This is a genomic window from Christiangramia forsetii KT0803 (assembly GCF_000060345.1).
In the GTDB taxonomy this organism is placed as follows: domain Bacteria; phylum Bacteroidota; class Bacteroidia; order Flavobacteriales; family Flavobacteriaceae; genus Christiangramia; species Christiangramia forsetii.
The window spans coordinates 2,652,256-2,767,598 of record NC_008571.1 but is presented as its reverse complement, the minus strand read 5'-3'; the positions used below and the strand labels follow the sequence as shown (position 1 = coordinate 2,767,598).

Annotated in this window: 108 protein-coding genes, 1 other RNA gene and 1 pseudogene (2 of these 110 only partly in view); 65 read left to right on the top strand and 45 right to left on the bottom strand. The window is 35.7% G+C overall.

Features of this window, described 5'->3' with window-relative positions:
• Both GFO_RS12490 and GFO_RS17360 read right to left on the bottom strand, forming a co-directional pair.
• On the bottom strand, positions 1-32 hold the 5' portion of the coding sequence (locus GFO_RS12490) for an SGNH/GDSL hydrolase family protein (protein WP_229664724.1). Its footprint begins 535 nt before the window's first position; only the first 32 of its 567 coding nucleotides appear in the window; its start codon is at positions 30-32; the stop codon falls past the left edge of the window.
• Between the two features lie 101 nt (positions 33-133).
• Complete coding sequence (locus GFO_RS17360; protein WP_011710510.1) at positions 134-1,267, bottom strand: hypothetical protein; 1,134 nt, start codon at positions 1,265-1,267, stop codon at positions 134-136.
• 289 nt (positions 1,268-1,556) lie between these two features.
• Here GFO_RS17360 and GFO_RS12480 point away from each other — a divergent pair, with 289 nt between their 5' ends.
• Entirely contained in the window at positions 1,557-2,375 is an 819-nt protein-coding gene (locus tag GFO_RS12480) for a mechanosensitive ion channel family protein (RefSeq protein WP_011710508.1), read from the top strand.
• A gap of 120 nt (positions 2,376-2,495) precedes the next feature.
• The gene (locus GFO_RS12475) at positions 2,496-3,371 is read left to right on the top strand and encodes a DUF808 domain-containing protein (RefSeq protein ID WP_011710507.1); all 876 of its coding nucleotides are present in this window, start codon (positions 2,496-2,498) and stop codon (positions 3,369-3,371) included.
• A 143-nt stretch (positions 3,372-3,514) separates the two neighbouring features.
• Here GFO_RS12475 and GFO_RS12470 read toward each other — a convergent pair whose 3' ends face one another.
• The 5 genes from GFO_RS12470 to GFO_RS12450 form a co-directional block, all read right to left on the bottom strand.
• Positions 3,515-3,985 (bottom strand): hypothetical protein, encoded by a 471-nt coding sequence (locus GFO_RS12470; protein WP_148264622.1) that lies wholly within the window; start codon positions 3,983-3,985, stop codon positions 3,515-3,517.
• Positions 3,986-4,086: 101 nt separating this feature from the next.
• A complete protein-coding gene (locus tag GFO_RS12465; protein ID WP_011710505.1) occupies positions 4,087-5,451 on the bottom strand; it encodes an MFS transporter in 1,365 nt (454 codons plus the stop codon).
• Between the two features lie 298 nt (positions 5,452-5,749).
• On the bottom strand, positions 5,750-6,493 hold the full coding sequence (locus GFO_RS12460) for a LytR/AlgR family response regulator transcription factor (RefSeq protein WP_011710503.1): 744 nt from the start codon (positions 6,491-6,493) through the stop codon (positions 5,750-5,752).
• Entirely contained in the window at positions 6,493-8,382 is a 1,890-nt protein-coding gene (locus GFO_RS17890) for a sensor histidine kinase (protein ID WP_011710502.1), read from the bottom strand. The genes GFO_RS12460 and GFO_RS17890 overlap by 1 nt, the downstream gene beginning before the upstream one ends.
• Before the next feature lie 494 nt (positions 8,383-8,876).
• On the bottom strand, positions 8,877-9,635 hold the full coding sequence (locus GFO_RS12450) for a helix-turn-helix domain-containing protein (protein ID WP_011710501.1): 759 nt from the start codon (positions 9,633-9,635) through the stop codon (positions 8,877-8,879).
• Positions 9,636-9,913: 278 nt separating this feature from the next.
• Here GFO_RS12450 and GFO_RS12445 point away from each other — a divergent pair, with 278 nt between their 5' ends.
• The 5 genes from GFO_RS12445 to GFO_RS12425 all read left to right on the top strand — a co-directional run bounded on the left by GFO_RS12445 (position 9,914) and on the right by GFO_RS12425 (position 18,809).
• Positions 9,914-10,309 (top strand): type III secretion system chaperone family protein, encoded by a 396-nt coding sequence (locus GFO_RS12445; protein ID WP_011710500.1) that lies wholly within the window; start codon positions 9,914-9,916, stop codon positions 10,307-10,309.
• An 11-nt stretch (positions 10,310-10,320) separates the two neighbouring features.
• The gene (locus GFO_RS12440; protein WP_011710499.1) at positions 10,321-11,037 is read left to right on the top strand and encodes a PspA/IM30 family protein; all 717 of its coding nucleotides are present in this window, start codon (positions 10,321-10,323) and stop codon (positions 11,035-11,037) included.
• A 2-nt stretch (positions 11,038-11,039) separates the two neighbouring features.
• Positions 11,040-11,750: a hypothetical protein gene (locus GFO_RS12435; RefSeq protein WP_011710498.1), complete on the top strand. Its 711-nt coding sequence runs from the start codon at positions 11,040-11,042 to the stop codon at positions 11,748-11,750.
• Between the two features lie 14 nt (positions 11,751-11,764).
• Positions 11,765-13,840, top strand: a complete 2,076-nt coding sequence (locus GFO_RS12430) for an SPFH domain-containing protein (RefSeq protein WP_011710497.1) — start codon at positions 11,765-11,767, stop codon at positions 13,838-13,840.
• 91 nt (positions 13,841-13,931) lie between these two features.
• Positions 13,932-18,809: a DNA repair ATPase gene (locus tag GFO_RS12425; protein ID WP_011710496.1), complete on the top strand. Its 4,878-nt coding sequence runs from the start codon at positions 13,932-13,934 to the stop codon at positions 18,807-18,809.
• A 520-nt stretch (positions 18,810-19,329) separates the two neighbouring features.
• On the opposite strand, the gene GFO_RS18025 is transcribed toward GFO_RS12425, so the two are convergent.
• The 4 genes from GFO_RS18025 to GFO_RS12410 form a co-directional block, all read right to left on the bottom strand.
• Positions 19,330-19,458 carry a hypothetical protein gene (locus GFO_RS18025; protein WP_011710495.1) on the bottom strand — a complete coding sequence of 43 codons (129 nt, stop codon included), beginning with the start codon at positions 19,456-19,458 and terminating at the stop codon, positions 19,330-19,332.
• 210 nt (positions 19,459-19,668) lie between these two features.
• The gene (locus GFO_RS12420) at positions 19,669-20,286 is read right to left on the bottom strand and encodes a response regulator (RefSeq protein WP_011710494.1); all 618 of its coding nucleotides are present in this window, start codon (positions 20,284-20,286) and stop codon (positions 19,669-19,671) included.
• On the bottom strand, positions 20,283-22,052 hold the full coding sequence (locus GFO_RS12415; protein WP_011710493.1) for a tetratricopeptide repeat-containing sensor histidine kinase: 1,770 nt from the start codon (positions 22,050-22,052) through the stop codon (positions 20,283-20,285). Before GFO_RS12415 ends, GFO_RS12420 begins: the two co-directional genes overlap by 4 nt.
• A 1-nt stretch (position 22,053) precedes the next feature.
• Positions 22,054-22,434, bottom strand: coding sequence for a hypothetical protein (locus tag GFO_RS12410; protein ID WP_011710492.1), 381 nt, complete (start codon positions 22,432-22,434; stop codon positions 22,054-22,056).
• A 245-nt stretch (positions 22,435-22,679) separates the two neighbouring features.
• On the opposite strand from GFO_RS12410, the gene GFO_RS12405 reads away from it, so the two are divergent.
• The 3 genes from GFO_RS12405 to GFO_RS12390 all read left to right on the top strand — a co-directional run bounded on the left by GFO_RS12405 (position 22,680) and on the right by GFO_RS12390 (position 25,120).
• On the top strand, positions 22,680-23,351 hold the full coding sequence (locus GFO_RS12405; RefSeq protein ID WP_011710491.1) for an outer membrane beta-barrel protein: 672 nt from the start codon (positions 22,680-22,682) through the stop codon (positions 23,349-23,351).
• 34 nt (positions 23,352-23,385) lie between these two features.
• Positions 23,386-24,084 carry a hypothetical protein gene (locus GFO_RS12400; RefSeq protein WP_011710490.1) on the top strand — a complete coding sequence of 233 codons (699 nt, stop codon included), beginning with the start codon at positions 23,386-23,388 and terminating at the stop codon, positions 24,082-24,084.
• A 460-nt stretch (positions 24,085-24,544) separates the two neighbouring features.
• Positions 24,545-25,120, top strand: a complete 576-nt coding sequence (locus tag GFO_RS12390; protein WP_011710488.1) for a hypothetical protein — start codon at positions 24,545-24,547, stop codon at positions 25,118-25,120.
• 867 nt (positions 25,121-25,987) lie between these two features.
• Here GFO_RS12390 and GFO_RS12385 read toward each other — a convergent pair.
• Positions 25,988-26,818, bottom strand: a complete 831-nt coding sequence (locus GFO_RS12385) for an alpha/beta hydrolase (protein WP_011710487.1) — start codon at positions 26,816-26,818, stop codon at positions 25,988-25,990.
• Positions 26,819-27,459: 641 nt separating this feature from the next.
• On the opposite strand from GFO_RS12385, the gene GFO_RS12375 reads away from it, so the two are divergent.
• Both GFO_RS12375 and GFO_RS12370 read left to right on the top strand, forming a co-directional pair.
• Complete coding sequence (locus tag GFO_RS12375) at positions 27,460-28,212, top strand: LytR/AlgR family response regulator transcription factor (RefSeq protein ID WP_011710485.1); 753 nt, start codon at positions 27,460-27,462, stop codon at positions 28,210-28,212.
• A 34-nt stretch (positions 28,213-28,246) separates the two neighbouring features.
• The gene (locus GFO_RS12370; protein WP_229664725.1) at positions 28,247-31,168 is read left to right on the top strand and encodes a sensor histidine kinase; all 2,922 of its coding nucleotides are present in this window, start codon (positions 28,247-28,249) and stop codon (positions 31,166-31,168) included.
• 379 nt (positions 31,169-31,547) lie between these two features.
• Here the strand turns inward: GFO_RS12370 and GFO_RS18085 are convergent, their stop codons facing one another.
• Positions 31,548-32,255, bottom strand: a complete 708-nt coding sequence (locus GFO_RS18085) for a response regulator transcription factor (protein ID WP_011710483.1) — start codon at positions 32,253-32,255, stop codon at positions 31,548-31,550.
• A 490-nt stretch (positions 32,256-32,745) separates the two neighbouring features.
• Here GFO_RS18085 and GFO_RS12360 point away from each other — a divergent pair, with 490 nt between their 5' ends.
• Positions 32,746-34,707: a hypothetical protein gene (locus GFO_RS12360; protein ID WP_041250123.1), complete on the top strand. Its 1,962-nt coding sequence runs from the start codon at positions 32,746-32,748 to the stop codon at positions 34,705-34,707.
• 595 nt (positions 34,708-35,302) lie between these two features.
• Here GFO_RS12360 and GFO_RS12355 read toward each other — a convergent pair.
• Genes GFO_RS12355 through GFO_RS17760 form a run of 3 tightly spaced genes read right to left on the bottom strand, consistent with a single transcriptional unit; the run spans position 35,303 to position 38,123 of the window.
• A complete protein-coding gene (locus GFO_RS12355) occupies positions 35,303-35,968 on the bottom strand; it encodes a response regulator (protein ID WP_011710480.1) in 666 nt (221 codons plus the stop codon).
• Positions 35,969-35,976: 8 nt separating this feature from the next.
• On the bottom strand, positions 35,977-37,899 hold the full coding sequence (locus tag GFO_RS12350) for a tetratricopeptide repeat-containing sensor histidine kinase (protein WP_011710479.1): 1,923 nt from the start codon (positions 37,897-37,899) through the stop codon (positions 35,977-35,979).
• Positions 37,900-37,952: 53 nt separating this feature from the next.
• Complete coding sequence (locus GFO_RS17760) at positions 37,953-38,123, bottom strand: hypothetical protein (protein ID WP_011710478.1); 171 nt, start codon at positions 38,121-38,123, stop codon at positions 37,953-37,955.
• Positions 38,124-38,396: 273 nt separating this feature from the next.
• Between GFO_RS17760 and GFO_RS12345 the strand changes: the two genes are divergently transcribed.
• From GFO_RS12345 to GFO_RS12240, 23 genes are all read left to right on the top strand, one after another.
• The gene (locus GFO_RS12345) at positions 38,397-39,047 is read left to right on the top strand and encodes a hypothetical protein (protein ID WP_011710477.1); all 651 of its coding nucleotides are present in this window, start codon (positions 38,397-38,399) and stop codon (positions 39,045-39,047) included.
• Between the two features lie 91 nt (positions 39,048-39,138).
• Positions 39,139-39,480 carry a DUF2085 domain-containing protein gene (locus GFO_RS12340; protein WP_011710476.1) on the top strand — a complete coding sequence of 114 codons (342 nt, stop codon included), beginning with the start codon at positions 39,139-39,141 and terminating at the stop codon, positions 39,478-39,480.
• A gap of 12 nt (positions 39,481-39,492) precedes the next feature.
• Positions 39,493-39,696: a hypothetical protein gene (locus GFO_RS12335; RefSeq protein ID WP_011710475.1), complete on the top strand. Its 204-nt coding sequence runs from the start codon at positions 39,493-39,495 to the stop codon at positions 39,694-39,696.
• A gap of 267 nt (positions 39,697-39,963) precedes the next feature.
• A complete protein-coding gene (locus GFO_RS12330) occupies positions 39,964-41,301 on the top strand; it encodes a hypothetical protein (RefSeq protein ID WP_041250122.1) in 1,338 nt (445 codons plus the stop codon).
• Between the two features lie 11 nt (positions 41,302-41,312).
• Positions 41,313-41,735 carry a hypothetical protein gene (locus GFO_RS12325; RefSeq protein ID WP_011710473.1) on the top strand — a complete coding sequence of 141 codons (423 nt, stop codon included), beginning with the start codon at positions 41,313-41,315 and terminating at the stop codon, positions 41,733-41,735.
• A 12-nt stretch (positions 41,736-41,747) separates the two neighbouring features.
• Positions 41,748-43,145, top strand: coding sequence for a hypothetical protein (locus GFO_RS12320; RefSeq protein ID WP_011710472.1), 1,398 nt, complete (start codon positions 41,748-41,750; stop codon positions 43,143-43,145).
• A 2-nt stretch (positions 43,146-43,147) separates the two neighbouring features.
• Complete coding sequence (locus GFO_RS12315; protein WP_011710471.1) at positions 43,148-46,522, top strand: acetate and sugar kinases/Hsc70/actin family protein; 3,375 nt, start codon at positions 43,148-43,150, stop codon at positions 46,520-46,522.
• Between the two features lies 1 nt (position 46,523).
• A complete protein-coding gene (locus GFO_RS12310; RefSeq protein ID WP_011710470.1) occupies positions 46,524-47,465 on the top strand; it encodes a hypothetical protein in 942 nt (313 codons plus the stop codon).
• A 2-nt stretch (positions 47,466-47,467) separates the two neighbouring features.
• A complete protein-coding gene (locus GFO_RS12305; protein ID WP_011710469.1) occupies positions 47,468-47,917 on the top strand; it encodes a hypothetical protein in 450 nt (149 codons plus the stop codon).
• Between the two features lie 17 nt (positions 47,918-47,934).
• The gene (locus GFO_RS12300) at positions 47,935-49,248 is read left to right on the top strand and encodes a hypothetical protein (RefSeq protein ID WP_011710468.1); all 1,314 of its coding nucleotides are present in this window, start codon (positions 47,935-47,937) and stop codon (positions 49,246-49,248) included.
• On the top strand, positions 49,248-49,892 hold the full coding sequence (locus GFO_RS12295; RefSeq protein ID WP_011710467.1) for a hypothetical protein: 645 nt from the start codon (positions 49,248-49,250) through the stop codon (positions 49,890-49,892). Before GFO_RS12300 ends, GFO_RS12295 begins: the two co-directional genes overlap by 1 nt.
• On the top strand, positions 49,889-50,644 hold the full coding sequence (locus GFO_RS12290) for a S1C family serine protease (RefSeq protein WP_011710466.1): 756 nt from the start codon (positions 49,889-49,891) through the stop codon (positions 50,642-50,644). Before GFO_RS12295 ends, GFO_RS12290 begins: the two co-directional genes overlap by 4 nt.
• A gap of 11 nt (positions 50,645-50,655) precedes the next feature.
• Complete coding sequence (locus tag GFO_RS12285; RefSeq protein ID WP_011710465.1) at positions 50,656-51,240, top strand: thermonuclease family protein; 585 nt, start codon at positions 50,656-50,658, stop codon at positions 51,238-51,240.
• Positions 51,241-51,291: 51 nt separating this feature from the next.
• Positions 51,292-51,609 carry a DUF6804 family protein gene (locus GFO_RS18135; protein ID WP_423738264.1) on the top strand — a complete coding sequence of 106 codons (318 nt, stop codon included), beginning with the start codon at positions 51,292-51,294 and terminating at the stop codon, positions 51,607-51,609.
• Positions 51,610-51,623: 14 nt separating this feature from the next.
• Positions 51,624-53,804, top strand: a complete 2,181-nt coding sequence (locus GFO_RS12280; RefSeq protein WP_011710463.1) for a J domain-containing protein — start codon at positions 51,624-51,626, stop codon at positions 53,802-53,804.
• Positions 53,805-53,832: 28 nt separating this feature from the next.
• Positions 53,833-54,822 carry a DnaJ domain-containing protein gene (locus tag GFO_RS17350; RefSeq protein WP_011710462.1) on the top strand — a complete coding sequence of 330 codons (990 nt, stop codon included), beginning with the start codon at positions 53,833-53,835 and terminating at the stop codon, positions 54,820-54,822.
• A 131-nt stretch (positions 54,823-54,953) separates the two neighbouring features.
• On the top strand, positions 54,954-55,559 hold the full coding sequence (locus tag GFO_RS12270) for a PH domain-containing protein (protein WP_011710461.1): 606 nt from the start codon (positions 54,954-54,956) through the stop codon (positions 55,557-55,559).
• Between the two features lie 35 nt (positions 55,560-55,594).
• Positions 55,595-56,137, top strand: a complete 543-nt coding sequence (locus GFO_RS12265) for a hypothetical protein (protein ID WP_041250121.1) — start codon at positions 55,595-55,597, stop codon at positions 56,135-56,137.
• Positions 56,106-56,633: a hypothetical protein gene (locus GFO_RS12260; RefSeq protein ID WP_011710459.1), complete on the top strand. Its 528-nt coding sequence runs from the start codon at positions 56,106-56,108 to the stop codon at positions 56,631-56,633. Before GFO_RS12265 ends, GFO_RS12260 begins: the two co-directional genes overlap by 32 nt.
• A 74-nt stretch (positions 56,634-56,707) precedes the next feature.
• Complete coding sequence (locus GFO_RS12255; protein ID WP_041250120.1) at positions 56,708-57,226, top strand: hypothetical protein; 519 nt, start codon at positions 56,708-56,710, stop codon at positions 57,224-57,226.
• Between the two features lie 42 nt (positions 57,227-57,268).
• The gene (locus tag GFO_RS12250; RefSeq protein ID WP_011710457.1) at positions 57,269-57,895 is read left to right on the top strand and encodes a hypothetical protein; all 627 of its coding nucleotides are present in this window, start codon (positions 57,269-57,271) and stop codon (positions 57,893-57,895) included.
• Positions 57,896-58,097: 202 nt separating this feature from the next.
• Positions 58,098-58,457: a 7(1) septoil knot domain-containing protein gene (locus GFO_RS12245; RefSeq protein WP_011710456.1), complete on the top strand. Its 360-nt coding sequence runs from the start codon at positions 58,098-58,100 to the stop codon at positions 58,455-58,457.
• A 167-nt stretch (positions 58,458-58,624) separates the two neighbouring features.
• The gene (locus tag GFO_RS12240; protein ID WP_011710455.1) at positions 58,625-59,053 is read left to right on the top strand and encodes a hypothetical protein; all 429 of its coding nucleotides are present in this window, start codon (positions 58,625-58,627) and stop codon (positions 59,051-59,053) included.
• Here GFO_RS12240 and GFO_RS12235 read toward each other — a convergent pair.
• Complete coding sequence (locus tag GFO_RS12235; protein WP_011710454.1) at positions 59,041-59,463, bottom strand: hypothetical protein; 423 nt, start codon at positions 59,461-59,463, stop codon at positions 59,041-59,043. The genes GFO_RS12240 and GFO_RS12235 overlap by 13 nt on opposite strands.
• Positions 59,464-59,633: 170 nt before the next feature.
• On the opposite strand from GFO_RS12235, the gene GFO_RS12230 reads away from it, so the two are divergent.
• From GFO_RS12230 to GFO_RS18080, 14 genes are all read left to right on the top strand, one after another.
• On the top strand, positions 59,634-59,852 hold the full coding sequence (locus tag GFO_RS12230) for a hypothetical protein (RefSeq protein ID WP_011710453.1): 219 nt from the start codon (positions 59,634-59,636) through the stop codon (positions 59,850-59,852).
• A gap of 3 nt (positions 59,853-59,855) precedes the next feature.
• Positions 59,856-60,146 (top strand): hypothetical protein, encoded by a 291-nt coding sequence (locus tag GFO_RS12225; protein ID WP_011710452.1) that lies wholly within the window; start codon positions 59,856-59,858, stop codon positions 60,144-60,146.
• A 139-nt stretch (positions 60,147-60,285) separates the two neighbouring features.
• Entirely contained in the window at positions 60,286-61,866 is a 1,581-nt protein-coding gene (locus GFO_RS12220; protein WP_011710451.1) for a type I restriction-modification system subunit M, read from the top strand.
• Positions 61,863-63,149 carry a restriction endonuclease subunit S gene (locus GFO_RS17570; protein WP_011710450.1) on the top strand — a complete coding sequence of 429 codons (1,287 nt, stop codon included), beginning with the start codon at positions 61,863-61,865 and terminating at the stop codon, positions 63,147-63,149. Before GFO_RS12220 ends, GFO_RS17570 begins: the two co-directional genes overlap by 4 nt.
• Positions 63,149-63,757, top strand: coding sequence for a hypothetical protein (locus GFO_RS12210; RefSeq protein WP_011710449.1), 609 nt, complete (start codon positions 63,149-63,151; stop codon positions 63,755-63,757). The genes GFO_RS17570 and GFO_RS12210 overlap by 1 nt, the downstream gene beginning before the upstream one ends.
• Before the next feature lie 13 nt (positions 63,758-63,770).
• On the top strand, positions 63,771-65,309 hold the full coding sequence (locus tag GFO_RS12205) for a DUF262 domain-containing protein (RefSeq protein WP_011710448.1): 1,539 nt from the start codon (positions 63,771-63,773) through the stop codon (positions 65,307-65,309).
• On the top strand, positions 65,290-67,437 hold the full coding sequence (locus GFO_RS12200; RefSeq protein ID WP_011710447.1) for a DUF262 domain-containing protein: 2,148 nt from the start codon (positions 65,290-65,292) through the stop codon (positions 67,435-67,437). The genes GFO_RS12205 and GFO_RS12200 overlap by 20 nt, the downstream gene beginning before the upstream one ends.
• A gap of 1 nt (position 67,438) precedes the next feature.
• Positions 67,439-70,633 carry a type I restriction endonuclease subunit R gene (locus GFO_RS12195; protein WP_011710446.1) on the top strand — a complete coding sequence of 1,065 codons (3,195 nt, stop codon included), beginning with the start codon at positions 67,439-67,441 and terminating at the stop codon, positions 70,631-70,633.
• Between the two features lie 38 nt (positions 70,634-70,671).
• The gene (locus GFO_RS12190) at positions 70,672-71,079 is read left to right on the top strand and encodes a hypothetical protein (protein ID WP_011710445.1); all 408 of its coding nucleotides are present in this window, start codon (positions 70,672-70,674) and stop codon (positions 71,077-71,079) included.
• A 12-nt stretch (positions 71,080-71,091) separates the two neighbouring features.
• On the top strand, positions 71,092-72,297 hold the full coding sequence (locus GFO_RS12185) for a zinc-ribbon domain-containing protein (RefSeq protein WP_011710444.1): 1,206 nt from the start codon (positions 71,092-71,094) through the stop codon (positions 72,295-72,297).
• Between the two features lie 20 nt (positions 72,298-72,317).
• Positions 72,318-72,449 carry a phage antirepressor KilAC domain-containing protein gene (locus tag GFO_RS17565; protein WP_011710443.1) on the top strand — a complete coding sequence of 44 codons (132 nt, stop codon included), beginning with the start codon at positions 72,318-72,320 and terminating at the stop codon, positions 72,447-72,449.
• 72 nt (positions 72,450-72,521) lie between these two features.
• Complete coding sequence (locus GFO_RS12180) at positions 72,522-73,184, top strand: PDDEXK family nuclease (RefSeq protein WP_011710442.1); 663 nt, start codon at positions 72,522-72,524, stop codon at positions 73,182-73,184.
• Between the two features lie 58 nt (positions 73,185-73,242).
• On the top strand, positions 73,243-73,488 hold the full coding sequence (locus tag GFO_RS12175) for a hypothetical protein (RefSeq protein ID WP_041250119.1): 246 nt from the start codon (positions 73,243-73,245) through the stop codon (positions 73,486-73,488).
• 59 nt (positions 73,489-73,547) lie between these two features.
• Positions 73,548-73,829: a hypothetical protein gene (locus GFO_RS18080; RefSeq protein WP_011710440.1), complete on the top strand. Its 282-nt coding sequence runs from the start codon at positions 73,548-73,550 to the stop codon at positions 73,827-73,829.
• 52 nt (positions 73,830-73,881) lie between these two features.
• Here GFO_RS18080 and GFO_RS12165 read toward each other — a convergent pair whose 3' ends face one another.
• Positions 73,882-74,997 (bottom strand): DUF2914 domain-containing protein, encoded by a 1,116-nt coding sequence (locus GFO_RS12165; protein WP_011710439.1) that lies wholly within the window; start codon positions 74,995-74,997, stop codon positions 73,882-73,884.
• A gap of 230 nt (positions 74,998-75,227) precedes the next feature.
• On the opposite strand from GFO_RS12165, the gene GFO_RS12160 reads away from it, so the two are divergent.
• Complete coding sequence (locus tag GFO_RS12160) at positions 75,228-75,893, top strand: class I SAM-dependent methyltransferase (protein WP_011710438.1); 666 nt, start codon at positions 75,228-75,230, stop codon at positions 75,891-75,893.
• A 203-nt stretch (positions 75,894-76,096) separates the two neighbouring features.
• Here the strand turns inward: GFO_RS12160 and GFO_RS12155 are convergent, their stop codons facing one another.
• Positions 76,097-76,372, bottom strand: a complete 276-nt coding sequence (locus GFO_RS12155) for a hypothetical protein (protein ID WP_011710437.1) — start codon at positions 76,370-76,372, stop codon at positions 76,097-76,099.
• Positions 76,373-76,385: 13 nt separating this feature from the next.
• The gene (locus GFO_RS12150; protein WP_011710436.1) at positions 76,386-78,341 is read right to left on the bottom strand and encodes a DUF2779 domain-containing protein; all 1,956 of its coding nucleotides are present in this window, start codon (positions 78,339-78,341) and stop codon (positions 76,386-76,388) included.
• A gap of 358 nt (positions 78,342-78,699) precedes the next feature.
• Between GFO_RS12150 and GFO_RS12145 the strand changes: the two genes are divergently transcribed.
• The 3 genes from GFO_RS12145 to GFO_RS12135 are packed head-to-tail and all read left to right on the top strand — an operon-like array spanning position 78,700 to position 80,554.
• Complete coding sequence (locus GFO_RS12145) at positions 78,700-79,455, top strand: hypothetical protein (protein ID WP_148264620.1); 756 nt, start codon at positions 78,700-78,702, stop codon at positions 79,453-79,455.
• A gap of 27 nt (positions 79,456-79,482) precedes the next feature.
• Positions 79,483-80,223: an ATP-binding protein gene (locus tag GFO_RS12140; RefSeq protein ID WP_011710434.1), complete on the top strand. Its 741-nt coding sequence runs from the start codon at positions 79,483-79,485 to the stop codon at positions 80,221-80,223.
• Between the two features lie 28 nt (positions 80,224-80,251).
• Positions 80,252-80,554, top strand: a complete 303-nt coding sequence (locus tag GFO_RS12135) for a cyclic-phosphate processing receiver domain-containing protein (protein WP_049792133.1) — start codon at positions 80,252-80,254, stop codon at positions 80,552-80,554.
• Here GFO_RS12135 and GFO_RS17560 read toward each other — a convergent pair.
• On the bottom strand, positions 80,551-80,736 hold the full coding sequence (locus GFO_RS17560; protein WP_479875136.1) for a WCX domain-containing protein: 186 nt from the start codon (positions 80,734-80,736) through the stop codon (positions 80,551-80,553). The two genes, GFO_RS12135 and GFO_RS17560, sit on opposite strands and share 4 nt — an antisense overlap.
• A gap of 156 nt (positions 80,737-80,892) precedes the next feature.
• Here GFO_RS17560 and GFO_RS12125 point away from each other — a divergent pair, with 156 nt between their 5' ends.
• Both GFO_RS12125 and GFO_RS17825 read left to right on the top strand, forming a co-directional pair.
• On the top strand, positions 80,893-81,354 hold the full coding sequence (locus GFO_RS12125) for a PIN domain-containing protein (protein ID WP_041250118.1): 462 nt from the start codon (positions 80,893-80,895) through the stop codon (positions 81,352-81,354).
• A complete protein-coding gene (locus GFO_RS17825; protein ID WP_011710431.1) occupies positions 81,344-81,520 on the top strand; it encodes a hypothetical protein in 177 nt (58 codons plus the stop codon). The genes GFO_RS12125 and GFO_RS17825 overlap by 11 nt, the downstream gene beginning before the upstream one ends.
• 115 nt (positions 81,521-81,635) lie before the next feature.
• On the opposite strand, the gene GFO_RS12120 is transcribed toward GFO_RS17825, so the two are convergent.
• The gene (locus tag GFO_RS12120; protein WP_011710430.1) at positions 81,636-82,529 is read right to left on the bottom strand and encodes a helix-turn-helix transcriptional regulator; all 894 of its coding nucleotides are present in this window, start codon (positions 82,527-82,529) and stop codon (positions 81,636-81,638) included.
• A gap of 10 nt (positions 82,530-82,539) precedes the next feature.
• On the bottom strand, positions 82,540-83,034 hold the full coding sequence (locus GFO_RS12115; RefSeq protein WP_011710429.1) for a YqiA/YcfP family alpha/beta fold hydrolase: 495 nt from the start codon (positions 83,032-83,034) through the stop codon (positions 82,540-82,542).
• Between the two features lie 188 nt (positions 83,035-83,222).
• Here GFO_RS12115 and GFO_RS12110 point away from each other — a divergent pair, with 188 nt between their 5' ends.
• The gene (locus GFO_RS12110; RefSeq protein WP_011710428.1) at positions 83,223-83,756 is read left to right on the top strand and encodes a DUF6557 family protein; all 534 of its coding nucleotides are present in this window, start codon (positions 83,223-83,225) and stop codon (positions 83,754-83,756) included.
• A 24-nt stretch (positions 83,757-83,780) separates the two neighbouring features.
• Positions 83,781-84,626 carry a hypothetical protein gene (locus GFO_RS12105; RefSeq protein WP_011710427.1) on the top strand — a complete coding sequence of 282 codons (846 nt, stop codon included), beginning with the start codon at positions 83,781-83,783 and terminating at the stop codon, positions 84,624-84,626.
• A gap of 548 nt (positions 84,627-85,174) precedes the next feature.
• Here GFO_RS12105 and ssrA read toward each other — a convergent pair.
• Positions 85,175-85,574, bottom strand: a transfer-messenger RNA (tmRNA) gene (ssrA, locus tag GFO_RS17555).
• Positions 85,575-85,919: 345 nt separating this feature from the next.
• On the opposite strand from ssrA, the gene GFO_RS12100 reads away from it, so the two are divergent.
• Positions 85,920-87,128, top strand: coding sequence for an NAD(P)-dependent oxidoreductase (locus GFO_RS12100; RefSeq protein ID WP_011710426.1), 1,209 nt, complete (start codon positions 85,920-85,922; stop codon positions 87,126-87,128).
• A 33-nt stretch (positions 87,129-87,161) separates the two neighbouring features.
• Here the strand turns inward: GFO_RS12100 and GFO_RS12095 are convergent, their stop codons facing one another.
• The 11 genes and pseudogenes from GFO_RS12095 to GFO_RS12050 all read right to left on the bottom strand — a co-directional run bounded on the left by GFO_RS12095 (position 87,162) and on the right by GFO_RS12050 (position 94,075).
• Positions 87,162-88,097, bottom strand: coding sequence for a mechanosensitive ion channel family protein (locus GFO_RS12095; RefSeq protein WP_011710425.1), 936 nt, complete (start codon positions 88,095-88,097; stop codon positions 87,162-87,164).
• A gap of 236 nt (positions 88,098-88,333) precedes the next feature.
• On the bottom strand, positions 88,334-88,414 hold the full coding sequence (locus tag GFO_RS18075; protein WP_341475728.1) for a hypothetical protein: 81 nt from the start codon (positions 88,412-88,414) through the stop codon (positions 88,334-88,336).
• Between the two features lie 110 nt (positions 88,415-88,524).
• Positions 88,525-88,665, bottom strand: a pseudogene (locus tag GFO_RS18070) (type II toxin-antitoxin system PemK/MazF family toxin); the annotation flags it as partial.
• An 11-nt stretch (positions 88,666-88,676) separates the two neighbouring features.
• Positions 88,677-88,907: a CopG family transcriptional regulator gene (locus GFO_RS12085; RefSeq protein WP_011710422.1), complete on the bottom strand. Its 231-nt coding sequence runs from the start codon at positions 88,905-88,907 to the stop codon at positions 88,677-88,679.
• A gap of 112 nt (positions 88,908-89,019) precedes the next feature.
• Positions 89,020-89,427, bottom strand: coding sequence for a ribosomal maturation YjgA family protein (locus GFO_RS12080; protein WP_011710421.1), 408 nt, complete (start codon positions 89,425-89,427; stop codon positions 89,020-89,022).
• Positions 89,408-90,058 carry a DUF1361 domain-containing protein gene (locus GFO_RS12075; RefSeq protein WP_011710420.1) on the bottom strand — a complete coding sequence of 217 codons (651 nt, stop codon included), beginning with the start codon at positions 90,056-90,058 and terminating at the stop codon, positions 89,408-89,410. Before GFO_RS12075 ends, GFO_RS12080 begins: the two co-directional genes overlap by 20 nt.
• 56 nt (positions 90,059-90,114) lie before the next feature.
• Positions 90,115-91,494 carry a cell envelope integrity protein CreD gene (creD, locus tag GFO_RS12070; RefSeq protein ID WP_011710419.1) on the bottom strand — a complete coding sequence of 460 codons (1,380 nt, stop codon included), beginning with the start codon at positions 91,492-91,494 and terminating at the stop codon, positions 90,115-90,117.
• A 379-nt stretch (positions 91,495-91,873) separates the two neighbouring features.
• Positions 91,874-92,644: an oxygenase MpaB family protein gene (locus GFO_RS12065; RefSeq protein WP_011710418.1), complete on the bottom strand. Its 771-nt coding sequence runs from the start codon at positions 92,642-92,644 to the stop codon at positions 91,874-91,876.
• A 120-nt stretch (positions 92,645-92,764) separates the two neighbouring features.
• Positions 92,765-93,052 carry a hypothetical protein gene (locus tag GFO_RS12060; protein WP_011710417.1) on the bottom strand — a complete coding sequence of 96 codons (288 nt, stop codon included), beginning with the start codon at positions 93,050-93,052 and terminating at the stop codon, positions 92,765-92,767.
• A gap of 73 nt (positions 93,053-93,125) precedes the next feature.
• Positions 93,126-93,434, bottom strand: coding sequence for a winged helix-turn-helix domain-containing protein (locus GFO_RS12055; protein ID WP_011710416.1), 309 nt, complete (start codon positions 93,432-93,434; stop codon positions 93,126-93,128).
• On the bottom strand, positions 93,431-94,075 hold the full coding sequence (locus GFO_RS12050) for a hypothetical protein (RefSeq protein ID WP_041250117.1): 645 nt from the start codon (positions 94,073-94,075) through the stop codon (positions 93,431-93,433). Before GFO_RS12050 ends, GFO_RS12055 begins: the two co-directional genes overlap by 4 nt.
• Positions 94,076-94,337: 262 nt before the next feature.
• Between GFO_RS12050 and GFO_RS12045 the strand changes: the two genes are divergently transcribed.
• Positions 94,338-95,168, top strand: a complete 831-nt coding sequence (locus GFO_RS12045; protein ID WP_011710414.1) for an endonuclease/exonuclease/phosphatase family protein — start codon at positions 94,338-94,340, stop codon at positions 95,166-95,168.
• A gap of 52 nt (positions 95,169-95,220) precedes the next feature.
• Here GFO_RS12045 and GFO_RS12040 read toward each other — a convergent pair whose 3' ends face one another.
• From GFO_RS12040 to kdsA, 5 genes are all read right to left on the bottom strand, one after another.
• Positions 95,221-96,543, bottom strand: a complete 1,323-nt coding sequence (locus tag GFO_RS12040) for a mechanosensitive ion channel (protein ID WP_011710413.1) — start codon at positions 96,541-96,543, stop codon at positions 95,221-95,223.
• A 346-nt stretch (positions 96,544-96,889) separates the two neighbouring features.
• Entirely contained in the window at positions 96,890-97,744 is an 855-nt protein-coding gene (locus tag GFO_RS12035; protein ID WP_011710412.1) for a universal stress protein, read from the bottom strand.
• A complete protein-coding gene (locus GFO_RS12030; RefSeq protein ID WP_011710411.1) occupies positions 97,741-99,372 on the bottom strand; it encodes a BCCT family transporter in 1,632 nt (543 codons plus the stop codon). The genes GFO_RS12035 and GFO_RS12030 overlap by 4 nt, the downstream gene beginning before the upstream one ends.
• A gap of 21 nt (positions 99,373-99,393) precedes the next feature.
• The gene (locus GFO_RS12025) at positions 99,394-100,548 is read right to left on the bottom strand and encodes a hypothetical protein (protein WP_011710410.1); all 1,155 of its coding nucleotides are present in this window, start codon (positions 100,546-100,548) and stop codon (positions 99,394-99,396) included.
• A gap of 166 nt (positions 100,549-100,714) precedes the next feature.
• On the bottom strand, positions 100,715-101,533 hold the full coding sequence (gene kdsA, locus GFO_RS12020; protein ID WP_041250371.1) for a 3-deoxy-8-phosphooctulonate synthase: 819 nt from the start codon (positions 101,531-101,533) through the stop codon (positions 100,715-100,717).
• Positions 101,534-101,663: 130 nt separating this feature from the next.
• On the opposite strand from kdsA, the gene GFO_RS12015 reads away from it, so the two are divergent.
• Positions 101,664-102,149 carry a DinB family protein gene (locus GFO_RS12015; protein WP_011710408.1) on the top strand — a complete coding sequence of 162 codons (486 nt, stop codon included), beginning with the start codon at positions 101,664-101,666 and terminating at the stop codon, positions 102,147-102,149.
• Positions 102,150-102,202: 53 nt separating this feature from the next.
• Here the strand turns inward: GFO_RS12015 and GFO_RS12010 are convergent, their stop codons facing one another.
• The gene (locus GFO_RS12010) at positions 102,203-102,751 is read right to left on the bottom strand and encodes a CHRD domain-containing protein (protein ID WP_011710407.1); all 549 of its coding nucleotides are present in this window, start codon (positions 102,749-102,751) and stop codon (positions 102,203-102,205) included.
• Positions 102,752-103,111: 360 nt separating this feature from the next.
• Between GFO_RS12010 and typA the strand changes: the two genes are divergently transcribed.
• Together typA and GFO_RS12000 are read left to right on the top strand one after the other, a co-directional pair.
• Positions 103,112-104,914 carry a translational GTPase TypA gene (typA, locus tag GFO_RS12005; protein ID WP_011710406.1) on the top strand — a complete coding sequence of 601 codons (1,803 nt, stop codon included), beginning with the start codon at positions 103,112-103,114 and terminating at the stop codon, positions 104,912-104,914.
• A 246-nt stretch (positions 104,915-105,160) separates the two neighbouring features.
• A complete protein-coding gene (locus tag GFO_RS12000; RefSeq protein ID WP_011710405.1) occupies positions 105,161-106,063 on the top strand; it encodes an EamA family transporter in 903 nt (300 codons plus the stop codon).
• A 309-nt stretch (positions 106,064-106,372) separates the two neighbouring features.
• Here the strand turns inward: GFO_RS12000 and ppgK are convergent, their stop codons facing one another.
• Positions 106,373-107,119 (bottom strand): polyphosphate--glucose phosphotransferase, encoded by a 747-nt coding sequence (gene ppgK / locus GFO_RS11995; RefSeq protein WP_011710404.1) that lies wholly within the window; start codon positions 107,117-107,119, stop codon positions 106,373-106,375.
• A 373-nt stretch (positions 107,120-107,492) separates the two neighbouring features.
• Positions 107,493-108,176 (bottom strand): cell division ATP-binding protein FtsE, encoded by a 684-nt coding sequence (locus GFO_RS11990; RefSeq protein WP_011710403.1) that lies wholly within the window; start codon positions 108,174-108,176, stop codon positions 107,493-107,495.
• Positions 108,177-108,423: 247 nt separating this feature from the next.
• On the opposite strand from GFO_RS11990, the gene GFO_RS11985 reads away from it, so the two are divergent.
• Together GFO_RS11985 and GFO_RS11980 are read left to right on the top strand one after the other, a co-directional pair.
• Positions 108,424-111,444, top strand: a complete 3,021-nt coding sequence (locus GFO_RS11985; RefSeq protein ID WP_011710402.1) for a tetratricopeptide repeat protein — start codon at positions 108,424-108,426, stop codon at positions 111,442-111,444.
• 26 nt (positions 111,445-111,470) lie between these two features.
• Positions 111,471-113,204, top strand: a complete 1,734-nt coding sequence (locus GFO_RS11980) for a TonB-dependent receptor (protein WP_011710401.1) — start codon at positions 111,471-111,473, stop codon at positions 113,202-113,204.
• Positions 113,205-113,207: 3 nt separating this feature from the next.
• Here the strand turns inward: GFO_RS11980 and GFO_RS11975 are convergent, their stop codons facing one another.
• Together GFO_RS11975 and amrB are read right to left on the bottom strand one after the other, a co-directional pair.
• The gene (locus GFO_RS11975; RefSeq protein ID WP_011710400.1) at positions 113,208-114,611 is read right to left on the bottom strand and encodes an amidohydrolase family protein; all 1,404 of its coding nucleotides are present in this window, start codon (positions 114,609-114,611) and stop codon (positions 113,208-113,210) included.
• Between the two features lie 118 nt (positions 114,612-114,729).
• Positions 114,730-115,343, bottom strand: the 3' portion of a protein-coding gene (gene amrB, locus GFO_RS11970) for an AmmeMemoRadiSam system protein B (protein ID WP_011710399.1). It continues 451 nt past the right edge of the window; only the last 614 of its 1,065 coding nucleotides appear in the window; the start codon falls outside the window, past its right edge; its stop codon occupies positions 114,730-114,732.

Genomic DNA, 115,343 nt, shown 5'->3' with positions numbered 1-115,343 from the left:
AATAGAATTTTAAGATCCGGATTCCCTGACATGAAGGAACTGCAGATAAAACAAATTAGAATAGTCAGAATGATATTAGGGTTTTTCATAAATTCAGAGGCGTATTGAAGGATTTTAGGTTTCAAGATAGGTTTTATTCAGCAGCCAGACTTTGTAACTCAGCCTTAATGGATTCTGGTAATCTCCATGCAAAATTTTTGAGGATCCCATTATACAGTTCCTTCCATTTTAGAGAATTCTTATCTGCTAATTCCTGCCTATTCTGCTTTAAAAGCCTCAGGATCTCGTATACACTATGATATTGAGGAAAAATCCTTTCGCATTCTTCAAGATCCTGGATGGCCTTATCTATCTCCTTGTCCATTAAATGTTCCAATGCCTGTTTTTCCAATCTTGCAGCTTGTTTTTCCAGACCATCTGAGCCTACTTTATTGTTTTGAAACTGAAGTTTTACACTATTATCAATTTCCGGGATAGTTTCAATTTCTGAAGACATTGCAATTGGTTTACCATCTACAAATACTACATTCTCAGTTTTTCTACCGCGGGCATTTTCATCTTCCTTAATAGCCATCACCTGCGGATATAACCTGGTTTCTGAATCGTAAATCTTAGATTTAATTGTCGCTAAAGCCTGCATGGCATTTTGTATGGTGGTTTGATTGATTTCCGATGGTAAGGGCAGTAAGGTAGTGACATCTTTCGATTTTATTCCAATGATCTCAATTATTAGAGTGCCACTTAATTTTCCGGACTTAGCAGCCAAACCTATAGAGTACAAATCGCTAATGTTAATCCCTGCTTCAGCAGTAGTAATAAGCGAAATTAACCTTAAGCCGACTCCTACACGTTTATAGCCAATAAAATTATTTTTCTCATCCTCCTGACCTAAAGTCGCATATTTCATATAATCCATAGTGACTTTGTAGCTGGTATTTTTTTTGGACATTGTAAAAGGGATATAATTAATTTCACCTTCTGAAGTTATCTGGCCAATAGATACCAGAACTGTCTCATTGTTCAAAAATCCCAAAGTCTCTTCTGAATTTAAAAGCCTGAGGTCCTTTAAAATAAGCTCGTCGTTTGATATTATGAGAATATCATCCCTGAATTCTGTTGGATCCACCGGTTTGAAACCTCTAAAATTTTTATAGGTTTTAGCTTCTTCCAGAATGCTTTCGTTGGTTTCCTGAAGGCTTTCACTTTTGAAAATTTTACAGCTCAATAACATGCAACAGGCAATAAGAAGATAAATGGTGATTTTCATTCGTTATATTTTTTATGACTTAAATTAAATTTCACACGTCTGTCAACTCTGTATTTAAAATCAGTTATACCGGTAATGTGAAATATGAGTCGTAAGTACCTGTAATAGAGTTATTAAAGTAGTGCTTTATTTTGGTAAAATATTTTTTTACTGAAAATATTTCAGAATCCTGTTTGGAGTACATTCATCTTTTCTGTGATTTTCAGATAAATGCATGGAATGTTGGCAGATACTTTTTTAAATTATGCTTCTTTATATTTGAGAACTCATTCTGAATCAAAAAGAAGCTATGGATAAAGACTTTTGGGTAAAACTAAAATCACAATTACTGGAATTCCTGATTGAAATAGGCCCCGAACTTATATATTCTCTAGTCACTTTTATTCTGGGAATTTTCTTTATAAAGATCATAATGCGTCTTTTAAAGGGAGCTTTAAAAAAATCAAAGACTGAACTCTCCCTTAAAACTTTTGTGGAAAGTCTTAGCATCTTTTTACTCTACGGTTTTTTGTTCTTTATCATCGGTTCAATTTTAGGTATTAAAACGACCTCGTTTATTGCTGTTTTTGGAGCGGCGGGAATCGCAATTGGCTTAGCCTTACAAGGAAGTTTATCTAATTTTGCGGGTGGCGTCCTTATCTTAGTCTTTAAACCGTTTAAGGTAGGAGATTTAATTCACGTGAATAATAATCTGGGATTTGTAGAAAAAATTGACATTCTATATACCCGTATCAAAACATTTGACGGTAGAATTATAACCATGCCTAATGGAAATGTCTCCAATAGCGATGTAGACAATCGTACGATGGAAAAATATCGTAGAATTGATCTTAATCTGAAATTTTCTTTTGATACCGATATAGATGAGGTGCGGCAGATGATCGTCAACGGAATGAATAGGCATCCTAAACTTGCCAAACATTTACCTGTTGATGTGTGGTTAGATGAAATTGGTGAATATCAGATGAAATTGAAAGCCAGGTGCTGGGTGGAATCGGTAGAATACTGGCCGGCATATTGGGAACAATTGGAAGCTGTTAAGAAAGAACTGGACAGGGAAGGAATAAAAATACCCATTCCAAAACATGCAATTTATAAGGAGGAATAGGTTTATAAGATTTCAATTCAAGCTCAAATTCTAATTTTAAATAGTTAACAAATTAATATTATTTTTTTCGTTCCGTCAAAAAGAGAGAACTTACGCAGCTTTTAAAAATTTTATAATTATATGGCCTCAGGATTTTTTGCATTACTGGATGATATAGCAGCATTAATGGATGACGTCTCTGTGATGACCAAAGTCGCCGGGAAGAAAACTGCCGGACTTTTGGGCGATGACCTGGCTGTAAATGCTGAAAAAGCCTCAGGTTTTATGTCTTCAAGAGAGCTGCCCGTTCTCTGGGCTATCACTAAAGGCTCGTTATTAAATAAAGCCATTATTCTACCTGTGGCATTTTTGTTAAGTGCTTTTGTGCCTACGGCAATCACTATTATTTTGCTTATTGGCGGACTCTATCTGGCGTATGAAGGAGCAGAAAAAATATATGAATATTTTTTTCCCCATGCTCATCCTTCTGAAAAACCCGTTCTGGAAGAGCTAACTAAGGAGGAGGCCCTGGAAAGGGAAAAAGAAAAGATTAAATCTGCAATTCTTACAGATTTTATTCTTTCCATTGAAATTGTGATCATCGCTTTAGGTGCAGTTTCTCAGGAAATACTTTCTACTCAGATCATTGTAGTAACTATTATTGCTTTGATAGCCACGGTAGGGGTCTATGGTGTTGTAGCGCTTATTGTTCGTATGGATGAATTTGGTGCCAAGCTTATAAATTTGAATGAGCAGGAGGACAGTTTTTCAGATAAGGTTGGGAAATTTCTAGTAAGAGCACTTCCTTGGGTAATAAAAAGTCTTTCGGTGATTGGAACCATTGCTTTAATGTTGGTTTCCGGAGGTATTTTTACACATAGCATTCACTTTCTTGACGGATTATTTGAAAGTATTCCTTCTATAATTGTAGAATTTGTAATTGGTTTAGTAGTGGGTATCATAATGGTGCTTCTTGTAAACCTGGGGAAAAAAATTTGGAAGGCAGTTAGGAAATAAAAACGTCTTTTCGAGGACATTTAAACACTCTCCGTTTTCATCCATTAAGATGTAAAAACAGTCTGTAAATGATTCTGACTTCTGAATTGTGGTAGTGGTAATAATCAATCAATAAGCTTTGAGGTGTTTTGTATTTAAGGTATTTATCTTCCACTTAAAGTGCTATCGATCTTTTTGTAACTGCCTGCCAGATTACTTCCCCAGGAACAGCAGGTAGTAAGAGCTCTTAAATCTTCAGGTTTTTCAGGCTTTATAGAAAGTATTTTATTGGTGATATTTATTAAGATCCTTTTTCCATTAATGAGGGTCGTAAACAAACTATCATTATTCTTATATACCACTGCTTCAAAAATAAGCGAGTGCCTTTCTTTTTCTATCCTGGGAATCACTTTCAATTGTAGTTTATCATTACCTATCATACTAACCAGCACTCTTATTTTATCACAGCTTTTTTTATCAACTGGATCAATTTCAGATATATAATTTCCTACGATCGACTGCTCTTCGACATTCTTCTTCTCTTCAAGGTCAATAACTCCAGCAATTTTAGGGATTATTATTTCTGAATGGGCCGTATTATTCTTACATCCAGAAGACTGGAAAATAATTATCATTATGAATATTATTTCTTTAAATCTCATATCAACATGAATTCGACCCAAACCTGATTTAAAGGAAACACCCGCTTCCAATAAAAATTTAATTACTAGCAATCCTAATTTTTTATTACCGGGGGAACAGCCATTTTATATGGTATAACATCAAAACTATTCACGATGATCCTGTGCTTTCTGAGATTTATAAATTGAATTATAATTATCAGGATAAAGGGTATTATGGAAATAGATAAAAAGACAATTTCCCAGTTGAAATTGGTCTTTAAAATCCCAAGCAGTCCCGCGCCTGCAGCACGGCCCATATTAGACAAGGCCATATAAAGGGCAAATTGCGTTGCAGCCACGGTCTTCCAGCATAAATGCATAGCAGATGCAAAAACGGCGATACATAAAAAAGTATAAAGGACGGAATAGGATAAGATGAAAGCAATTACTACATAAATGCTGCCCCATAAATTGGTCATAAAGGCAAAGATTGTTATTATGCTGGTTATTAAGACCAGGTAAAGCGTGAGCATCTTAATTTTACCAAAATAATCTACGAGATAACCTCCAATTAGCATTCCTGAAAACCCTCCTATTACCGTGGTTATGGAAAGTATATTCGAAAAATATGAATTTGTCCAGCCTAATTCCTGAATACTAAAAATTGGTAGCAGGGTATCTACAAGACCGAACATTATGCCTAAAAGAAAAATTCCAATACAAAGCACTAAACTAGATTTTAATATTACCACTTTGTAAAGGCTCTTAAAGATATGTTTCCAACTTCTTAGCTGGGTCTTTTTGGAGTCTATGGAAGCCTTTCCAGAAGTCCAGGGAAGAAGCTTTTCCCCTGGTCGTTCCTTAAAGTAAATCGGAAATATCATGATTATTGCTACTTCTACTGCCAATGAGGAAACCGCAACAGAAAAACCAAAATTATTGATCAGCCAGGTACCAATGATCAAAGACAATGAAATGCCTATAGTTTTTGATCCCCACATTAAGCCATTGGCCCTTGCCTGTTCCTCGCGGGGGATTACCTCTACAGCCATTCCGTCTGTAGCAACATCCTGAAATGCTCCAAAGAAATTAACCATAAAACCTGCGATCATTAATCCGCTAAGATTATTTAAGGGATCGGGTACCAGCCCGAGATTCAAAAAGCTGAGTATCAAACCGAGTTGACCAAAGATCACCCAGGGCCGTTTTCTACCCATAGATAAAAGGGTGAAACGATCCATCAGGGGTGCTATTAAAATTTTGAAGCTCCAAGGTATAAGCATCATACTAACCAAAGCAGCGATTTCCATTGCCGATTTTCCATTCATAGCTAACCAGGCAGGCATCGCCAAATAAGTAATGCCTTCAGGAATGCCCTGGGCTGTATAAAGGGCTGAGAATGTAAAATATCGTGTTACTGCATTGTCGGTTAAATTTCTACCTAATCTGGTTTTTACACCGGTTATTTTCTTTTTCATGATTTAGATTTTAAGATTAGTAGGTCTGTAAATGCATCCGGTTTTAATCATGGACCGTAATTTCGGTAGTAGCTAAAATTTCACTTTCGTTAGTTTGTGCAGTGAGCGCACCGATGCTGAAAAGCGCTACGATAAATGTTGCAGTAATTAGTTTAATTGCTTTCATAAGTTATTTTTATGGGTTAATGAAAATTTTCACAACAACCCTAAATAACTGATATTCAGTGAAATTAGTAAACGAAGTAGGACGAAAGTAACCTTATGCTGTCCGGGAAAGAAAGATTATTTAGCAAAGGGATCAAATGGTTTGGAGTCGCTTTAGCAATTCTTTTTTTAAGGATTTGCTAATGGGGATGGCTTTTCTCCCAATTACAATATGGCTGGTGGAAATTTCTTTTATCTGGGAAATATTGATAATATAAGACCTGTGAATCCTTAAAAAATGCCTGGCAGGTAATTTTTTATCCATTTCCTTTAGCGTCATAACCAGCAAATATTCCTTGTTATTGGAGAAGATGCGGCAATAGTTGCGTTCAGCTTCAATGTAAAGAATATCTATAATATTAACTTTCACCATTGAATTTAAATGCCTCACAAAAATACAATCACTTAAGATGAAGGCTTCTGTATTTTGAGATTCAACATCAGTTTTATTATCATCCTTGCAACTTATTTGAGTTATGGTAAGTTCGATAGCTCGTTGCAGATCTAATTTTTTAAAAGGTTTGGCAATAAAACCATAAGGGTGCGTTTCCTTGGCGCGATTAAAGTGAACGTCATCTGCATTTGCCGTTAAATAGATAACAGGAATATCGTGGTTTTTTTGCATTTCCAGTGCCGTCTCTATTCCATCCAGATTCCCTTTAAGGTTGATGTCTAGCAGCAATATATCTGGAGCTTCAGATTTAATGTGCATTAAAGCTTCTTCGCCTCTGGGAACAATACCGGTTACTTCATATCCTAATTCATTTAATTGTAAGGATATATTGGCAGCGATAATCATTTCATCCTCAACAATAAGTATTTTGATCTTCTCGCTCATTATGCACTTTTTCTAATTAGAAAGTCAAATTCAATATGAGTTCCGGCATCATTGCGTTCAATCATTTTTCCATTAAGTTGCCGGGTGAGTAATTTCACCAGTTGTGAGCCAAAACCTGTACCTTTTGGAGCAATACCTTCTGTTTTCCCAATCCCATTATCTTTAACCTGTAGTTTTAAGTTATGATCGGTATCTTTTTCCAGGCTGATATTAATAATGCCTGTTTGCTGTTCAGGGAAAGCATATTTCAGCGCATTGGTAAGTAATTCATTTACAATGAGGCCTATGGGAACGGCGGTATCTACATCCAGATCTAAATTATCCATGGCACATTCAATTTTCACCTTGTCTTCAGCATTAAAAGTATCCAGAATACCTTCACTTAGATTGAGAAAGTAATCCTTCATTTCTATACTTCCCAGGTTTGTACCCTGATATAATTTTTGGTGAATGATCCCCATAGATTGCACCCGGTTCTGACTGGCGATCATAGCATCCTTAGTCGCAGGATCTTCTATTTGAGCCGATTGTAAGGCGATAAGACTTTTTACCATTTCCAGGTTGTTTTTTACCCTGTGGTGTATCTCTTTCAGTAATAGTTCATTCTCGGCATTCTTAGCTCTAATAATTCTGGTAGCTTTTTTGCTCTTATAGAAGAAATAAAGTAGAGACAGTAAAAACACTAATAACAGAGAGGCGATCACGATAAATAGCGTCTGGGTCTTCCCTTTTTGGACTAGCACAGCGGCTTGCGATGCCAGGGCTTCATCCTTTTTTTCAGTTTCATATTTAATAGCCATCTCAGATTCTATATTATCGATTTTACCTTCCAGTAAGTTTTTAGAATTGGTATAGGCTTTATCTTTATAAAACAGGGCATTTTCAAAATCACCTAACTGAATATAGGTAGCTGCCAGATCTAAATAAGGTTGAATGAGCCCATTTTGATCTTTTTCTTCATAAGCATTTACACCGGATAAAAGATGATCTAGAGCCAGTTGATAATTTTGCTGTAGCAGGTAAATTTTTCCAATTTCGGTTCGATAAGTGGCACAGCGTTCTTCACCAATATGCTTTTCGCACAATTCCCAGGCTGCTATATAATTTTTTAGAGCATTGTCATAATCCTGAGCTTTTAAATAGACTTCACCTCTATAAGAGTATGCTCTAACGGGGACAAAAATTTCTTCTGGAACTTTTGTACTAACAATTTCCAGGCAGTCTTCTGTTGCTTTATAGGCTTTTTCGTATTCACCCAATTCACCATAACCAATTATTAAATTGAATTGCGCGATGGCTAAACCACTGTAATTCTCCGATTTTTCTAATAGAGGAATTGCTTGATTGGTATAGGCTATAGATTTTTCATAATCTTCCATTACCCGATATTTAACACCTAAAGTACGATAGGCACTTCCCAGGCCGGCATCATCATTTAAGTCTTCGTACAATTTAATAGACCTGAACAATACCTCCTGTGCCTTATCTAATTGCCCGGTATTTAAATAATCTATTGAAAGAGATCTGTAGGTATCTGCAATTTTCTTTTTGTCATCCCCTTTTAAGTGATAGGCCAGGACTTTCTCTGCATGATAAACAACAGAATCTGAAGAAAACAAACCATTATAAGCGTGCCAGTTTGCTAATGATTCATGAATTTTGACAATTAAGCTATCATTTTCTGTTTTCAAACTTCGTTTTAGAGTTTTTAATCCTATGCGATGAAATTCGGTTAGATGCTCCCCGGAGTTTAAATTAGCGTTCATCCAGGAGAGAATTGAGTCTACAGGTTGGTTTTTAAGATCTTTCTCACTTAAAAATTCAGACTGTGAAAAACCGGACCCGGCAAAAAAACAAACCAGTAAAATTGTGTAAATTATTTTAAGCATACTTCTTGAAAAACTGGTTGTAAAGAATATCTGTAATAGACTTAAAGATACAGAAATTCCGAAGAAGAATATGCTGCTGATTTTTATAAGTATCTGAAATACAATTTATTTCAAATATTATGTTGGCGTTTAATCAAAATTTTATAACTCTGAAACTTACAAGGATTCATTACACAGCAATATTTTTATTCAGAGTATTCAAGTTTCGTTTAATGTAGATATTAAGAACTTCTTATAAGAAAAAACCTTTGATTGTAGTTGCGGCACATTCTAGGGAACGACCATTTTTCTGAGATTTATCGTGTTTTTAAGCTTTCGCAAAATGGCTTCGAAAATTTGGTCACCAGAGTGGTATCGAGTTAACAATTTTAACTCTTAATCTAACTTTGAAAGATTCGGTCAGCCTTCGTATTAGAATTTATAGTTTAAAGCGGAAATATTTTAAGACATGCTCTTATTCTATTCGGCTGCATGCAGTTCAGGTGAAATTAACTTTATAAGGAAGATTTTAGTTTATTGAACTCTTCTTCTAAGTATGACAATTTTTCTTGGACTTCATTGTTTTTAAAGTCTAATACTCTATGGAAGAAAACGTATTTTACTTCCCATACTTCTTTAATCTCAGAATATTTTATCTGTAAATCTTCAATTCCACGATGATCTGCTTTCAAAATGAATTTCTTATTAGCCTGGAACAACCTTCTCATTAAAATTTTATCATCGGTTATTACCAGGAATAAGCATGAGCTTTGGATATCTGTAAAGTTTTTTCTGGCAACCTTTTCACCAATCACAACATCTTTCGGGTAAAGACCTTCATTATTCTTACTCATTTCCAGGTTATCTATAATAAAACCTCTTAACTCGGCATTATTATTCACCGGTAAATTTAGGTCAGGTAAATCTTTAATAAAATTCTTATTATCACAATGATGTATGTAATCTAAATGATTACCGGGTGTGATGCATGGTACTTTTATGAAAGAATTATTTTTAATTGACAAATTAGGATTCTCCAAATCACCACGAAACTTCAATAATTGATTTACTGTAAGTTCTTCTGTAAGAATATCTCCAATAGGAATGCTAAAATGATTAGCAATTTTAATTATTGTTTCGATTTTTGGTTCACTGCGACCTTCTTCGTAAGCCCCCAGTGTGCCACGTTTTAAATCAAATATTTCTGCAAAGGATTGCTGACTTAGGGATTTTACACTTCTTATCTTCCTGATATTTTTTCCGAATAATGACATTTTATTGCTAATATAATTTGCAAAACTAATTATTTGTTATATCTTAGTCTAACAATATTAGCAAATAGTTTCATCAATCGCTAATATTTTTAGTTTATTACCACTGTTCGAACAGTATTTTATTTAGCGAGTCATTCATCAATCAAAAAACAACATTCTTATGATTACTGTAATTTTATATATAATAACTGAGCTTGGTAAGATTCTTTAACAAAGTCTTAATACTTTTTTGTAATATTAAGCTCTTAAAATTTTAGTACTAACCGTAACCAACACCTATGAAAAATCATTTCAATATTACGAGAGATTTTTTACTGGAATTAAACTTTAATATAACCAGGGAAAATCTTGAAGACGGTCTTTTGGTAATTCAGAAAGAAAATTCTGGAATCAGAAATCTAATTATTGGAGTAGCTCCGCCAATCTTAATAATGGAGCAGTTTATTTTTAAAATTAATAATCAATCAGAAAAAATTTTTAAAAGCCTTCTACAAAAGAACAGAGATATTGTTCATGGTGCTTTTGTTCTGGATGAGTCAGGCGAAAAGGTAATATATAGGGACACCCTTCAAATAGAGAATATGGATTTAAATGAATTAGAAGGTTCTTTAAATTCTTTAAGTCTTTTAATGAGTGAATACTCAGGTAAAATTATTGAATTTTCAAAATATTAAAAATTAGCGTTATGAATATCTTTAGAAGATTATTTAAAATAGGAGAAGCAGAAACTAATTCTGCAATAGATAAAATGGAAGATCCCATTAAAATGACCGAACAGGGAATCAGGGATATGAAATTAGATCTTGACAAAAGTCTGGAAGCATTAGCTCAAGTAAAGGCATTGGCAATAAGAGCCCGTAATGACCAGGAAGAGCATCAAAGTAAAGTTGATGATTATCAAAATAAAGCGATCATTATTCTTAAAAAAGCACATGCTAAAGATATGGATGCTGCTGAAGCAGATAGATTGGCCCAGGAAGCTCTTGTGCAAAAAGAAGCAGCCGAACAGCAGGTTTTAAGGGCTAGGGAGGAATCTGTGAAATTTGATAATAATGTTGCTCAGCTTCAGAAAAGCATTCAGACCATAAAAGCGAATATCGGGAACTGGGAGAATGAGCTAAAAACTTTAAAAGCCAGGGTGAAAGTTAGCAATGCCACTAAGAATCTTAATAAACAGATGGCTGAACTGGACAGTACCGGTACGGTTTCAATGTTAGAACGTATGAAAGAGAAAGTTGCGCAGGAAGAAGCTTTGGCCGAAGCTTACGGAGATATTGCCGATGCTTCTAAATCTATTGATGAAGAAATAGATAAAGCTGCAGATACATCAAAATCGAAAGCAGGCGATGAGCTGGAAAAGCTAAAGCAACAATTGGGAATGAAAAATTCTAAAGACGAATAAACTTGGATGAACTAACCAACATATTATTTTCAGAGGTAAATGTAATACTAAGCGTTCTACTGCTAATTCTTATTCTTTACTGGATCATAACGATGATTGGAGGTTTGGATTTTGATCCTGACTTTGACGTGGATATCGATATAGATGCAGATGTGGATATGGATACTGGCATCGAGGGAGGGAATATGGATTTCGAAGATATTTCCAATACCGAGATCAACCAGGAAGATGTGGTAGGTAAAAGGAGAAAGCCTTTAAAATGGTGGCAAATCTTTCTAATTTACTTCAATTTTGTAGGCCTGCCCTTTATGTTCACCTTTACGTTCTGGATTTTTATTTGGTGGTTTATGACTGCCATCACCACAGCTATGACCTATACCTATGACAATTTTATAGGTTTTGGTATCATGATCGTGGCTATTTTTCCGAGTCTTTTTGTAACCAAAATTTTAACCACCCCTTTTAAAGGATTTTTTAAGAATCTGAATAAAGATGGTGATGCACCAATAGATTACCTGGGTAGAAAAGCAACCTTACTTTCAACTATTTCCGAAGAAAAAATGGGGAATGCTGAAGTCAGCATAAATGGAGATTCACTTTCAATCTATGTTAAATCTTTAAATGGTGAACCTTTAAGCTATGGCAGTAGTATTTTGATCATCAAAAGATCTGCCGATCGTAATTATTATCTAGTACAATCATATAACGAATAACTAATCTAATCAAAATGGAATCAATTTTACCAATCATTGGAATTGGAATAGGCATTTTGCTGTTCCTTATCATCGTTTACTTCGCGATTATCGCGATGTTCTACAAAAAAATCCCACAAGGCCAGGCGCTAATCAGGACTGGTTTTGGAGGCACAAAAGTCGCTACAGATAAGGGACTTTATACGGTTCCGGTTTTTCATAAGACAGAAATCATGGATATTTCTGTTAAGAAAATCCAGATAGAAAGGATTGCACACGAAGGTCTTATTTGTAAAGACAATATGCGTGCAGATATTAAAGTTGCCTTCTTTGTTCGGGTGAATAATGACATTGAATATATCAAGAAAGTAGCTCAAACCATTGGCGTAGACCGTGCTTCCAAAATTGCCACACTGGAAGATCTTTTCGAAGCTAAATTTTCTGAAGCTCTTAAAACGGTTGGTAAGAAATTTGATTTTATTGAGTTATATGAAGCACGAAGAGAGTTTCGTGATGAGATAGTTAATATTATCGGAACAGATCTCAACGGATATACGCTGGAAGATTGTGCGATCGACTTTCTGGAACAAACTTCAGTAAAAGAGCTAAAGCCAGATAATATCCTGGATGCCGAAGGTATCAAAAAAATCACCGAGCTTACGGCAGTTCAAAACATGAAGGCAAATCTTATTAAGCGTGATGAAGAAAAAACCATCAGAAAGCAAGATGTCGAAGCGAGAGAAGCAATCCTGGAACTGGATAAACAATTGGCTGAAAAAGAAGAGCAACAAAAACGTGAAATAGCGAATATTAAAGCTCGTGAAGATGCAGAAACTCTTAAAGTAAATGAAGAAGAAAGGTTAAAATCTGAAACTGCCAGAATTGCTACGGAAGAAAAAGTGAAGGTTGCTGAAGAGAATATGCAACGACAAATCATCGTAGCACTTAAGAACAAAGAGCGTACAGATGCCGTAGAGAGTGAAAGAGTTGAAAAGGACAGATTACTGGAAGCTACAGAGCGTGAAAGAGTAGTAACCCTGGCACAAATCGAAAAAGAGAAAGTTGTTGAAGTAGAGAAGAAAAATATCCAGGACGTTATTCGCGACAGGGTAATGCTGGAAAAAGGAGTGGTAGAAGAGCAGGAGAACATGAAAGATATCCAGGCTTTTAAAACTGCCGACAGGGATAAGCAGGTTAAAATCACTACTGCTGAGGGACTTGCAGAGGAAGATCTTATAAAAACCACCAAGGCAGCTGAAGCACAGAAACAAGCTGCAAAGCAGAAGGCCGAAGAGATCAATATTGAAGCATTGGCACATAAGGAAGCCAGCCAGAAACAGGCAGAGGCACGTAAAATTCTTGCGGAAGCCCAGGCGAAAGAAGAAGCGACCGTTGGTATGTCTGAAGCTCAGGTAATGCATGCGAAAGCCGATGCGAATGAGCGTCAGGGATTAGTGGAAGCTAATATTATTGAGAAGAAAGCGAGAGCAGAAGCAGCCGGAATGGAAGCAAAAGCTGATGCCAAGCGTAAAGATGGGCTTGCCGAAGCCGATGTCATTAAAGAAAAAGCAATTGCTGATGCTTCAGGAATTGAAGAAAAAGCTGCTGCCATGAAGAAACTTGACGGAGTTGGAAAAGAGCACGAAGAGTTCAAACTACGCCTTAATAAAGATCTTCAGGTAGATCTTGCGAATATCAATATTCAAAAAGAGATTGCGGATGCACAGGCACAGGTTATTGGAGATGCATTGAAAGCGGCTAAGATTGATATTGTTGGTGGAGAAACCATGTTCTTCGATCAGATTGTGGGACAAATCACCAGGGGTAAAGGCTATGACAGGCTGGTGCAGAATAGTACCAACATCCAGGAAGTGAAAACTGCCATTTTGGGAAGTGAAGATGTAAAAGGAAATCTGCTTGAAAAAGTGAGTGATTTTGCTTCTAAATATGGCGTGGGCACAGAGGATATTAAGAACCTGAGTATTGCTGCGTTAATTGCAGATCTTAAAATAAAATCTGATGATCAGGAGGAACAAACCATGTTAGGAAACCTTCTGAACCTGGCTAAAGGCTTGGGAATTTCTGAAAAGAAGATTTCGCAACTCAAATAGAAAAATGGAGCCGGTGTTTATCGCCGGCTCTTTTCATCCCAATCATCAAATTAGCAGTAAACTTAATTTTTAAAATTCAGCAGAGGATATAATGGCAAAGGAACCCATAAAGGAAGAGAATGCTCAAAAACTGGATATTGGTACCTATGAGGTGATCCAAAACCGGCTTCAAAAGCAAAAGACTGAATTACAGCAACGTTTAAAGAAACTCAACAGCGGTAGAAAGGAAGTCTTCGGTTCCCTGGAAACCAAACTTATTGCCAACGATCGTATTAATACTGAAAACAATTGCATCGCCCGGGATATAGTGTCTCTTGGGAATACCTGTCTCTTTGGATATAACGTTCATTTTGGACTGCGTACAGATATTACGCTTGAAGATGTGATGAGTATTTATAAGTTCAAAGACAATAGCTTTGAAGCTATTTCTCTGGATCTTTTAAAAGATGAGGTTTTTGAAACAGATTTCAAAAATCTTTATAAATACTACCGTAATACCATATTTTCCAAATACGCGATCATAGGGAATTACCTGTATATGGTATTTCAGCTAAGTGAAAGCGTGACAGATATTAAAACCTTTAAATGGCTTATTAAAGATCATGAACTGCAATACGTAGATAACCGCAGTGATCATGAATATAAATTGCCAAAACAGCATGAATTCAACTGGCAGGAAGCTACCCGTGATAATCATCGACAGGGAATTCATGCCCACGTCTCTATTCTAGATCGTGTTTTTGTGGAAACCATTGGTGGCGATCTCACCATTAAAATTGAAGATAATACCGAAGATGGCAGGGGGATTTATGCTGAAGAGGTAGAACATCGGGATCAAACCCTGGATGATGGTCAATATAGATTTGCAAATCTTGGTAATCTTATCATTTTGGAAATAAAACCATTTCAGGAAAGTCCGCGCTATTTTGTTTACAATCATAAACTAAAGGAAGTTCAGAAGATTGACAGTATAAAGGATACCTGCGTCCTGTTACCAGATGATCATGGTATTATTTTTCCAACAGGATATTACCTGCAAACGGGAGAGTACAACATCTTCGATAATAGTATTCAGAATGTAAGGTTTCAGGAGAAAGTTACTTCGCCAAATGGGGAGGATTATTTGTATGTCTTTTATTCCGCAGAAAAAGGGCTCTATAATTTAATGAGTTATAATGTGATTTCACAGGAGATCCAGACACCCATAATTTGTAATGGGTTTACAATTCTGGAGAATGGGGAATTGTGCTATTTCAGAAATGAAAATGAGCAAACGCGGCATCACGTAATCCAGATCTGGCAAACACCTTACCTTAAGGGAGATTTTATTCCTTCTGAGCATCAGGAAAGTCTGTTGTTCAAAATTGGAAATAAGGACATTGTAAAGGCAATGGCCGAGGTGAACGCTTTAATTAATCTTCTGAATAAAGAGGATAATTATGATGGTTTGTATGCAGATCTTGCCAAACAATCTAAAGATATTCTGGATGCTTATTACTGGTTGAAAGAAGAGGAAACGCAGCTTTTAAATGAGCCTTTAAAAGAAATTAATCAGGCGGCGAATGCTGCTATGGATGAATTTCAGAAGGTTTTACAGCTTAAAAAGAGTGCCAGGCAAAAAACCGAAGAAATTGCTAAAAAAGCCGATCAGTTATTCAATAAAATAAAGAGTACGGGTTTCAGGACGATCAATGATTTTGTAAATGCGCTTACCCAGCTTCGTGCTTTGCGTGGTGAAGCTATCAGTTTAAAGGAAATTCGCTATGTAGATGTAGCCTATATCCAAGAGCTGGAAAAGCAAATTGCCGAACAAACCTCAAAAATTTCTGAACGTTGTGTCCAGTTTCTCTTAGACGATAAAGCTTTAAAACCCTATGAAGACGCAGTAAAGGAGAAAGAAAAATTTCTGGAAAAAATCACGAAGGTGATTGATGCTAAAAAGCTGGAAGAGGAGGTGAATGGAATTTCCAAAGACCTGGAACTTTTAATTGATATTGTTTCCAATCTTGAAATTGAAGATACTTCGCATTCTACAAAAATTATCAATACGATTTCGCTCATTTTTGCAACTATAAATCAGTTAAAGGCGAAGATCAAAAAGGCTAAGAAATCTCTGGGTAGTGAAGAGGCCCAGGCCGATTTTGCTGCACAGCTAAAATTGATCGATCAAAGTATTATCAATTATCTCGATATAGCAGACACTCCGGAAAAGTGTGATGATTTTCAAAACAGGATTTCCATCCAACTGGAAGAATTGGAGGGGAAATTTGCAGATTTTGATGAATATATAAGTCTTATCATAGAAAAGCGTGAAGAAGTTTACAACGCTTTTGAGGCCAGAAAAAATAGTCTGGTTGAAAAGCGAAATAAAAGAGCGATTTCTCTGCAGAATTCGGCAGAAAGGATATTAAAAGGAGTTCGAAAGAAAGCAGATTCATTTGGAGAAACCTCTGAGATCAACGCTTATTTCGCTTCAGATATCCTGGTGAATAAAGCCCGGGATATCGCAGAACAGCTTCAGGAAATGGATGATAGCGGGAAAGCTGAAGAGATCCAGTCGCTATTAAAATCTGCTCGCGAAGATGCGCTCAGAAAATTGAAGGACAAAAAGGAGTTGTATGAAGATGGTGAGAACATCATCAAATTAGGAAAGCATAAATTTGGCGTCAACAATCAGGAACTCGATCTTACCATAGTCTTTTCAGATGGGCACTTGAAATATCATCTCACGGGAACCGATTTTTATCAGAAAATTGAGAATGAGATTTTATTACAATCTGAAGAATACTGGGATCAGGACTATATTTCTGAAGATAAGAATGTTTATAGGTCAGCTTACCTGGCGTATAAGATTTTTCTAAAGTACAAAGGAACTATTTCAGAATATACAGAAGAAGAGCTGGTAAAACTGGTTCAGGATGAAAGCAGTAAAGATTATTCCGAGGGTTACGTAAAAGGAGTTCACGATCTGGACGCCGCTAAAATACTCTCCACTTTTTTACAAAAATATAAGACACTGGATCTTTTGCGGTTTCACCCGGAAGTTAGAGCCTGCGCGCAATATTTCTGGAGTTTCACCAATGAAAAGAACCGAAAAAACCTCAATGAAACTATAAAAGCTTCGGGAGATGTGATCCAGTTTTTTCCGGAAGCAAAAGAATATGAATTTTTACTGGAAAAGCTTAGCAGGGAAATTTTCAATTTTGCTGAAGAGACAGGTATTTTTGAACCTGTACTTGCCCGTGATGCGGCAGAATATTTATTTGAAGAACTTCAGAATGATGACAATTTTCAAAAAAGTGGTATTGCTATTAGAGTAAAGGAAGACTTCCAGACAAAGTTGAAAGAGCAAAAAGCCGATCTCAATTTTAGAAAAAATCTCGAAAATCTCGAATCTCAAGCGGCCAAAGTTGCCCTGATAAGGCAATGGGTAAAAGCATTTTTAAATAGTCAGAAAGATGTAGACTTGGGCTTGAAATTAAAATATGTGAACGAAGTTGTTTGTTTGCTACTTTTTGAAGATGAAGCAGTTTTAAATACAAAATTCACATCACCTTCAGAAAAAATTGAAGGTTTGCAGGGAGAGCACCGCTTAATTCAGAATGGAACTTTTGATTTCAATTATCACGATTTTGTTTTTATCCATGAAAATTACTTCAGAATAAATGTGCCTGCTTACCAGGAATTTCGAAAAGCTAAACATGAAGTGACCGTTCAGTTAAAAGAAGACCTGAAACTGGAGGAATTTAAACCGGGAATTTTGAGTTCTTTTGTTAGAAACAAACTGATAGATCAGGTTTATTTCCCGCTGTTTGGGGATAATCTGGCCAAACAACTGGGCACAATTGGCGATCAAAAGCGTACCGATAGAATGGGACTACTTTTGCTGATTTCGCCACCGGGATATGGTAAAACCACGCTGATGGAATATATCGCGAATAGGCTTGGTCTTGTTTTTATGAAGATCAACGGGCCGGCGATTGGTCATGAGGTAACTTCTGTAGATCCGGATTCAGGAACCAATTCCGCAGCAAGGGAAGAGTTAAAGAAACTAAACCTGGCTTTCGAAATGGGCAATAATGTGATGTTGTATCTTGATGATATCCAGCATTGCAATCCCGAATTCCTTCAAAAATTTATTTCACTATCTGATGGAACCAGGAAAGTAGAAGGTGTTTATAATGGAAAGTCCCGGACTTATGATTTGCGCGGTAAAAAATTCTGCGTAATTATGGCCGGCAACCCGTATACCGAAAGTGGTGATAAATTCAGGATTCCCGATATGCTCGCGAACAGGGCAGATATTTATAATCTTGGTGATATTATAGGAGATACGGCACACCTGTTCAGGCTAAGTTTAATTGAGAATTCACTTACCTCTAATCCTTTACTACATCAGTTGAGCAGTAAGAATTTCGATGATGTTTATAGATTATTGGATCGTGTGGAAAATGAGAATCAGGAAGTTCAGCTCACCGGAAATTATTCAAACCAGGAAATTGAAGAATATGTTTCTGTCCTGGATAAAGTGATCCAGATTAGAAATACCGTACTTAAGGTAAATGCAAGTTATATCAAAAGTGCAGCGATGGAAGATGAATATAGAACCGAACCTTCTTTTAAACTTCAGGGATCGTACAGGGATATGAATAAACTGGTGGCAAAAGTGGTGCCGGTAATGAACGATAAGGAATTGCAAACGCTTATTCTTTCCCATTATGAAAGTGAGTCCCAAACGCTTACTTCTTCTGCGGAAGCAAATCTTTTAAAATACAAAGAACTGGTAGGGCAATTGTCTGAGGAAGAGAAAACCAGATGGGAAAATATTCGGGAAACTTTTCAGAAGAATAACAAACTAAAGGGTTTTGGAAATAAAAATGAAATGGCACAATTGCTTTCTCAGATGATGGAATTTACGGAAAATCTTGAAGGGATTAAGAATGCTCTTCAGAATGGATTTCAGAAGTAGTATATTGTAACTAATCGGAAAGAATTAATTTTTTCAATTCACTTAAAAGATGGAATCAACCTCTTAATTGTCGCAAATAACAAAGTATCTTGATTTTATAATCTTTTAGATAATATTGTGCCGTATTAAACGATGTTTCAAAGAAAAAAGTCTTTGGGAAGAAAACGACCGATATTGGAGCTGCGCTGCCCAAAGTGATCACAAATTTTATAGAAACTGGATAGATCCAGTTTCTATTGATTTCAGGGAAATATTTTCCTGTAACCTCTATTTCTTAAAAGGATTCCCTCTATAGCAGTAGAATTTTCTTAGGCATAAACGTAGTTATGGTTCTAGCGAATGTACTTTCCTGAAATAGGTTGACTAAAAAAAGAAACTGTCTCACGAGTCTAACTCTTCATCTTAGATTTAATTCAGGATCTTAATAATTGAATAATGAAATCAACGAGAAACTGAAATTAGTTTCGCTTTATGAAAAGAAAAACTTTTGAGACAGCTTACTTAATAAGATAACTAAAGTCTATTCTTCTTCATCAGATTTTTTTTCAGATTTCTCCTTCATATCTTTTTCTTTCTCATCTTTCGCAATTCCCTTTGCGTGGGGAATAGGATGTTTTCCTTGTTGTTCTTCGTAATTGGGAGTTTTCATATGTTTTGTTTTAATGGTTAATAAATCGTTCGCATGCTAATATTAGACCATACTTACCGGGTCCCAACTATTTCTAACAGTGTTTAACAGGAATCTGTTAATGGCTTTAAAATATTTGAATAGTTTATAGAAAGATCAAAAGAAATCTGAAAGCTTATTCCCGATGTACTCGAGATTATATATTGAAAAATAAATGCAGTTTAGCCTAATTTAAAAATCATATTTTTTTTCCAATGCGTATCTTAATAATTCCCCGGCACCCTGTAAACCCAATTTTCGAATCATATTTTTTCTATGTGTTTCCACGGTGGTTTTTCCAATAAATAACTGATCGGCTATTTCCTGGTTTGTTCTTCCCTGGCCTATCAATTTTAAAATTTCCCTTTGCCGTCCTGTTAGAACTGCCTTTGATTTTGGTGAAACTGATTTCTGTTTTACCGTAATGTTTGGGTCATAATAGTGTTCCCCCTCGTGAACTTTTCTTATTGCATACAACAATTCTTTTAGGCTGGAATTTTTCAGAATATAACCGCTGGCCCCGGCCTCGAGCATCTGCTGAACCGCTTTGTCCTGATCGAACATACTAAAGGCGATAATTTTAATATTAGGGAATTCCTCTAAAATTTCTTTTGTGGCCTGTATTCCGTCCATCACCGGCATCCGAATATCGGTAATAATGAGATTGGGTTTTTTTCTGCGCGTGAGTTCGATTAATTCCTGGCCGTTATTGGCAAATCCTACAAACTCAATATCCTCTTCATATTCAAAGAAAACTTTGATCCCATCAATAAGTGCAGTATGGTCTTCAGCAATGACTAAGCGTATCATTTTATCGGGATATTTATAATTACTGATGTTCCTTTACCTTCAACCGACTCTACATCAACGGTTCCGCCCATATATTCCACCCGTCTTTGGATGGAGTGAATTCCCATACCTTCCTGGTATTTAATTTCTGAAGTATTAAATCCTCTTCCATTGTCCTCTACCATAAGGTTTAATTCCTCACCATGGTGGGTAAGGTGGATAATGGCTTCGGAAGCTTCAGCATGTTTAATAACATTTGTAATAAGTTCCTGAACAATCCTGAAAACGGTAATTTCAAACGAGTTTTCCAAACGCTCGTCCATTCCATGATCTTCTACTTCTATAACGAGTTTGTTGGCGGCAGAAACTTTCGTAGCAAAATTGCGAACCGCAGGTAACAATCCTTCGCTGGCATGAACCCCTGCATTTTTTGCATGGGCAATTTTACGAACTTCCTGATAGGCTTCGTCCAGAAGATCATCTGTTTGTTTTAAGATTTTATCCTCTTCCTCTTTTAAGCGATCTTTTTTCACTTTTAAATTCTGAAAATGGAGTTTGATTGTTGCCAGTAAACTACCAAGATTGTCATGGAGATCATTGGCAATTCGCTGTCGCTCTTTTTCCTGACCTTCGATCATTGCATCGATCCCCGCCAATTCCTGTTCCTGCAATAGATTTTCTAATTTTTGGCGCTGTACCTCATGTTCTTTTTCTGAAAGTTTCTTTTTTCGTCTCAGGTTTTTAAAGGCTAGGTAACCAATAGTTAATAAGAGCAATAAACCGCCAATTGCTATAAATAACCAGATAGAACGCTGCTTTAATTTTAGGTTTTCATTCTCTTTCTTCTCTACTTCGTATTTTGTTTGAATATCCAGCATGGAAGTGTGCTGCTCCTCATTCATCAGGCTGTCGCGATAGCTATTCTGAAGCTTTAGATATTTGAGTGAATTATTGGGATCATTATTTAATTCGTAAGCTTCAGCGAGCCAACCATATCGCAGCCTATAATTTTCTTTGGAATATTCCCGTGGTGAAATAGAATCGGCTTTCAAATAATTCTCGATCGCCGCTTCATAATTTTTCTGCTGTTTATAGACTGAAGCGCGGTTATTATAAATGTAGGACATAAAATCATTATGTCCGAGTTCTTCATATTCCTGAAAGGCCTTGTCATAATGATAAAATGCCGAATCAAATTCCTTTAATTTTTCGGCATATACTACCCCCGTATTATGATGAATTTTAGCCGTAAGTAGTGAGTCAGCAGTTTTTTTGCTTTGTGCTAACGCCAATTTAAATTGCCGAAGAGACTCCAGGGAATCGCTTGCTATTAAAACTTTGGCCAGTTGATCGTGTGCCAGGGCCAGAATGTGCGGATCGTCCTGTTTTCTGGCGTATTGAAGATACTCGTCCATAAATGGTTCCGTATCTAATTCTGCGTATTTCGAAGAATTTAATGTTTGTACAATACGAAGATTAATCTGGGCGACTTTGCCAAAACTATCAATATCCCTAAACATTTTCCTGGAAATCATCCAGTATTCATAGCTTCGGTCTGACCGGTTATTGAGATTTTCAGCGGAAGCCAGTAAATTGTAATATTCGGCTTTCAGGGGTTTATTCAAGTTCGCGGAATCGATCTGTTTCAATTTTACATAAGCCTGCTCAGTTTCTCTAATAGTTAATAAAGAATCGATAGTTGCTAATGAAGCGGACTGTGAATATGAAAAAACAGTAAGAAGTAAACTTCCGGTGGTAAGGATGATATTTATAAGGGATTTTTTCAAATTAAGTACCTACAAGTATGCTGCCCCCTACTGTTTCCGGAGATAATGGTTCTCCCTCGGCGTGTTTCCAGACTAAGGATATATTAAGTTGGCTTCTTACTTCCCACTGTCTATCCTCTACAACTACCTTTACGTTAAATTTTTTAGTTCCGCTTGACTGTTTTAATAAGTCTCCTAATGTAGTTGGTGGTTTTCCTTTGTAAAAGAAAATTGTGATTTCTCCCTGATTTGTGAATTTGGCATCAAGCTTATTTTCGTCAAAATTATCAGGAAATTTTCCCTCTAATTCAATTTTAGAATAGTATTGACCATCACTAGTGAGTTCAATTTCAAATTTCTTTGCAGACAGATTAAATCCGCTTTTATAACTTTTTTTGCTCATACTTAATTTTAAAATGTTATTAAATCTACAAAATCTATTTTACTGACTCTTAATTATTTCAGTGTATAAATTCTTACCAATTCAAAAGTAAGTTCTCCATAAACATCAAAAAATACCCATTGGCAGGTATATTTTGCGTTAACCCAAAAATTGTATGGCTAATTTTAAAATACCCTTTTGTGGGTATTGCGGCCTATGCTATAAATCGAATAGGTTTGATGCTATAAAACTGAAAATCAGCACTCATGAAATTAGCCAAACTCACATTTGTAGTAGTAACTGTATTGTTGTTCCATTTTAATCTAAGCGCACAACAGGAATATGAAAATGCAGGCCCGGATATAGATAGACCTTATAGAATAGGTTTCAAACTGGGTTATCCCAATATACTTGGGGGTAGCGTGGAGTATATGCTTCCCGTACTCAACGGAAAGTTTGGTGTTAGCCTTGATTATTCAAGATTAAGAAGTAAAAATTTATTTTCTGCCGCAGGTGTAAATGAAGATGGTACAGAAGATCTGGACCTCAACTTACAATATATCGAAGGAGGTATTAACTATTATTTATTTAAACCCGGGAAGGGACTTTATGTAGGGATGAGTTATGGAAATTTTAAATTTGATGGAACCGAGGATAATATTGAATCTGAAAATGAGCCTAATAAATTTGGAACAAGAAAAATAGATTTTTCAAATGGGTCTTTTAACCTAAAGATTGGAGCGAGATGGGGCGGATTGTTCTACTTCCGCCCTGAAATTGGGTATGCGTTCAGTCCTATTCCGGAGACTATCGATGCTACCGTATTTTTTGATGATGGATCTACTGAAACACAACCCCAGGACTTGATGGTAAACGATGGATTGAGCCCGCTATTTTCTGGCCTTATCTTCAATTTCGGGATAGGAGTAGCATTTTAAGAATATGTATAAATAATCTTTAATCTAAATAATCATGATGAAACCAAATTTCAAACTAGTACCCGTATTTCTATTTATTTTTTTAATTGGATCTATTCATCCGTGTAATGCAGCGACTGTGGAAGTTGGAAAGAAGAAAGTTCGTGTAAGCACCTCAGAATCTGACGCTGAAATTTTTGTAAACGGAAAAAAAATAGGGAGCGGTTCAGCTGAAGTTCTGGTTCCAAAAGACGATTGTGTAACCGTTACTGCTGAAAAGGTTGGTTTTCTTTTTGAGAGTATCGAATTCTGTAATCAGAAAGGTATGGCCTCGCCTCCTAAAACCCATTATGTGGAAATGAGGAGGGATGATGCTTTTGACGCTTCGGTACAAACCGATATAGCAAATGTAGATATTGAATTTAAAGTAAGTGATATGTCTAAAGACAAAGCCTGGAAATTGATAAATCAAATCGTTTTAAATTATATAGATGTAATTGAAATGACCGATAAGGAAACCGGTTATTTAAGAACTGCCTGGTCTTTGCAAACTTTCAAGCAGAATACAATAAGAACAAGAATGATCGTAAAGGAATCAAATTCAAACCCTTTAGTATTTAAAATAAAACTGGTTAGTGAAGAAAGCGGTAATTCCATGACCAGTGTGAAAAGTGATCATTTGTACAAAGAATGGGACAGAGTTTTGCGTAGCTATGATGATGCCATTGGAGAATTCCAGGCAAGGGTGAAATAAAATAAGTAGTTTTTTGATTTAGCCTAAACCCCTGGATGATTTTTAGGGGTTTTTTAATGATTTTTTAAAGTCCTTATTTTAGAAGTAGGGGGGTAGTTTTTTTTGAAAGTTTATAGTGTTGTAATGGTTTTCGAAATGCAAATTACATTGGTCACTGGCTTGGTCTAGCTTCTATAATTTCAACTTTCAATCAATCAAATTGATAGTCTTTTCTAAGTTGTACACCAATTTCGGATATAGCATAACTACCCACAGCGATCAAAAGTATAGTCGAAACTGAAACTATCTTGGTTCTATTGATTTTAGGAAGAAAATTTACCTATAACCCCCATTTCTTTCAAGGATTATCTAAAAACATTCCCTCTATAGTATTAGAATTTTTATTAGGCGTAAACGTGGTTATGGGTCTAGCGAGGGTAGTAAATCTTGATAAAAAGCGCAGAATTCTATTTTTAGAAAAATGGAAAAATCTATTATTTTGAATTTTATAATTTCCTTTTCAGCTTTTGGAAGGGTGCAGCGAACTTTCGGTAAAATTAGAGCTACGTTGAATACCGGTTTTAATTATAATAAAATCAACCAGTTTATACAAGATCGGAGATCTGTGAATGAAAGTTTTACGCAAACTTATACTCCGGCTTTGCGAACGAATTTTAAAATCGCTCCCAACGTGGGAATAGAATATAAGTATAGCGTATCTAAAAATTCACAGGGAAATAATCAAACTAATTTTTATACAATTAGTCCCTCGATAAATTTTGATGCTTATATATGGAAATCGCTAACGTTTGTTACAGACTACTCTTTTACCAGTCAAAGACGTGCTGGCAGGCAGGAAAATTCTTTTGAAACCTGGGACGCTTCCATAGCCTATAGAAAAGATAAAGATTCAAAGTGGGAATACGCGTTGAAAGCAACGAATATCCTGGATAACGAAGTCAAGGTAGATAATATCGCCACCAATTTATTTGTTTCTTCCGTTCAGACTTTTATTCAACCACGGTTTTTAACCCTACGCATAATTTATAATTTATAGCGCTTGGTTGTTTTTGTCTGATCTATTTTTGCCTGAACTATAGAATGATATAATTCTGAACCTGGAATTTTAATCTGAATAGGGGGAGGATAGGCTTAAAATTTTCAATTTTGAAAAAGTATTTATGTATATCCGTTTTTCATCCTAATCGTTCTTTCGTCACCCTGAGACCTGAGATAAAAAATATCTAGCGTAGGAAATTGACATTTTTTTTAAGATGCTCGTTCATTTTTTCCATTGATGAAAAAACGAACCAAAAAAATCTAGACTTACGAAAGTTTATCTAAATTAATCGTTCAGTACCTAAATTTTAGGAACTCGCCATAGAGATTCACCTTTACTGAAGAATTTGTTTAGCTCAAACAGCCTAAAATTTCACGGTGCTTTCACTTCAATTTTTACGATAAACTTTCGATAGGCCGGTAATTAGAAGTATTTACAATTAAATAGTTAGCTTCATAATTACCAATTTTGAAAAATGCGTCAATGGTAATTTATTTCAGGGTCTCCATATCGCAATGATTTACATTAAACTGAGATTCTGAAACAATCCCGAAAGCTTTCGGGACTGAATGACCCCATTTTTCTGTTTAGGATTTTTTACGGAAAAACAAAAAGTATTATTATTAAATGTTTCGTAGGCTTGCCCCGAGAATTATTTACTTACTATAATTAGAACATATTGATCAAATCAATAAACAAGACTTTGACTTAGAATGATTTATAGCTTTTAGTCATTTTAGCTGAAAAATTAATAATAGCTTTTCTTTTTATCTAATCTTTCATTCTTTTGAATAATTTTGATGATGCCTCTATATTTTTTGTGACTAAAAACGTAGGTCCAGAATTATTAAAGCATTTAGTTTCTTATTTGGAAGATACTTCTATAAACTCAATCATCTCTTGATATCTGTTACTCCAGGGCCATAAATATTGGGTCATCATGGGGATATGCTTCTTATTAATTAAGACAGGTTCAACTTCCGGCTGGTATTGCTGCAGATCATTCAAAAACCTTTTGTTTGCAGTGGTTATAGAGGGATAGGTTTTTTTACCCAGGTAAATTAAAAACGGAGGTATTTTTTCATTGAGATAGAAAATAGGCGATGCTTTCTTCCAGTTTTCAGGATTATTAGTCCAGGTAGTTAAATAATTATTGGTAGAAGTAGGTGGATTTTGCTGAAGATAATGGTGCATATCCAAGCCTGCTGCATCATTAAGAATAATTCCCGAAATATCTTCTGGATCAATTCCATACTTGGGATTCATGACCGCCAGGGAAATTAAATGTCCGCCGGCAGAATGTCCTGTTAGAAAAAGCTTTTCTGGGTTACCGTTATAATTGGAAATGTTATCTATTGTCCATTGGATAGCACTGGCAATTTGAGAAGTCATTTCCTTATAATCTGCCTGTGGACTAAGGGTATAACCAACCACTACGGTAGTAATTCCTTTTCTGGCAAAATTCTTACCAAAGAAGCTATACATTTCTTTTTTCCCGCTATCCCAATTCCCACCATGTACAAAAATTAGAACTGGGGATTTTACTAAACTATTTTTATCCTTAGGAGAAAAAACATTTAAACTCGGCTGATTCGATCTTTCAGCTTCCTGTAAATATAAGATGTCTTTATGTTTAGAAACTCCGCAACTGGTAAACAAAATTAGAATTAGAATATGGAGAAGGTAGGAACGCATTTTTTTTTCCGAAGATAGGAGAAATTTAAGAGCCCACTGCGTTCTGCATATTTTCAGTAAAAAGTATGGAAGGTTTAATTTTTAGGTATGCTATATAAAATTATATCAATTTCAAATCTTTCATAATGCCAATAAGATGCTTATTGGTATTGGCCCGAAATTCTTTACGTAACTCTTTTAAACGTTTGTCAATCGCAATTTTACTGCTGGGTTTGATGTTTTTCATTTTTAACTTCTGTTGAATTTGATCCTGGACAAATCCAGTTGCAATTGGCAATATTAATCTCAAAATCATTTAAAGTCAGTATGTTATTTTGTTTCAGAACTTTTCTCTAGAAGGTGACTTACAGGTTTACCATCACTCAAATGTTGAATTACTTCTTTCAGTTCTTTTAAATCATTTCGATCTTTAAATGTATAAGCCTCTATATTTGCAGAGTCCTATAAATTCTTAACAGTTTGGGGCGCTTTTCTATAGAATCGACGATTATTTTTATGATCGTATTTCCTTATACAAACTAATTATTAGTTACTGACCCAAGGTTATTCTAACCTTTCCAATGATCAGTTTTAATACCGGGATTATAGGGACATGTTCTAATTTAGTTAACAAAATCACAATTAAATTGTAATATTGTTTTATGATTAAGGCAGTAATTATTGACGATGAAATTAATGCTCAGAATTTGTTGGAAAAAACTCTGGATAGGCATTTTCCTAATAAATTTAATATTGTAGAAAAATGTAATTCGGTAGATTCGGGGGTGCTTGCAATTAAGAATTACGAACCTGAATTAGTTTTTCTAGATATTCAGATGCCTGAGAAAAGTGGATTTGAATTATTCAAATATTTCGATGTGATAAAATTCGAAGTCATTTTCACTACTGCTCACAGTAAATTTGCCATTAAGGCAATTAAGCGCAGCGCACTGGATTATTTGTTGAAACCAATAAACCATGTAGATCTATTTGAATCTATAAAAAAATTTGAGACCAGAAATAGGGGGAGTTTTGCCCAAAAAAGACTGTCCTTGTTACTTGAAAATCTGAATGTAAATGACCAGAATGTAAATAAAATTGCTTTTCCAACCGTTGAGGGCTTTGAGCTTATTCACTCAAACCAAATTTTATACTGCAAGGCTGAAAGCAATTATTGCTGCATAAAAAAAATTGAAGGCACTACTAAAACGGCTACCAAAACTTTAAAATATGTGGAAGAAATACTTCCCGCTACTTCCTTTAAAAGAATACATAAAACCTACGTTATTAATTTAAATTATGTGGTTAGGTATAATAAGGCAAATAAGGAAGTGGAATTAACCAACGGAGAAAAACTTCCCGTTTCTTTTCGCAAAGAAGAAGAATTTATCAATGCCATTCTGCAAAACAATTAAACTTTCGTTCTTCTTAATTTTATGGGCGAACCTTATGTTTTCCCAAAACTATCCCAGTATAAATTATACTGCAGCTAATGAATTGCCAAATAACGCGGTTAGATCCTTGCTGATAGACAGTAATAATATTCTGTGGATAGGCACCGAAAATGGCCTGGTTAAAAAAGAAAATGATGTTTTTAAATATTTTTTTGAAGAAAACGGATTAGCTCTCAATAGCTGCTGGGCAATTGCAGAAGATAAAAATAAAAACCTATGGTTTGGCAGCTACGGCGAAGGCGTTAGTATTTATAACGGGTTTAATTTTAAAGTGCTTTCAGAAAAAGATGGATTGGTTCATAACGAAATAACCAAACTATATGCTCATAGAAATTATATGTACGTGGGAACAAGTAACGGCGTTTCCTTAATTGACATAGATACATTTAAAGTATGTTCCTTAAATATCCCTACTGGAAAGGAACTTTTTAGAGTTCAGGATTTTTTTGAATACCAGGAAGAAATTTACGTGGTCACGTACAATTCAGGCATCTTCAAAATAATTAATAAGAGTCAACCGGTGCTGATTAAAGTGAATGATCATAAATTCATTTATTCAGTTTTAAAAGATGGGGATAGTATTTACAGCAGTAATAAGGGTTTCTTTTCGAAAATTAGGCTTGCAGATTATGTAGATAATAATGCTTCTTCATCAAATAAGCTTGGTTATTCTATTATCTGGGATTATGTTAAAAGCAGGGACGATAAAATTTTTGCGGCAGCCTGGGGAATATACGACCCTAACGGAGGAATTTATGAACTGGTAAATAATGCTTTAGTTTCCAGAGCTTCCGAATTCAATATTCCCAGTAAGCAAGTAATTTCCCTGGCTTATGATCCAGGCTTTGAAAAATTATATGTAGGAACCAAGGATGCCGGATTGTTTGAAATTTCTTTAAATCCTCAAATTAAATTCCATGACATTAAAGGAAAAAATGTCCTTGGATTTGCAGAGACTAAAAATTCTTCCGCAGTATTAATTAACGATGCCCTTCTTATAAAAGTAGCAGAAAAAGAACAGACGATTAGCCTGTCCCAATTTAAAAAATGGCAGGAGAACTATGTTCTAAATACTAAAGTTCCATTACCAAAACATCAGGATGATTTTTATGAACTGGACTATACTACCAGGGCTAAAAACATTCATTTTTATGACCTAAAGGTCTTCCAGAATATTTACTGGATAAATACGAATATCGGACTATTCGCAATAAAGGATACCGGAGAATTGCAGCGATATTTACCCTTACATTCAGAAGAGATTAATTTTACCCGATCTGGAAATCTTATAGAAACGAATCCTTATGGTGGCGTTAGGATCTATAGTGACCTGGATTCATTGAGATATACTCATTACAAAAAAGAAGACCCGCATACACCCACTATGATAGTGAGCAGTATGCAAAGGGAAAATAAAACCTATTTTCTGTCTGTATTTTCAGGTCTTTATGTTTGGGAGAATAATGGGTTTAAGTCTTATTTGAAAAATGGAATTTGGAAGGAAAAGAAATTAAAACACATCAGCACCTTAGATAACAATCTCGCTATTGCAAATGAGTTTGGGGATGTGTTTATCGTTAATGATGAGAATACATTTGAAATACTAAAGAAAATACCGAGGGCAGAAATTCAGGGAAATTCGATTTCTTTTCTAAAGGCCTATAAGGGAACTTTACTAATTGGAACAGAAAAAGGATTGACGCTATTTAAAAACGACCGCTTTATTTTTATAGATAGGGAACAGGCACTGGAGCCACCTTTGCTGAGTGCCCGTTTGAGTGAAAATACGCTGTCTATAGGAAGCGATAATGGGTATTATAATATAGACCTGGATGCAGTTAGTGATACTCAGGCTTTGGTCGATAAAATAGAATTGAACGAAATCTTTATCAATAACAGTGAGTTTACTTCTGAATCATTATCTAATATAAATCAGTTAGATCTGGCACACGATGAGAATACAGTATTGCTGAAATTCAGTACCAATGCCCATCCTTATCCGAATAAATTAAAGTATCAATATCGATTAGATGCTGATGAGCCATGGAGTCTCTCTACCTCCGAACCCGAAATATTCCTGCCTTCCCTGCCACCTGATAATTATGGTATTGAAGTAAAAGTTTTAGATGAAAGTACCGGTTTAAGGTATACCCGGCCGCTATTAAAGATGGCTATATTTCCGCCTTTTTGGAAAACCTGGTGGTTTGCTTTGCTAATTGCAAGCATAATAACTGTCATGGTTTATAGCATGTATAAATTTCAAATTAGGCAAACAAAACAATTTGAAGAACAAAAGGGATTGATCCAGAAGCGTTTTGAAGAAACTAAAATGGAAGCTCTTCTGGCGCAAATGAATCCGCATTTTATTTTTAATGCCATGAATTCTATTCAATACTATATCCTGGATCGTGATATAGATAATGCCACCCTGTTTTTAGGGGATTTCGCCAAATTGATCAGGCTTAATCTGGATCATTGTACTAAACCGGGTATTTTATTAATTGAAGAAATTGAGTATTTGCAGTTGTATATCCAGGTTGAGAATACGCGGTTTAACAATACCATTAAGGTGATCACGGAAATAGACCCTTTAATTGATCCTTATGATATTGAAATTCCTACGATGTTATTACAGTCATTTGTGGAGAATGTCTTTGTTCACGCTTTTCCACCCGGTGTACCCGATCCCACTTTAAAAATTTATTTTAAGTTGCTTCCCGGCAATATTTTACAATGTGAAATTGAGGATAATGGGATTGGATTTAAGGACGGTCCCACCAATAAATTGCATGAATCTAAAGGTGTTACCTTAGTAAAAGAGCGATTAACATTGCTGGGCTACAAGGTTGAAGAAGCAATCCAAATAATTTCAGAAAAAAATAAAGGCACCTCCGTTATTCTGAAACTAAAGCTTTGACGATTACTTCCAAATTCCATACGTTTACTAAACGAATATCTTTCGCTTTAACATAAAATTTAGTTTTATAGAAAATTAGAGAAAGTGGCAGCTACGCCTTAAACGGTTTTGCTTTAAATGAAATATTATGGGTAGGGTCATGATATTTTGTGGGGCTATGGTAGATGTCACTTCTTTAAGCTTAAAATCACTCTGAGGATACCAGTCCAATTAATTGTTTTACCAGATTCCTAAGTCTGTTTCTGATTTACTTTTTTCAATATTGTAACTGGCAGGTTTATATATCAGCTTCAAATCTTTCATAATGCCAATAAGATGCGAATTGGTATTGGAATGAAATTCTTTACGTAACTCTTTTAAGCGTTTTTCAATCGCACTTTTACTGTTTGATATTCTTACTTTTTAGTTCCTGCTGAATCTGATCCTGAGTAAAACCATTGGTGAGAAATTTTATAATATTAATTTCAAAATCGTTTAATGTTAGCACATTATTCTGATTTAGAATTTTTTCAATCGAGGGTGAATTATAAGTTTCACCATTATTCAATTGTAGAATTACTTCCTTTAATTTTTTTAATCCGTGGCGATCTTTGCAAACGTAAGCATCGATATTCCCTGAATTCCATAAATCTTTTACCGTTTGCGGATGATCTTCAATAGAATTCACGATTACTTTAAGCTCAGGGTTTTCAGATTTTAATTTATCGATGAGTTCTTCTCCCGAAGTTATTTTTTCTTCCCGATGATCCTGTTTAAATGAAATGTCACAAATAAGTAAATCGAAAGCTTCCTGATCCTGCGAGGCTTTTTTAGCAAGAAGCCATGCTTTGTCACAATATTGCGCATGAACAACCTCAATTATATCAATCTCTGGAAAAAACCGGATATCCAGGTTTCTGGTTTCTTCTGTGAAAATTTTTTGATCGCTATTTTCAGTCAGTTTGTGCTTATGTTGGATGCGGCTCATATTCCTTACCGCACTATGTGGGGCTAAACCAAGGTTATTTTGGGTGGTCCTACCTTCAAAAATCAGCGTAGGTTCGGCCATATTCAAGGGAATCAGGCGGGGACCGGTAATATCGGGCATAAATTTAATGTAAAGTGACGTAGCTCCTTTGGCATGCTAAGACGAATCCCCGTCTTTAAAAATAAAATTATGTTCGTTCCAAAAGCGGTTTTCAATAGCTATACTCAATTTTTCAGCGACCTGGCCGTGAATCAGTTCTTGATTTAATTTAGTCCATTTCAAATGGTCTGCAAAGTATCTTGATTTTAAAAGATTTATTGATAGAAACCACTATTGTACAATTGGTAAACTCAATATTTTTCACAAAGGTAAATTAGATTCAAATATCTGTTTTAAATTTTTAGACTGGATTATTAAAAATTAGTAATGCAAAAACCGGTTAGTTTAGATTTATTCGATGATTAGTTATGCACTAGAATAATCCATATCTAAATTGGATAAAAATCCGTATACTTCAATGCGGCCCTAAAATTTAAAATCAATATATACCCACATAAGGGTATTTTCCGGTGGAGTTAGATGTTCTATGTTTGCTATTAAAGTATTCATTATGAAAAAATTCCTGTTTTTACTGTCTTTGGTATTTTTTATTACTGCCTGCGAAACAGAAGAAGATCCTGTTATCGAGAGAGAAGAAGTAGCAGAAGAGACAGAAGAGCCTGCGGAGGAGGAAAATCAACAGGTTGAAACCTTAGATTTGGGGGATGTCAATACCCAAGAAATTATTAGGTTTAATAGTGAAAAATTGGCTGCACAACAGTATGAAGGAACGTTGGATGGGCAGGCAATTACCATTGAAAAATTCAATGCTATTGAATATATTTTAGTAATTCCTGGGGACACCAGTTTAGGTAAACAGGAAATAAAAATTTCTGGTATAGATGATTATGTACTATCTGTAACTATTTCAGAAACGACAATAACAAATAGTGCGGAGGAGGCTCTAGAACCATTCTTTGATAATATTTCAGCTTTTGAAGAATCGATAAATCCAGCATCTGAAAAGGGCGCCAACGTCTTAGCAATTCTTGAAGCTTTCAAAAAAAACTACCAAACATTGTCTAATGACGGTAAGATGGTGTTGGCAAAATTATACTTAGCCAATAAATCATTTATGGATGATACAGTTTTAGATGACTATGAGAGTAGTAATAACGACCAGCTGGCGATTGTTGGGAAATATATTTTATCTGTAACTACATTTTCTACTGCTACCGTGGCAGCTACCATCGACCCTGAACTCATCTCCAAATCAGGATTGGTAGCCATCTCCACTATTGCGTTGTACAAGTCCTATGAATATAAAGATCAGTTATCTGCATCTACGCTGAAAAAAGTGGATATAGCTATTAATTCGATTGAATCTTCGCTATCTACGCAGAATGAAGATAATATATTGGAGTTATACAATAATGAGAATGAGGTATTTCCATTTGAAACTAGAGAAAGAGCTATTATAAGTTCAGATAAGAATGATACAAATGAAAATTTAAAAGACTTCTTTGAAAGTTTTTCAACGTTCAATGAAAGATTGGAAAAGCTAAATAGTGCAATACAATTTGTAGACGATGAAATATGGTTTTCAAATGTATCTTTGTTTGAAAGAGATTTTTTTCCAGATTCAGCACAGGTTGAAAAAATGCCTGCAAATCAGACAATTTTTTATGCTTCAGAATTTACCATTAGTGATTCCCGGATTAATTTGAACAATGTTAGCTTTAGCGATGGTCACATATTGATTAATGCCAGTTATGCAGATCAAAATTCTACAGAAAATTACCTGGATACTTTTTTAGAATTCACTTATACTGATGAATTCAACGAATTGGAGGGAAAATTCGCAGTAAGGCTTCACAAAAATTATAATTATAAAATCCAGTTTATAAAAAATCCAAACTATGGCGAAATAGTACCAGTTGAAACACTTAGTAATAGGGATTCATATACGGCACCTAACTTTGTACGTCATTACTATCGTGTATTTTTAGATAACGAGCCAATTTTATTAGATAATGGAAATGAATGGTCCAACGTAATCCTGGGGGAGGTTCCCACATCTGCTGATACCCTTACTGTTAATAATTATCCAATTTACATCAGGGACGCAACTAATGATAGAGTTATTACCATAAACCTTGACTTAACGTTTACCAACGAGGCGTATGCAAAAATTGTAAATAAAAAATTCACTATCGAGGGCGGCAATTACGGAGAGCCAAATGGGAGCATAGTAAAAGTTAAGTTTAATGATAATGGCACTTATGATACCTATTCTAAAGATGGAACTTTTATACGTGAAGGAAATTATAGTTTTACTCCTCTAATTGATAATTATGGTTGGCTGGACTGCCAGGATTATGTATTTAAAGGCAGGGGCATTGCTGCTATAAATTTGCCTGGGGCGGGTTCTGGTGGCTATTGGATGTTTTACGCGGATGGTCAAATATTAGCGGGTAGTACTTACGGATGTATGAATCAATATCAGACCACTCATATTAGTGAAGGCTGGTAGCATCGCTAATTTTATAGATATTCTAGTGGAAATTGGTGGTAGTTATGCAAGTCACAAACTATCGCCATTATTCATTGTCTTAATTCCAATATGATTAAAGGGATCTTTGTTTTTCCGAAAAATATTTTGGTGATCATTAGATTCACTGATGATAACTATTATTCTGAAGAAGGAAAACTATATTGCCAGAATTTATTCAGAAAATGTCCGGTCCTAAGCTTGTCCTGTGATTTTTAAAGCTATAGAAAGAAAAGAGATATACAAAAATTCTGTATAATATATGATGTGGTTTCTTGACCGAACCTTATAATCATACATTCATATTTACTAAAAATGACTCTGCTTCCTCTAAAAAAGTAATCATTTTTCATGAGTAAATATTGAAAGTAATTATTTTTCATGGAAGCCATATTATTATAACCATAATTCATGCTTCCTGATTAATTTTCATGTTGGTCTCATATGTGGAGATACCAGAAAATCTTTCAAATATTTTAGGTCTTGAATTAGGGAATGCCGTGTGAGATAATTGAAAAATTACATTAAATCATTAATTGACCCTATTTAACTAAATTGGATAAGAAATTTAATTTATCTATATCAGCTTCAAATCCTTCATGATTCCAATAAGATGCGGATTGGTATTGGCATGAAATTCTTCCCGTAACTCTTTTAAGCGTTTCTCAATTGCACTTTTACTGCTGGGTTTGATATTCTTACTTTTTAGTTCCTGCTGAATCTGATCCTGAGTAAAACCATTGGCGAGAAATTTTACAATATTAATTTCAAAATCATTTAAAGTGAGCACGTTATTTTGTTTCAGGATTTTCTCAATAGAAGGTGAATTATAAGTTTCACCATTATTCAAATGTAGAATTGCTTCCTTTAATTCTTTGAGTCCGTGACGATCTTTGCATACATAAGCATCGATATGCCCTGAATTCCATAAATCTTTAACCGTCTGCGGATGATCTTCAATAGAATTCACGATTACTTTAAGCTCAGGGTTTTCAGATTTTAATTTGGCGATGAGTTCCTCTCCCGAAGTGATTTTTTCTTCTCGATGATCCTGTTTAAAAGAAAGATCGCAAATAAGCAAATCGAAAGGCTTATGATCCTGTGAGGCTTTTTTAGCAAGAAGCCAAGCTTTATCACAATATTGGGCGTGAGTAATTTCAGGAATATCAAGCTCCCTCAAGACAGATGCTACTGCATGATTAATACTATCCATATCTTCTGCAACCAGAACTTTTTTAAACATGTAAAGAATTATGACGGAATCTGGATCAATATCTTTAAGCCTTTTTCCTGTTCGGTTTCAAAATTAAGTTTTCCCTTGATAGAAAGAATACGGTTTTCCATATTCAGTATTCCGTTGCCGGTTTTCAGGTTTTGCAGGGAGGTGCCAGTTCCGTTATCTGAATAATTAATATTCAGTAAACTTTTTTCTTCGGAAAAGATCACTGCTACCAAACTGGCATTGCTATGTTTTTTCATGTTGATCATGATTTCCTGAAGCACCCGGTAAAGAATGATCTTTTTTTCCGGAACCAGTTGATTCCAGTTAATGCTATTTTCACCGCGTAGGATCAATCTGGTATCGTCTGGCACCGTAGCGCTAAGCGTGGAAAGTAAATGCGGCAGGTAATTGGTTCCGGTAGGAATACTACTATTCTCCCTGGATATATTTCGGGTACGGTCATAAATATGTTCCAGTTTATCTATCATATTATTTGGAACAATAGACTGCAAACCACTCATTACATTATAAACGTCATTCGCTAATTCATCATGGATCTTCTTGGAAATTCTTGTTTCAGTTAGATGAGCCTCGCGAATTTTTTCTCTAGTATGTTTTTGCCTCAAATAATAAAAACCGAATCCGCCACTCACCAAAATCAGCAGCCCTACCAAAGAAAGAATGATTATCTGGTTTTGTAATTCCATAGCTTCTATGCGCTGTAATGCAGTTTGTGTTTCCAGAGTATCGATCTCCTTTTGTTTCTGTTCCTCATCATACCTGATCTTGGCAAAGAAATTTTTCGCCCGGATATTTTCAGACCTTATACCATCATTTAATTGTATATATCTATCTGACAGGTCTTTTGTTTTATTAGCTGGAGAAAGTTGTATTAGTTTCTGGATTGCGTTGAGCTGGGCTGTCTTACTGCCGGTATTAATAGCAGTTATTAATAAACTGTCTGCGTATATTCTTGAAAGGTTTGTATCCTTATTTCTGAAATAATCTGAAAGATGGTTATAACTGGCCAAAAGACCATTACGATCGTTTTCTTTGCGCCTAATTTCCTTTGCATACAATAATTCATCTTCAACAACTGCTGAAGAATCTTGCAGCCATTTGGTATAGGCAAGATTATCCATAAATCGAGCCCGGGATTTTCTATCTGTGAGATTAGAATTTTCCAGGATTTTTTCAAAAATTTTTATAGCCTCTTTGAATTTCTTATCATCCTGAAGTGCCAGTGCAATATTATTCAGATTGCTTAGGCTATCCCGGCTTCTGGAAGCATATTTAAGTGCATTTCTCCATTCTTTTGCCGCATCTTGATAAAATTCCTGGTTTCTGTATGTGGTGGCAATGGTATTATACATACTGCTTAAATAAACAGAATCATTTTCTGATAGATATTCCAGGGCTTCAGTAGCTGTTTGCTGCGCTCCAGTATAATCGGTCAACTGACTCTGGGCGTTAGCCATTTCCGCTGTCCTGCGTCCTGCGCTCGCGGTGTCTCCAATTTTTAAATAGATCTCACGTGCGGCATAGGTATTTTCAAATTGCTTTTCATTTTGATTTAAATATTGGAAAATAAATGCTTTTCGATAGTAGCCCGTGGCTATAAAAGCAGAATCATTCTGGATTTGGGCGGTTTTGATAAGGCGATCTGCAAAATGTAGGGAACTGTCATATTCTTTTAAGCGGTTATGATAATAAATTTTGTTGTCCAGGATATCCAGCATAAGGGAATCCTCTATAGTTTTTATGGATTGAAGAGCTTTATTAAAGTTTATTATTTTTTCTTGTATCTCTTCGGAATTCTTTCCTTTTTGAAAATAGTAACTAGTGGAATCTTTTCTAATCTGGGATTTAGAAGAAATTTCTTTGTTCGTGCACGAGGATAGCGCTAGAAAGCAAAAGATACCAAACGTATGAAGCAGGGGGCGTAGGTTCATAAAGCGAAAATAAATAAAAAAGCCGCTATAACAGCGGCCTTATTTAATAAGCACTAATTACCATTGCTGGGAGGCTCTTCAGATGGAGGATTTGGATCTTCTTCTCCTTCAGAAGCATATTGCCTTTGAGGTTCATCTGTAGCCTCACCTAAACTTTGTTCTGTACAAGAAATAATAGATAAATTTGAAATAAGTAATAATAGTAGAAGACTGATTTTTTTCATGACTTAGTTTTTAAAAATTGACATTAGATTGTTAACCCGGCTTATGCGGGTTTTTCGATTTTAAGCTCAGAAATGAGCTAGTGGGAAGTCATGAGTTGATAAGCCAGAAGTCCTTCACTTCCCTGTAAGTTGTACTGACTTATCAATCACAGGGCAAAGTAAATAAGGGCAGTATGGTCAAGGGTAGACAAGATCTGGACAAGCTTTGGACATTTCTGTCCAAACGGAATGTCCAATAGATTTGTTAGTTTTACATCGCTGAATTTCTAAGAAATGACCCACCAAATAATTATTGCTGCTTTTAAGAAAGCAGAGGCCGAAACGGAAAGAAACTCTACCAATGCGAATGCAGAGTTTTTATCTGACTATATCTTTGAAAAATTCAAATACTCGATTTCCACAAAATCCTTAACCCGGTATTATAAAGGTGAGTCATCTCCAAATCAAAAAGTAAAAGATTATTTAGCTCAATATTTAGGCTATGAGAGTTATGATAGCTATATAAAATGGAATTCAACTTCCAGCCAAATCAATGAACTTGAAGAAAAAAAGAAGAGTCATTTATTTTCCAATAAGAAACTAATGGTTGCTTTAAGCTTTCTTATGGTGGTAGCTACTTCATCGTACTTGGGTTATATAGGAGGGAAGGAAGAATGCATGATCTGGAGTAATGATCACTATATCAAAACTGAATGCAGCGGAAGCAGTGAAGAACGAAAGTTTATTCCACATATCTATAGAAACCTTAAAGAAGTGGAAGTTTCTGAGGCCACAACTTTTTTTAAAAATGGTGAAGTTCGAATTTGGTACTATAAAAGCAATGGGGGATTAGAGTATTTCTCATCTCCAGGAAAACATCCAGTAAGTGGAAAAACCTTAAAGCCAATTACAAAATATATGATTGATAAATACGTCAGGAACTAATTTTACCTAATTAATTTCTCATTTTACGGGAAACCGTATGATCTTCTTTTTAGTTGGCCTTAGTTTTACGACTGGATATTGAACAGATCAAATGTTTAGTAAAAAACTGGAGTTTTCTTTTTGCCATCAATTACCTGAAAGATCTTTTTTCTTTAAGGGTAAACAATTCCCGGTTTGTGCGAGATGCACGGGTATCCATATAGGCTATTTAAGCTTTCCAATTTTTTTATTCAGTTTTTTTACTCTTAACCTATGGTTAAGTTTATTTATTATGCTTCCAACGATAATTGATGGTTTAACCCAGGCATTTTCTAATTGGGAAAGTACAAATGGAGTAAGGTTTATAACTGGATTAGCCGCTGGTATTGGCTGTATGTCTCTAATATCTATCTGGGGAAAACAAATTGGAAATTTAATACTATCACTAACCTAAATTATTTATTATATGTCTCATAATGACCACCGGGATGAACTCGGAACCGGATTAACCATTTTATCATTTTGTATACCACTGGCCGGGGCGATTGTATATTTCTCAAAAAAAAATACTCAACCAAATAGTGCGAGGTCTGCTTGTCATGCTGCCTTATGGGGGCTCGGAATTGGTTTAGTACTGAATATACTAATGACAGTGGCAGGGGGAGTTTAACTAATATCAATCCCTTCGAGATTGAGTAAATCGAATTGTATTAGAAAAATTAACATTTTGAATAAAGCATTGTAACAAGATTCGGTGGAATGTGTTAAGTATCACGTTATAAATTAGATAACGTGGATTTTGAAGTCATTAATTAATTAAAATTTCTATAAACTAATTAGCATTAGTATTAAGTATTAACATAAATTTTGGAATAATCGTAAAAAAAGATTATTTATGCTATCCCTACACCAAATACTAACTAACCTATCCTACTTTATGAAACAGATAACCTCTGTTGTATATTTTTTCTTGTTACTTATTCTCTTTTCATCATGTAAAAGTGATGGCTGCAGAGGATGTGATTCGAATGATAAACCTATTCCGACTTCTTCCTCAAAAGGAATTAAAAAAACTCTTCCTCTTGATGCCACTGTCAAAATTTACTTCGAGAACACTCTTAGTATGGATGGTTATATAAATGGAAATACCGGCTTTAAAGACGTGTTCCGTGAATTATTGGTAGCTGTTGAAAATGAAGATATGATTGATTTCCAAACAGAATTTTATCTAATTAACGATAAACTAACTAAGACAGATTTTGGAGTAGGAACCACTAAAATTTCTGAAGAACTTACACCTCCAAATACAGCGGGAAAAGGAAATAAAGGGAGTAGTCATTTTGAAGAAATACTTGATAGAATTCTTGAAAATCAGGAAGGTGATGCAATCTCAGTTATTATGGCAGATTTTATTTATTCTCCTGAGGGTGAAAGTCACGTTCCTTCCGCCTTAAATAAGTTAAAAACATATACACAAAATGCTTTTTTGAAAGCCGGCAAAAATGACGATCTCGATACTAGAATATATCGATTTCGAAGTAATTTTAATGGTCTTTATTACGATAATAACAATAAAAAAATTACGAATATAGAAGAAAGACCATTCTACTATATAGTTATTGGCCCTAAAAATTTATTGAGTCTTTTTAACTCAGAGATTGCTTCACAGCTCAAAGATAATTCAGGTTTTGAAGATGAAGCTTTATTTACTGCCGCTAATTTCAACTCAATTCCAATTAAGGTAATTACTTCTGGGAATAATGGACGAATAAAAACTCGAGGCGGAGACCTGGAGGTTATAAGTTATCCTAAATCTGGAAATCTGGAATTCATAGCTTTAGTGGATTTGGAAAAATTGCCTGTGAGTCAAAGTTACATTTTGGACGGGGAAAATTATAAACTTTCTAATCCGGAATTCGGCATAAATGAAGTAGGAGTTGTAAAAGGGAAGAATATAAAATTTTCGAAATCTGGTGTTGTAAAAATGGATCCTTCAACATTAGTAGATATAAAAGGAGAAAAGTACACACATGCTATTAAGTTTTCTGCTGATGGCCTTGTATCGGAAAATCTCAATTTTTCATTACAGAAAAGAATTCCGCATTGGGTTGAAAAAGCTAATAGTGATGATGACCGCGAGATTAAGTCCGACTCACTTGAACAGACAAAAACTTTCAGTTTTGGTCATCTTGTTTCAGGAATATCTGAGGCTTATGAACAGCAAAGTGGAAGCAACAAATATTTTAATATCACCATACCAGTAACTCAAAATTAAACAACGAAAAAATGCTAAAAGATTTTATCGCAAATTTCTATGAACTATGGGGAGGAGCTTATTTAGGTGACTTTTCAGAACAGATGTATAATAATGATTTATATTTTTCTGTAGCTCTCTATTCCATTATTGTAGCACTAATTTTAACTATCGCATATTATTATGTTGTAGATCGACCTGGAACAGCGAAGCTTAGTATATGGTCTTTAAACTTGCTGGTTGGAGCTATAATTAACTTTATCATAGCTTTTGTTTCGGCTAATAATGATTTGACCGAAATTTTTGCTTCCGTTGGGTCGGCAGTTCCGGCCTCTTTTACTTCAGATATGATGGTGTTCTCAATCATAAATTCAATGTGGACTGTACTTTTTATGTTTTTGGTGTCTGTTCTAATTAAATGGAAGAGCACGAATTCATCTTACGTCCCATTCTAAATAAATAAAGCCATGTCTAAATTATATGTTTTTGGTATTGGAGGAACCGGTGCCAGGGTATTAAAGTCACTTTCATTCTTATTAGCTGCCGGTGTTAGGTGCAATAGTTCATCAGTAATTCCAATGCTAATTGATCCCGATGCTGCAAATGGAGATGTTAATAAAACAGTGGATATTCTTCAGCGATATAAAAACGTAAGGGAAAAATTATCTTTTGATGGAGAAACCTCTAATGAATTTTTTAAGACCCCAATTGAACCTTTAAGCAAGAATTGTAGGATCAATATCCAGGACTCAAAGAAAAAATTTAAAGAGTTTATTGATTACCAGGACCTGGATAAAAAAAATAAGGCTCTTATTTCATTACTGTTTAGTAAAAAGAATCTGGAATCAGATCTTGAGGTTGGATTTAAGGGTAATCCCAATATGGGGAGTGTTGTTTTGAACCAATTCAATACTTCTGAGGATTTCGAAAATTTTGCAAGTAGTTTTTCACAAGGAGATAGAATATTCATTATCTCATCAATTTTTGGAGGAACTGGAGCAGCAGGCTTTCCTCTACTTCTTAAAAATATAAGATCTGCAAGTCCAAATCTCAATAACCATTCTCTATTGCAAACTGCACCTGTAGGGGCAGTATCGGTTCTACCTTATTTTGGAGTTAAAAAAGATGATGAAAGCGAAATAGAGAAGTCTACTTTTATATCTAAAACAAAGGCAGCTCTTAGGTATTATGAATATGGAGTGAATGATTCTGTTAACTCTATGTATTATCTCGGAGATAAACTGGTTAAGGATTATGAAAATAATGAAGGGAGTGTGTCTCAGCAGAATGATGCTCATTTTATTGAATTGGCATCTGCACTTGCCATCTTAGATTTTGCCAATGATACCGATGTTTCTACCAATAAGGTTAAGGAATTTGGAGTTGAAAATGAGACCCCTAGTATAACATTTAATGATTTAGGGGATGAGACTAAGATGGACTTGGTAAAACCGCTAAGCAAATATTACTTTTTTCACCTATATCTAAAAAATCAACTTAGGTCTAATCTGGGTGCAGATTTCGCTAAAACACTTAAAATTAAGGAACCTTTCCTCAACGAAGATTTTTATAGAAAACTATCGAAATTCAATGATTATTACTGGAATTGGCTTCAGCAAATGAGTAATAATCAAAGGGGATTTGCACCTTACACAATGTCTACAAGTCAGGATATTTTTGATGGAATAAAAGGGTTTAAGGCTCATAAAGGATTTTTGGAAAAAACGAAAGATTATGAGCGTATAACTGCTTTTTTAAATAAAGAAGCAAAGAAAATGAATACTTCTGATAGTATTGAAAATAGGTTCCTGGAAGTCTTTTACGAGACGACTGATAAGTTAATGGCTGACAAATACAAATTATAATTATGGCATACGTTTTTAGATTTCATAGTGGAAAAAATTTAAAAGGATGGGAAGATTCTAATCCCTTGAATTCGGTTGCCATAAACGCAATTGAAGATCCAAATGGAGCTCACTCCAGTAGAGAAATAACTTCTATTCCTAGTCCTTATGCAAGAATTGACTTGGTTAAGACTGCATTTAAGGAAGTTGCAAATTTAGGGCCAGAAGGGAATACTACTTTTCATAAAATGGTATCTGATGCCCTCGATATAGGCCAGATCTTTTTTAATGCAGATAAGTATAAGGATCAAATAGAAATTATTAGCTGGGATAGGAAAGCAGATCTTGATAGATTAATTGATTCCCCGAATCCACAACATAAACTCCTGGGTGAAAGTTTAAGGTTATATCTGGAACAGGATGCAAATACCTATAATTTTGATTCTCTGGCAAAGCTATATCTGGTCAATTATACCAGAGGTCCAGAGCCAATAAATATAATTGGAGGTACGTCCCCCTCAACACTATTCTTTACTTCAGCTAATAGATTTAATTTAGATGGATTTCAGGAGGGAAGTGACAAGCTCCTGGATGATGAATACCAGCCACTACATGAAAGAGACCCTGAATACATAAAATATCTTTTTACTCTACGTAATAATATTTCCGGATTTTCATCTAAGATGAAAGAACTGGATGATTACTTTGAACTTACTTATAAACATCTTAGCAGGGAATTAAAAGATCAGGTTGGTCAATTAGGCAATCACTATAATAATCTACCGAATTTAAATATTGATGGGGGAGGAGAAATAGTAGAAGTTTTAGGTGTGAACCTGAAAAAAGCAAAAGGTAAAGAGGATGCCATCAAGGATAGTGATTTTGTAATAAAATCAGAAAGAAGCCAAATTGGTGAATATCCTCCATTAGTACTGCCTAATGAGGTATTTAATACACCCCTAAAATACGTAAGTGCTTCATGGGAATCTAAGGAAAAAGCTCCCCATTTCGATGAAAGATCATTAGAGGATAGGACCTTGCCTGTTGATGGTAATAAGTATCCTTATTTGACCATTAGTGATTTCCTGGAACCTGTTATCATAAGAACAGAATTTCCTGTAGATAAAAATTATTTTATTGACGGCGGATTCAAATCAACCGATGATGAAGGGAAAGGTTTTCTATTACCAATTAAGCCTGCTTATTTTAAATATTTTGACATTTCAAGCCTATCCCAAACTATTAATGGAGAGAAGAGATTTGAATTAAATTCACTTTCAGGTGGTTATGTTGAAACAATATTGAGAGTTCCGGTTCAGAAAGGTCATCATATTACATATAGAAGAACCTATAATAACCCTGTGAATGAAGCTCAAAAACCGGAGTACAATGAGCCCGCAAATAAGGGAGCAATTATAGAGAACAGAATTAATGTTGGAATTACACCATTCTATAAATTTCCTCAATCTATAAATCCGGAATATAACGTTGCCTTGTATGATGCCGATTTCATCTTTGATAATAACCAATTTGAGCTGTCATATTTTGATCAGGAAAACAAATTAATTCCCGCCAATCAGATACATAAAGTTCAAAGAAGATTTAAGGAGGAAGAAACATATAATATGTTCGGAGATGTAGTCAAGGCTAACTTTGATTATATTCAACTGAAACATGATTTCGCAAAGGGAATTCTGGTTCCTCAATTCTTTGATCGAATAGGAGGTACATCAGAGTTTGCTTTTTCAATTGATTTCGGGACAACCAATACTCATATTGAATACTCTATAGATGGAGGTAAGCCTCAACCTCTAGAGATCGATAAATCTGAAAAATATCATATTGGAAGTCTTATAGCTTTTAAAGATCTAAAGGAAGGTTACCTAAAAGCATTAAGGGATGACTTAATGCCTGAAGAGATCCATGCTGAAGGTAATTATCAATTCCCACAGAGAACGGCTATTAACTTTCATAAAAAAACGAATTTTAACCAGCCGGTTTTCTCACTTGCAAACATTAGCATTCCATTCAAATATGAGAAGGAGTCTTTTGATCTTTCCTCAAAAGTGAAAACCAATTTGAAATGGAATAGCAAGACAAGTGAGAATCAGAAAATACTTTTTGCGTTTTTTGAAGAGCTCATCAAAATCATTCGAAATAAAGCTTTATTGAATGGCGGATCTACCGATAATCTGGAAATCACCTGGTCCTATCCGGCAAGTATGCTCAAGTATCAGTTAAATCTGATGGAAAGCGACTGGGGAAAGATTATCCAGGCTTATTTAGGGGATAATGTCAAGATTAAAAAGGTATGTGAAAGTTTAACTCCTTACTACTACTATTATAAGTTTGAGGGAATACCTGCTATGGAAAAACCTTTAGTCTCTATTGATATTGGTGGAGGAACTTCAGATGTAGCTGTTTACAGAGAGGAAGCTCCTATCTTATTCAGCTCATATAAATTTGCTGGCGACGCGATCTTTGGAGATAACTTTAATAGAAATATCAATATTAACGGGTTCGTTAATAAGTACTATTCAAAGGTTATAAAGAAACTTGAAGAGAACGATCAACGCGTACTAATCGAAGCTGTTAATAAGATAAAAGCCAGTGATTCATCGCATGATGTGATCAACGCTTTCTTTAGTCTCAAGGATAATAAGGCTTTAAATGATCGGAATGTTGATGTAGACTTTCTTCATTTTCTGAAAACCGATTCAGATTTTAAAGTGATATTTCTTCTTTTTTATGTAAGCCAGATATATCATATTACTCAACTTCTTAAAAAGAAAGAAATCTCCGTTCCAGGAGTAATTAGTTTCTCAGGGACAGCCTCTAAGCTTTTGGGTATTATTGACTCAAGTTCCAGTCATGATAGTTTAAAAAGACTGGCGGCTGAAACGTTTAAAAATGTATTTAATTTAGATTCTCTACCTGAGATTGATATTAAATTACCTTCTAACCCTAAACAGATCTCCAGTAAGGGTGGCCTTTCTATCGGTGATAATCATCACTTAAATTTAGATGAAATAAAGGCAACTCTTATTACTAATTCCGAGTTGCAGTCTCAAAATGGTAGTAAAGTTAGCTACGAAAGAGTTAAAGAATTTGAAAGTGATGCGATAAAAAGTTTTGATGGCTTTTTAGACTTTTTCTTTAAGTTGAATAAATCCTATTCCTTCAGAGATAACTTTGGAGTAGACAAAGCATCCCTGGACTTTACTGAAGAATTTTTGAATAAGAAAAAAGTGAATGCTTTAAAGACCGGTATCAAGAATAAGCTAGATGAAATTAGCAATGAAAGTGATGAAGAAATAAGCGAAACTTTATTCTTCTATCCCCTCGTCGGAACTTTGGGTGAATTGGCTTATGAACTGGAGAAAAAGAAAGTAAGATAATATGAAGTATTTAACAACTACATTTCTTATTCTATTAATAATTATCAGTAGCTCTTGCGATAGGAGAGCCCAAGAAAACGCAACAAATTTTCAGTCAACAAATCAGGATATTGAAATTAAGTCTGAAGTTGATGAATATATTGAAAGTCCAGAAGATAACTCAGCGTCTAAGGACTCCATCATGGAAGCGGAAAATAAATCTCAAGATGAGGTCGTAAATTCACAGTTTCAAAATGAGCAATCTAATGCAGATACCTTGGAAGTTCCAGAGCATTCAGGTTGGAATTGGTGGATGGTTGGAGCTATTAGCTCAATATTAATGAATATAATCCTGGCTTTGCTGCTAAAAAAAACTATAACTAGTAAGGAGCATTACAAAAAAAGGAAAAAACATTATAAAAATGAGTTACATAGGCTTGAAATAGCTTTGAAAGAAGCAACAAGAAATAAATCTCCATCTATTTCCAAACGTCAGCCGATTAGAAGAGAGAGTAAGGAAAATCCTCCAGTACAAAAGGCTATTGAAAAGAAACCGACTTTTGACGACGAAAAACCTGTGGAAGTCCCACTATCAATTCATTCTACTACTAGGGTAGTTGAATCAGAAGTTTCGAAGCCAGTTATTCTTTTTGCTGAGAAAGCAAGTGATGATAAGATTTTTTCTTCGGTTACTGACCAAAAAAATGAACATAGAAGCGTTTTTAAACTGATATTAGATGATGCAGCAGCTGAAAAAGCGGAATTTGAAGTTGCAGATTCGGATTATATTTTAAAAATGGCTGTGAATTCACCCGATACTTATTTGTATCCAGTCTGTAAGCCGGAAAACAGTAATCAAAATTACAGTGGTGAAATCATTACCACCAAAAGAGGTGTGGCCCACAAAGTGGACGGTAAATGGAAAGTAAATGAAGAAGATAAAGCAACCATTAAATTTCAGTAGAAATGCATGATTACATAATAATCCTAATAATAGCTGTAATTATTGGGATACAGGTATTGATTTTTTGGAAGAATATGTCCAAAATAAAAAAATATAAGCAGACTATTGAAGATGTAAAGGATTTTGAAATCGTCGAGGTTTCAGTGCCTGAAGAGTGGATTAAGGAAATTGATGTAAAAGAGATTTTACAGAATCCTGAGAAGTTCCAAGAGCTATCAACGAATTTTTCGTCTAGCATGGAAGAAATAGATGAGGATCCTGATACATTTTTTGATGATGACGACCAAATTGATTCTAGGATTGATGATCAGGAAACAGAAGATCCTGAACTTTTGGAATTGAAATTAAAGGGTAATAGTACTGAACCTGAATTAGTTTTTCCCCAGGACGAGGACTCTGAAATAGAAGAATTCGAGGAAGAGGATTTTGAAGAATACAAAACTAACCGTTAGAACAAGTAGCAAGACTTATGAATAATAAAATAAGCATTTCTTTAATCGATTATAAGAGGTTTCAAAATGAAACTTTAAATGATATTTTGGCTTCGGTTAATGGCTACCTATTAAGAAATAAAGGTGCTGTAAGTGATTTTAACCTGGTTAAAGATATAGTAGATAGAAATATTGATAAAGTAGATGATGAGATAAGTAACAATATACCTACGCCTCTATATCTTGGCTTAATGGGAACAATGCTGGGAATTGTAGGAGGGCTAATTTTTATGCCGTCTCTTTCATCTGATGATACTTCAAATGCAATAGGTGGAATTGATGCTTTACTAGGTGGAGTGAAAATTGCAATGGTTGCTAGTGTCGTAGGATTGTTGCTGACCATCATTAGTAATTATTATTTCTTTAAAGCAAGAAAACAGGTAGAACATCAGAAACATGATTTCTTTACCTTTATTCAAACCAGGTTATTACCTATTCTTTCAAAAAATACTTCTTCGAGTATTTATTCGCTTCAAACTAATCTTTTAAAGTTTAACCAGGACTTCTCCACCAATATGAGAAGCTTCAGCAGCACTGTTAATGAAGTTAAGCAAACTTTTGATAGTCAACTTGAAGTAGTTCAGGAGCTAAAGAGAATAGACGTAGCAAATATTGCCAAGTATAATATTGATGTGATGCAGCAGATGCAGGCTTCATTTAATAAGCTAAAGGATCTTTCGGCTTATCTCGATAATATGAATGGTTTTATCGGGAATACGCGGGAACTTAACTTAGCAGTTAATCAGCAACTTCAGAAAGTAGGGGAGATTTCGGAACTAATTAATCGGTTTGATAATAATGCAGGTACCATATCTGAAACCTCCACCTATTTCAAAACCCAGTTTAAAACCTTTGATTCGAGAGAACAAGCCATGCAGGATAGGCTGGCGGAGTTTGATAAGAATACAAGTAAAATGATCGATAATTTAGATACTTCTTTTTCCAAACGATTACAGAATTTTAATGATAAGGATGTTGAAATAAGTTCTGGGTTTGAAAAACTTTTCTCTGATTTAAGGGAAATGACGAAAGAGGTGTTCGAAGATGAAGGAAATAATATTGGGGCCATTAAAAAGGATGTGGATCAATTGAAAGGAGTTTCATCTGAACTCTCCACTCTGAATTCTAAGGTATCTCAGCAGGATAAAACAATTCGAGAGTTGCTTGATATCCTAAAAGATAAACCTGTCCAGATGAAACAGTCTATGCTCATAAAGGTTGGAACTATAGTTTTGGCGAGTGTTGGAACCCTAACCTGTGGAGTAATAATATATAAACTATTGATTGTTTAATGGCTGGAGGAAAGAAAAAGAATGATTACTTCTGGGTTAGTTTTTCTGACCTTATGACCACTCTGTTTTTTGTGATGCTTGTCTTGTTCGTTTTAACCGTTGTTTATTTAAAAATCGAACAAGCTAAGACTCAGGCTACACTGGAACAGTTTAAGAAAATTGTAAAACTGGAGGAGCAGTTTGAACCATTGCAGCGGGATGGAGACTTTTTTTATTTACCTGCCTGTAAAAAATATGTGGCCAGCGATCTAATGGGAAAGGAAATTTTTGAACCGGATGAGGCGGATATCAGGCCGAAATATATAAATAGTACTATCAATGTAGGTAAAAAGTTGGAAAGCTTTCTTAATTCTTTAGAAAAACAAAATCCCGATTTTTCTTATCTATTAGTGATCGAGGGAAATATGGCGAATAGCTGGGATAAAAAATATAGCAAAAATTCGGAACATGGTTTTAAGAGAAGCTATGAGAGAGCTTTGGCAGTGTATAATTTATGGTTAAAGAACGATATCAATTTTAGAAAATCGAATGTTGAGGTTTTGATTTCTGGAAGTGGTTTTAACGGTTTATGTAGAGAAAGAGAAGAAGAGAATAATAAACGATTTTCAGTTCAAATAATTCCAAAAGTAAGTAATAAGATATGAGAATCCTTTTTAGTTTCTTATTAATTTGCCTAGTTCTGTTTAGTTGTAAAAGGCCGAATAGAAATCCTCAGAACGCCACTAGTAATTCTTCCCCCCAAAGAGAATACAGGGGTGAGAACACTGAAATAAAGCAAAATTCAGATTCCAGGAATAACTCTGAAGAATCTCGTTCAAACCCAATAGAAATATCATCAGGAGAATATAAAACTGTATCAGAATTATTTAAAGAATTAAATCCTGCAGTTTTTAGAGTATACGGGGTATTAGGTGAAGATAAATATTCAAATGGTAGTGGGTTTTTTATAGGTCAGGGAATTGGTGTTACTAATTATCACGTATTAGCTGATAGCCAGGAAGCTTATATCCAAATAGGAGAAGATTTTTATGAGATCACTAATGTACTTTCTAAAAGTTATCCGGCAAATCTGGACTATGTCATTTTTGAGACCGAATATCTTAATGCCAGTAGCCTGCCTATAGCAAATAAAAACCCACAAGTTGGTGAAGATGTTTTTGCTATTGGTAGTCCTCAAGGCTTATCGAATTCTTTAACCAAGGGAACGATTTCCGGCTTTAGAGACAATAAAAGGATTCAAATCGATGCTACTATTGATCACGGGAGTTCCGGTGGGCCTCTATTTAATATGAAAGGTGAAGTGATTGGAATTACTACCTCGGGAATGGGAACAGGATCAGAATTGAACTTTGCAGTGGATATACAGGCCTTGCCCTATGAAAAATATACCCGTTAATAATTAATATTATGGCCCTGGACTTTAAACTATTTCTTATATCCAGTTTAATTTTGCTTTCCTCCTGCAAACGCTCAGTAAGCAATAGCGTAGCTGTATCGGATAATCCTTCTGATAGGTTAGAGTCGGTAGAGTCGAATACAGAATCTAAACCTGATTCTAAAGAAAATAAAAAATCAGAAGGGCAAATTTCCTTAGAGGCAAAGATCATAAGAATTGTAGATGGAGATACTGCTGAGCTTCTTTATGGTGAATTACCTATAACGTTAAGGCTTCAGCATATTGATGCTCCCGAGAAAAGGGGAAGCCAGGCCTATGGAAATAAAGCGAAAACTGTTTTATCCGACCTTTGTTTTAGTCAGCAGGTTACCATTCTTACCGAAGGTGATTTTGACATGGGAGGCCGCATGATAGGCGAGATAATCAATGAGGAAGGATTGAATGTAAATAAGGAAATGGTTCGATTAGGTTTTGCCTGGCATTTTAAAAAATACTCTTCAGATATGAGTTATGACAAACTGGAGAAAGAAGCCCGAAGTTTAAAAAGAGGACTTTGGCAAGAACCTAATCCCATAGCCCCCTGGGATTTTAGGTAATCTGGAATTAACTTTTTCGGCTATAACCCTACTTATAGCTGAATTTCTAAATTGTATAAATTGAGATTAATAATATGTATAAGTGCTGCTATTCTATTTCTGGCAGTCTTCCCATTTCCTATAGGATATTACACATTGTTAAGGCTCATAGTAAGCATAACTGCAGGGCTATTATGCGTTAGGCAATATAAAAATGATAACATTTTGATGATAGTTATAAATGGATTCATTTTGCTTCTTTTTAATCCTATTTACCCAATTTATTTGGGAGATAAGAGTACTTGGATACCAATAGATATCATTACTGGAATCTTTTTAGTCTATCAAGCTATCACTTACAAATCATTAAAATCGATAGAATCAGTTTAAAATAATTTAATTCTATGGCCGATTATTATAAAATTCTTGGTGTCTCCAAAAGAGCATCAAAAAAGGAAATTGAACGTGCCTTCTATAAGATCAAATCCAAATTTTCATCTGAAGATGTGGAAGATCCTTATTACAAAAATTTCTACCGACGAATTCTGGAGGCGTATAACGTTCTTTCAAATGATAAATTGAAGGCTCAATATGACCAGAAATTCGATTTTTCAAAGGAGAAAACTTCAAATGAAAAGAAGAAAGAAGATAAAACTCCAAGTGAGCCGATAATCAATTATTTCAAATCAAATAGGGAAAGTTTAAGTGAAGGAAAAAAACTGATACTAACCTGGGATACCAGTTTTGCTGATAAGATAACATTGAATCCCGGTGGGAAGGTAAATTCGACTGGATCGAAGGTTATTTTCTACGATGACTTAGTTGAAGGTAGAACACAGATTAGTTTAAGAGTTCTAAATTCAAGTTCAGGAAAAGAGACGGCAAAGACCATGGAAATTGCCAAAGAAGTCAATAACACCCAGGAAGTTTATAGTCAGACTTCTAACCCGGAACCTGCCAGGGAAGAAAAATCATCAGTTCAGGTTGATGAGCATATTTCACCACAAACTGAACCCAGTAAGTCAGATTTAAAAAAATATGGAGTTCCGGGTGGAATAGGAATATTAATACTCGCGATAGTCCTTTTTGTTTTAGGGAAATCCGGATTTTGGGAGACCAGTTCAAAGGAAAATCTGAATCAATACTTCAAGGAAACAGGTAGCGAAAAATTAGCTGAACAATCAGATGTAATCAAGGAGGAAGAAACTGAGCTTTTTCCTGAAATTACTAAGAACTTAAATGGAGATAAGATAAAGTATTATGACCCAAATATTGTATTAGATGAATTAATAAATGAAATTAAGAACAATGCCATATCAGAATCTACAGGTTTTGAAGCAGACTATCGTCAATTCTTTAATTCGACAAATAATCCATTTGAATGGAGAAAAAATTACAATGATATAGGCGGTAAAAAAGTATCAACTGGTCAAATTGATATTGGAATCAAACAACGTCCTTATAGTACTCAAAAAGATCCAATAATAGAGAGAATTTCCCTTACAAAGACCGGTGATGCGAATTCAAACTTATTAAAGCAAATAAGCTTCGAAATTGGGGATTCAGGTCCTCCTTTCTGGGAGCCAGAAAGTAAATGGGAAGCTTTTGATGAGTTATTAAAAAATGACGCTGAAGAACTGATTTTAGTTGATGAATTAAATCAAAAGAATAAAATATTTACACTCCATAAAATTCCTTCTGGTTATTCATCAGGCTATTTAAATATGGGTGATGTTATTATTCCCGTAAGTATTAATAAGATAATTTCTGAGGATGACCCTACTTCAATAGAAGTGAATTTTTACTCCTCCATGAATGGCTTTATAACAAATAAGGAGAATATAACCCGGAGAGAAAAAGAACTAAATATTTTAAACTTAATGGAATTAGAAGGCTACAGGGATTTCAAACTGGTAAGCCAGTTTTATTCAGATCAAGTAGTAAAATACTGGGATAATACCAATCTGGATTATTTAGATCTGGAAAGCTTATATCAAACCGCTTGGGCCAATACTGATTACTCCATGAACGATGTGCAGGATATTAAAATGTATGATGAAAGTAATTTCGAACTAATTACAAATTTTGAATATTTAAATAAAGATGGGGACACCATTTCTCAACTTAGTTCAACTCATTTTACCTTTGATAAGGATGGCTTAATAGAAGAAGAATATGGCGTTGATTCTGATTATACTTATCAAAGTGTAAGGGATAGTGATTTTGATTATATATCAGATGAAGAGAAGATCAGCCGACTTTTAAAGGCCGAAGATGATCGTAATTTTAATAAGGTGGCGTCTTATTATTCTTCAGATATGAAGCGCTACTGGCATTTAAATGAGCCTACATTTAGACTAATTAGCAAAACGTACCTTGATTCCTGGAGTATGACCTCTTATTCCCGGAATACTATTTTGGACATCGAAAAATCCGGTTTTATGACTTATGACGTTCGAGTGAGTTTTACATTTTATAATAAGGAAGATAATCAGCAAGAGGCTAAAGAAAGTGCTACCCGGTATATATTTAATGATAAAGGTTTGATTAAAGAGGTTTATGGAATAAATAATAATCAAGGCTAAGTATAATAATATTCGAAACACCACCATCATGACTAACCATTACGAAACTTTAGGACTAAAATCTACTGCATCTCAACAGGAGATTGAAGATGCATATCAAAAATTATCAAAAAAGTTTCATCCCGATTATAATGGTGGGGATCAATATTTCTCTGATTTGTACGGGAATATCAAAGAAGCTTATGAAATTCTTTCTGATAAAAATAAAAAGGCAGAATATGATAATCGCGAGCATACTAAAAAGACAGAGCTAGTAGAAGAAAAAAAAAGTACAGCCCCGGAAATTTTATTGTTTGAATCAGATAAAGAAACATTTGTTGAGGGAGATACGATAGAACTCAAGTGGCAAACAAAAAATGCAGATAAGGTTTTTATAAAACCCTTCGGCGAATTGGAACCTAATGGGAGAAAAGTTTTTAAGTTGAAAAACTTTAATAAGCCCGAATTAAAAATAACTCTAGATGCAACGAATTCTCCTTCTGGTGAAATAACATCTAAAACCGTTACACTTATAAATGAAGTAACTGAGGTAGATTTCTCTGAATTCGAAAAGGATGAACCAGTCGAGGAATACATAGCTGAAGAAAATGAGCAATTACAGGTTGAAAAGGAACCTGTTTATTCCAATTCATTTGCAGGAACGGCAGCTGTTGAAAATGGGGAAATACCAGTTGTTAAAACAGAAGAAAGTTTTTTTTCTACAAGGGGGAGACTAAGAAGAAGTTCTTATCTGGGTAGAGCTATATTACTGGGAATCCCTGCAGGCATTGCTTCAGTAATTATTCAGGACACTTATAACGATACCGTGATAGGTTGGAGCGCTTTAGTCATGATTATCTGTTCTATACTCATCTTTATTCAGTTCATCAAAAGATTACATGATATCAATTTAAGCGGTTGGTTCAGTCTTATCAACTTTATACCATATATAGGGGCATTATTTGGATTAATAGTAGTTTTTATTGATAGCTCAAGAGGATCAAACACGTATGGAGCTGATCCTAAGAACAGATCCTGATTGGTCTATTTCGCCCAATTTACGGAAAACCACATGTAGAGCTGGTAAAGGGAAGTTATTTTAGTAAACCGAATGAATATTTCTAAAAGTAATGGAAATAGGCGGAATACTAACCAAACCAATACTTTGATATGGAATCATTAAAGAAATTTTTAAATGAATCTCAGGACCCTAAGGCCGTTGAGAAGACAATGACTAAAGTTTCTGAACTTCTTACACGAGAGGAAAAAATTGAATATATCGCGGTACAGAAGAAACCGGCAGTTAATTTATCTCCAGACTCTATTGCTCTTACCAATAAACGCATCATTTTTTGCCGACCTAAAAGTTTTGGATTCTCTATGGATTTCCAGGATTTTCTTTGGAAAGAGATTGCCGACTGTCATATGAAAGAAGGAATTTTAGGGGCTACTTTTACAGTTAAAACAGTTAAAGGAGGACATATCGCGCTTGATTATTTACCAAAAGCGCAGGCACGAATGCTGTATAGGTATGGCCAGGAAAAAGAAGAAGAAATGTCTGAATACAGAAGACAGCGGGAATTAGAAAATTCCAGAGCCAGTGCAGGTGGGGGGATTACGGTAAATACGAGTTCAGAGAATCAAAGTGCCGCAGCTAAGGAGCCACAGGATGATCCCATGGCAAATTTGAAAAAGTTGAAAATGTTGTTTGCAGAAGATCTGATTAGTGAAGAGGAATTCAGTAATAAAAAGGCTGAGATTTTAGCTAAGCTATAATTCTTAAAAATCGAAAACCTTCCAATTTGAATATTATGAAAAGATATTTCTGCTTTTTAGGGCTAGCCTTCTGTTTATTTACAGTTTCCTGTAATAATTCTAATGCTATCCCTATCGCTGACAACACATTTGTCCTTAATGAAAAAGTATATAAAGTAATTGATAATGAAATTACTGAACTTGCCAATCTGAATAATGATTCTATTTCTAAATCAGAAGTGCTTAATCCAAACCTAAAATCCTATGGCGAAACTAGCCTGGGATATGTCAAATACGGTGCTTCAGCTGAGTTGAAAGCTGTTTACCGAGGCGATCAGTTATTCTTTAAGCTTAGATTAGATGGAATTAATGATCTTAGGTCTAGTTATTCCGGTGGAGGGTTTTCTATAAACCTGACAGATGAATATGATTTTCAGTTGCATACTATTCCTGTAGATAAAAACGAAATGATAGCCGTTGTGGATGAAAATGGAGATCCTACTTATTTTGAATATAATGGTAAAGCTCAAATGAGCTCTGAGGTTTATAAAGCAATAAAAGATTTTAGTGTTTCATCTTATTTACGAAAGGGATACTAAACTTAGTAAAATAATTGTAAATATTCTTATATGGACGACAGCCATACCATTAGTTGCCATTCTAATCGCTTCAGTTTCATTAACTTTTAATCTTTTATTATCATTTTACAGCATTTCATTTTTTAACGTAAATGCCCAGATATTTCAGGAAAAAGAAGAAATTATTAAGGATCTTGATTCATATGAATCTGGAGTAGCGGATGATGGATCAGATTATATATATTTCGATAAAGATTTAGAAACAAAAGCTAGTGGTGAATACACCCGTAGAAAAGTTATCTATTTTGTTGAATTGGATGATGGAACTGAAATATGCAATATGTGGAAGATCCTTGAACCTTCTTCTGAGACCAATTCTTCAGTCGCATTTTTTAAGGAGAAGTATGTGGAAGTTGACTATATGCAATGGAAGGATTATGAAAATGAAATTCTTTATGATATAGCGGTGGAGGATGAGATTTGCATTATTACAGCAGTATACGATAACACTAAATGATTTAGTCTCCAATGAAAACCATTTCTACTTTCTTAGTAACCTTTTTGACAATTTTAGCATTCAATTCAATATCAATGCTTGGTATTGAACTTTATGATACCAGAGAATCAGTAGAAGAACTGAATCTGCCTATTGTAGGAGAGGAGCCGGAAATAATAAAGTATAGAACCAAAAACGGAAATGAACTTTCGGTGACCTTTGAAAACGACAAGGTCGTTTATATGGAAAATGACTGGTTACTGAAGGATGATGGATCGGAACCTCTCTTTACCAATTTCATATTTGGTAAAACTTCCATTGCCGAAATTAGAAACGAATTTGGAACTAATGGTTTTACCTATTCAAACCGGTTGGTCTCCAATACAAATACCCATTTGGTTACCTTTAATTGTTTTGAGTTTGATACCAATAAGAATGAGGTTCTTGTAACTATAACTGGCATAACGATCGAAGAAAAAGACCAGGTAAACGAAAATAATATCTCCGAAAAATTAAAGCTTTTGGCCATAATAATTGCAGATAGAAAATACCTGGATGAAATATGGGGAAAGGAGAAAGTTTTTGATGGTGATTATAAAAAAATCAATCTATAAGCTTATTATCCTAATCGTGTTTGCTCTTTAAATTAAATAATTATGAATAATGTCTCAAAAAACTTTATCTGGCTGGGCTTGATAGCTTTTATAGCCGTTATGGCCTACCAATCTTACTTAAAGAGAAACCCGGTTGAAAAAAGTGTAGATCAGGAGGAAAAGTTTGTTGACCAGGTAGAAACAATAATACAGGAGGAACCAGAGTCAGAATTTTTAGGCAACCAATTAAACAATGGGGAATCTCCTTATAATAGTATCTATGGAGAACCTGAAATAGAAGTAAATGATAATACCTTAACAATCAAAAATCAAAGCATGACAGATGTTGTAGTTATGCTTATGAGAGTTAGAGATAATAGGATTGTAAGAAATCATTATATCAAAGGTAAATCCCAGTATGTAATCAAAAATATTCCTGATGCTACCTATTATTCTAAATTTTATCATGGTAATAACTGGAACCCCACGCGAGTAATAAAGAGCCGTCCAGCTGGAGGATTTGATAATGATGAGACCTTTATAGACTCCGATGAAGATATTATGAAATTTGAGGTCTATGAGGATGGGAATTACGTTTATTCCTCTCAATTCGAAATTACTTTAGAAACTCAGATCGTTGAAGGAAAAGCTATGAGAGAGAAGGAGATAGCCGCATCTGACTTTTTTTGATTCTATTTTAATACTCATAATTAATGAATCCCTTCAAACATATAAATCTAAAGGGGAGTTTCTTGCGAGAGAACGATCAGGAAAAGGAAAAATGAATTGAATCGATAAAATAGATAAGACGCAAGACCCTTGATGCATAAGCTCATATTATTTTTGAGTATATTATCTCTACATCAAGTAACTTATTTTTTATAAAAACTGAATGCAAATAACTATTCCTAATAATGCCCGGAATTTGGTTGTTATAATTCTGATCCTGACAAGCTTTTGCACGGCGACAGCACAAAAAGTATTTTCAGTTCAATATGAGAATCAGGCAGAGGTAAAGGTGTTTGTAGTAGAATACGAAAACCAGGCTGATCTAAATGTTTTTAAAGTAAAATATTCTAATGAGGCCGGGGAAAATAACGGGAAATGGTTCTTTACCGAATACGAAAATCAGGCAGCTAAAAAATTATACTTTGTGAAGTATCCCAACCAGGCCGACCTAAAGATCTTTTTCGTAAACTATGAGAATCAGGCTGGCTGGAAGGATAAGTCCAAAATTCATTTAATGTATTAATTGAGATGAAAGAAGAGGCCCTATAAGATTCAATATTTTAAGAGTGTTTGCAATTGCTTTATTTATCTAACTTGAGCTTAAAATTGAAAACTTGTAGATCATTTCTCACTGGTGGTAGTGAAAAGTATATTGAGTAATAAAAACGATAGGTTTAATTGTAAATATTAGTGGTAAAAAAATTCTGGCTTATTTATCTCCTTCTGGGACTGCCTTTCGCAAGTCATTCCCAACACATCCTTGATAAAAATCGATACGGCGATAAACTCTTCTTTATTAATGATTACACCCTACAGAAAGAAAATCGCTACGGAGACAAACTATTGTTCTGGGATGGTAGGACCATTAAAGAAGAAAACAGGTATGGAGACAAACTCTATTTTTTAGATGGTAATACCGTTAGGAGAAGAGACCGTTACGGAGAAAAAGTTTTTTTCTTTGATGGCTATACAATTCGGTCTAAGGATCTGTATGGAGACAAATTATATTTTCTTGATGGAAATGTATTAAGAATAGAAGATCGTTATGGATATCCTATTTATTTCTTTGAAGCTATTCCGGATAGATGGACACTTATAGCGGTGATTCATTTTTTATAATTTTTTCTATGCCAGTATCGGTATGGTTTTTTGTAATTTAAATCTACTAATTCAATACCGGCATCCAAAAGAACCCGCTCTATGCCAAGTAAATTACTGTCAAACTGAATACAGAGATCCTTGATACTTATTCCTCTAAGGTAACGTCTCTGGATTTCCTGTCGTTGGGTAGGGGTTAATGTTTTCGAATGTTTAAAAGGAATGTTTAATTTCTCACTACATTCAATTAGTTGGCTAATAAGCTCATTTAAAATCTTTGGATGAATTGTGATACCTTCTGAAGGTTCTGGAGACTGTTTAGAATAGAAATGTCGTTCAAGCAAGATTTCTTTTGAGCCGGATCTCTCTCGTAACTCTAATTGATATTCGCTTTGAATAGATTGAAAACTGCTTTTATAAATTACATTCATAGCTTTTCAGGTTTAATAATGAATATAAATGTACAAATAATTGATATTCAAAAAGATACACATGAAATATGAATAAATAATTTGCGCTGAAAATTGGAAGAATTTTAAGTTTTATAGCGACACATTTTGTCTCTCACTCAATTTATTTTTGAATTGAAACTAATATTATTATGAGAAAACTGGAAATTACCCTTACCGAAGAACAATACCAGCATATAGTGGCAGAACGTAGTTATGGTAACAGAACTAATCTGGAAGAAGAAACTTTTGGGGGTTACGAATTATGTTTGCATGTCGGCAGCCCTGATGTTTTTCCGGCAACCCTGGAAATGAAGATGATGAATACCATAGACCTGGGCGAAGTGGAATGGAAATTTTCTAAAATTTAGACTATGGAACCATATAGGGAAAAACTGATCATGACTTATAACGAACTCATTGCGTTTCATGAGGAGTTACTTACGCGTATCGTAAACGTTGGAATGACGGGTGAACTGGAAGATATCAATCAGGTATTTGAGAAAGACGATACTTTTCAATTCGATAAAGAAATGTTCCGGGAAACCAATGATGGGAATCTGAATTTACTCCTAAAACTTCATGATCAATTGGAAGATACCATGAACAGCTTTGCTAATATCAATAATATCACCGAGGAGGAATTAGACGATTTTGAAGAATAATTCGGGTAATTAGGCTTTTCCGTTTTTTCTTTTTTAAGAAAATCTTTAGATTTACTCCGCTATCAATTAATCTTCCAGCCAACCCTACTTCCGGAAGATTTTATGAAGCCTGGAAACCGATAATAACCTATCTACCTATATGACTTACGAACAACTCAAAGATCTGGAAAAGCAACTTTGGGATGCTGCCGATGATCTTAGAGCAAATTCAAAACTGACCGCTGCTGAATATAAGGATCCCTTACTCGGATTGGTATTGCTGCGTTTTGCCCAGAACCGTTATGAAGAAGCAAAGATTTACATAGAAAATAAATTACCTGTTAATCCAAGAACCGGTAAAAAGAGAGAATCCACCAAGGAGGATTTTCTTGGTGCCGGTGCGATAAAGCTTCCTGAAAAAGCACAATACGATTACCTGGCGAACCTTCCAAGCGATATAAGTATGCCTGAGAAGGTGAATGAAGCCATGAAACTGGTGGAAACCGAATATCCCGATCTTGCCGGGATACTTCCAAAAAATTACCAGGAAATGGACGAAGCCTTACTTCGTTCCCTGGTGCGTACGTTTAATTCTGATGCTGTAAAAAAAGCTTCCGGGGATGTATTTGGGAGGATCTATGAATTCTTCCTGATGAAATTCTCTATGCAGGGCGCCGGTGCCCAGGAAGGTGGTGAATTCTTTACGCCTCCATCACTGGTAAACCTTATCGTGAATTTTATTCAACCGGACCATGGAATTATTCATGACCCTGCCTGTGGCTCGGGTGGAATGTTTGTGCAGTCTGCTCATTTTATCCAGGATCATGAAAATCGAAATGTAAATGAAGCGATTACGGTTTACGGAACCGAATATAAAAGCAACAACACCAAACTGGCTAAAATGAACCTTGCCATTCATGGGATCGAAGGCAAGATCATCAATGAGAACTCTTATTACAGCGATCCACATCATTTGGTTGGGAAGTGTGATTTTGTTATGGCCAATCCTCCGTTTAATATGGATAAGATCGATGCCAAAAATAAGTTCCTGGCAGAAGATAAACGTTTGCCATTTGGACCTCCGCTCACCGGGAAAGGAACTATTTCTAACGGAAACTATCTCTGGATACAGTATTTCCATTCGTATCTGAATAAAAACGGAAAGGCAGGTTTTGTAATGGCTTCTTCGGCTACCGATGCCGGTCATGCTGAAAAACGCATTCGTGAGCAACTGGTGGAAACCGGGGATGTTGATTGTATCGTTGCGGTTGGGAATAACTTCTTTTACACCAGGTCCTTACCCTGCCACTTATGGTTTTTTGATAAAGGAAAGAAAAAGGAAAATAGGGATAAGATCCTGATGATCGATGCCCGTAATGTTTACAGAAAAGTAAGCAGTACCGTGAACGATTTTAGCCCGGACCAGATGGAAGGTTTAACGGCAATCATACAGATGTATCGTGGAGAACAGCCCGAAGTTAGTGAAGATAACGCATGGATCAAAGAACATTTTCCTGAAGGGAATTATAAGGACGTGGAAGGCCTGTGTAAAATAGTGGACCTTGAAGAGGTTAGAGGGCAGGATTATAGTTTAACTCCCGGCCGCTATGTGGGAGTAAGTATTGAAATAGATCATGATTTCGATTATCAGGGCCGGATGTCTGAGATCAATAAAGAACTGGCTCAGTTAAATGATGAGGCCAACGGATTGATGAATCAAATTCAGACTTTTAATATATGATGGAAGGCTGGAAATTTGTGAAACTTGGCGATATTATTCATATTAAGCATGGCTATGGTTTTAAAGGCGAGTTTTTTGTTGATGAACCGACTAAAAATTTTCTTTTAACTCCGGGTAATTTTGCTATAGGAGGAGGTTATAAATCCGATAAGATAAAATATTATGATGGACCTATAAATGAAGATTTTATTTTAAAAGAAGGAGATGTTATTGTTACGATGACAGATCTGAGTAAACAAGCAGATACACTAGGATACTCTGCTAAAATTCCAAAGGACTCTGAAAATACATATTTGCATAATCAACGAATTGGTTTAATTTCATTGAAAACTGATGAGGTTGATTTGGATTTTATCTATTGGTTACTAAGAACAGATTATTACCAGAGATATATTGCCAGTTCCTCATCAGGTGCGACGGTAAAGCATACTTCTCCAAAGAAAATATACTCAGCTAAACTTTTAGTTCCAGAATCCTTATTTGTTCAACAAAAAATAGCTTCAATTCTTTCGGGCTATGATGATTTGATTGAAAACAATCTAAAGCGCATCAAACTGCTGGAAGAAAAAGCGCAGCTTACTTACGAAGAGTGGTTTGTAAGAATGAAATTTCCCGGGCATGAGTCGGTCGTGATCAATAAAGAAACCGGATTGCCGGAAGGGTGGCGGATAACAAAATTGAATAAATTATCAGGAGTTAATTCCAAAAACATTGAAAAAACCTACGAAGGGGATATTAAATATATTGATATAAAAGGAGTGTCGCCGAACAGTATTGATTCATTAACAGAGTATTCAATTGTAGACGCCCCAGGAAGAGCAAAGAGAATTGTTAAACATGGAGATATTATTTGGTCATGTGTCAGGCCTAATCGGAGATCTCATGCTGTAGTTTGGAAACCTGAAAGTAATTGGATCGCTTCCACTGGTTTTTGTGTTATTAGTCCAAAAAAGTTACCCACATCTTATTTGTACTATTTTTTGACTACAAATTCATTTGTTGGGTATCTAACAAATTTAGCCGGTGGGGCTGCGTATCCGGCTGTTAAAGCTGATCATTTTAAAACCGCAGAAATAGTAGTGCCAAAAGATGAAATCGTAAAGGCGTTCGATGAAAAATTCGAAAAAAGCTTAGAATTAATCTGGAACTTTAAACAACAAAACCAATTCCTAAAAGAAGCCCGAGATATTTTATTACCCAGGTTAATGGCCGGGATGATTAATGTTGAGGATATGAATATTTCATCGAAGGAGGCCGAAACAGCAAAAATACAAATACTCTAATGTCAAAAAAATTCATACTTAAATCGCATTTTGAAGAGGGACTGAATCGTGAGGAATTCCTGATGGCTAAGGAACTTTATTTAGAGACTTTGGAAAACAATCCCTGTGCTCCTATTTCTCATGGCAGCACGATAGAATTAATTAAGCTTACCAAAAGAGACTTGGGGCCAATAGGTCCATATATTGATCTAACTATTTTTGAAAGCCTCAACAGGATTGGAAGTGATCTTGTACTTCTTACCGGTGCCGAAAAATTATTCAATGATAAAATTCCGGGAATCAGCCCCTCCACCATCACATTAAAAATGGGTAATAAAGCAGGTGAAGATATCATCATAAAAACAACAGACGGAAAAACCATTTTTGGAGAGGCATTTAATGCTGCACCCTCATTTTGCAAAACGAAAATGCGCGACAGCATTCATAAACTTTTGAAGAATCAAGAGGTAATAAAAGAGAAGAAAGCAGTAATCTTTTGTAATGAGGATATTAAAGAAATACTAACAGGTTATTCCAACCAACGACTTTTAGTTCAACATGGATTTAAACTTCATATCATTTACTGTGATTATGAGAAAAATTTGATTCCTCAGTTAGAAACTAATTAATTTTAAAGAAATTATGGAAACAGTATCGGAACCTAATCTCGTCCAAAACAAAAAAACCAATGACCTTGCTGATTTATTGGAAGTAGGTACGATTAGAGTAGGACAACTGCTCCAATCTAGCAATACGAGATTGATAATTCCGGAATTCCAGCGACCTTATGTTTGGGATGAACGGCATATAGAGGAGTTGATTAAAGACTGGAAAGATCATTTCTATTTTGAACCCACAGGATTTTTTAAAGAGGACGCCATAGAATATTTTTTAGGCTCTGTAATAATTCACGAAAATAACGGGATACTTGAAATTATCGATGGGCAGCAGCGTATAACTACCTTGCTGATAATGGATTATGTTTGGAATAAGGATAATTCAGCTTTGGAACAAGACCGCATGAATTTAAACTATCATTCCCAGATTTCCTTTATAAATATTAAGTCGAACAAAAATTTTCTAAAAAGTCTTGAAAATGATCAAATAGCCAAGGATTTTTTGAAAATTGCATCTAAACTTGTTGTATCTGTGGTATTGACTAAAAGTGAAGACGAAGCTTTTATATTTTTTGATAGTCAGAACAACAGAGGTGTTCCTTTGGATGAAGTAGACTTTTTCAAGTCTTATCATTTACGTGAATTACATGGTAAAGATGTATTTCTAAAACATTTCGCCAGGAAATTTGATCAGGTCAATATAAATTCTAGAAGCCGCAATGGTCATAATAATTTGAACAATCTAAATGAACTTTTTATAAAGATGCTTTGGAGAATTCGGTACTGGTCAAAGGGTAGTCTAATGTTTCCGAAGAGACGTAGTATCCTCGATACATTTCAGAAAAACACGCTGAAATTTGAGAGAAATGATGAAGTAAGATTTTACCCAAACCGGAACAATATGCTGGGGGAGTCTTTAACCATAGATGAGAATTTAAATCAGATTTTGAATTCTTCCATAAATTTTTCGACATTTTCCGGAAATGCACTACCCTTTTCTGTGACTCAACCGATTCAAAAGGGAATTGGTTTCTTTTTGTTTACAGAAAAATATGATGAGCTATATGATCAGCTTTTCATCAAAAGCAATATAGCGTCTTTAATACCTATTAATAAACTTATTAATCAGGTTCACAATTTTTATTTCGTGAACCTTTACCAAATAACTGTTGTTTCTTTTTTTGATAAATATGGAGAAGATAAAATTTTATCTTTTGCTCTAATTCTGGAACACATGTTAGGAGCATATAGAATGAATAGGGCAAGTATTCAAGACAAGTCACCTATTGTTTTACTAAGGGTTTACTGTAATTTTTTACAGGTAATCCAAAACTCATATTTACCCACAGAAGTTATTTCTGAAGCGTTCGAAGCTGTTCCCGAAGATTTCTACAGTGGTTTTAAATATAATAATGAAGAAATATTGGACTCCAACGGAAAACCTCTTTCTCCAGCCCGGCAAAACTATTACAAAGCAGTCATAAATTTTTATGGACCTCATCGGCAAAACAATATTGTATTAAAAAATAAAAAAAATTGGATCCATGCATACCTTAATAGATAAAGAAACAGATTTTGAGAAATTGGTTGATCCAAAAAATATAAGTATAGCTTCAGGATCCATAAGCCTGCTTGAAGTCATTGAAAAAAATATCACACTTAATATACCAATTTATCAAAGATTATACGTTTGGAAGCAACCGCAAATAGTAACCCTTTTAGAGGATCTTAAAAATGCTTTTGAAAAGGAAAATGAAAGATACTTTTTGGGAGGGGTGATGTTAAGTGCGAACAAAGAGGGAAATATTGATTTAATTGACGGCCAGCAACGATTTACAACTTTATGGCTACTCTGCGATTGTCTGGTCTCATTTAATCCAAGTTTAAAAGATTTCACTCATAAGGATGAGCGCCCCAGAATTTATTTTTCCATAAGGGAGAAAGCGCAGGAATACTTGCAGGATATTGATTCATTTAGTGAATATCTGAATCACAGAGGTGAAGTACTTAAAGGAGCTGCAACCGAAATAAATGAAATAATTCCACTTGCAAAAGCAAGAATATTAATAAAGCAACAACTAAAAAGTTTTCGAAAAGATGGAAATTTTGACCCAATTGGTTTTTCAGATTTCATTTTGAAAAAGATTGTACTTACAACTACTTTTATGCCGGCAGAATCTGATATGAATAGAGTTTTTGAGGCTATGAACAATAGAGGAAAGCAATTATTACATCATGAACTTTTGAAATCAAAACTACTTAAATCTCTAACTAATAAAAGTGAGAAAACAATCTACTCCACCATTTGGGATGCATGTAGTCAAATGGATTCCTATATCGAAAAAAACATCAAGGAAGTTGCCGGTCTTACGTGGAAGAAAATCTTTTTACAATTTGATGATTCTAATAATTTCTCTTCAGGTACTTATGACTTAAGTACAATAGATATTTTTGAACTTCTTAATGATGCACTTTCTACAGAAAACCTTACAAAAAAGTCGTTGATTAGGCTTTTAGAAGAAGATGATGATGTTGAAATTAATGATGACAACAAGGATATAGTTGAAGAAAATGACTATTCAAGTAAATCTGTTCGTAGCATCATTTCCTTTCCCTCTTTTTTACTTCACACTTTAAGAGTATACCAGGCGCAAAATTTTTCTGATATCGACACGATTATTGAAGTGAACGATAAAAGATTACTGCAACAATTTGATTTTATTGAAGACAATCATTTTGATGACGGAGCCAACGTAAAAGCTTTTATAGAATTACTATGGAATCTGCGAGTTCGTTTTGACCGAAACGTAATAAAATGGATTTCGGAAAGTGGTTCTAAGGATGAGTATCATAGTATTGAATATTTGCAAGTCTCCAAATCAACTGTAAAAAACAAAAACGGTACTATAAACGAGAATATTAGTGCTCAAAGAGCAAAAGACAATAATGAGACTGTTGCAGACCTAATGACTCTTCAAGGAATGCTTTATCATTCTCAGGAACTGACCACCCAATACTGGCTGACTCCCTTTCTACTTTACCTGCTAGGAGAAAATTTACCGGAGACCTTACTATTAAAACTTGAAAAACTTGATAATCATCTTTTTTTTAAAGAAAAGCACTCTGAAGAAGACAAGTTATTGAAAGACCGAACTTTTAACGCAATTTTCAAAGAAAATGAATTTGATAATCACTTAAAAAATGCAGAAGAATATTTCAATAAGGGTTGGGGTGTTGACTATCCCAATTACATTTTCTACAAGCTTGAATACATTTTATGGAAAAACCGGAATAACCTGATTAGAGATTTTAAACTTGATCAGGAAAAATGGGATAATTACAGATTAACTGCCAAAAGTTCTGTAGAGCATATCTTTCCACGGAATACAAAGGAAGAAAATTTGCACATTCTATATATGTCAGAAGAAGAAAAGGAAAATTTTGATAAGGAATACAACCCCCTGGATGATTTCGGTAATTTGGTTTTACTTTCACCCGGTATGAACTCTGAATATAGTAACAAACCTTATAAAGAAAAGAAAGGACAGTTTGATTCGAAGTCCCATATAGATTCCTTAAAATCCTCTGTAATTTTTAGCCATTCAGATTGGAATTGGCAGCTGGTTAATGAACATAAAGAGAGAATGATCGAGGAAGTCAAGAATTACCTAATTCAAATTACATCCGTTTAGTATGAGCTACGAATACTCAGAAGATGCTTTAGTAGAACAGGCTACCCAGGATACCCTGGAAGATTTAGGCTGGTGCGTTATGACTGCCTGGAGAAATGAGTCTTTAGGCAAAGAAGGTCTTCCGGGTAGGGAAGATAAGACCGAGATCCTTCTTAAAGGCAAATTGGAGAAGGCTTTAAAGGCTCTTAATCCCGGTTTGCCACAACAGGCTTATGATCAGGCTATCGAAATCATAGATCAAAGAGAGGCAGATAAAAAGCTTGCCCGTATCAATAAGGAGAAGTATGACCTCTTTAAAAATGGAGTGCCGGTTTCTTTTACTAACGATAAGAACGAAGTTGAAAAGAAGAAATTAAAAGTCTTTGATTTCAGAGATTATTCGAATAATGATTTTGTGGCGGTAAGGCAATTTGAGGTTTTTGGTCAGCATTACAATCGCAGGCCAGATGTTATTGGTTTTGTAAATGGTATTCCCCTCGTATTTATAGAACTTAAAGCTCATCATACAGATCTTCGTCACGCTTATGATGATAATCTAAAAGATTATAAGGAAGCGATCCCGGAGCTTTTCCATTCTAATGCTTTTATAATCTTGAGTAATGGAACAGATTCTAAGGTAGGGACAATTACTAGTCCGTATAAGTATTTCCTGGATTGGAAACGAATTGAAGAGGAGGAAGAAGGAGTGGTTAGTTTAGATACCATGCTAAAGGGAACCTGTGCGCCTCACAGGTTTATGGATATTTTTGAGAATTTTCTTCTGTATGATAATGCCGGAGGAGAGGTGGCCAAATTAATGGCTAAAAACCACCAGTACCTTGGTGTAAACAAGGTGATGGAAAACGCCAGAAATATAGACGATCTAAAAGGAAAACTTGGGGTTTTCTGGCATACCCAGGGAAGCGGGAAATCTTATTCCATGGTATTTCTAAGTGAAAAAATCCATCGCAAGTTCGGAGGTTCCTATACTTTTCTAATCGTGCTAGACAGAACCGAACTTCAGAACCAGATCTATGATACTTTTTCCGGGGTTGGAGCGGTAAATAATAAGAATGTCATTGCCGGAAATAAAAAAGGCATGACGGGTAGGGAACATCTAAGAGAACTGCTGGCAGAAAACCATAAATATATCTTCACTTTAATTCATAAATTTTCCATTGATCCCAAAGAAGAATTACAATATCCATTGATCACTGAACGCAAGAACATCATTGTGATTTCAGATGAAGCCCATAGAACTCAGTCTGGAACTTACGCCAGGAATATGCGTTACCATGGCATTCCAAACGCCTCTTATCTCGGATTCACAGGAACTCCTATTATCAAAGAGGAAGAAGAAATTACCAGGAATATTTTCGGGGATTACGTTTCTATCTATGATTTCAAAAGAGCGATCGAAGATGAAGCAACACTTCCGCTTCTTTACCTGAACAGGGGAGAAAAGCTGAATATCGACAATCCGGAATTGGATGAGCAGATGGCTGAGGTCTTCGAAAATGAAGATCTTGATGAAGATCAGAAAAAGAAATTAGAATACTTATTCAATAAAGATTATCCGGTTTTAACTGCGGAGCCGAGATTAAGAACCATTGCTAAAGACCTTGTGTGGCATTTCAATGAAAGGGGATATCAGGGGAAAGCCATGTTTGTGGCTTTAGATAAGCCAACGGCTGTTAGGATGTTTGATTATGTAAAAGAATACTGGCCGGAATATCTTTTAGAACTTGAGAACCGAATTCAGGATTGTGAAGATATTCAGGAAGAGCGGGAATTAAGAAGAAAATATCAGAAGGTAAAAGAAACTGAAGTTTGTGTGGTGGTCAGCGGTGAGCAAAATGAGATCGATAAGTTTAGAAAACTAGGACTTGATATTGCTACGCATCGCCAGAAAATGGTGGAACGTAACCTGGAAAAAGAATTTAAAGATCCTGAGAATCCCTTCCGTTTAGCCATAGTTTGCGCCATGTGGATCACCGGTTTTGATGCGCAATGTGTTTCTACCGTTTATCTGGATAAACCTATAAAGGGCCATACTCTAATGCAAACCATTGCCAGGGCAAACCGGGTATATGATGATGAAAAAGAGAACGGACTTATTGTGGATTACGGGAATGTTTATAAGCAATTAGAAAAAGCTTATTCGGTTTATGGAGAAGGAGGGAAATCACAGCCGGGAGGAGGGGAGAGTGGTCCTGAAAAACCGGTGGAATTACTGAAAGAACAGGAAGAAGAATTAAAAAAAGCTATAGCTGAAACTGACCAGTATTTAAAAGAATTAGGCTTCAATTTAGACGAAATGTTGGATGTAAAACCGATGGAGAAAATCGGTCTTCTTAATCAGGCTACTGAAAAGATTAATCTGAACGAAAAGTCCAGGGCTTCTTTTGAAGTAAGGGCCCGGAATGTTTTTAGAAAGTATAAATCTTTATTTCCGGACGATGTGGTGAAACCATACATCAAAAAATATAATGCAATAGATGCAATTTATTCGGCTTTAAATCAAAAGGTGAAATCTGCCGATGTCACTGAGATCATAAGAGAACTTCAGTCTATTGTAAGTGAAAGCATTTTAGTTCAGGAAAATGGCATGGTCAGAGATGAAGAAGTTTATGTCGATTTATCTAGTCTGGATTTTGATAAGTTGAAAATAGCCTTTTCAAAATCAAAAAAGAAGAATACAATAGTTTTTAACTTACAGGAAGCGGTTGAAAACAAAGTGCAACAAATGATCCAGGATAATCCTATGAGATTGAAATTTTATGATCGCTATAAAGAGATCATAGATGAATATAACAGAGGTAAGAGTTATGAAGATACTATTAAGGCTTTTGAAAAACTGAATGAGTTTATCCGGGATCTTGATTTTGAAGATAAAAGAGCCATGCGGGAAAGTATTGACCAGGATACACTGGCAATTTTTGACCTACTAAAAGAAGGGAAATCATTAGAAGATAATGACCTGAAAGCCATTAAGAAGATCTCAGTAGAAACGCTGTCAACTCTAAAGAAGGAAAAATTGAGGATTGATAGATGGAGAGAAAGCAGAATGCTGCGATCCCAGATCAAAACACTGATTTATGAGAAACTTCTTTATTTACCTGAAGACTCCTATTCTGATGCAGAAGTTGGGCAGAGAGCAGCTGATGTGTATCAGCATATATATACCATGAATAAAAGACCGTCGGTCAACTACTAATTTTATTAAAGTCAATAATAATAAACAAATTTTTAAAAATGAAATGGATTTTTAGAATTGCATTATTAACAATACTTGCAGTTGGATTATTGTGGGGAATTTTCTGGCCAATTTGGTTTATTTTCTGGATGGTTGTTTATAGGATCACTACCAGTTACCTATTCAATATTAAAATTACTGATGTAAAACTTAAAGAAAAAAAGGAAGGTTTCCAGCTATTTGAATTTGAATATAAAATCGAAGGTAATACTTGTACAGCTCTAGGAAGGATAAATGATTCCAAGAAATTTACTCCAGAAAATATTAAATTTTATTTAAACTCTGAGGTGAGTAAAGATGATATGAAAAAATTTAAATCAAATACTTATCTGCAAAAAGAGGTAGAAGATGGAAGTTTGAATATGATTTTAGAAGTATATAAAAACCCGGAAGCAATTCCAGCATAAATATATTTTAACATGACTGTGATCCAAGTTGTTGCAGCGTTGGGAATGATCCCTTTGTTTGCTTCAAGGACTTTTTTGCCAGCCTTTCTTACCGGTATCTTCTTAACCTATCCTAATCTGTTTCCGGGAATGGATGGAGTTGATCCCGTTCCCGATGGAACCATGTTAACCAGAACCTGGGTACTAGTTACTTTGGGCATTCTATCGTTTCTCGAAATTTTGGCAGATAAAAATCCGGATATACGTTCCCTGATGAATAATGCGGTAACTTATTTTAAACCGGCTAGTTATATGCTCGTAAGTCTGGGGTTATTAGATAATAGTTCTGTGCAAATCCTAAATGAAGTACAGTTGGCCGGCTTTGATCCCATGTGGATTCTTTTCACTTTTGGAATGCTGGCTGTACATTGGTTGGCATCTTTAAGAAAGGATTTTATAGAATTTCTTGAAGATATAGATGAAGACGATAATCTGTTTATCGGGAAAATAATTAGCTGGCTGGAAGATAGTATGGTGCTCTTTGGCTTTATTCTGCTCATCTGGTCTGGTATTTTAATGGTAATACTTTACACTGGTTTAATAGCTCTTTTTGTTTACATGCGAAAGAAGCAGGAAAAGAAACTAGAACAGCAAAAAATCGAATGTTCCAAGTGTGGAGAGCGAAATATGCCTTTTGCCATCAAATGCTTTAAGTGTGGAAATAAACAAGCACAGGTGCATCAAATTGGCATCTTTGGGCAGAAGAAAGATACTCTTATATCAAATGTAAAAGAACATCAAATTAATCTTATATCCCATAGAAAATGTCCGAGCTGTGGTAATAAATTGCAGAATAGGGAAGTATTTCAGAAATGCGAATATTGTAGGGAGGAACTTTTTAATGAACCATCGATAAAAACATTTACGAAGAGTATTGATAAGAAATTCTATAAAATAGCAGGAGTTTCTTTTTTACTTGGGTTTATACCAATTGCTGGTTTTATTGTAAGTGCTGTATTAGCTAATATTTATTTGTTTTCACCATACAGAAAGTATATTCCTAAAGGAGGATCTTTTATGAGGAAAATGTTTATTAGGTTTCTTACCCTTCTGTTTTTCATTTTTGGAGTGGCCTTTGGTTTTATAGCGGCTCCGGTGTATTGTATAATGCGTTATTATATATGGAAGGGGAAGTTTAAGGCAAGAATACCAGATGAACCTAAATTAAAATTATCTTAAAAATAAAAATTTAATACTGAATGAAATTTGTTTCAACCACAGCATTAGCAAAGAAAAATAACTTGGAACCCAATGAACTTTTCAAAGTTTTAAAAGAGAAGGAATGGATGTATAAAAAGGATGGAAACTGGAATCTAACTAAAAATGGATGAATTGCCGGAGGTGATGTAAAGTTTAATCCAAAATTTGGTGAATATGTTGTATGGCCTGAAGACTTAGATTTTTTGAAGGAAGCGAACTCTAATAAAACAATTAATGCAACTTCTATTGGAGAGTATTTCAATATTTCAAGTAGAAAAGTTAATCTCTATCTATCAGAATTGGGATGGATCGAAAAAGGTAAAGGAGGATGGGTTTCCACGAATTCTGGAATTCGTAATGGAGCAAAGCAAATGGAAGCTCGTAATGGAAAACCCTACATCATTTGGGATGAAAAAATCCTTACTAATAAACATCTTCTAAGAGAAATAAAAGAAAGTTTAGGAGATTCAGAGATTCAAGCAGAGGACCAGAAGAAAGAAAGTATGGATGATTTTAGGGTGAAATTCCCAGCTAATCTTCGAACACCTGATGGTCATTATGTAAGAAGCCGGGCAGAGCTTCTAATAGACGATTTTCTTTATAAGAATGGAATTGTTCATGCATACGAACGAAAAGTGAATATTGATGAAGATATGTATTGTGACTTTTATATCCCTTCTCAAAAAGTTTATATAGAATATTGGGGTTTAGAGGAAAATGAGAAGTATGCATTTAGAAAAAAGATAAAGCAAGAATTATATAAAAAATATAATATTAAATTAATAGAACTCAATGATAAAGATATTCTGAACTTGGAAGAGAGACTGGCTTCAAAGCTTAGAAAACACAATATTATTGTAGGTTAGGTACGATAGCATAACACTTATCTGGTTTAATATGCAAATTACTTTTCAACAAGGCGGCATGCGCGAATTCGAGAATACCGGAATATACCCTGAATACCTGCTTTTCAATCTGCCCGACACTCGCCAAAGCTGGAGAGTAAAGGTTAAGGGAAAGCCACAGAAAGGGGTGCTGAAGAGCAAAGGAAAGGTACTTTATGAGTATAGTTTTAATGGCCATCGGTGTAAATTTAGAAAAGTTAATGAGGACGGTTCTTTATTTGATTGGAAGGAGCCTGACTGCATGATCATCGAAATGAGGGATTAGTTTTTATGTTTATTGTGCATGCTGTTTTGGGTAAGTAATCAGCCGGTTTATATCTTTTAATGACAAAAGACAAAAAACTAAAAAAGCCCTGGTCAACTAAAAATGCCATGGCGCAGATCTATGAAAAAAACTTATGGGGTGTTAAGAAATCTGAATTTTATTCCGGTTTGGGCTCCCATGAACCTGGGGTAGTAAACCCTTATATAGCTGGAGCACCTGTTCTTTTAACAGATTTAGGAAGACTTTGCGCAGCATGGGGGACAAGGTTTTCAGCAATCGAAATTCCAATAACCACAAGAACATTTTTACCAAACCTACCGGAAGTCGATCTAGGGTTCTGAAGCGTTTTATCAAAGACTTTTAGGGCATTGAATATGATTAAGAAAACAGTTGTTAAAATGATTTCGTTACCATTCCTTCTTTATGAGGTTCAGAAGTTTTTTTAATCACAAAATCCACAACACCAAGTACCAGTTCCTCTTCGGTAATTACATCAACTTTCCATTGGCCTTCCCTAAGGTTATTTTTATGAGTATATCCACGGAAACCACGATCACGCCCACCGGTAACTTTAAAGTTAATTTTATCAGTTACTTCCCAACTTCTGGTTTCTGGATTGTACCATTTCCATCTATGAAAAATGGACTTTTTTAAATCTGTAGGTGCAAAAACCGAAGTGAAGACATAAACTCTTTGACCTTCCTGTCGATGAAATGTGGTGTGATGTTTTCGCCAAAATACATACCAAGGATTGTTCTCGTAAGTAACGATGTATTCGTTATTTTTTTTCTGCACCTCATGAGCCACCAACCCGGTATCCATAGCCAGCGGCACCGGTGGAATAAGATTGAAATAGTAAAAAACATTAATTGTTATATAGATAGAAAGGATAAGACTGATCAGTTTTTTTAGACTTATCGCAGCTCTTGTGCCTGGGCTTTGACTGTAAATAACGGTGATGAGTGCTAGCGTACACCCCAAACTTACAAGTCCCGAAATGATAAAAATAAAGGTATTCATTTCCTTGATCAGCGTGGGGATCATAAAGGCGAAAAAGGTAAAACTTATAAAAAAATAAACACTAAACTGAAGGTATTTATTGGAGATTTTCTTTTTAAGAAACTCGTTTGCGAATAAGAGCAGAACCAGCAATATGAAAAAAAACATAGTTTTTGACATGGACACACTTCTGAAAAAGTAGATGACAAAAGCACTTGAAAGTGCGCCAAAGAAGAACTGTATAGCTAGCGGAAAATATTCGGAATAACGTCTTATGAAAGTATCTTCCCACTTATCCTCATCCACTGAATTATATAAATAAAGCGTTACAGATAATAAGGTCATATGCGAGCAAAGTACCACCGTATCATAAACACGATCTATTCGCCCTAAGGTCAAAGTATCAAAAATAAAACCACCCATAAAAAAAAGAACGGGAGCGTACTTTTGATTGCGAAAAACAAACCTTCCAAAAGCACTTTTTCTATATCTTCCAAAAGCTCTTTTCATAATATTTTGAGTAGCGCCAAAGGTAGCGTAAAACTTTTTTTAGCTAGCAGCTGTTGTCTTTTAGCTATTGCTCAATCTAGTGGGATTTAGAATTTGGCATTTGGTGGTTTTATTATACCATTCCCTGCTTTCTGGCCACTTTTGAAAAATAAAATTTGGTGCTTCACCCATTGCAGGTTACAGATTTTAATCCATTACTTTTGAGTGATGATTTAGTTTCTATCTTTTAAATGACTAAAAATAAAAAAATAAAACAGCCCTGGCCAACTAAAGCTGCTATGGCACAGATCTATGAAAAGAACCTGTGGGGTGGAAATAAATCTGAATTTTACTCCGGTTTAGGCTCACATCATCCTGAAACAGTGGAGCCCTATATAGCTGCAGTTTCTGCATTTTTAAAAGATTTTGAAACTCCGCCTGTGATTTGTGATCTGGGTTGCGGAGATTTTAATATTGGGAATGAATTGGTGAGGTACTCCAAAAAGTACATTGGTATAGACATAGTGCCGGAGCTTATAGCTCATAATAAAAAGGAATTCAAGGCCGGTAATTTAGAATTTCAGGCTTTGGATATTGCAATAGATATGCTACCCCAGGGAGATTGTGCGATTCTAAGGCAGGTGTTGCAACATTTATCGAATGCAGAAATTCAAAAGGTAATAGAAAAATTATACGATTTTAATTATGTCATTTTAACCGAGCACTTACCGGAAAAAGACTTTAAACCCAATAAGGATATTATCTCGGGGCAGGGCATCAGACTAAAAAAACAAAGTGGCGTAAAGCTTTCCGCCTCCCCGTTTAACTTTAAGACGAAAGAAGAAAAACAACTATTGTCTGTACAATCGCTCGGTTTCAAAGGAGTTCTAGTAACGACTTCATATAAGTTAAGATAAAACGTGCGGCAGGTATTAAATGCCTGAATATAATTGCGAACAATTTTTGTTTGTAGTTTCTTGTTGTGGGTAATTCGCTTTCTCAATAAGAGATTACTCGTCACATTTATTTTCTATCGAAGCAAATGCTCTGTTAGATAACATTGCAGAAGGCACCGGATGTGAGGTAACTAAAAATAAATAATCAGGCGTTTCTTGAGGCCTTATTCTTTCTGCAGCGCCTCTTCCCAGATTTCCATGATCTGCAGGTAATTCTCAATCGCAGTTTGGCCATCAGGATAATCCACTAGTAAAACATCATTGAAAGTGTTAAGTTCCCATTCTTTAATTCCTGGGTTGAATATGTATTCTTTTCGACCTTTGAACTCAATCTTGAGCTGATTGGTCTTAGGTTCTACATCAAAATATTCATTAACGGAGATTGATTTGACCTGGGCAAGTTCTACGGCGTTGCCATTTAGGTTGATTATTTTATTCATCTTATATTTTTAATTATTCACATACGTTTTTAAAATACTCATAGATCATCACCATGGCCAGGGTATCCAGTTCACAATATCTAAGTAAGCCTTCCTGGATGGCATTTCTTTCAATTTCAGGTACGTCATCAAATTGTAATTTTTGATAAGCGAAAAGAGCAGCCCCTCCGTCTTTTATTTCGGTAAGACTTTCCGATACCTGTTCCAGTTTTTCGTTATCCCAGCCGTCAAAGACTGAAGGCAGGGCTTTATAGGGGTTTACCGGTTTACCGTTCTCGAACATCAGGAAAATATGGTCCTCAGGAAAATTCTTACTGCTAAGATTTAGCTTGCCTAAAGGTGTTTGATATCTTTCCTGGAGATAGACACTAGACCTCAAAACGGCAGGGAGGATAGCTTTAATGGAATTTGAGCCTCCCGTATCAGGATCATAATAATAATTCACCACCGTTTTCTGAAGGTCTATCATATCCCGGTCACCGGCCCAGGATTCAGTATTTTTATTTGTGCTGTGACTTATACTTCTGATAAAATTCAGAAGTTCTTCTTTGTCTGGTTCTTTAGAATTTTTAAGTTGGTTATAGATAACATTCACGATCGTGTTTTCATGATTGTGATATCTGAAAATGCTTCCCTCGTTCACGGATAGAGATTTCTTTAAGGCTCGTATAAAATCGAAATTAGGGAAAGCTCCAATTTCCGTATTCAAATACTCATTAAAATGGTCAACAGTTCCATCTTCATAAACTATATGATGGCTAAACTGGAAAGCCAGCTGTTCATACGGATGCATTCCGGCAATAAAAGGAATAGCTACTGCAGTTGTTTCAAAATCGATAAAATTCAATGGAAACTTCCAGGAATCCAGTTCTTGCCGTAGGTTATCTATATCAAAATAAGGGGAATCATCAGCATATTTATGTTTTTCAATCTGTAACCATTGACGCTCCGATCTACTCATTTTTCCAGCTTCAGACCTGATATTAAGATCATTTTCAGTTAACTCCTCCATAAAATAACGGTCTTCTTCAATGGCATTTTTTGCAGGGTTATACCAGACATCATATACCTTAGGTCGGTCAATCTTTTCTTTAGGAAGTTGTAATTGTTTCTGCCAGCATTCATGGAATCCGCTTTTAAATCCATTTTCATAATTTTCAGAAACAAACTCACAGCCCTTACAATGAGTACCTATTTCAGTAAATAATTTCACATCATTTTTATAATGATCTTTATAGTGTTTGACTGTTCCTTCAAAGCTCCGGTTTTCGTCCAGCGGATTATTATTCAGAATTAAATCAATTTCTCCACTCACATTGATCTCACATAATATGGAATCTCCAAGATCAGCTTTCGTAATACCCTCTTTTTTCTCGATTCCGGTGCGCAAATCTGAGTCTGAAACCACCTTAAAACATTGATGTAAACCATCTACTGTGGTTGTTGCATCTTTATCGGCCAGTTTCAGGTAAGATGATATATTCCATTCGGGATAACTGGACTGGATCACATATTTTTGAAAAGCAATATCATATAAGTAAAGATCCCAGCCACCGCCGAGTTGGCCATTTGACTTTATAAAAGACTCATGATCAACACTCCTTATCGATTTAGCCTTAACCTCAATAAGTTTGATATTATTCCCGCTTTTCACGAGCATATCAACCCTAATAAAAAGGTCATTGATTAAAAAAGCGGGTTCAAAAATAGTAATATTTTCCTGTTCAAGAAGGTTCCGGGTTTTTTCAGCCAGAAGATCATAATTATAATCATCTCCAATTATAGCAATGCCGTCGGGATAATCCATTCTTGCCAGTTCCTCAACTTGGAAACCTCCCTGTGCTAATGCCTCCAAAAATGAATCTGATTCGCTTTTATTTGCATACTCTTTCTTACGGGTATAGTACAGTTTGGTTGGACAATCCAGTGCCAGTTTAAAACGGGATTTGGTAAGATATCTCGGGTTCAAATTTGTTCGAATGTAATTATTTTAAAAAATCACTCTTTACGGTAGGGGAAGAAGAGTCAGGCTAAATATATAAATTACTGATATCAAACTAACCCTTATGCCTGAAAAATATTTAAAGCTATAGCGACATCTTCTGTCTTGCTCTGTATTTATTCTTGCTGTAAATAATTATAGAATGAATACAAACTTTGATAATCAGGCTCTACAAAGTATATCAAAAATTTACACTTCGGCTAAAGGAAAGGGATTGGAAACCTCCTTTTTTGAGAAACTGGATCCAGAATTAAAATTTCTATCTGATAAACTGAATATTTCCATAGAATCGGCCTATCTCTTTTCGTTGATTTTCACGCAAAATATGGAAAATGAACAGGTAGATTATTCTTCTCTTGCCAAGTATCTAAAATGTAAAGTTATTGATGTGATGTCAAAAATTGAAATTTTTAAAGAGCTTATTTCAAGAGAGTTAGTTGCACAGAGGGAAATGCAGGGCAGATATAGCCAAATGAGAGAAGAGTATATCATAAATAATAATATTCAGGAGGCGATTCTGTACAATAAATTTCCTATTGAAAAACAGGAAAAGAAAATCAAATCTTCTATCGATGTTTTAGAAATGATCTTCGAACTCGCAGAGCAGTGCGCAGATGAAGAAATTAAGCCATACATGTTATACTTTGAATCCAATGAACTTCTGGATAAAAATGAAAATTTCCCAGGTATAAGGAAAATTAAGGCTCTAAAATTAAATGATAGGGACAAGGCGGTTTTCTTGTATGTTTTATGGTCTTCAGTAACAGGAACTGAAGTGTCAAGTATGTCCAGAACAATTGATGGTTTTATTCGAGAGTCAAGTAGGAGAATCAAGTATTGTCAGAAATTAATTTCTGGTGAAAATGACCTGATAACAAAGAACCTTATCGAAATTGAAAAATCGAATTTCTTTAATGATTCAGGATTAAAATTAGCAAATGAGGGTATCAAACTATTGGAAGAGGAAGGTATTAAAATTGCCGAAATTGACAAAAAGGATTTCGTAAGCTGTGATAGTATTCGCTCAAAGCAACTGTACTATAATGAGAAAGAAAAGCAAAATATAAACATTCTTTCTTAGGCTCTGAAGCCAGACAGGTTTCAGGAAGTGCAGGAAATACTCAATAGTAAAGGTTTACCTATTGGTTTCAATTGCATTTTCTACGGACCCCCAGGAACAGGTAAAACGGAAGGGGTGTTGCAATTAGCCAGGAAAACTGGAAGAGATCTTATGAAAGTAGATATAAGCGAAACAAAATCTAAGTGGTTTGGAGACAGTGAAAAATTGATTAAGAAAATATTTACGAATTACGAAAGAATCAGAACTGCACAGGAATTGGCTCCTATATTACTTTTTAATGAAGCTGATGCTATTTTGTCTAAGCGCTCTGGAATTTCAGATTCGAATGTTGATCAAACCATCAATACCATTCAAAATATACTTCTGAAAGAACTGGAAAATTTCAAAGGTATTTTCATCGCTACCACTAATCTAATTGATAATCTGGATAAAGCTTTCGAAAGAAGATTTTTATTCAAAATTCAGATTGACAGACCGGATATAGCTGCGAGGGAAAATATCTGGAAAAGTAAGTTAGATTTTTTAGCTCCCGAGCAGTATTTAGAACTAGCAAGAAGCTTCGAGTTTTCAGGAGGAGAAATAGAGAATATCATCCGTAAGATTATAACCCATGAAATCATCAATGCTGAAAAAATTGATTTCAAAGCGATTCTGGGGTTTTGTCGTCAGGAAAAGTTTGAAAAAAATCTCAACAATAACATCGAAGAAAAGAAAACTACCATCCTTGGATTCCAAAATTATAAAAAGGAGGACCCTTATCTGGCTTGATGATTTACGAGATCCAAAAGATGTAAGGTTGGATTGGCTAGCTTATAGCCCAATTGGGAAAGAGGTGGAAGTGATCTGGGTGAAAAATATGCAGGAATTTGTGAACTGGATCCAGAAAAATGGATTACCTGATGGCATTTGTTTTGACCATGATTTGGGAGAAAACCAACCTACAGGTTATGATTGTGCCAAGTGGCTGGTAGAATATTGTTTAGACAATAAAGTACTGCCGCCATTATGGGCCTGCCAAAGTGCAAACCCGGTGGGGAAAGTGAATATTAATAGATTGCTTAAAAGTTTTATACTGAGATTTGAAGCTGGATTTCGCTAATACAGATTCAGTGCGGCAGTTAAACTTTCAGATATAGTTTCTCTTAAACTCACAGGCTGCAGAACCTTAATCTGATGGTCAAAAGAAAGTATCTCCATTCTAAAATGATAGGTAGGTCTTATGTAGTAACTGAACTGAAATTCATTTTCATCATTAGATAACAATTCCTGACTGTGATGCAGGGGAAGTGAATTAATATATCTCCCTTGTTCAGGAGTAAAGGAAAGAATGACATCTACAGGTTTCTCACCGAGGTGTGTAATGCGAGAAATCGTAATAAATCGATAAATTATTGTAATTCAAAATTTTGTAAATTTGATTATAACGAAATCACTTTAATGAAACAACGCTTTTATCTTAATACTTCAGTTTTTGGGGGAGTATTTGACAAAGAATTTGACGAGTTTACATTACTATTGTTCGAACGGATCAATAATGGAGAAGTTGCTTGCATATTTTCAGAATTGGTCGAAACGGAATTGGTAAAAGCACCAAGGAAAGTTAAAGAATATTTTGCCGAATTACCAAAGGAGAGTTTAGAAAAAGTTGAAATTACAGATGAAATTCTTTCACTCGCTACGAAATATGTGGATGAAAAAGTAGTTGGACTGACAAGTTTTGATGATTGTATCCATATTGCAACAGCTACAATTCATCGTGCAGATATTTTAGTAAGCTGGAATTTTAAACATATTGTAAATGTTTATAGAATAAGAGGGTATAATTCAATAAATTTAAGAATGAACTATCCATCATTGGAAATACGTTCACCTAAAGAAATTGTCGATTATGGAAACTAAAAAACAAAATCAAAAAAAAGAACCTGTCCGTTCGGCAGGAGGCTTTGATACGGTAAAAACATTCCGAAAAATCAAAGATCAAATTTCAATGGACTTGAAGGGAATGAGTTTTGAAGAAATTAAAGAATATTTAAAAAAGGAAAGTTCAAAATTACGGACAGGATAAAACTACGCATATTTTGGCTTATAGCTATAGCTATTTATTAATCTTGTGGCATAAAAGCCAAGACTCAGTGAAGTTTTTAGAAATATAAACCCATTAGAGCCTATTATTCAGAAGCTTAATACAGATTCAATGCAGCTTTAAGATTCTTAGATATAGTTTCTTGTAAATTTTCCGGCTCCAATACTTTAACCTGATCTCCATAAGAAAGTATCTCCATTTTAAAATCATAGGTAGGTCTTATGTAGTAACTGAACTGAAATTCATTTTCATCATTAGATATCAATTCCTGACTGTGATGCAGGGGAAGTGAATTGATATATCTCCCTTGTTCAGGAGTAAAGGAAAGAATGACATCTACAGGTTTTTCGCCCGTTCCATTAATTATTCCAAAGCTATCCCTAAACTCTTGTTCAATATTATAAGAAACAGGTTTAAATTTATTTGAGGAAATACTGAGATCCTGAATTCGGTCCAGTGAAAAATTCTTTATACGCTCGTCTTTATCGTCCATCGCAATTAGATACCAGCGGTTTCTGGCTTCTTTTAATGCAATAGGTTTCACTTTACGACTACTTTCAGAACCATCCCAAAATTTAATATAATTGAATTCGATAAAGAGATTATTTTGGATAGCGTGGATTAAACCAGCCATATGTTCTGTCCCCAAATGCCGTCTTTCTTCAAAGATCAGCGTGTTACCAAACCCCTTTGCCATCTTAATGGCATTCACGATCTCAAAATTTTCCCTTAATCTTCGGGAATGTATTTCTTCAACATCTTCTTTAATGTAGTATTTATTAGTGCTTTTATCAGAATCTATTTCAATCTCGTAAATAGAGGCGATGTCAATAATATCTCGTTGTAAAGTTCGCTGAGAGGTCAGTAGCTTTTCTGCTATAGCATCCGGATCCAGTGATATTTCATCCTGAATTTCCTGATAACTCATAGGTCTTCTTCTTAGAAGTGAAATGATTTTTGTATATCGTTTTAAGCTTTGGCGTACAGACATATTTTAAGTTTTAGTGGCAGATTTTATCGAAGAATTCCTTTACTTCAACTTCAAATACATCCAACGGAATTCGATGACCGAGTTGAGGATGGATTTTTATGACTAGTTCATCATCATAAAGGCCACTAGCGATATAGTTTAGTGTATCCTTCGGATTTACAACTTCATCTCTAGCTCCTAACACAACTTGTTTTGAAGCATTACCCCTGACAAATTTCTCCTTCAGGTGCATAGTACTCCATGGATGTTTGGATAAAGGAGGATTGAACAATAGAGCAGGGCGGCCAATCCAGTTTGAAATAATATAGGAATTTAGACCACCCATACTGCTACCAATAATTGCATTAAATTGAGTGTTTGGAAATTGCCGAAGAATTTGAGTGTACTGAACATGATCTTTGGAATAGTCAATATCCGGAGCGAAAACTTTGCCGTATTGTTCTAAAGCTTTTCGTTTTTCTGAACTCAATTTGCTTTTGAGTCCGTGTAGATATAAAATATTCATATTGTTAAATTAGAAATTCAGAACAAATAAAAAAAGAGTAAGCGACAAAATATGTCGTTAATTAAATTGTTCAGTTCTTGAATTTGATTCTTCTATTTAGTGCCAGGATATTCAGTTAAGAGATGCCAAGCGATTCAAATATAAAAACCCTAATTTTATCTAAACCTTCAGAGTAAAATTAAATCAATATGACCTTAGAACAGCTGGTACAAAGCAATTCCTGGTTAAGTATTTCTGCTATACTTCTGGAATTATATTCCGATGAAGAAAAAAGCCTCGAAGGCTATGAGGAAGTATTTGAAAAATTGCTGATGATGGCTCCCGAAGAAACCGATATGACGATTGAGATAAAGACAGTAAAAGATGACTTTGACGGAGAGGAATATGTAGATGTTTCCGGGAAATACAAGCATCCTAAAAACGAGGCACAATCATCTTCTTACGCCATAGAATTTACGTCCTGGAAAGAATGGTTGGGAATGGATATTTGTAATGAAAGTTTAAAAGAATTTACCGAACTGGAAATCTTGGCGCATTGCCTCTACGAAATGACCTTTGCAGGTTTTGAGGAAGAAGAGATACAGGAACAGATCGATAGTATCAAAAAAACTGCAGAGGATTATGAAATGATGAGCGAAGAGGAAAAACTTAAAAACGCAACTTCTTTTGAGGAGCTTTTAGATAAATTAGAGGATGATGATCAGGAAAAAGATCGCTCCTAAAAAGCATTATTGAAAATAGCGACTATGATTAATCTCGATGATTTGGAAGGTTTTGACAATCTGGAAGACCTTAATAAAGAATTTCAAAAAAGAGTAAACGCCCATAATGAGAGTGGTGTGGATGATTTTGATGGGTTAACACCCATGCAAATGGGAGCTCTTCAAATTTTCCCCGAAGGTGCAGGTCCGTTGAATTTGAATAAGCTTTCTGAAGTCGAACTTAAAGAATGTCCATTGCTGGTAAAGGTTCGATTACTTATCGATAAAATGAAAGGTGGAAAGGAATTAAAATTGACCAAAACCGGGGCTTTATCTACCAAACTGGTCAAAGAGATCTATGCACTCAGATTACTGAAAAATGAAGGGATCGAAAATGGAATAACCAAATTATATAAAGAGAGTGATGCAGAAGAAATTAGCATTACGCGCATTTTATTGGAAATTTCAAGTCTGGCCAAAAAGAGAAATGGAAAATTGAGCCTGACCAAAACAGGAGAAAAACATGCAGAAGATGGAAATTATATCTTAAAAGAAATTCTGAGTGTTCTATTCTATAAATTTAATTGGGGATATTATGATGGTTATGATTCTGAAGCTATAGGTCGAATAAATCCTGCCTTTAGCCTTTTCTTACTTAAAAAATACGGTAGCGAAATGAGATCTCCTTATTTCTATGCAGGAATGTATTTTCAAGCTTTTCCGCAGCTTATGGAAGAAGGAGACCGTTCATTCAGATGTTATTCCCTGCGTACCTTTCAGCGCTATTTTAGATTTATGGGCTTTGTACAGGTAAAGAGGGAGGACTACTTGTCTCCACATGACGTAAAAAAGACAGAGTTTTTTGAGAAGCTTTTTTCAATTGACCAATAACGAATTGAGTCATAATTTTTCTAAGTCTCCAGGAATAAGTTATTTATAAAGTCTTACCTTAAATTTTACTGGAAGTTACATGTAAGTTCTTCCTCTTTTGGAATGGTCTCAAAGTCCATCCTTAATTTTCATTTCATCAATTTCTAGGAATTGAATGCCATTTAGATTGAATTCTAACAGATTCTTTTTAAATTTTTTTACAGGAATACAAATATGTTTTATTAATAATAAATCTTAGTTAACCCATTTCTACTTCTTCCAAAACTTAATATTCATTTCAGGCAGCTTTAAGGATTCTGATAATATACGCTGAATACGATATATTTATCAATATCACCAATTGTCCAGTAAAGATTTGGTGGTATATCTTAGGTACAAATAAAATTGTAAAGCTATTAGGAAAAATTTCTGAGGGAATTGAAAACTCTTTTAAACATTCTCATCTAAAACTTATCACGGGATGTCCAATATTGATAACCAGAAATGTCCAATTATTTGGTGTCACTAAAAATAAAAAGCCCCGTAAACACAGTGCTTACGAGGCTTTAAAGTGGAGTCGGAGGGGTTCGAACCCTCGTCCAAACAAGCAATTCAGATGCTTTCTACACGTTTAGTTTTCACTTGATTGTCGATGCAAAGCCGGCCGAAAACCACCAACTTTACACGTATTCCCACTTAAGTTTCGCAACCGCATCAGGACCCTGCAGTCACTATATTTACTTTATCGGTGCCTCAGGTGTGAATGCCGTAAATCAAGGCCTTCACGAGACATCTCGGCTCCCTGCCTTGCAGGGACTAAGTATAACCTACTGTAATTCGGTTACGCAGCCAAGGCGTAGTTATTCTCGCCGTTTAAAAAAGTGTGAAATATGATATTTAAGAGCTATATCCCAGCGCTCTACGTGCTTACAACTCAATTAGACTCGCTGTCAAAACCAAGTCGACCCCATAAAATAATGAACATCTTTCTTTTTGTCATCCTGAGCTTGTCGAAGGATGGCGTTCCCATCTCGTTATCACTCGATGGTCGGGCTTTCCGCTATATCTTTTTTGTGTGCTTCGACCCTTCGACAGGCTCTGGGCTCAGCACTTCAAAAAAGGATGCCGCTTCAATCCCTAACGCAAATTCAACCTTTTATAATATTAAGATTCTGAAACAAGTTCAGAATGACGCATATTCAAAAGATCAATTGTCAAAGAAAACCAATCAGAGATTCCAATTGGGTCAGCAAAGATACTCATTTAAATTTATATCTTTGAGACACTACACAAATAAGCAAAACCTATACCAGAATGATAAAATTCGCGCTGATCAAAGAACGGAAAACACCGCCAGACAGAAGAGTGGTTTTTTCCCCACAGATGCTAAAAAAAGTAGTTTCCCAATTTCCGGAGGCTTCATTTAAAGTGGAAAGTTCTGATATCAGGATATTTAGAGATCAGGAATATCGGGATGCAGGTTTTGAAGTTTCCGAAGATATTAGTGATTGTGAGGTATTATTGGGTGTAAAAGAAGTGCCTATACCAAATTTAATACCTGACAAAAAGTACTTTTTCTTTTCCCATACCATCAAAAAACAGCCATATAATCGTGACTTACTTCGAGAAATTCTGTCACAAAATATAGAGTTGTATGATCATGAGGTGATTACCAATAAAAATAATGGCAGACTCATTGGTTTTGGTCGCTATGCCGGACTGGTAGGTGCCTACAACGGAATTCGGGCAATTGGGATCAAAGAAGAAAGCTTTAAACTACCCAAGGCAGAAGACCTGCCAGATCTGAAGTCTATGCTGGCAGAACTGGATAAAATAAAAATTCCGGCTTATAAATTTGTTTTGACAGGAAGTGGAAAAGTGGCTCGTGGGGCAAAAGAAATTATGGATCATCTAAAAATAAAAAAGCTTTCGGCAGAAGAATATCTGAGGAGTGAATTCAACGAGCCCGTTTATTGTAAAATAGATGTTCTGGATTATGCTAAACGAAAGGATGGGGCAGAGGGAAGCAGGCAGGAATTTTATAAGGTGCCCGAGAATTATGTGCCGGACTTTATGAAATTTGCCAAAACAAGCGAAGTCTTTATTGCCGGACATTTTTATGGAGAAGGTTCGCCGGTATTTTATACCGAAAAAGATATTAAGCACAAAGATTTCAGAATTAAATATGTCGCAGATATTTCCTGTGACATTGCAGGTCCCATCGCCAGTACGATTAGACCATCTACCATCTCTGAACCTTTTTATGGTTACGATCCTCAAACCGGAAGGGAAATAGATTTTTTGGATCCGTCTGCTATTAGCATTATGGCCGTAGATAATTTGCCCTGTGAATTACCAATGGATGCCAGTGAAGGTTTTGGAGAAATGTTCCTTGAACATGTAATTCCGGCTTTTTTCAATGAGGATAAAGAGGGGATTCTGGGTCGTGCAAAAATGACTGACCAAGGAAAACTTACTCCTTTATATTCCTATTTACAGGATTACGTAGAAGGCACCGAATAGAATTAGATTATAAGCAGAACTTTAGCAAAATATTTATTGAGTTTCTTTTGCGGGTTTTTCAGCCTCTGTATCCAGCTCCTCTAATTTTTCGCTTATTTCCACATGGGTAGGGAACGGAAGATCAATTTCGGCCTTATCCATTGCATTCTGGGTTTCCAGTATAACTTTAGAAAAGATTTTTACCACATCAGCCCTTTCAGAATTAGTCCACCATCTCATTCTTATGGTTAGCCAGCTATCAGATTGGTCCCAAGGCAGTATATCAATGGGTTTATCTTTGTTCACTCCCTCAATTCCTTCAATAGTATCTCGAAGAATTTTCATTGCTTTATTGCGATCCTGGTCGTATCCCAATCCCAAATCATACTGACTCCTTATTAAATGATGCGCAGTTTTTACCTGTACCGCATTGGTATAAATATCCCCATTCGGGATTACCACATCCTGCCCGTCATAAGTAGTGATAATAGTGGCCCGGGTTTCTATCCTGTCTACTGTTCCTTCATAGCCGTTAACCACAATCTGATCCCCTATTTTAAAGGGTTGACGTAACAGGATCAAAATTCCGGCAAGCCAGTTTTGTAAAATATCCTTAAACGCAAAACCAATAGCGACAGAACTCACTCCCAGGCCGGCGATAAGATCTGCCGGTTTTAAGTTTGGGGAGATGACGGTTAGCGCTAGCATCAAGCCTACGATTACAATAGTATATTTTAGAAATCCACCCAGAATCTCTCCAAAATTGTCCCGGCCTCTTTTACTCATTTGCTTTTTCACCAGTCGTCCTGCCCAGCGTCCTACGTAGATCATAGCAATAAAAAGCGCAATCCCGATAACAATATTAGGAACGTTACGTATAAATCCGTCTAGCCAGGTGTCAATTTTTTCGACCATAGACTGAGTGTTTACATCTATTTCACCAGTTTGGTCTTTGGGAGTTTCGTCGTCTTGAAGAAAAATAGTGAGCATTTCAAAAAATTTTCAGCAAAATACTATTTGCCGTGGTGAACAAATCTTAAATTCTTATAAAGGTGACTATAGCTTCCTAAAATTCCTTTCTTCGGAAGTGTAGCCTTGTATTATCTGACATCGATAGATGTTCTGGAAATGGAAATGAAAGTGATGACCTGCACCATTAGATATACCAACGAAATTAGTGGTGAAAATAGTTGTTTCAGGCCTCTGTCTTTAATGTATTTACAGTCTCAATACCGTAAAATATCGTCTAAAGTTGCTTTAATAAAGCTAATATCTTTTTCCGGCACACTACCAAATTTTTTACCCAACCGGTTTTTGGAAACCGAACGGATATGAAAAGTAAGGACTTCCGCATTTTTTGTAGACCATTTGAATTATTAGGCTTTAAGATCAGGTTGCCCTTATAATTCTTAATGCTGGTGGTGAGCGGGCATACAATTACTACGTCCAAATACTGGTTCAATAGGTTACCGCTAATTATAATTGCCGGTCGCCTTCCTCCTTGCTCCCGTCCGGAAACCTGATCAAGATAAAATTCCCAAATTTCCCCTTGCCTCAATATAAATTTCCTTAATCCAATTTACTAAGATAAGCTTCCATTCCTTCTTCAGCAATAGCCATGGTTTCTTTATCTAGTCCCGCTGTTTGAAAAGATTTGGCATATTTAGCACGATTAAGTTGATCCAGATAAATGGAGAGTGCTTTTTTTATAATTTTATTTTTTGACACACCATATTGCCTGGCAAAGTCGTCCAGCTTTTGAAGCAGATCATTGGGGAGTGAAGAGGGGAATGTTGTCATTTTATATTTATGAAGTATAAATGTAAATTGTAATTATTAGTTCAGAAAATAATTTTTGACAAAAATTTACTCAGGTTGTGCGGGGTTCATGTATCTTGAAGAAAGTACGAATTTATAAGTCCCGACAAAATGCCTTTGAAAATTGCCTATTTTTTGCATATTCAATAATTCCCGAAAATAAAATCCCCAAGGTATAAGCCATTAGATCCCAAACTGAGAAACTGCTGCCTAAAACGATCATCACTATTCTGGGTGGCTGGTATTGCAGTAGCTTTACAATATTAATAAGTTGAAAAAATTCTACAGCAAAAGAGAACAGCAAGACAATTAGGAGTCCGTTTACTACCGATATTTTTGAAATAGACATCAGGAAACAGTAGATCAGGATCACCACGAGAAAATCTCCCAGGTAAGGCCTCACGAAAGAGTCGGTTACGAAGTTCGCGATGAGGACTTCGATGATAAATAGGAATACAAAGCCTAGAAAATAATATATATGTTTATTCCTGATCAATTGCATAACTGGTTTTATTAAATAACCTATGTATCGAAATTAAAAACAATCCAAAGCCAAATGTAAATATCCATACTTCCTTATTTTCCATAGGATATTTCAGAAAATTGAAACAATCCAGGAATAGACTTTTCGGATTACTAATAATATTCCAAGAATTATATCTTAAAAACCTTCCCAGATATATTCCGAAGGAACATAAAATGAGAATGCTATAATTAAAAAAAATCAGGCTCCTTAGATGAAAACTATCTATTATAATTTTATTCATTTTTTGTAGTGAAGCGAAACCAAGGTACAGGCAAATAAGGGCAAATGAAAGAATTAGCAATACATCTAACATAAGCAAGGCTCCTGAAGAATTCTGTAAATGCATCAAATCTGTAACTACATAGAACGTATTCGGTAGAAAAAGTAACCAAACTGCAAAAAGCAATACGGTTCCCATTCCTATATTACCGTGAAATTTTTCAATTATTTTACAGATCCAAAGCGGAACAGCGGCTAAAAAAAGGTTCCAGGCCAGGAAAATAAAATATAATTCACCGGTAATAATAATTCTTAGCAATAACAGGCTAAAACCATATATCAATATCCAGTGAAAGGGAGTAAGCGTATTTTTTAGAAATAGTTTCATAATATTTTAGATATAAAGAAAGTCTCTCTTTCAAGAAACTTTCCTGGTTAAAATTTTTATTGATGGTCCCAGTCTATCTTTCGGGAAACATACATCACCCCGGCGAGGATCAGGAATAATCCAATACTTCCCACCAGCAGCGCATAGCTTTCCAGCTGAATGATGATAAAAATAAAAGAATACAGGGCAAATAGAGAGAGCCCAATAAATATGGGGAATTTCCAGCCTTTTAAAATGCTTTTAGAATAAAGGCTTATCATCAATAGAACCGAAATTCCTGCGATCAAATAAGCTTTCAGAAAACTGCTGTGTTCAGAAATCGAGATGAGCAGGGTATAAAACATGACCAATCCTAAACCAATCATTAAATATTGAAATGGATGGATGGGGATTTTACTTAAAGTCTGGATCAGGAAAAATAGTAAAAAAGTGAGGCCTATTACCAGAAAGCCATATTTCGTAGCTCTTTCACTTTTTTGATATTCGTCTACCGGGATCATAAAATTTACCCCGAAAGCATACTCTGTGAGCCTGGGCAGATTATTATTGAAAACCTGGGGAAATGGCCTGTTGATATCCAGAATTTTCCATTTGGCTTTAAAACCTGAATCTGTAATCTTATCTTCGTTATAAGGGAGAAAATTCCCTTTAAAGCTGCTGGTTTTCCAATCTGAAATAATTTCAGCTTCTGTAGTCTTTCCAATCGGGACAAAAGAAATTTCTGAACTTCCGTTCACTGACACTTCCATCTTAAATTCCACCGATTTCTCCTTTAGAAAATCACTTTCTTTGAGAATTCCACTTTCCATCAAAAACAGCTCCTGTTCATTAGGACGAAGTTGATTATGTTCTTCATATTTCGACTTAAAGGTATAGCTGGAATTACCTAACTGGATATATATTTCGTTATTGACCCCTTTTAAATTAGAAGTCTTGAAGATGATTCGGGCTTTATCCCAGAGAATATCTTTTTCTGAAATATCCTCATTCTGGTAATCTGAAATTGAAAAATTTCCACTAAGATCAGTTTTACTTTTATAAACGGCAGTTTGATAAATTCCGCGTTTCTTTATTTCGGGATCAACTACTGAATGAATTTTAAGCTGATGCGGAAAAAAGTATAAATATTTCAAGGCTTCAATGCTTTCGGTAGTAAGCTCTTTTTTGGAATTGGTAATATGTTTTTCACTATAAGTGCGATAAGGGATCTTTAAAACTGGCCCGTAGAGCACTACTTCGTCACCCCATTTATCGTTGATTTCTGAAACTACACTTTCCTGTCTCTGCGAGCGCTCCTTAATTAATTCCTGCACCATAAAAAGCGGAATAAGTAAAATAAGGGTAAGAAAACCAATGACGAACATTCTGGCGGTGATAGAATTTTTTAACCAGTGAAGGAATTTGTTGGGGTTTGAGTTTTGCGGTGAATTGTCCATTTTTTGATTTTTGAAATATTTAATTGATTATTGATGAATGCAGCTCTTCCGAAATGTCTTTCGCTATATTTTATGTTTGTCCACTCAAGCACTAATAAATTCTCAAAATCATTAGTGCATTCGTGGCAATCCCCAGAAACAACATGCAAGAGAGCTAAACATTTTTTATACCATCGCCCTGTTTTTTATTCATTGCTTATTGTCATGGTACCAGAAAGGTTTCTTACTTCCTGTAAGGTTTGCCAAACCTTGTAGGTATAATTAAGTAGCCGGTTTCTAAAAATATACCTACAAGGTCAAAAAAGACATTGCAGGAGTTACTCGTACAATAACTTAGAATGATATTTTATTAAAGTCTTTCTTCCGTTCATTTTGAAAATTATACTGAAACATGATCGAGTGATCTTATTTCTTCTTTATAATCTGCAGGTAGAATCAGTGTTTTTAGTAAAAAGTCAAGTTTAAGTTTCCGGCTCAATTTATAACCTGGAAGCAACGGACGTAATATTGAAAATTTCCGAAGCAGTAACAGCTGTCTTACTTTTTTAGGAGTTATGAGCATCTGGGTTTCCAGCAAGAGCTGATATCTAAACCAGCCCAAGTGCTTGCAATATTGCCGGTATAGATCCCGGGTATAATTACCGTAATTCATGTGCTGCTCAAGATGATTCTTCCGCATTACTTCATAATCCTGAAAGTTTTCTGGAAGGTCTTTTAGCTTCATTCTTTTTCCAACACGAATAAAAACTTCTAAAACTTCCAGCTTTTCAGCGATAGTTAGTGATCTTTCAAGTAATTCATAAGCGCGGATGGAATAATCTATAAGCATAAAAAGGACATCTCTATAAGCCCAATCTGGAATACTCTTTCCGCGCTGGGACTCTACATCTGCATGGGCTTTGTTGATTATCTCGATGGCACTTATCGCCGCTTGTTTTTCAGAAAAAACGATTTTACAGGCATAGGCTACCGTTGAAAATAGCCGGCCTAATGGATCTTCAGGTAATTTTCCCGTATAATAAAGCCAGTCTACGGCTTTATTCAAGGCAAATTCAGCAGAGGCACCGGCGAAAATAAAAAGGATCGTGTCGGTTTTTCCCCAGATCTCCCTTACTATCGAATCTTTGTCTACAAAATTTTCAGTTTTCATGTTTTTCGTATTTAATTTATAAAACTTCCCGACAGCTTGGCCTCTGGATTTCTAATTCACCTCTACTATGGGATAAGTCGGAACTGTTTTTTTTAGTTCCGGGTGAGGGATGAAATTTTTTTATTCTCCGGCAAATGGAGTACCAAAGATTCCTACGGCCAGTTCTGCCCAGATCAAGAAAAGTCCGATGAGAATGAGTCCGCAGGCGATAAAACGTTTCTTGGTAGTTTTAATTTTCTGAAGAGAAAATTCTAATGCCAGCGCAGTGCCTAATAGTAATATTCCCATGATCATAAAATCTCTTGAATCCCAATCTACTCCCTCAGCTCCTAACTGCATGGCGATAAATGGAATTAATAGAATTACTCCAACGATAAGTAGAATGATTAAAAGTCTTGTAGTTTTCATAATAAATGATCTTAGTTGATATTAAGCACTTTGAAATTCAAAGTAGATAGATAAAAAAAGGTAGTTTGATGTATTATGATTTTTTATAATTTTTCTTTAAGAGGTTTTCTATTGCGTCTATATGTTTTTGAAAATCCTGACGTCCAGATTTTGTAGCACTATAGCGTGTATTCGGTTTTCTGTCTATAAATGATTTTTCAACTTTAATATAATCTGCCTTTTCCAACGCTTTAACATGACTTGCAATATTCCCGTCGGTAGCACCGAGTAATTCCTTGAGTGTTGTGAAATCTGCATATTCATTCACCATTAAAACACTCATAATCCCCAGGCGGATCCTATGATCAAAGGCTTTATTAATATTACTAATAATGTTCTTCATTCAGCAGCTTTTCTATCATACTTATTATGCATCCAGATGCCATAAATAATATGAAAGATTCCGAAGCCTACCGCCCAAAAATAGATTCCATATCCTATGAATTGTGTCGCAATAAGGCCGAGAATCAAATTTGCATAGCCCAGGCCTTTAAGGTCACCAAAGGTATACTTACTGGCGTGAACCAGAGCCAGACCGTAAAAAATAAGCATAGCAGGAGCAATAAGTCCTACGAGTTCATATTGCAAAAGGACGAGACAAAATATGCCTCCGGCAAAAAGAGGGGCAAAGAAGTTAATCAATAATCTTTTGCTGGTGTTATCCCATATTTTCTGGTTATTATTTCTTGCTTTCCGTGTGGTAAGAAAAACGGCAGTTCCTATAGCAAGCACAAGTACGGCGATTGCTACGAGCACTAACTGCATAACCAAATCTGACTTTTCGATATTTGCTACAACCGAATCGTAGCCATTGATATAAACCGAAGCATTTTGTGCCAGGATAAGTTTTGCGGTCATTGCGCCAATAATTGCATAGATGCCGGCGAAGATACCTGAGAGTCCGCTTAAGGATATAAATCGAGATGAGCGATTCATCATATTTTTGATCTCGCTGAGATCCTGAAGATACTTTTCGTTTTCCATTTTAAAGTACTTTGAAATACAAAGTACGATAAAAAATTTCAATTAACGATGCTGGAATTAAAAAAAAATGCTTTAGCGTATAGAAATAATAGATGTATGTCATCCTGAACGCAGTCGAAGGGTGTATAAAGATATCTCGGCTGCGCTCAATGTGACAATAAATATTAGATCTCGTATTACATATCTTTATCTATAGATATATAAAATTAACCGTTACTTATTTCTAAGAAATATTCCGAACTTTAAACCAAATCTAGATACTATGAAAAAATTTCTCTTAATTCTAAGTTTTCTGTTTATCACGACTGGGGTGACTTGCCAGGAAATTGAGGTCATGACCTACAATATAAAATATGCCAATGAGAATGATGGCGAGAACAGCTGGTCTCAGCGTAAGGAGTGGATCACAGATCAGATACAATTTTATGAGCCTGATGTTCTGGGAGTACAGGAAGCGGTGAAATCTCAGCTAGATTTCTTTACTGAAAATATTAATAATTATAAAGTGCTGGGAGTAGGTAGGGAAGGAGAAGATAAGGGGGAATTTAGTGCGATCTTATATAAAAGTGACAAGTTTGACGTCCTGAAGTCTAATACCTTCTGGCTTTCAGAAACACCCGAAAAGATAAGTAAAGGATGGGATGCAGATTATAATAGGATATGCACTTATGCCCTGTTCCAGGAAAAGGAATCGGAGAAAAAGATCTGGGTCTTTAATACACATTTTGACCATGTGGGTGATAAAGCGAGACTTGAAAGTTCTAAATTGATCATTCAGAAAATAAAGGAATTAAACCGGGAGGCATTGCCAGTTTTCCTGATGGGGGATTTTAATCTGGAACAAGAATCGGAGGGGATCCGGTTAATTTCAGAATTTATGGAAAAGTCCAAAGAGAAAGCGGACTTCAAATTTGGCCCGGAAGGAACCTTTAACGGCTACAACTTTACTGAAGCTGTGACGCGCCGAATCGATTATATTTTCACCAATAATCAAGTTCATATCAAGAAATACGCGGTTCTAAGTGATTCGAAAAATTTAAAATATCCTTCAGATCATTTTCCGGTTTTAATAATCGCGGATTTTAAAGATTAGGATAGATCTCTGGGAATAAAAAAAGCCCTGCATTTTGCAGGGCTTTGTAATTTTAAATATCCAGTCTTGGATCGTTTGGATCATTTGGATTTCCTGGTTTATCAGGATTATTAGGATTTGCAGGATCATTAATATCCCTACGTGTATTCGAAGGTTTATTGGAACCCGAAGCGGTTCCGGATTTTGGTTCAGAATCCTTAATAGATTTATCATCCTTGAATTTCTGAACGATCTCTCTAAAATGTTCCCCGGCAGCATCACGTCCACCAAGTCCATAACTCAGGGCTACGGCTACTGCAATAGCTCCTAGAATTAATCCGAAGGCCAATTCAACGATCTCGTTGGCAATTCCCATAGTACGCAATGCAATCGCAAGGAATAGAGCTAATGAAGCCCATCTCACCACACTGGCAATGAAATTGTTATTTCGGGATTTGCTCATAGTATCATATATAAGCAGGGATATATAATTACCCACCGCAAGAATGATCAGTCCAAAAATTATCTGACCGGTAACTTCAAGAATTTCATCTAATGTTTGCGTTAATTGATCTAATCCCAGTACTTCAACCGCCGTTATCAGGCCAAAGAATACAAGGAAGAAATAAATAAGATTAGCTACAATTTTGGATAATGACTGGTTTGCACCTATCATGTTGTGCATCTCGATCTTTTCCGCAGCACGGTCTAAGCCCATACTTTTAAAGAGGTCTTCAAGGAAATTAGCTAAATATTTACCACCCCAGATGAAAACTGCAAGAATTAAACCGGCAATAATAATATCACCCAACATCGCAGTAAAATCATATAAAATATCGTTTGCAGGTTGCGAAATCGCTTCCATTTCTAGTGCATTGAATGCCTGTATCAAAAATGGAATGAAAATTACGATAAAAACTACTTTTTTAAGAATATCAATAATTTTTGAAGTATCCTTAAAACCTGTTTTATCTATCCATTTGTCCAGAAAATTTCCGCTAATCCCAATAAGATTGGAAACGAATTTGGCCAGAATATAGCCGATAAATGCGATTAGAATTGCTCCTATAAGATTAGGAATAAAACCTAGGAATTCGCCCACCATATTCTCGAGTGGCGTAAGGACCTGTTCAACACCCAGGATTTCAAGGACCACAAGAATCACCACAATCATAATAATGTAGTAAACTATATTGGCCAGGAAAACATTGGTGTCTCCAACATCGCTTTTACCAAATACCCTTTCGTCCCAATTTGTTTTTCTCAGCAATCTAACGATTAGTGATTTGATGCCTTTAGCAATTAGCCACCCTACCAGTAATACTAATAGTGCTCCTAGCAAATCGGGTAAAAAGTTAGCAACCTGATCTGCAAAATTTTCTAGTTGGTTTTCCATTTTATAAATTAGTTTTTTGTTAGTATCCCAATTTAGCTAGATAAAGCATAAACAATGGCTTGATTAACAATTGTTTAAAAATAAATGAGGATATTATAAGAAAGATTTAGTAATTATGATAAAATAAAGCTCCTTTCGGGGGAGCTTTTATCATTTTCGTTCTCAATTGGCTAGAATACCATAACCTGGCAATTGACTTTATTCGGAAGTTATTTTCAGCATATAAAAAATAGGAACCAATTAAGAGCCAGGAACAATTTCTGAATTCCTCTTTTATTGAAATTTAATAAATGAAAAATAGCAATTTTTGAGATTTACTATTCAGAATTAATTTTACTGATTGAAATTACTTCGTAACCCAAAGAGGAATTTTGAGACTTCGGGTAAATAGTTCGTCGGTGACACTTCCCACGAGCAGCGATGAGAAAACATTCCCACCTTTATCGGCAACTATAACAAGATCTGCACTTGCATTTTCAGATTCAATAGATAACTTTTCGGCTACACTGGCTTCCCTTCCCCGAATTATTTTTATTTCGCAATCGGTTATTTTATTTCGGTTTAAGAATTTTTCAAATTTTTCCCGGGTGTGCTTCTCGATTTTTGGAAGCATTTCTTCTTTGTCAAGGTAGGGAGTGAATTGAATAGGAACGCTATAAACATTAACTGCTGTAATTTTTGCACCAGTGTAGTTAGCTAAGTATGTAGATCTTTGAAGTGACTTAATAGACTCCCTCGAAAAATCTGTTCCCGCCCAAATATTAGTTAGGTTTTGTTTTGTATTTTCAGGAACGGTAAGAATATCACATTTTAGCAATCGCATCAGTTTTTCAGAAATTACTCCAGTCCCTTTTTTCTTGGATTTATTTCCTACCATAACCAGGTCTATACTGTATTTATGGACTATATAATTTATGAGTGATTCGGTATAAGGATCTTCTGAAATAAGCACTTCTGAATTGGTTTCAGCATTAAAGTGCGTTGAAACCTTTTCATCCAGTTCATCGCTAATCATTTTTTCCAGATCCAGGTCTTTGAGTTGCTCCTGAAACAATTCAGATATCTCATATTTTTTGATATTATGAACAAAATATACTTTTTCAGGCTTCATCTCATTAGCAAGAAATGAAGCGTACTCTATAAGCTCTTTATCGGTTGAAGTGAGATCAAGTGCAACCAGAATTTTTTCTATATTTCTCATGATTCGTCTTTTTTCTCTGAAGTTTGTAAATTTCTTTTATTAACTATTTCTGAAACGATCTCTTCATAATTTTCCATCTGTTTCTTAGATTTCTTTTCTTTCAGCTTATGGAGATCTTCCTTAAGACCTTTGTGAAGAGAATAACACATTACTATTAAGATGACTGCAAAAGGCAAGCCGGTTACAATGGTTGCAGTTTGTAGTGCCTGTAGACCGCCACCAACTAAGAGCACCGCAGCTACAGTACCTTCAGTCACCGCCCAGAAAATTCGCTGACCCACCGGGGCGTCAATTTTTCCTCCTGAAGTAAGACTGTCAATAACTAATGAACCTGAATCTGATGAAGTGATAAAGAATCCCGCTATTAGTAATATTGCAACTATATTAATGATCATAGATAATGGATAATCCTGGAAAAATACGAATAGGGCAGTAGCAATATCATCATTTACTGCCTGGCTTAAAACGTCATTTCCGGACATTATTTGATCAATAGCTACGCTACCAAAAGCCGACATCCAGAAAAAAGTTACCAGGGAAGGTACTAATAGCACTCCCAGTATAAACTCCCTGATTGTTCTTCCTTTGGATATACGGGCGATGAACATTCCAACAAATGGAGACCAGCCAATCCACCAGCCCCAGTAGAAGACAGTCCAGTCATTCTGCCAGGAGCTATTGGTATAGGTTTCGCTCCAGGTAGAAATATCCAGAAAATTATATAAATAACTCCCTGTATTTTCAACAAAAGATCGAAAAATGAATATTGTTGGACCAAGTATTAGTGCCAGTATTAATAATACTACGGCAATTCTCATATTCCATTCGCTTAGCACTTTAACTCCTTTATCTACTCCCAATACTACCGATGCTGTTGCGATCATGGTAATTATAGCAATGATGATTATTTGAGTAGTGATGCCGTCAGCGAGTCCGAAAACGTGATTCAAACCAGAAGCAATTTGCTGAACCCCAAAGCCGAGTGAAGTCGCCAGTCCAAAAAGTGTAGCTAGTACGGCAAAAATATCAATAACATCTCCTATTTTTCCGTAGATACGATCTCCCAGAAACGGATAGAAAATAGACCTTATCGTAAGAGGTAATCCCCGGGAATATGTAAAATATGCCAGCGATAGACCTACCAGGGCATAAACGCCCCAGGCATGAAAACCCCAATGGAGAAAAGTGAAGTTCATAGCTTCCTTTGCCGCAGCCACGGTACCTGCTTCGGCCATTGGAGGTGAGTTGAAGTGCATTACTGGTTCGCCAACGCTAAAAAACAACAATCCAATTCCCATTCCCGCACTAAAGAGCATGGCAAACCAGGAAAGGGTCTTAAATTCAGGTTTTGCGTTTTGACCACCTATCCGCAATTTTCCAAATCTTCCCAAAGCCAGGTATATAAGAAAAACCAGAAACAGGTTAATTGCCAGAATAAAAAACCAATCGGCATTCTCTGCAACTCCGGTTTGAAGCTTAGTAAAAAAGGATTCAGCTTCTTTTTCGAAAATAAGCGTAAGCACAATACTTACAATAATGAATATAGACGAAGTAAAAAATACTGGTCCGTTTACTTCCAGACCAAATATGGATTTCTTTTCGTCACTTCTGGTAACTTTTTCAGCCATACATCTAATTTCTATTGATTCTTAAAAATAATATCCAATATTAATATTGAATCTTGCTTCCCATTTGGCATCCGGATTTCCGGTGGAAAAGTCATCTACAAAATTTCCTCCAAGCCAGGAATGATTATAACCCGCCGCATAATCTATATAGGTATACACATGACCCGCACTTACAAGGATTCCTGTCACATTCATAAAAGAGTCTTCAAATCTTTCAATTTCCTTATCCATATATCCAAAATCATTATAGAACTGGAGATTGCTAATAGGGCCAAGTTTTACCGGAATACTTTTAGAAAAAGCGAGGGTGTAAATATTATAATCTGCAGCAACTTCGTACGGAACGCCGTAAGCACCCATCTGCAGGATATCATCAGATTCTCCCGGCAGGTTTTCAGGATTATTACTAATTTTCATCGCCTGAGCCTTTAAATTCCAGTTTTTATAATCGAATTCGTAATGAATGGCAAGTCCGCTATGAGATCCTGTCTTTTTGGTATCTAAATTATATAAACCGCCATATTGTGCAGATGTGCCAAGCCTGTTTTTGATAGAATCCCCGAACTTGTAGATGAGTTTTCCATTTACCTGGTTCACTTCTTTATTCCGCCCAACTACATCATAAGAATATCTATTTGGAGAAGATTCGGTATCTCCACCAAATTGTAATTCTTCAGCATTTTTGTAGAATGCTAAATCATATTCAAATGTCTCATCTTCATGACGGAATTTCACTCCCATATCATGATCATCTTCTAACCCAAAATAATAAGTAAGGTTAAAAAACCAGTTATGGGAATTATACTGTTGTATTCCGAAAGGAACCTGGTTAAGTCCTACCTGAATTTCATCTTTTTCATTGAAGCGATAACCAACCCAGCCCTGTTTCAGGAATCCGCCACCAAAGGCTTCAGAATATAGCCGGTATTCAGCATCAAGATAAATATCTTTCCATGAAGCATTAAAATTGACACGGAACATATCATACCCGAAATCTCCACCTCGTTCTTTCTGACCTTCTTTCCAGGAAGATAGATTGTAATTGAATCTAAGGGCGCCGCCTATTTTTATTTCAGGTTTTTCCTGAGCATAAATGGAGTTCATTCCAGGAAATAAAAATCCTGTAAGCAAAATTGGAATGAATAGGAATTTCTGCAGGGGAAATATTCTCTTCATGTATTGGTTGGTTAGTATGTCTTCAAATTACCGGAAAATTGAATGAAATCCAATTATTGATTTTCTAATTAACGATTCTTTAATTATAGAAAACAGGTAGCATCTGAAGAAATGAATAAAAAAAGCTCCCGAAAAGGAGCTGTTTTAAAGGGGAAATTATCGTCTTTTATAATGAATTAACGGTCTTCCTAATAGCTACAAGATTGCTAAGCAGTTTTTCCAAATAAGAAAGATCCAGCATGTTGGCGCCATCACTCTTAGCATTTGCAGGGTCAAAGTGAGTTTCTATAAACAAACCATCCACTTTATTTACCACACCCGCACGGGCTATAGTTTCTATCATATCTGGCCTGCCACCTGTCACACCACTGCTTTGATTGGGTTGCTGAAGAGAATGTGTGACATCCAGTACCGTTGGTGCAAATTCACGCATGGTAGGAATTCCTCTAAAATCTACAATCATATCCTGGTAACCGAACATGGTTCCACGATCTGTGACCATCACCTGCTCATTATTACAATCGGTCACTTTGGTTACGGCGTGTTTCATTGCTTCCGGACTCATAAACTGCCCTTTTTTAAGGTTCACCACTTTTCCGGTTTCGGCAGCGGCAACAACAAGGTCTGTCTGTCTAACTAAAAATGCCGGAATTTGTAAGATGTCTACATATTCTGCCGCTAATTTTGCGTCATTAACTTCATGAATATCTGTAACGGTAGGAATGTTGAAGGTTTCGGAAACTTTTCTAAGTATTTTTAAGGCCTTTTCATCACCAATGCCTGTAAAACTATCAATTCTACTTCGGTTTGCCTTTTTGAAAGAACCTTTAAAAACATAAGGTATTTCCAATTTATCGGTAATTGAAACCACTTTTTCAGCAATTCTCAAGGCCATATCTTCTCCTTCAATAGCACAAGGCCCGGAGAGGAGGAAAAAATTATTGGAATCACTAAACTTAATATTGGGAATTTTACTTAGATCCATTTCTTCAAAATTTGAAGCAAAGGTAACTGAATTAATAGCACATTGCAATTAGATGAGGTTTTCTAACTGGATAAATTAAAAGGCTAATTTTTCTTAAATTAGAAGGAAGTTTAATTGTAAAACCATTGATATGAAAATTCAAGAATTTTTAATTCCCCAATTACAGCAGGAAGTAGCTCTAACCGAAAAATTTCTGAAGCGAATTCCAGAAGATAAGATGAGTTGGAAACCTCATGATAAATCAATGACTATTAAGGAAATTGCTAATCATTTAGCTGAAATTCCTGAATGGATCTCCGGGACTATGGATTCTAATGGTTGGGATCTCGAAGGATACCAACCTCCTAGTAAAAGCACAGTGGAAGAGATTGTTACAGATTTAAAAAATAATGCTTCCGTAGCAGAAAAAGCGCTTAAAAAACCAGATGAGGTTTACAGCGATACCTGGAAAATGACCCAGGGAGAAAATGTACTTATGGAAATGCCTAGATTCAATGTTTTACAATCTATGGTCATGAACCAGTTTCCTCATCACCGGGCGCAGTTGGGAGTTTATTTCAGATTACTGGACATTTCAGTGCCGGCCACTTACGGGCCTTCGGCAGATGAATCTTAACATAAAAAAAAACCGCCAGTCGGCGGTTTTTTTATTCGGTATTTTAGCTATTTCTACATTTCATCAAGTTCCCCGCAGGCAACTGGAATAGTAGCTACATACTCGTCATTGTTGTTTAAACCGTGTAGAACAATTACCCTGTTATCCAGGTCTCCAAGTTCTGCCATAGTTGGGTTTTCATTTTCACCTAACATGAAAGTCTTTTCATAGCTGATGTTTCCATTTTCATCTGCCATTGGAAAGTCTGCCAGAGGAAGTATAACTTCACCGTAAAAAGGTGCTCCTTCCGGAATAGTGATAATCCCATCTTCATCGGTATCTGCAGATGCCGGTGGACAGGTTCCTTCTTCGCCACTGGTTAATCCATGAATATGTTGTGGGTGTGCCTGGTTTGGCACCATTCCCTGAGCCTGTACATTTACCGTTAGCATATCGTCCTGTATAGATACAGTCGCTGTTCCGTTCGCTCCAGAATCGTTAATAGATCCTAACTGAGCTTCATAAGTCATGGTGTTGTCTACAACTTCATTGTCATCGTCATCATCACAACTCGCAAATGTCAATACTAAAACTGATAAAAATAATCCTTTAATAATCTTCATAATAATTCTTTTTGTTTGCCCCAAAACTAGAATTCAGAAGAAAGTATTTCAAATAATTTAAAAGGCTTTAACAGCTATTTTTTTCAGGTTTAACAGGGTGCAGTAATACTAATTTTCTGATGTATTTGCAGCTCAGTGAAATAGGCCGGTTCGGCAGAAATTTGAAACTTAATGGAATTAACTTTTTTAGCAGAGCTTTTGGCTTTTATCAAATCTCAGAGATTTTAAAGCTTCAGTAGAAAGATCAGGAGTTTAAATACAGACTTAAATCTATTGATTTTCAGTATATTAAAATCTTTTAAAACTAGGCTTGTTTAGAGAAAAATAGCTGTACATTTGCAGCCTTAAAAATAAGGCTTCATGACAGCTATTAGAAATATCGCGATTATCGCACACGTTGACCACGGTAAAACTACCCTGGTTGATAAAATTATGCATCACTGTGAATTGTTCCGTGATAACCAGTCTACGGGTGAACTTATCCTGGATAATAATGATCTTGAAAGAGAGCGTGGAATTACCATCACTTCCAAGAACGTTTCAGTTACGTATAAGGACACAAAAATAAACATTATTGATACTCCTGGTCACGCCGATTTTGGCGGTGAAGTAGAGCGAGTATTGAACATGGCTGATGGTGTATTACTATTGGTAGATGCTTTTGAAGGACCTATGCCGCAAACGCGTTTTGTACTTCAAAAAGCGATCGATCTTGGTTTGAAACCATGTGTGGTTATAAATAAAGTTGATAAAGAAAACTGTACTCCAGATGAGGTTCACGAAAAGGTTTTTGACCTTATGTTTGAGCTTGGCGCTGAAGAATGGCAGCTGGATTTCCCAACCGTATATGGTTCGGCGAAGAACAACTGGATGAGTGACGACTGGAAGAACGAAACCGATAATATCGAGCCATTGCTGGATATGGTAATGGAACACATTCCTGCACCAAAAGTAGATCTGGAAGGATCTCCTCAAATGTTGATCACTTCCCTGGATTTCTCTTCATTTACCGGACGTATTGCCATTGGTAGATTACAGAGAGGAACTTTGAAAGAAAATCAGCAGGTTTCTTTAGTAAAGCGTGATGGAAGCATCAAGAAAACAAGAATTAAAGAACTACATACTTTCGAAGGTTTAGGCCGTAGAAAGATAGAAGAAGTACAGGCAGGTGATATTTGTGCGATCGTAGGTTTAGAAGGTTTTGAAATTGGTGATACCGTTGCCGATTTTGAAAATCCTGAAGGCTTGAAAACTATCGCGATTGATGAGCCTACCATGAGTATGCTTTTCACGATCAACGATTCTCCTTTCTTCGGAAAAGATGGAAAGTTCGTGACTTCAAGACATATCAAGGAAAGACTGTATAAAGAACTTGAAAAGAACCTTGCCCTACGTGTAAATGAAACTGACAGTGCCGATAAATTTTTGGTATATGGTCGTGGGGTACTTCACTTATCTGTTCTTATTGAAACAATGAGAAGAGAAGGTTATGAACTTCAAATTGGTCAGCCGCAGGTGATTATTAAGGAAATTGACGGAGTGAAATGTGAGCCTATTGAAGAGCTTACTATAGATCTTCCGGAAGATGTTTCTGGTAAAGCCGTGGAAATGGTGACCATGAGAAAAGGGGAGATGCTTTCTATGGAAGCTAAGGGAGAAAGAATGAATATTCAGTTCCTTATTCCTTCAAGAGGAATTATTGGGTTAAGAAACCAGTTACTTACCGCTACGGCAGGTGAGGCGATCATGGCGCACAGATATAAGGAATATCAGCCGGTTAAAGGAGGAATTCCAGAGCGTCAGAATGGTTCTTTGGTTTCTATGGAAAAAGGAAAAGCGATTCCTTATTCTATTGATAAACTTCAGGATAGAGGTAAATTCTTTGTAGATCCGGGTGAGGATATTTATGAAGGCCAGGTGATTGGTGAGAATTCACGTCAGGATGATATGGCGGTGAATATCACTAAAACCAAAAAGCTTTCTAACGTACGTTCTTCCGGAGCAGATGATAAAGCGAAGATCGTTCCTGCAATCAAGTTCTCTTTGGAAGAAGCTTTAGAATATATTCAGAAAGATGAATATGTTGAGGTAACTCCAAACCATTTAAGGTTGAGAAAAGTTTTGCTTACTGAAAACGAAAGAAAAAGATCTAAAGCGATCTAAATTATAAGTGTCATCCTGAGCGCACTCCAATGTCATCCTGAGCGCAGTCGAAGGATGGATTTGCAACTGAGAAATCTAATGAGATCTCTCCCTAAGATCTAAATGACACAATAATAAAGAAAAGCCTACCGAAAGGTGGGCTTTTTTATGTATAAATACTGCCTGTATCATGTTACAGGAAGGTGCCGGGAAAGGGAAATCAGTCATTTAAAATCACGATTCCTGCAAATTTAGCTACATATTAAAATGGATAAATCTATACTGAAAGGTTCTCTTCTGGTGGCTCTGGGAGCATGCAGCTACGGAATGCTTACCACTTTTGTGAAAATGGCTTATGAAGATGGGTATACTTCGCATGAAGTCACTTTTTCTCAAATGGCTTTAGGAGTAGTAGGACTTTTACTGATTAATTTATTTGTAAGGAAAAAACAAACAGGTACAACAGAAAAATCCAGAACGAGGAGCAAATTAAAATTGATTGCTGCGGGTACCACGCTGGGTCTTACCAGTACCTTTTATTATCTGGCGGTAAAATACATTCCGGTTTCAATAGGGATCGTTATGTTGATGCAAAGTGTATGGATGGGAGTAGTCCTTGAAGCCTTATTGCAGCGTAAAAAGCCGAGCGCGAAAAAAATCATTGCGGTAATCGCTATTCTCGCAGGAACCTTAATGGCTACCAACGTTCTTAACGATTCGTTTGAGATAGACTGGAGAGGAATTGGTTGGGGAGTACTGGCAGCCATGTCTTATACCGGAACTATTTATTGTTCAAATACCGTTTCCCTGGAGATGCATTCCTTGAAACGTAGTCTCTGGATGATGATTGGAGGTTTTATGATAGTGAGTGTTATATCGTTGCCTTTTTTAATTGTTGAATATCAAATGGATATTTTGCTAAACTGGGGACTGGTCTTAGCCCTTTTTGGTACTATTCTGCCACCCCTGTTGTATACGGCCGGAATGCCGAAAATAGATGTAGGCCTGGGAGCGATCATTTCTTCTATAGAACTGCCTGCAGCCGTATTAATGGCATATTTTTTACTGAATGAAAAGGTAGATGTTTTACAATGGTTAGGGATCGGACTTATACTTCTGGCGGTAGTTCAAATGAATTTGAAAAAAAGGAAACATTCAAAAACGGAATAGCTGGGAAGCTCTTGACAATTTAAAATTTGAAATAAGATAGACCGAATTGTGAAATAAAATTTTCAGAGGTCAGTAGATAAGTGCTTATAATTTGAAGGTTATAAAAACTGATCAACAGAGATATAAAAATAGTTTTATGGTCATTTCGAGCGCAGTCGAGAACTATTGGTCTGTTAGGTTTTGATTTCGACTTCGCTCAATCTGACATTCGTAGAATTGATAAACATTTTAAATATGAAACTATTTACTGACCTCTAAAAACTTTATATACAAAGCACGAACAATATTACCATTCCCTCAGGTTAAATGTTATTTAGAATCTTTTACGTAAGCTGCCAATGCTGCTCCCAGAATACCTGAGTCATTTCTAAGTTCTGCCGGAATCAGTTTGACATCTGGATCTAAATAATTTTCAAATTTGTCCCAGTCGTTGGAGATCCCTCCGCCCACAATAATCATGTCCGGGTTTAGAATTTTATGAATATACTTTAGAAAGACATTAAAGCGGGAACCCCATTCTTTATAGCTTAATTTTTTTTCAGTCTTTACGGAAGAAGCTGCCCATTCCTCAATTTTTTCATATTCCTTATAAGGTATCTGTCCAAGTTCAAAATTAGGAATTAGTTCCCCGTTAAGATAAGCTCCGCTACCCAAACCTGTTCCTACGGTTATCATAAGAATAAAACCTTCATGATCTCTTCCAGCCCCAAATTTTATTTCTGCAAGTCCGGCGGCATCGGCATCGTTAATTACCGTAAAATTAAGTCCCGTAGTTTTTTCAAAAAGAGTATCAACATCTACATTAACCCACTTTTCACTAAGATTGCCTTCGTGATTACAGATTCCTTTTTTGATTATGGTGGGAAATCCACAGCCTACGATACCATCATAATCAAAATGCGTTATCATTTCTTTTACTGCGAGGGCAATGCCATCTGGTTCACGGGATTCTGGTGTGGGAATACGATGGGCTGAAGTTTTTAACTTTCCCGTGTTCATATTTACTACGGCGCCTTTAAGACTTGAGCCGCCTATATCTATTCCTAAAATGTCCATGAATTTCTTTGAAGATGCTACAAGTTATTAAAAAATGAAACTACAAAGGAAGTTTTTTTGAAATGATTAAAACATCGAAACAGGTTCAGAATGACCTTTGAAGAGAGAATTAAAATATTAGTAAAGATTTTTGAGGAAACCGTCATGCTAAATTTACTTCAGTATCTCCTCATTTTAGCTATTGAAGAATTAAGAGCCTGAATCAATTTCAGAGTGACGTATTTAAAAGTAATGGGGGTAGCAATGTGATAATGTACTGTGTCATGCTGAATTTATTTCAGATTGAGTTTGCTTCGTCGTAAGCTCCTCGCAAAGACTTTTATTAATTTGTCACTGCAAGTGCAGCGACACAGTCTCACTTAACAATGCTGTATTAAACCGATTTCTGAACCACTTCAAAAACCCTTTGGCCATCACACTTTAAGGTTTTTGAAGGATATTTAAGCAGAAGCGCGTAATCGTGGGTGGCCATTAAAATTGTATTTCCATTTCTACTGATTTCCTGAAGCACCTCCATCACTTCCACAGAAGTCTGGGGATCCAGATTACCGGTAGGTTCATCGGCAAGGATCAATTCAGGATCGTTTAATAAAGCCCTGGCAATCGCCACACGCTGTTGTTCACCACCTGAAAGTTGATACGGATATTTAAATCCTTTAGTTTTCATTCCCACCTTATCTAGAACTTCATCAATCTTACTATCCATTCCTTTTTGGTCTTTCCAGCCCGTAGCTTTCAATACAAAAAGTAGATTGTCTTTTATATTTCTATCGGTTAGCAATTTAAAATCCTGAAATACCACGCCTAGTTTTCGGCGTAGGTAGGGAATGTCTTTTTCTTTTAAAGTTCGTAGATTATAATCTACAATATGGCCTTCACCTTCTGTAAGAGGCAAGTCGCCATAAAGCGTTTTCATAAAACTACTTTTTCCTGTTCCGGTTTTTCCAATGAGATACACAAAATCACCTTTGTTTACTTTAACATCTACTTCAGATAAAATAAGGCTTTCGCGTTGGTAAATTGCTGCATTAGTGAGTTCCAGAACAGTTTCAGACATGAAAATATTAGTTTAGTTGGATGTATTCATTTCTATCAGCTCCCATATATAACCGGCAAATCACCTTTTTTATTGTAATCCGGTAGATTAGAATCTGGTATTTAAACACCCTTTATGGGCTTCCAAATATACATTTTTCAAAAGGCTGATACATACTTTTTTTTCCGTTAACATAATTATAGAACTTTATGGGCGTTATAGAAGCAAGCTTTAAATTATCTTTGAACACCAATTTAAAAAACAATAAATGACACTAAAGAGAGCTTATCTGCTAGTCGTTTTTATATCATTCTCATTTTCCGCTATTTGTCAGCAATCTGCTGCCTATACGCACGAGTTAGTCGACTTTAATCGTGCTCTGGAATTGTACAATAATGAGCAATATTTAGCTGCTCAAAATCTTTTCGATGATGTTAAAGACAAGACCGATGATGAAAAGATAAAAGGAGATGCAGCCTACTATATCGCCAATGCAGCGGTAAGACTTAATCAGCCGGGTGCAGACAGACTCATGGAGAATTTCGTGACCAGGTATCCAACGAGTACTAAAACAAATTCGGCGTACTTAGATGTAGCCGATTATTATTTCCAAACGGGTAAATATCCTCTTTCCAGAAGATGGTACGATCGTGTAGATGAAAATGCCATGAGCCGTAAAGATCGTGAGCGTTTTTACTTCAATAATGGATATGCTTATTTCAGATCAAATCAATTTGAAGAGGCGCAAACATATTTTAACAGGGTTCGTGATTCAAAAGAATATGGATCGCAGGCAAAATACTATCTTGGATATATCGCATACGAAGGGGACGATTATGAAGAAGCGAATGAATATTTTGAGGAGGTAAAAGGCAACGACCGTTACACTGAAGATCTTTCTTATTTCCAGGCTGATATGAATTTCAAACTTGGGAATTTTGAAAAAGCTATTGAGCAGGGATTGGAACAACTTCCAAAATCTAACCGCCAGGAAATTCCGCAGCTTAATAAAATTATCGGGGAGAGCTATTTCAATCTTGGAAAATATGAGGAAGCGATTCCCTATTTAAAAGGATATAATGGAATGCGTGGTAAGTGGAATAACACCGATTATTATCAATTAGGTTATGCTTACTATAAACAGGGGAATTATGAGGCGGCCATTAGCGAATTCAATAAGATCGTGGATGGTAAAAATGCCATTGCTCAAAATGCCTATTATCACCTTGCTCAGTCTTATCTGGAATCAGACCAAAAACAACAGGCATTGAATGCCTTTAAGAACGCCAGTGAAATGGAGTTCGATGCTAAGATTCAGCAAGATGCTCTACTAAATTATGCAAAACTTAGCTATGAGATAGGAAACTCTTATGAGAGTCCGTCGCAGGTTTTAATCAATTATCTGAATAAATATCCGGAATCTGAAAAGCGTCAGGAAATGGAAAGTCTTTTGATCGATTCTTTTATCACTTCCAAAAACTACGAGGAGGCGATGCGGTTACTGGAGAATAACAGGAATTTCAGCGATAAACAGGCGTATCAAAAAGTAGCTTATTTCTACGGATTGGAACTTTATGATGAAGAAGATTATTATGAAGCTATCAAAAATTTTGACAAGGCCTTAAAAGAACCAAGGGATCAAAATATTACTGCCAGAGCTACTTTTTGGAAGGCTGAAAGTGAATATAATGTAAACAGAATGGACGATGCAATTCTTGGGTATCGTGAATTTAAAGGAATGAGCGCTGCCAGAAATACTGATGAATATGAAGATCTAGATTACAATATTGGATATGCATATTTTAAAAAGAACGATTATTCTCAGGCTGTAAATTATTTCAAATCCTATGCTTCAAGTTCTAATGCTGAAGGAGCTAAGAAAAATGATGCACTTTTAAGACTGGGAGATACGTATTATGTGACCAGTCAATACTGGCCGGCTATGGAAGCTTATCAAAATGCCATTAATAATGGAGTTAGCAATGCTGATTATGCAGCTTTTCAAAAAGCCATCAGCTACGGATTTGTAAATAGAAACGATACTAAAATTGAAGAACTAAATAGTTTTACCGGGAAATATCCGCGTTCGCCATATCGAGACGATGCGATGTATGAGCTGGGAAATACGTATGTAGCCAGCAACAATACCACTCAGGCAATTCAATCTTATAACAGGTTGATAAGAGATGTGCCACAAAGTGCCCTGGTTCCTAAGGCTATGTTGAGACAGGGACTTATCTATTACAATAATAACGACGGGAATAAGGCGCTGGAAAGATTGAGAAAAGTAGTTGCGGATTATCCAAACACCCCCGAAGCTAAGCAGGCGGTTTCTACGGCACGAAACGTATATGTAGATTTGGGAAGAACCGATGAGTATGCCAGCTGGGTGAGAAATATAGATTTTGTGGAGGTTAGCGATGCAGATCTTGATAACACTACGTATGAAGCTGCTGAAAATCAATATCTGAATAACAATTCAGCAAAGGCGATTGCTAATTTTGAAAAATATATTCAGAATTTCCCGAATGGAATACATTCAATAAATGCTAATTTTTACCTGGCTCAATTATATTACAGAGATGGAAATGTTGAGAAATCTATTCCTAATTATAGATATGTCACTTCAAAGCCTAAAAATGAATTTTCAGAACAGGCACTGGCAAGATTGTCTCAGATCTATTTAGAAAAGAAAGATTATACACATGCGCTTCCATTACTCGAGAAGTTAGAAAAGCAAGCCGATAATGAGCAGAATGTAGTTTTTGCTCAGCAAAACCTGATGAAGTCTTATTTCGAAACGGGGAATTTTGGAAAGGCGAATGAATATGCTGACAAAGTATTGAATAATTCTACTGCTGAAACCGAGGCGAGAAACGATGCGCGTATCATGGTTGCCAGGGCAGCGGTAAAATCTGGAAATGATACTAAAGCTCGTTCAGCTTATAAAGAAGTTCAGAAGACTGCTACCGGAGAATTGGGAGCAGAAGCACTTTATTATGATGCTTACTTCAAACATAAGGATGGAAATCATGAAGCTTCGAATGCTGCAGTACAGATTCTGGCAAAAGATTTTGCAGGATATAAATTATGGGGAGCAAAAGGATTGGTGCTTATGGCCAAAAACTTCTATGCCCTTGGAGATGCTTATCAGGCAACTTATATCCTGGAGAATGTAACCAAGAATTTCCAAAAGTTTCCAGAAGTTGTTAAGGAAGCGAGAGCCGAATTGTCCAAGATCAAAGCCCAGGAAGCAAAGACCAATGCTTCTGTAGAAACAAATAACTAAACTTAATCTAATAGATTCACTGCTATATGCGATTTAAAGCAATCAAGAAAAGTCTGTTTTTTAGTCTGTTTATATTTAGTGGGATCCTTTATGCCCAGGATCCTATTGGAAGCGAAACGGTAACAGTTGTAAAACCATATACTCCGTCGGTTAGAGATGCGAGCAAAATTAAAGCGACCCCAACCAGAAATGATTCGGTAAGTCTTCAGAAGAAACCGGTGCAATATTCTATATTTTCGGTACCGGTAGCTTCCACTTTTACTCCTGCAAAAGGGCGGGCTACTACGGTAGAGAGAGTGAGACCTCCAAAAGTCTATGATAATTATGCCACTTTAGGCTTCGGAAACTATTCGAATGTGCTGGCTGAATTCTATTCCAGTCTGGAAATAGATAGAAGCAGTAATTTCGGAATTTTCCTTACCCATAATTCTTCTCAGGGCGGAATTGAAGATGTAGTGTTGGATGATAAATTTTACGATACTGAGCTGAATCTGAACTATAACACCAGAAACCGTGACTTGTCATGGATGGCTGAAGTAGGAGCAGAGCATCAATTATTCAATTGGTATGGTTTACCGGAATATAATATTCCTGAAAATCCCGGTACAGATCCTGAATTGAATAGTCTTGATCCTGCCCAGAACTATTTTTCGGTGTATGTGGGAAGTGAGATAGAATTATATGATTCGTTCTTTGATAGTGCAAAGGCGCGTTTTCGTCATTCTGGAGACTCCTTTAGCACTGCTGAAAATCATTTCACTGCAGAAGGTCTTTTTGAAGTAGAAATTGCTGAAGAACTTATTTCTACAAAAGTTGGAGCCGATATTGTAAATGGCAAATTTGACAGAACATACGATTCAGAAGTTGGATACGATTACACCTTTATGAACTTCAATTTTACTCCAAGTCTTTTGATTTTAAGAGATGATCTTAGTATTAATCTTGGAGTGAACTTCGTGTATGGGATGGATGTGGAAGGAAGTGACGGTAGTTTTTATATCTATCCTGCGGTCACGGCGAGTTATAGACTAGCTGGTGATTATTTTACGGCCTATGCGGGTGTTGACGGAGATCTTGAGCAAAATACCTATTATAACTACTATCAGCAAAATCCATATGTTTCTCCAACGCTAAATATTCTACCTACAGATAATGAGTACAAAGGATATCTGGGAGCTAAGGGGAAATTAAGCAACGCGATCTCCTATAATGTGCGTGGAAGTTACCAGTCGCAATTTAATAAAGCTTTGTTTAAAAGGAATTATGACGCTTCAACGCTTGAAGGAGAAAGTTATACATATGGAAACAGTTTTGATGTGGTCTATGATGACGTGAAAACCCTATCTTTTTATTCGGAATTAAATGTAGATGTAAATAGAAACTTCCGACTTGGAATAAATGCTGAATTCTTCGATTATAATACCGATGCTCAGGCTGAAGCCTGGAATTTACCTGTGATGAAGGCCAGCTTGAATGCCGATTATCAGATCACTGAAAAATGGTATACAGGGGCTAATCTGTTTTATGTAGGCGAAAGAAAAGACGAGAACCGTTCTATAAGCCTAACTTTTAATGATCCAATTCAAACACTGGATAGTTATTTTGATGCTAATGCGCACTTAGGCTATCGCTTTAACGATCAGCTTTCAGCATTCGTAAAAGGAAGCAACCTTTTAAATAACAATTATCAAAAGTGGCTGGACTATGATGTTCAGGGAATTCAGATTCTTGGAGGAGCTACTTATAAGTTTGATTTTTAATTGTTAATTAGGATTTTTTATAGTTTTCAATAAGCTACCCGGAGTGTAGATCTTGTTATTCCTGATAACAGATTTTATACTTCGGGTATTTTTTATGTTTTCTAATGGGTTCTTCTGAAGTATAATTATATCAGCGACTTTTCCTTTTTTTAGACTTCCATAAGCTGCTTCCAGTCCGAAAAATTCCGGGCCATTCACCACGGAAGTTTCCAATGCATGCGCCGGTGTTAAGCCCGCGTTTACCAATTCTTCTAGTTCTGAATGTAAAGATTCACCGGGATAGACAAATGAATTAAAAGCCCCTGAATCTGAACCAGCAAGAATTTTTACCCCATTTTCATACATGGGAACGATCATCTCTACACTTAAGTTTTCCATCTTTTCACGCATCTTACTTCCAGAAGACTGGGCTCGTTTTGCACTTTCTACCCTTCCCTGATAGGTTTTTTGGATCCCGTTTCCTATATAATTGAGAAGGCTGTCCTGCGAATGCTCTACTTCCAGAATATTGGCCAGGGTTTTCCCAATATACAGAGTGGGAGTGATACTCACTTTTGCTGAATTCATTTTTGAAAATACTTCCCGGGCCAGTTCAGTATCATAAGTGTCTATCAATGGCTCCATCATGGCGTATCCCATTCCGGTCTCTGAAAGGCTATCGGACAGGGGAGAGCTAGCTTTCACCGTGTAGTACATATGTTCAATTCCATCCAGGCCATATTCAATTGCTGTGGTAAAGTCAGCTTTTAAGGGCATATGCCCGGTAGTTTTTAAACCTCGTTTTTCGGCTTTCTGTATGATTCCGTAGAAATTTCCAGGAGTCAGACTGCCATCATACATTTTTACATAATCCACGTTCATATTTTCCAGGGAATCCAGCGCAATTTCAATATCAGCCTCATTCTTGATTTTGATGGAACCTTCCCAGGCTGGAGTGGCACCATCCAGTTTAGGGCCTGAAGTGAATATTCGCGGCCCGTCTAATGAAGTTTCAGATATTTGATCTCTCCAGTCTAAAACCGAAGTAGAAATATCCCCTCCGGCATCCCGAACGGTAGTTACTCCATAAGCGAGGAATAAAGATAGAAACCCTTTATTTTCAGCAATCAGGGAATCTCCACCCCTAAAATGAACATGCATATCCCACAACCCGGGCATCACATAATTATTTTCGGCATCCAGGGATTTGGTTGCTTTATAGTTTTTAAAATTTTCCATGTTCCCAATCAGCTGGATCGTGTCATTATTAATAGCGATAAACTTTTTGGGCTGAATCTTATCATTCTGAATATCCACAATATTCGCATTGGAGATGATAAGGTCAAATTCTGGTTGTGCTTTCTTATTTTCCTGGCAGGAGAAGAGCAAAAGCAGAAGAATAAGGCTAAGTACTGTATTTTTTATCATGAATTAATTTTTAATCGGTGATCAAGCCCCTGAATTTAGTTCGGAATGACAGCCTTTTTCATTTTGGAATACTTTACAAACAAACAATTAATTTTTAACAGTTTGCGGGTGGTCCGGTTTATTTATACGCCATCCCAAGATAGGCTACCCAATGGGTTGCTTTCGAGGGAGCCGTAGTTCCCATTCCTAGATCTTCCACTTTTATATGTTCATTTTTGAGACTGGAACGATAATCCAGCATTTTACCATTTAAATTTCCATGACCAGTTATTTTACTTAGATCATTGGCGAAAAGAAGTCCGAAGGGTACTGAATATCGCCCGCACCACGTCCACTTGTATTCTTTGTAATTTTCAGCTTTTACCGTGTAGTTGTTGAAAGCTTTGATTTTCGTGTTATCTATTTCTCCTTTCAGGGTTTCATCAATGATCTTTAAATCTTTCTGATGCGCCTTTTCATTTCCTTCTTTATCTGTTCCGAAGGGCGCAAGATCGCTACCACCCCAGTCTTCACTTCCATAATGAATAGCGTCATTGGAGATCACCACCGCGAGATCTTTTCCATATTCCAAATTTTTCTCTTCCATAATTTGCGATAATTTTTCTGAAAGTTCTTTGGAAAAGCTCTGCATATCTTCAAATTTCATATAAGGCACAAGCAGCGGAATTATTTCTACATCCTTATTCTGATATTGTAAAAAAGGAACGATGGCTTCCAGAGAATGTTCCAGTT

Coding starts and splice junctions, on each gene's coding strand:
- typA (WP_011710406.1), top strand. CDS start 103,112: ATGACAGCTATTAGAAATATCGCGATTATCGCACACGTTGACCACGGT.
- GFO_RS12250 (WP_011710457.1), top strand. CDS start 57,269: ATGAATAATGTCTCAAAAAACTTTATCTGGCTGGGCTTGATAGCTTTT.
- GFO_RS12200 (WP_011710447.1), top strand. CDS start 65,290: ATGCATACCTTAATAGATAAAGAAACAGATTTTGAGAAATTGGTTGAT.
- GFO_RS12470 (WP_148264622.1), bottom strand. CDS start 3,985: ATGATAATTATTTTCCAGTCTTCTGGATGTAAGAATAATACGGCCCAT.
- GFO_RS12430 (WP_011710497.1), top strand. CDS start 11,765: ATGGAATCAATTTTACCAATCATTGGAATTGGAATAGGCATTTTGCTG.
- GFO_RS12010 (WP_011710407.1), bottom strand. CDS start 102,751: ATGAAGATTATTAAAGGATTATTTTTATCAGTTTTAGTATTGACATTT.
- GFO_RS12420 (WP_011710494.1), bottom strand. CDS start 20,286: ATGATACGCTTAGTCATTGCTGAAGACCATACTGCACTTATTGATGGG.
- GFO_RS18080 (WP_011710440.1), top strand. CDS start 73,548: ATGACAAAAGACAAAAAACTAAAAAAGCCCTGGTCAACTAAAAATGCC.
- GFO_RS12225 (WP_011710452.1), top strand. CDS start 59,856: ATGGAACCATATAGGGAAAAACTGATCATGACTTATAACGAACTCATT.
- GFO_RS12385 (WP_011710487.1), bottom strand. CDS start 26,818: ATGCGTTCCTACCTTCTCCATATTCTAATTCTAATTTTGTTTACCAGT.
- GFO_RS12075 (WP_011710420.1), bottom strand. CDS start 90,058: ATGAAACTATTTCTAAAAAATACGCTTACTCCCTTTCACTGGATATTG.
- GFO_RS12195 (WP_011710446.1), top strand. CDS start 67,439: ATGAGCTACGAATACTCAGAAGATGCTTTAGTAGAACAGGCTACCCAG.
- GFO_RS12390 (WP_011710488.1), top strand. CDS start 24,545: ATGGAAAAATCTATTATTTTGAATTTTATAATTTCCTTTTCAGCTTTT.
- GFO_RS12000 (WP_011710405.1), top strand. CDS start 105,161: ATGGATAAATCTATACTGAAAGGTTCTCTTCTGGTGGCTCTGGGAGCA.
- GFO_RS12060 (WP_011710417.1), bottom strand. CDS start 93,052: ATGAAAACTACAAGACTTTTAATCATTCTACTTATCGTTGGAGTAATT.
- GFO_RS12255 (WP_041250120.1), top strand. CDS start 56,708: ATGCTTGGTATTGAACTTTATGATACCAGAGAATCAGTAGAAGAACTG.
- GFO_RS12210 (WP_011710449.1), top strand. CDS start 63,149: ATGTCAAAAAAATTCATACTTAAATCGCATTTTGAAGAGGGACTGAAT.
- GFO_RS12375 (WP_011710485.1), top strand. CDS start 27,460: ATGATTAAGGCAGTAATTATTGACGATGAAATTAATGCTCAGAATTTG.
- GFO_RS12235 (WP_011710454.1), bottom strand. CDS start 59,463: ATGAATGTAATTTATAAAAGCAGTTTTCAATCTATTCAAAGCGAATAT.
- GFO_RS12095 (WP_011710425.1), bottom strand. CDS start 88,097: ATGCTCACTATTTTTCTTCAAGACGACGAAACTCCCAAAGACCAAACT.
- GFO_RS12410 (WP_011710492.1), bottom strand. CDS start 22,434: ATGAGCAAAAAAAGTTATAAAAGCGGATTTAATCTGTCTGCAAAGAAA.
- GFO_RS12230 (WP_011710453.1), top strand. CDS start 59,634: ATGAGAAAACTGGAAATTACCCTTACCGAAGAACAATACCAGCATATA.
- GFO_RS12145 (WP_148264620.1), top strand. CDS start 78,700: ATGGAAAATGAACAGGTAGATTATTCTTCTCTTGCCAAGTATCTAAAA.
- GFO_RS12265 (WP_041250121.1), top strand. CDS start 55,595: ATGAAAAGATATTTCTGCTTTTTAGGGCTAGCCTTCTGTTTATTTACA.
- GFO_RS12085 (WP_011710422.1), bottom strand. CDS start 88,907: ATGACAACATTCCCCTCTTCACTCCCCAATGATCTGCTTCAAAAGCTG.
- GFO_RS12205 (WP_011710448.1), top strand. CDS start 63,771: ATGGAAACAGTATCGGAACCTAATCTCGTCCAAAACAAAAAAACCAAT.
- GFO_RS12315 (WP_011710471.1), top strand. CDS start 43,148: ATGGCATACGTTTTTAGATTTCATAGTGGAAAAAATTTAAAAGGATGG.
- creD (WP_011710419.1), bottom strand. CDS start 91,494: ATGGACAATTCACCGCAAAACTCAAACCCCAACAAATTCCTTCACTGG.
- GFO_RS12325 (WP_011710473.1), top strand. CDS start 41,313: ATGCTAAAAGATTTTATCGCAAATTTCTATGAACTATGGGGAGGAGCT.
- GFO_RS12295 (WP_011710467.1), top strand. CDS start 49,248: ATGGCTGGAGGAAAGAAAAAGAATGATTACTTCTGGGTTAGTTTTTCT.
- GFO_RS12335 (WP_011710475.1), top strand. CDS start 39,493: ATGTCTCATAATGACCACCGGGATGAACTCGGAACCGGATTAACCATT.
- GFO_RS12320 (WP_011710472.1), top strand. CDS start 41,748: ATGTCTAAATTATATGTTTTTGGTATTGGAGGAACCGGTGCCAGGGTA.
- kdsA (WP_041250371.1), bottom strand. CDS start 101,533: ATGGATCTAAGTAAAATTCCCAATATTAAGTTTAGTGATTCCAATAAT.
- GFO_RS17825 (WP_011710431.1), top strand. CDS start 81,344: ATGGAAACTAAAAAACAAAATCAAAAAAAAGAACCTGTCCGTTCGGCA.
- GFO_RS12290 (WP_011710466.1), top strand. CDS start 49,889: ATGAGAATCCTTTTTAGTTTCTTATTAATTTGCCTAGTTCTGTTTAGT.
- GFO_RS12245 (WP_011710456.1), top strand. CDS start 58,098: ATGCAAATAACTATTCCTAATAATGCCCGGAATTTGGTTGTTATAATT.
- GFO_RS12185 (WP_011710444.1), top strand. CDS start 71,092: ATGACTGTGATCCAAGTTGTTGCAGCGTTGGGAATGATCCCTTTGTTT.
- GFO_RS12220 (WP_011710451.1), top strand. CDS start 60,286: ATGACTTACGAACAACTCAAAGATCTGGAAAAGCAACTTTGGGATGCT.
- GFO_RS12355 (WP_011710480.1), bottom strand. CDS start 35,968: ATGTTTAAAAAAGTTCTGGTTGCAGAAGATATGGATAGTATTAATCAT.
- GFO_RS12080 (WP_011710421.1), bottom strand. CDS start 89,427: ATGCAATTGATCAGGAATAAACATATATATTATTTTCTAGGCTTTGTA.
- GFO_RS12310 (WP_011710470.1), top strand. CDS start 46,524: ATGAAGTATTTAACAACTACATTTCTTATTCTATTAATAATTATCAGT.
- GFO_RS12465 (WP_011710505.1), bottom strand. CDS start 5,451: ATGAAAAAGAAAATAACCGGTGTAAAAACCAGATTAGGTAGAAATTTA.
- GFO_RS12105 (WP_011710427.1), top strand. CDS start 83,781: ATGATTAATCTCGATGATTTGGAAGGTTTTGACAATCTGGAAGACCTT.
- GFO_RS17890 (WP_011710502.1), bottom strand. CDS start 8,382: ATGCTTAAAATAATTTACACAATTTTACTGGTTTGTTTTTTTGCCGGG.
- GFO_RS12155 (WP_011710437.1), bottom strand. CDS start 76,372: ATGAATAAAATAATCAACCTAAATGGCAACGCCGTAGAACTTGCCCAG.
- ppgK (WP_011710404.1), bottom strand. CDS start 107,119: ATGGACATTTTAGGAATAGATATAGGCGGCTCAAGTCTTAAAGGCGCC.
- GFO_RS12350 (WP_011710479.1), bottom strand. CDS start 37,899: ATGAACCTACGCCCCCTGCTTCATACGTTTGGTATCTTTTGCTTTCTA.
- GFO_RS12300 (WP_011710468.1), top strand. CDS start 47,935: ATGAATAATAAAATAAGCATTTCTTTAATCGATTATAAGAGGTTTCAA.
- GFO_RS12055 (WP_011710416.1), bottom strand. CDS start 93,434: ATGAAGAACATTATTAGTAATATTAATAAAGCCTTTGATCATAGGATC.
- GFO_RS11975 (WP_011710400.1), bottom strand. CDS start 114,611: ATGATAAAAAATACAGTACTTAGCCTTATTCTTCTGCTTTTGCTCTTC.
- GFO_RS11990 (WP_011710403.1), bottom strand. CDS start 108,176: ATGTCTGAAACTGTTCTGGAACTCACTAATGCAGCAATTTACCAACGC.
- GFO_RS12175 (WP_041250119.1), top strand. CDS start 73,243: ATGCGCGAATTCGAGAATACCGGAATATACCCTGAATACCTGCTTTTC.
- GFO_RS12110 (WP_011710428.1), top strand. CDS start 83,223: ATGACCTTAGAACAGCTGGTACAAAGCAATTCCTGGTTAAGTATTTCT.
- GFO_RS17565 (WP_011710443.1), top strand. CDS start 72,318: ATGAAATTTGTTTCAACCACAGCATTAGCAAAGAAAAATAACTTGGAA.
- GFO_RS12305 (WP_011710469.1), top strand. CDS start 47,468: ATGCATGATTACATAATAATCCTAATAATAGCTGTAATTATTGGGATA.
- GFO_RS12065 (WP_011710418.1), bottom strand. CDS start 92,644: ATGAAAACTGAAAATTTTGTAGACAAAGATTCGATAGTAAGGGAGATC.
- GFO_RS11980 (WP_011710401.1), top strand. CDS start 111,471: ATGCGATTTAAAGCAATCAAGAAAAGTCTGTTTTTTAGTCTGTTTATA.
- GFO_RS12125 (WP_041250118.1), top strand. CDS start 80,893: ATGAAACAACGCTTTTATCTTAATACTTCAGTTTTTGGGGGAGTATTT.
- GFO_RS12280 (WP_011710463.1), top strand. CDS start 51,624: ATGGCCGATTATTATAAAATTCTTGGTGTCTCCAAAAGAGCATCAAAA.
- GFO_RS12015 (WP_011710408.1), top strand. CDS start 101,664: ATGAAAATTCAAGAATTTTTAATTCCCCAATTACAGCAGGAAGTAGCT.
- GFO_RS12050 (WP_041250117.1), bottom strand. CDS start 94,075: ATGGAAAACGAAAAGTATCTTCAGGATCTCAGCGAGATCAAAAATATG.
- GFO_RS12345 (WP_011710477.1), top strand. CDS start 38,397: ATGACCCACCAAATAATTATTGCTGCTTTTAAGAAAGCAGAGGCCGAA.
- GFO_RS12425 (WP_011710496.1), top strand. CDS start 13,932: ATGGCAAAGGAACCCATAAAGGAAGAGAATGCTCAAAAACTGGATATT.
- GFO_RS12270 (WP_011710461.1), top strand. CDS start 54,954: ATGGAATCATTAAAGAAATTTTTAAATGAATCTCAGGACCCTAAGGCC.
- GFO_RS12030 (WP_011710411.1), bottom strand. CDS start 99,372: ATGGCTGAAAAAGTTACCAGAAGTGACGAAAAGAAATCCATATTTGGT.
- GFO_RS12165 (WP_011710439.1), bottom strand. CDS start 74,997: ATGAAAAGAGCTTTTGGAAGATATAGAAAAAGTGCTTTTGGAAGGTTT.
- GFO_RS12475 (WP_011710507.1), top strand. CDS start 2,496: ATGGCCTCAGGATTTTTTGCATTACTGGATGATATAGCAGCATTAATG.
- GFO_RS12405 (WP_011710491.1), top strand. CDS start 22,680: ATGAAATTAGCCAAACTCACATTTGTAGTAGTAACTGTATTGTTGTTC.
- GFO_RS12120 (WP_011710430.1), bottom strand. CDS start 82,529: ATGTCTGTACGCCAAAGCTTAAAACGATATACAAAAATCATTTCACTT.
- GFO_RS12045 (WP_011710414.1), top strand. CDS start 94,338: ATGAAAAAATTTCTCTTAATTCTAAGTTTTCTGTTTATCACGACTGGG.
- GFO_RS12360 (WP_041250123.1), top strand. CDS start 32,746: ATGAAAAAATTCCTGTTTTTACTGTCTTTGGTATTTTTTATTACTGCC.
- GFO_RS12445 (WP_011710500.1), top strand. CDS start 9,914: ATGAAAAATCATTTCAATATTACGAGAGATTTTTTACTGGAATTAAAC.
- GFO_RS17760 (WP_011710478.1), bottom strand. CDS start 38,123: ATGAAAAAAATCAGTCTTCTACTATTATTACTTATTTCAAATTTATCT.
- GFO_RS12100 (WP_011710426.1), top strand. CDS start 85,920: ATGATAAAATTCGCGCTGATCAAAGAACGGAAAACACCGCCAGACAGA.
- GFO_RS12025 (WP_011710410.1), bottom strand. CDS start 100,548: ATGAAGAGAATATTTCCCCTGCAGAAATTCCTATTCATTCCAATTTTG.
- GFO_RS12450 (WP_011710501.1), bottom strand. CDS start 9,635: ATGTCATTATTCGGAAAAAATATCAGGAAGATAAGAAGTGTAAAATCC.
- GFO_RS12340 (WP_011710476.1), top strand. CDS start 39,139: ATGTTTAGTAAAAAACTGGAGTTTTCTTTTTGCCATCAATTACCTGAA.
- GFO_RS12160 (WP_011710438.1), top strand. CDS start 75,228: ATGACTAAAAATAAAAAAATAAAACAGCCCTGGCCAACTAAAGCTGCT.
- GFO_RS12035 (WP_011710412.1), bottom strand. CDS start 97,744: ATGAGAAATATAGAAAAAATTCTGGTTGCACTTGATCTCACTTCAACC.
- GFO_RS12115 (WP_011710429.1), bottom strand. CDS start 83,034: ATGAATATTTTATATCTACACGGACTCAAAAGCAAATTGAGTTCAGAA.
- GFO_RS12440 (WP_011710499.1), top strand. CDS start 10,321: ATGAATATCTTTAGAAGATTATTTAAAATAGGAGAAGCAGAAACTAAT.
- GFO_RS12460 (WP_011710503.1), bottom strand. CDS start 6,493: ATGAGCGAGAAGATCAAAATACTTATTGTTGAGGATGAAATGATTATC.
- GFO_RS12370 (WP_229664725.1), top strand. CDS start 28,247: ATGTTTTCCCAAAACTATCCCAGTATAAATTATACTGCAGCTAATGAA.
- GFO_RS17360 (WP_011710510.1), bottom strand. CDS start 1,267: ATGAAAATCACCATTTATCTTCTTATTGCCTGTTGCATGTTATTGAGC.
- GFO_RS17350 (WP_011710462.1), top strand. CDS start 53,833: ATGACTAACCATTACGAAACTTTAGGACTAAAATCTACTGCATCTCAA.
- GFO_RS12400 (WP_011710490.1), top strand. CDS start 23,386: ATGATGAAACCAAATTTCAAACTAGTACCCGTATTTCTATTTATTTTT.
- GFO_RS12190 (WP_011710445.1), top strand. CDS start 70,672: ATGAAATGGATTTTTAGAATTGCATTATTAACAATACTTGCAGTTGGA.
- GFO_RS12285 (WP_011710465.1), top strand. CDS start 50,656: ATGGCCCTGGACTTTAAACTATTTCTTATATCCAGTTTAATTTTGCTT.
- GFO_RS12040 (WP_011710413.1), bottom strand. CDS start 96,543: ATGGAAAACCAACTAGAAAATTTTGCAGATCAGGTTGCTAACTTTTTA.
- GFO_RS12480 (WP_011710508.1), top strand. CDS start 1,557: ATGGATAAAGACTTTTGGGTAAAACTAAAATCACAATTACTGGAATTC.
- GFO_RS17570 (WP_011710450.1), top strand. CDS start 61,863: ATGATGGAAGGCTGGAAATTTGTGAAACTTGGCGATATTATTCATATT.
- GFO_RS18025 (WP_011710495.1), bottom strand. CDS start 19,458: ATGAAAACTCCCAATTACGAAGAACAACAAGGAAAACATCCTATTCCC.
- GFO_RS11985 (WP_011710402.1), top strand. CDS start 108,424: ATGACACTAAAGAGAGCTTATCTGCTAGTCGTTTTTATATCATTCTCA.
- GFO_RS18085 (WP_011710483.1), bottom strand. CDS start 32,255: ATGCCCGATATTACCGGTCCCCGCCTGATTCCCTTGAATATGGCCGAA.
- GFO_RS12330 (WP_041250122.1), top strand. CDS start 39,964: ATGAAACAGATAACCTCTGTTGTATATTTTTTCTTGTTACTTATTCTC.